The 115,343-nt window shown below is 55.2% G+C and carries 102 protein-coding genes, 1 pseudogene and 1 riboswitch (2 of these 104 cut by a window edge); of the genes and pseudogenes, 47 read left to right on the top strand and 56 right to left on the bottom strand.

Annotation, left to right across the window (positions count from 1 at the left end):
- A protein-coding gene (locus tag WFK59_RS14590; RefSeq protein ID WP_336756131.1) for a BCCT family transporter crosses the window boundary here: on the bottom strand, nt 1–836 show its beginning. 1,156 nt of this gene lie to the left of the window's left edge; the window shows 836 of its 1,992 coding nt (coding positions 1–836); the start codon lies at nt 834–836; its stop codon lies beyond the left edge, outside the window.
- Nucleotides 837–1,189: 353 nt separating this feature from the next.
- Between WFK59_RS14590 and WFK59_RS14585 the strand changes: the two genes are divergently transcribed.
- The 3 genes from WFK59_RS14585 to WFK59_RS14575 all read left to right on the top strand — a co-directional run bounded on the left by WFK59_RS14585 (nt 1,190) and on the right by WFK59_RS14575 (nt 4,571).
- Entirely contained in the window at nt 1,190–1,669 is a 480-nt protein-coding gene (locus tag WFK59_RS14585) for an OsmC family protein (RefSeq protein WP_336756129.1), read from the top strand.
- A 426-nt stretch (nt 1,670–2,095) separates the two neighbouring features.
- Nucleotides 2,096–2,461, top strand: coding sequence for a hypothetical protein (locus tag WFK59_RS14580; RefSeq protein ID WP_336756127.1), 366 nt, complete (start codon nt 2,096–2,098; stop codon nt 2,459–2,461).
- Nucleotides 2,462–2,498: 37 nt separating this feature from the next.
- Nucleotides 2,499–4,571: a pyrroloquinoline quinone-dependent dehydrogenase gene (locus tag WFK59_RS14575; protein ID WP_442956316.1), complete on the top strand. Its 2,073-nt coding sequence runs from the start codon at nt 2,499–2,501 to the stop codon at nt 4,569–4,571.
- A 738-nt stretch (nt 4,572–5,309) separates the two neighbouring features.
- On the opposite strand, the gene WFK59_RS14570 is transcribed toward WFK59_RS14575, so the two are convergent.
- Nucleotides 5,310–6,668, bottom strand: a complete 1,359-nt coding sequence (locus WFK59_RS14570; RefSeq protein WP_336756124.1) for an esterase-like activity of phytase family protein — start codon at nt 6,666–6,668, stop codon at nt 5,310–5,312.
- A 182-nt stretch (nt 6,669–6,850) separates the two neighbouring features.
- Between WFK59_RS14570 and WFK59_RS14565 the strand changes: the two genes are divergently transcribed.
- The 4 genes from WFK59_RS14565 (at nt 6,851) to WFK59_RS14550 (ending at nt 12,002) form a co-directional block, all read left to right on the top strand.
- The gene (locus WFK59_RS14565) at nt 6,851–7,366 is read left to right on the top strand and encodes a GrpB family protein (RefSeq protein WP_336756123.1); all 516 of its coding nucleotides are present in this window, start codon (nt 6,851–6,853) and stop codon (nt 7,364–7,366) included.
- Nucleotides 7,367–7,753: 387 nt separating this feature from the next.
- Nucleotides 7,754–8,719 carry a lysozyme inhibitor LprI family protein gene (locus tag WFK59_RS14560; RefSeq protein WP_233988262.1) on the top strand — a complete coding sequence of 322 codons (966 nt, stop codon included), beginning with the start codon at nt 7,754–7,756 and terminating at the stop codon, nt 8,717–8,719.
- 414 nt (nt 8,720–9,133) lie between these two features.
- A complete protein-coding gene (locus tag WFK59_RS14555) occupies nt 9,134–10,177 on the top strand; it encodes an NAD-dependent epimerase/dehydratase family protein (RefSeq protein ID WP_233988263.1) in 1,044 nt (347 codons plus the stop codon).
- A gap of 1,582 nt (nt 10,178–11,759) precedes the next feature.
- Entirely contained in the window at nt 11,760–12,002 is a 243-nt protein-coding gene (locus tag WFK59_RS14550; RefSeq protein WP_336756121.1) for a hypothetical protein, read from the top strand.
- Nucleotides 12,003–12,345: 343 nt separating this feature from the next.
- Here the strand turns inward: WFK59_RS14550 and WFK59_RS14545 are convergent, their stop codons facing one another.
- Nucleotides 12,346–13,221 (bottom strand): LysR family transcriptional regulator, encoded by an 876-nt coding sequence (locus tag WFK59_RS14545; RefSeq protein WP_336756119.1) that lies wholly within the window; start codon nt 13,219–13,221, stop codon nt 12,346–12,348.
- Nucleotides 13,222–13,352: 131 nt separating this feature from the next.
- Between WFK59_RS14545 and gstA the strand changes: the two genes are divergently transcribed.
- The 3 genes from gstA to map all read left to right on the top strand — a co-directional run bounded on the left by gstA (nt 13,353) and on the right by map (nt 15,170).
- Complete coding sequence (gene gstA, locus WFK59_RS14540; RefSeq protein WP_336756118.1) at nt 13,353–13,955, top strand: glutathione transferase GstA; 603 nt, start codon at nt 13,353–13,355, stop codon at nt 13,953–13,955.
- Nucleotides 13,956–14,142: 187 nt separating this feature from the next.
- On the top strand, nt 14,143–14,388 hold the full coding sequence (locus WFK59_RS14535; RefSeq protein ID WP_233988267.1) for a ParD-like family protein: 246 nt from the start codon (nt 14,143–14,145) through the stop codon (nt 14,386–14,388).
- Nucleotides 14,385–15,170 (top strand): type I methionyl aminopeptidase, encoded by a 786-nt coding sequence (gene map, locus WFK59_RS14530; RefSeq protein ID WP_336756116.1) that lies wholly within the window; start codon nt 14,385–14,387, stop codon nt 15,168–15,170. Before WFK59_RS14535 ends, map begins: the two co-directional genes overlap by 4 nt.
- A gap of 52 nt (nt 15,171–15,222) precedes the next feature.
- Here map and WFK59_RS14525 read toward each other — a convergent pair whose 3' ends face one another.
- Nucleotides 15,223–15,531, bottom strand: a complete 309-nt coding sequence (locus tag WFK59_RS14525; RefSeq protein WP_233988271.1) for a hypothetical protein — start codon at nt 15,529–15,531, stop codon at nt 15,223–15,225.
- A gap of 219 nt (nt 15,532–15,750) precedes the next feature.
- Here WFK59_RS14525 and WFK59_RS14520 point away from each other — a divergent pair, with 219 nt between their 5' ends.
- Both WFK59_RS14520 and WFK59_RS14515 read left to right on the top strand, forming a co-directional pair.
- A complete protein-coding gene (locus WFK59_RS14520; protein ID WP_233988272.1) occupies nt 15,751–15,972 on the top strand; it encodes a hypothetical protein in 222 nt (73 codons plus the stop codon).
- A 191-nt stretch (nt 15,973–16,163) separates the two neighbouring features.
- Nucleotides 16,164–16,874 carry a RipA family octameric membrane protein gene (locus tag WFK59_RS14515; RefSeq protein ID WP_336756114.1) on the top strand — a complete coding sequence of 237 codons (711 nt, stop codon included), beginning with the start codon at nt 16,164–16,166 and terminating at the stop codon, nt 16,872–16,874.
- Nucleotides 16,875–17,167: 293 nt separating this feature from the next.
- On the opposite strand, the gene WFK59_RS14510 is transcribed toward WFK59_RS14515, so the two are convergent.
- Nucleotides 17,168–18,217 (bottom strand): NAD(P)-dependent alcohol dehydrogenase, encoded by a 1,050-nt coding sequence (locus WFK59_RS14510; RefSeq protein ID WP_336756112.1) that lies wholly within the window; start codon nt 18,215–18,217, stop codon nt 17,168–17,170.
- Nucleotides 18,218–18,325: 108 nt separating this feature from the next.
- Between WFK59_RS14510 and WFK59_RS14505 the strand changes: the two genes are divergently transcribed.
- Nucleotides 18,326–18,718: a winged helix-turn-helix transcriptional regulator gene (locus tag WFK59_RS14505; protein WP_336756110.1), complete on the top strand. Its 393-nt coding sequence runs from the start codon at nt 18,326–18,328 to the stop codon at nt 18,716–18,718.
- A 55-nt stretch (nt 18,719–18,773) separates the two neighbouring features.
- Here the strand turns inward: WFK59_RS14505 and WFK59_RS14500 are convergent, their stop codons facing one another.
- A complete protein-coding gene (locus WFK59_RS14500; protein WP_233988783.1) occupies nt 18,774–19,595 on the bottom strand; it encodes a Cof-type HAD-IIB family hydrolase in 822 nt (273 codons plus the stop codon).
- A gap of 255 nt (nt 19,596–19,850) precedes the next feature.
- Here WFK59_RS14500 and WFK59_RS14495 point away from each other — a divergent pair, with 255 nt between their 5' ends.
- A complete protein-coding gene (locus WFK59_RS14495) occupies nt 19,851–21,113 on the top strand; it encodes a DUF1479 domain-containing protein (RefSeq protein WP_233988277.1) in 1,263 nt (420 codons plus the stop codon).
- Between the two features lie 77 nt (nt 21,114–21,190).
- Nucleotides 21,191–21,940: a DeoR family transcriptional regulator gene (locus WFK59_RS14490; RefSeq protein WP_336756108.1), complete on the top strand. Its 750-nt coding sequence runs from the start codon at nt 21,191–21,193 to the stop codon at nt 21,938–21,940.
- Here WFK59_RS14490 and WFK59_RS14485 read toward each other — a convergent pair.
- Nucleotides 21,937–22,956 (bottom strand): LacI family DNA-binding transcriptional regulator, encoded by a 1,020-nt coding sequence (locus tag WFK59_RS14485; protein WP_233988279.1) that lies wholly within the window; start codon nt 22,954–22,956, stop codon nt 21,937–21,939. The two genes, WFK59_RS14490 and WFK59_RS14485, sit on opposite strands and share 4 nt — an antisense overlap.
- Before the next feature lie 255 nt (nt 22,957–23,211).
- On the opposite strand from WFK59_RS14485, the gene ascF reads away from it, so the two are divergent.
- From ascF to WFK59_RS14455, 6 genes are all read left to right on the top strand, one after another.
- The gene (gene ascF, locus WFK59_RS14480; RefSeq protein ID WP_336756105.1) at nt 23,212–24,660 is read left to right on the top strand and encodes a PTS cellobiose/arbutin/salicin transporter subunit IIBC; all 1,449 of its coding nucleotides are present in this window, start codon (nt 23,212–23,214) and stop codon (nt 24,658–24,660) included.
- Between the two features lie 32 nt (nt 24,661–24,692).
- Nucleotides 24,693–26,123 (top strand): 6-phospho-beta-glucosidase, encoded by a 1,431-nt coding sequence (locus WFK59_RS14475; protein ID WP_336756104.1) that lies wholly within the window; start codon nt 24,693–24,695, stop codon nt 26,121–26,123.
- A gap of 106 nt (nt 26,124–26,229) precedes the next feature.
- Nucleotides 26,230–26,332, top strand: a riboswitch (TPP riboswitch).
- A 95-nt stretch (nt 26,333–26,427) separates the two neighbouring features.
- Entirely contained in the window at nt 26,428–27,123 is a 696-nt protein-coding gene (gene tenA / locus WFK59_RS14470; RefSeq protein WP_336756102.1) for a thiaminase II, read from the top strand.
- Nucleotides 27,120–27,866, top strand: a complete 747-nt coding sequence (locus WFK59_RS14465) for an ABC transporter ATP-binding protein (protein WP_336756100.1) — start codon at nt 27,120–27,122, stop codon at nt 27,864–27,866. The genes tenA and WFK59_RS14465 overlap by 4 nt, the downstream gene beginning before the upstream one ends.
- Nucleotides 27,863–28,627 (top strand): ABC transporter permease, encoded by a 765-nt coding sequence (locus tag WFK59_RS14460; protein ID WP_336756099.1) that lies wholly within the window; start codon nt 27,863–27,865, stop codon nt 28,625–28,627. Before WFK59_RS14465 ends, WFK59_RS14460 begins: the two co-directional genes overlap by 4 nt.
- Nucleotides 28,628–28,650: 23 nt before the next feature.
- The gene (locus tag WFK59_RS14455; protein WP_336756098.1) at nt 28,651–29,586 is read left to right on the top strand and encodes an ABC transporter substrate-binding protein; all 936 of its coding nucleotides are present in this window, start codon (nt 28,651–28,653) and stop codon (nt 29,584–29,586) included.
- A gap of 36 nt (nt 29,587–29,622) precedes the next feature.
- Here WFK59_RS14455 and WFK59_RS14450 read toward each other — a convergent pair whose 3' ends face one another.
- Together WFK59_RS14450 and WFK59_RS14445 are read right to left on the bottom strand one after the other, a co-directional pair.
- Nucleotides 29,623–31,395, bottom strand: coding sequence for a sensor domain-containing phosphodiesterase (locus WFK59_RS14450; protein ID WP_233988287.1), 1,773 nt, complete (start codon nt 31,393–31,395; stop codon nt 29,623–29,625).
- Between the two features lie 164 nt (nt 31,396–31,559).
- On the bottom strand, nt 31,560–32,771 hold the full coding sequence (locus WFK59_RS14445; RefSeq protein WP_233988288.1) for an FAD-dependent oxidoreductase: 1,212 nt from the start codon (nt 32,769–32,771) through the stop codon (nt 31,560–31,562).
- 165 nt (nt 32,772–32,936) lie between these two features.
- Here WFK59_RS14445 and WFK59_RS14440 point away from each other — a divergent pair, with 165 nt between their 5' ends.
- Nucleotides 32,937–33,236 carry a YicS family protein gene (locus WFK59_RS14440; RefSeq protein WP_336756097.1) on the top strand — a complete coding sequence of 100 codons (300 nt, stop codon included), beginning with the start codon at nt 32,937–32,939 and terminating at the stop codon, nt 33,234–33,236.
- 105 nt (nt 33,237–33,341) lie between these two features.
- Complete coding sequence (clcA, locus tag WFK59_RS14435; protein ID WP_336756096.1) at nt 33,342–34,742, top strand: H(+)/Cl(-) exchange transporter ClcA; 1,401 nt, start codon at nt 33,342–33,344, stop codon at nt 34,740–34,742.
- Between the two features lie 9 nt (nt 34,743–34,751).
- On the opposite strand, the gene WFK59_RS14430 is transcribed toward clcA, so the two are convergent.
- On the bottom strand, nt 34,752–35,276 hold the full coding sequence (locus WFK59_RS14430; protein WP_262287746.1) for a phenolic acid decarboxylase: 525 nt from the start codon (nt 35,274–35,276) through the stop codon (nt 34,752–34,754).
- A gap of 623 nt (nt 35,277–35,899) precedes the next feature.
- Nucleotides 35,900–36,415 carry an SRPBCC domain-containing protein gene (locus WFK59_RS14425; RefSeq protein ID WP_233988785.1) on the bottom strand — a complete coding sequence of 172 codons (516 nt, stop codon included), beginning with the start codon at nt 36,413–36,415 and terminating at the stop codon, nt 35,900–35,902.
- 170 nt (nt 36,416–36,585) lie between these two features.
- On the opposite strand from WFK59_RS14425, the gene WFK59_RS14420 reads away from it, so the two are divergent.
- Nucleotides 36,586–37,527, top strand: a complete 942-nt coding sequence (locus tag WFK59_RS14420; RefSeq protein WP_336756095.1) for a LysR family transcriptional regulator — start codon at nt 36,586–36,588, stop codon at nt 37,525–37,527.
- 320 nt (nt 37,528–37,847) lie between these two features.
- Here the strand turns inward: WFK59_RS14420 and WFK59_RS14415 are convergent, their stop codons facing one another.
- The gene (locus WFK59_RS14415; protein ID WP_233988292.1) at nt 37,848–38,027 is read right to left on the bottom strand and encodes a general stress protein; all 180 of its coding nucleotides are present in this window, start codon (nt 38,025–38,027) and stop codon (nt 37,848–37,850) included.
- A gap of 1,609 nt (nt 38,028–39,636) precedes the next feature.
- Nucleotides 39,637–40,317 carry a type 1 glutamine amidotransferase domain-containing protein gene (locus WFK59_RS14410; RefSeq protein ID WP_336756094.1) on the bottom strand — a complete coding sequence of 227 codons (681 nt, stop codon included), beginning with the start codon at nt 40,315–40,317 and terminating at the stop codon, nt 39,637–39,639.
- 160 nt (nt 40,318–40,477) lie between these two features.
- Here WFK59_RS14410 and WFK59_RS14405 point away from each other — a divergent pair, with 160 nt between their 5' ends.
- Both WFK59_RS14405 and WFK59_RS14400 read left to right on the top strand, forming a co-directional pair.
- Entirely contained in the window at nt 40,478–41,395 is a 918-nt protein-coding gene (locus WFK59_RS14405) for a LysR substrate-binding domain-containing protein (RefSeq protein ID WP_336756093.1), read from the top strand.
- A 108-nt stretch (nt 41,396–41,503) separates the two neighbouring features.
- Entirely contained in the window at nt 41,504–41,719 is a 216-nt protein-coding gene (locus tag WFK59_RS14400) for a YdgH/BhsA/McbA-like domain containing protein (RefSeq protein WP_031375549.1), read from the top strand.
- A 63-nt stretch (nt 41,720–41,782) separates the two neighbouring features.
- Here the strand turns inward: WFK59_RS14400 and WFK59_RS14395 are convergent, their stop codons facing one another.
- The 6 genes from WFK59_RS14395 to WFK59_RS14370 form a co-directional block, all read right to left on the bottom strand.
- On the bottom strand, nt 41,783–42,985 hold the full coding sequence (locus WFK59_RS14395) for an MFS transporter (protein WP_336756092.1): 1,203 nt from the start codon (nt 42,983–42,985) through the stop codon (nt 41,783–41,785).
- A gap of 183 nt (nt 42,986–43,168) precedes the next feature.
- A complete protein-coding gene (locus WFK59_RS14390; RefSeq protein WP_336756091.1) occupies nt 43,169–43,909 on the bottom strand; it encodes a nitroreductase family protein in 741 nt (246 codons plus the stop codon).
- A gap of 82 nt (nt 43,910–43,991) precedes the next feature.
- Nucleotides 43,992–45,368, bottom strand: a complete 1,377-nt coding sequence (locus tag WFK59_RS14385; protein WP_336756090.1) for a glycoside hydrolase family 10 protein — start codon at nt 45,366–45,368, stop codon at nt 43,992–43,994.
- Between the two features lie 120 nt (nt 45,369–45,488).
- Nucleotides 45,489–47,624 carry a glycoside hydrolase family 3 C-terminal domain-containing protein gene (locus tag WFK59_RS14380; RefSeq protein WP_336756089.1) on the bottom strand — a complete coding sequence of 712 codons (2,136 nt, stop codon included), beginning with the start codon at nt 47,622–47,624 and terminating at the stop codon, nt 45,489–45,491.
- A 65-nt stretch (nt 47,625–47,689) separates the two neighbouring features.
- A complete protein-coding gene (locus WFK59_RS14375) occupies nt 47,690–48,775 on the bottom strand; it encodes an aldo/keto reductase (protein ID WP_233988299.1) in 1,086 nt (361 codons plus the stop codon).
- Nucleotides 48,776–49,565: 790 nt separating this feature from the next.
- Nucleotides 49,566–49,877, bottom strand: coding sequence for a type 1 fimbrial protein (locus tag WFK59_RS14370; protein ID WP_233988300.1), 312 nt, complete (start codon nt 49,875–49,877; stop codon nt 49,566–49,568).
- An 867-nt stretch (nt 49,878–50,744) separates the two neighbouring features.
- Between WFK59_RS14370 and WFK59_RS14365 the strand changes: the two genes are divergently transcribed.
- Nucleotides 50,745–51,023: a hypothetical protein gene (locus tag WFK59_RS14365; protein ID WP_336756088.1), complete on the top strand. Its 279-nt coding sequence runs from the start codon at nt 50,745–50,747 to the stop codon at nt 51,021–51,023.
- A 159-nt stretch (nt 51,024–51,182) separates the two neighbouring features.
- Here the strand turns inward: WFK59_RS14365 and WFK59_RS14360 are convergent, their stop codons facing one another.
- From WFK59_RS14360 to WFK59_RS22135, 3 genes and pseudogenes are all read right to left on the bottom strand, one after another.
- A complete protein-coding gene (locus tag WFK59_RS14360) occupies nt 51,183–51,602 on the bottom strand; it encodes a bleomycin resistance protein (protein WP_336756087.1) in 420 nt (139 codons plus the stop codon).
- A 43-nt stretch (nt 51,603–51,645) separates the two neighbouring features.
- The gene (locus WFK59_RS14355) at nt 51,646–52,254 is read right to left on the bottom strand and encodes a substrate binding domain-containing protein (protein WP_442956315.1); all 609 of its coding nucleotides are present in this window, start codon (nt 52,252–52,254) and stop codon (nt 51,646–51,648) included.
- Between the two features lie 102 nt (nt 52,255–52,356).
- Nucleotides 52,357–52,533, bottom strand: a pseudogene (locus WFK59_RS22135) (helix-turn-helix domain-containing protein); the annotation flags it as partial.
- 198 nt (nt 52,534–52,731) lie between these two features.
- Here WFK59_RS22135 and WFK59_RS14350 point away from each other — a divergent pair.
- A complete protein-coding gene (locus WFK59_RS14350; protein ID WP_336756085.1) occupies nt 52,732–53,589 on the top strand; it encodes a Vmh family MBL fold metallo-hydrolase in 858 nt (285 codons plus the stop codon).
- A gap of 206 nt (nt 53,590–53,795) precedes the next feature.
- Here WFK59_RS14350 and WFK59_RS14345 read toward each other — a convergent pair whose 3' ends face one another.
- Nucleotides 53,796–55,217: an amidase gene (locus tag WFK59_RS14345; protein WP_336756084.1), complete on the bottom strand. Its 1,422-nt coding sequence runs from the start codon at nt 55,215–55,217 to the stop codon at nt 53,796–53,798.
- A 104-nt stretch (nt 55,218–55,321) separates the two neighbouring features.
- Between WFK59_RS14345 and WFK59_RS14340 the strand changes: the two genes are divergently transcribed.
- Nucleotides 55,322–55,885, top strand: a complete 564-nt coding sequence (locus WFK59_RS14340; RefSeq protein WP_233988307.1) for a TetR/AcrR family transcriptional regulator — start codon at nt 55,322–55,324, stop codon at nt 55,883–55,885.
- 76 nt (nt 55,886–55,961) lie between these two features.
- Here WFK59_RS14340 and WFK59_RS14335 read toward each other — a convergent pair whose 3' ends face one another.
- The 6 genes from WFK59_RS14335 to WFK59_RS14310 form a co-directional block, all read right to left on the bottom strand.
- Nucleotides 55,962–57,149 (bottom strand): HlyD family efflux transporter periplasmic adaptor subunit, encoded by a 1,188-nt coding sequence (locus tag WFK59_RS14335; RefSeq protein ID WP_336756083.1) that lies wholly within the window; start codon nt 57,147–57,149, stop codon nt 55,962–55,964.
- Nucleotides 57,149–59,353, bottom strand: a complete 2,205-nt coding sequence (locus WFK59_RS14330; protein ID WP_336756082.1) for a type I secretion system permease/ATPase — start codon at nt 59,351–59,353, stop codon at nt 57,149–57,151. The genes WFK59_RS14335 and WFK59_RS14330 overlap by 1 nt, the downstream gene beginning before the upstream one ends.
- Nucleotides 59,354–59,384: 31 nt before the next feature.
- Nucleotides 59,385–60,866 carry a TolC family outer membrane protein gene (locus WFK59_RS14325; RefSeq protein WP_233988310.1) on the bottom strand — a complete coding sequence of 494 codons (1,482 nt, stop codon included), beginning with the start codon at nt 60,864–60,866 and terminating at the stop codon, nt 59,385–59,387.
- Nucleotides 60,867–60,972: 106 nt separating this feature from the next.
- A complete protein-coding gene (locus tag WFK59_RS14320; protein WP_336756081.1) occupies nt 60,973–73,659 on the bottom strand; it encodes a beta strand repeat-containing protein in 12,687 nt (4,228 codons plus the stop codon).
- Nucleotides 73,660–74,937: 1,278 nt separating this feature from the next.
- Nucleotides 74,938–75,609, bottom strand: coding sequence for a hypothetical protein (locus tag WFK59_RS14315; RefSeq protein ID WP_233988316.1), 672 nt, complete (start codon nt 75,607–75,609; stop codon nt 74,938–74,940).
- Between the two features lie 121 nt (nt 75,610–75,730).
- Nucleotides 75,731–76,660, bottom strand: coding sequence for a LysR family transcriptional regulator (locus tag WFK59_RS14310; RefSeq protein ID WP_336756080.1), 930 nt, complete (start codon nt 76,658–76,660; stop codon nt 75,731–75,733).
- A 97-nt stretch (nt 76,661–76,757) separates the two neighbouring features.
- On the opposite strand from WFK59_RS14310, the gene WFK59_RS14305 reads away from it, so the two are divergent.
- Complete coding sequence (locus WFK59_RS14305; protein WP_336756079.1) at nt 76,758–77,816, top strand: SDR family oxidoreductase; 1,059 nt, start codon at nt 76,758–76,760, stop codon at nt 77,814–77,816.
- A 66-nt stretch (nt 77,817–77,882) separates the two neighbouring features.
- Here WFK59_RS14305 and rluF read toward each other — a convergent pair whose 3' ends face one another.
- The 4 genes from rluF to WFK59_RS14285 form a co-directional block, all read right to left on the bottom strand.
- Nucleotides 77,883–78,755 carry a 23S rRNA pseudouridine(2604) synthase RluF gene (gene rluF / locus WFK59_RS14300; RefSeq protein ID WP_233988318.1) on the bottom strand — a complete coding sequence of 291 codons (873 nt, stop codon included), beginning with the start codon at nt 78,753–78,755 and terminating at the stop codon, nt 77,883–77,885.
- Nucleotides 78,756–78,866: 111 nt separating this feature from the next.
- Nucleotides 78,867–79,352 carry a GNAT family N-acetyltransferase gene (locus tag WFK59_RS14295; RefSeq protein ID WP_336756344.1) on the bottom strand — a complete coding sequence of 162 codons (486 nt, stop codon included), beginning with the start codon at nt 79,350–79,352 and terminating at the stop codon, nt 78,867–78,869.
- Between the two features lie 77 nt (nt 79,353–79,429).
- On the bottom strand, nt 79,430–81,412 hold the full coding sequence (locus WFK59_RS14290) for an autotransporter outer membrane beta-barrel domain-containing protein (protein WP_336756078.1): 1,983 nt from the start codon (nt 81,410–81,412) through the stop codon (nt 79,430–79,432).
- Between the two features lie 205 nt (nt 81,413–81,617).
- Nucleotides 81,618–82,508: a MurR/RpiR family transcriptional regulator gene (locus tag WFK59_RS14285; RefSeq protein WP_233988320.1), complete on the bottom strand. Its 891-nt coding sequence runs from the start codon at nt 82,506–82,508 to the stop codon at nt 81,618–81,620.
- 468 nt (nt 82,509–82,976) lie between these two features.
- Between WFK59_RS14285 and WFK59_RS14280 the strand changes: the two genes are divergently transcribed.
- Nucleotides 82,977–85,106 carry a TonB-dependent siderophore receptor gene (locus WFK59_RS14280; protein ID WP_336756077.1) on the top strand — a complete coding sequence of 710 codons (2,130 nt, stop codon included), beginning with the start codon at nt 82,977–82,979 and terminating at the stop codon, nt 85,104–85,106.
- The gene (locus WFK59_RS14275; protein WP_336756076.1) at nt 85,093–86,298 is read left to right on the top strand and encodes an ABC transporter substrate-binding protein; all 1,206 of its coding nucleotides are present in this window, start codon (nt 85,093–85,095) and stop codon (nt 86,296–86,298) included. Before WFK59_RS14280 ends, WFK59_RS14275 begins: the two co-directional genes overlap by 14 nt.
- Here the strand turns inward: WFK59_RS14275 and WFK59_RS14270 are convergent.
- From WFK59_RS14270 to WFK59_RS14250, 5 genes are all read right to left on the bottom strand, one after another.
- Entirely contained in the window at nt 86,236–87,225 is a 990-nt protein-coding gene (locus WFK59_RS14270) for an XdhC family protein (RefSeq protein WP_336756075.1), read from the bottom strand. The genes WFK59_RS14275 and WFK59_RS14270 overlap by 63 nt on opposite strands.
- Nucleotides 87,222–87,788, bottom strand: a complete 567-nt coding sequence (locus tag WFK59_RS14265) for a nucleotidyltransferase family protein (RefSeq protein ID WP_233988324.1) — start codon at nt 87,786–87,788, stop codon at nt 87,222–87,224. Before WFK59_RS14265 ends, WFK59_RS14270 begins: the two co-directional genes overlap by 4 nt.
- Before the next feature lie 103 nt (nt 87,789–87,891).
- Complete coding sequence (locus WFK59_RS14260) at nt 87,892–90,216, bottom strand: xanthine dehydrogenase family protein molybdopterin-binding subunit (RefSeq protein ID WP_336756074.1); 2,325 nt, start codon at nt 90,214–90,216, stop codon at nt 87,892–87,894.
- Complete coding sequence (locus WFK59_RS14255; protein WP_336756073.1) at nt 90,213–91,205, bottom strand: FAD binding domain-containing protein; 993 nt, start codon at nt 91,203–91,205, stop codon at nt 90,213–90,215. Before WFK59_RS14255 ends, WFK59_RS14260 begins: the two co-directional genes overlap by 4 nt.
- Entirely contained in the window at nt 91,202–91,690 is a 489-nt protein-coding gene (locus WFK59_RS14250) for a (2Fe-2S)-binding protein (RefSeq protein ID WP_233988328.1), read from the bottom strand. Before WFK59_RS14250 ends, WFK59_RS14255 begins: the two co-directional genes overlap by 4 nt.
- Nucleotides 91,691–92,103: 413 nt before the next feature.
- Between WFK59_RS14250 and WFK59_RS14245 the strand changes: the two genes are divergently transcribed.
- Nucleotides 92,104–93,012: a LysR family transcriptional regulator gene (locus WFK59_RS14245; RefSeq protein ID WP_336756072.1), complete on the top strand. Its 909-nt coding sequence runs from the start codon at nt 92,104–92,106 to the stop codon at nt 93,010–93,012.
- 12 nt (nt 93,013–93,024) lie between these two features.
- Here the strand turns inward: WFK59_RS14245 and WFK59_RS14240 are convergent, their stop codons facing one another.
- Genes WFK59_RS14240 through WFK59_RS14225 form a run of 4 tightly spaced genes read right to left on the bottom strand, consistent with a single transcriptional unit; the run spans nt 93,025 to nt 96,453 of the window.
- Nucleotides 93,025–93,864, bottom strand: a complete 840-nt coding sequence (locus WFK59_RS14240; RefSeq protein WP_336756071.1) for a metal ABC transporter permease — start codon at nt 93,862–93,864, stop codon at nt 93,025–93,027.
- Nucleotides 93,864–94,724, bottom strand: a complete 861-nt coding sequence (gene sitC / locus WFK59_RS14235; protein ID WP_336756070.1) for an iron/manganese ABC transporter permease subunit SitC — start codon at nt 94,722–94,724, stop codon at nt 93,864–93,866. Before sitC ends, WFK59_RS14240 begins: the two co-directional genes overlap by 1 nt.
- A gap of 2 nt (nt 94,725–94,726) precedes the next feature.
- Nucleotides 94,727–95,542 carry a manganese/iron ABC transporter ATP-binding protein gene (locus tag WFK59_RS14230; RefSeq protein ID WP_233988332.1) on the bottom strand — a complete coding sequence of 272 codons (816 nt, stop codon included), beginning with the start codon at nt 95,540–95,542 and terminating at the stop codon, nt 94,727–94,729.
- Nucleotides 95,539–96,453, bottom strand: coding sequence for a metal ABC transporter substrate-binding protein (locus WFK59_RS14225; protein WP_409520453.1), 915 nt, complete (start codon nt 96,451–96,453; stop codon nt 95,539–95,541). The genes WFK59_RS14230 and WFK59_RS14225 overlap by 4 nt, the downstream gene beginning before the upstream one ends.
- A 460-nt stretch (nt 96,454–96,913) precedes the next feature.
- On the opposite strand from WFK59_RS14225, the gene WFK59_RS14220 reads away from it, so the two are divergent.
- From WFK59_RS14220 to WFK59_RS14205, 4 genes are all read left to right on the top strand, one after another.
- Nucleotides 96,914–97,210 carry a hypothetical protein gene (locus tag WFK59_RS14220; protein WP_336756069.1) on the top strand — a complete coding sequence of 99 codons (297 nt, stop codon included), beginning with the start codon at nt 96,914–96,916 and terminating at the stop codon, nt 97,208–97,210.
- Nucleotides 97,211–97,460: 250 nt separating this feature from the next.
- A complete protein-coding gene (ycgZ, locus tag WFK59_RS14215) occupies nt 97,461–97,706 on the top strand; it encodes a regulatory protein YcgZ (RefSeq protein WP_233988334.1) in 246 nt (81 codons plus the stop codon).
- 181 nt (nt 97,707–97,887) lie between these two features.
- On the top strand, nt 97,888–98,181 hold the full coding sequence (locus WFK59_RS14210) for a hypothetical protein (protein WP_336756068.1): 294 nt from the start codon (nt 97,888–97,890) through the stop codon (nt 98,179–98,181).
- 164 nt (nt 98,182–98,345) lie between these two features.
- Nucleotides 98,346–98,600: a biofilm/acid-resistance regulator YmgB/AriR gene (locus WFK59_RS14205; protein ID WP_336756067.1), complete on the top strand. Its 255-nt coding sequence runs from the start codon at nt 98,346–98,348 to the stop codon at nt 98,598–98,600.
- A 115-nt stretch (nt 98,601–98,715) separates the two neighbouring features.
- Here WFK59_RS14205 and WFK59_RS14200 read toward each other — a convergent pair whose 3' ends face one another.
- Both WFK59_RS14200 and WFK59_RS14195 read right to left on the bottom strand, forming a co-directional pair.
- Entirely contained in the window at nt 98,716–99,015 is a 300-nt protein-coding gene (locus WFK59_RS14200; RefSeq protein ID WP_233988337.1) for a hypothetical protein, read from the bottom strand.
- 633 nt (nt 99,016–99,648) lie between these two features.
- The gene (locus tag WFK59_RS14195; RefSeq protein WP_233988338.1) at nt 99,649–99,843 is read right to left on the bottom strand and encodes a hypothetical protein; all 195 of its coding nucleotides are present in this window, start codon (nt 99,841–99,843) and stop codon (nt 99,649–99,651) included.
- Between the two features lie 414 nt (nt 99,844–100,257).
- Here WFK59_RS14195 and WFK59_RS14190 point away from each other — a divergent pair, with 414 nt between their 5' ends.
- Nucleotides 100,258–101,274 carry a substrate-binding domain-containing protein gene (locus WFK59_RS14190; RefSeq protein ID WP_233988339.1) on the top strand — a complete coding sequence of 339 codons (1,017 nt, stop codon included), beginning with the start codon at nt 100,258–100,260 and terminating at the stop codon, nt 101,272–101,274.
- 128 nt (nt 101,275–101,402) lie between these two features.
- Nucleotides 101,403–101,798, top strand: a complete 396-nt coding sequence (locus WFK59_RS14185) for a (R)-mandelonitrile lyase (RefSeq protein ID WP_233988341.1) — start codon at nt 101,403–101,405, stop codon at nt 101,796–101,798.
- A 48-nt stretch (nt 101,799–101,846) separates the two neighbouring features.
- Here the strand turns inward: WFK59_RS14185 and WFK59_RS14180 are convergent, their stop codons facing one another.
- Nucleotides 101,847–102,731, bottom strand: a complete 885-nt coding sequence (locus WFK59_RS14180) for a LysR family transcriptional regulator (protein ID WP_233988342.1) — start codon at nt 102,729–102,731, stop codon at nt 101,847–101,849.
- A 99-nt stretch (nt 102,732–102,830) separates the two neighbouring features.
- Between WFK59_RS14180 and WFK59_RS14175 the strand changes: the two genes are divergently transcribed.
- Entirely contained in the window at nt 102,831–103,556 is a 726-nt protein-coding gene (locus WFK59_RS14175) for an SDR family oxidoreductase (RefSeq protein ID WP_336756066.1), read from the top strand.
- 45 nt (nt 103,557–103,601) lie between these two features.
- On the opposite strand, the gene WFK59_RS14170 is transcribed toward WFK59_RS14175, so the two are convergent.
- From WFK59_RS14170 to WFK59_RS14155, 4 genes are all read right to left on the bottom strand, one after another.
- Nucleotides 103,602–104,333: a YoaK family protein gene (locus WFK59_RS14170; protein ID WP_336756065.1), complete on the bottom strand. Its 732-nt coding sequence runs from the start codon at nt 104,331–104,333 to the stop codon at nt 103,602–103,604.
- A 223-nt stretch (nt 104,334–104,556) separates the two neighbouring features.
- A complete protein-coding gene (locus tag WFK59_RS14165) occupies nt 104,557–104,886 on the bottom strand; it encodes a DHCW motif cupin fold protein (protein ID WP_336756064.1) in 330 nt (109 codons plus the stop codon).
- Nucleotides 104,887–104,936: 50 nt separating this feature from the next.
- On the bottom strand, nt 104,937–105,629 hold the full coding sequence (locus WFK59_RS14160) for an aspartate/glutamate racemase family protein (protein WP_336756063.1): 693 nt from the start codon (nt 105,627–105,629) through the stop codon (nt 104,937–104,939).
- 75 nt (nt 105,630–105,704) lie between these two features.
- Entirely contained in the window at nt 105,705–106,856 is a 1,152-nt protein-coding gene (locus WFK59_RS14155) for an MFS transporter (protein ID WP_336756062.1), read from the bottom strand.
- Nucleotides 106,857–106,992: 136 nt separating this feature from the next.
- Between WFK59_RS14155 and WFK59_RS14150 the strand changes: the two genes are divergently transcribed.
- Nucleotides 106,993–107,508, top strand: a complete 516-nt coding sequence (locus tag WFK59_RS14150; RefSeq protein WP_336756061.1) for a MarR family winged helix-turn-helix transcriptional regulator — start codon at nt 106,993–106,995, stop codon at nt 107,506–107,508.
- Here WFK59_RS14150 and WFK59_RS14145 read toward each other — a convergent pair.
- Nucleotides 107,505–108,107: an XRE family transcriptional regulator gene (locus WFK59_RS14145; RefSeq protein WP_336756060.1), complete on the bottom strand. Its 603-nt coding sequence runs from the start codon at nt 108,105–108,107 to the stop codon at nt 107,505–107,507. The two genes, WFK59_RS14150 and WFK59_RS14145, sit on opposite strands and share 4 nt — an antisense overlap.
- A gap of 43 nt (nt 108,108–108,150) precedes the next feature.
- Between WFK59_RS14145 and WFK59_RS14140 the strand changes: the two genes are divergently transcribed.
- The 4 genes from WFK59_RS14140 to WFK59_RS14125 all read left to right on the top strand — a co-directional run bounded on the left by WFK59_RS14140 (nt 108,151) and on the right by WFK59_RS14125 (nt 110,362).
- Nucleotides 108,151–108,846, top strand: a complete 696-nt coding sequence (locus WFK59_RS14140; protein ID WP_336756059.1) for a B3/B4 domain-containing protein — start codon at nt 108,151–108,153, stop codon at nt 108,844–108,846.
- Between the two features lie 131 nt (nt 108,847–108,977).
- Entirely contained in the window at nt 108,978–109,301 is a 324-nt protein-coding gene (locus WFK59_RS14135; RefSeq protein ID WP_233988355.1) for a hypothetical protein, read from the top strand.
- 50 nt (nt 109,302–109,351) lie between these two features.
- Nucleotides 109,352–109,729: a RidA family protein gene (locus tag WFK59_RS14130; protein ID WP_336756058.1), complete on the top strand. Its 378-nt coding sequence runs from the start codon at nt 109,352–109,354 to the stop codon at nt 109,727–109,729.
- 30 nt (nt 109,730–109,759) lie between these two features.
- Nucleotides 109,760–110,362 (top strand): LysE family translocator, encoded by a 603-nt coding sequence (locus WFK59_RS14125; RefSeq protein ID WP_336756057.1) that lies wholly within the window; start codon nt 109,760–109,762, stop codon nt 110,360–110,362.
- Here the strand turns inward: WFK59_RS14125 and WFK59_RS14120 are convergent.
- The 3 genes from WFK59_RS14120 to WFK59_RS14110 are packed head-to-tail and all read right to left on the bottom strand — an operon-like array spanning nt 110,342 to nt 111,569.
- Nucleotides 110,342–110,878, bottom strand: coding sequence for a DUF4865 family protein (locus WFK59_RS14120; RefSeq protein ID WP_336756056.1), 537 nt, complete (start codon nt 110,876–110,878; stop codon nt 110,342–110,344). The two genes, WFK59_RS14125 and WFK59_RS14120, sit on opposite strands and share 21 nt — an antisense overlap.
- Nucleotides 110,875–111,264, bottom strand: a complete 390-nt coding sequence (locus tag WFK59_RS14115; RefSeq protein WP_336756055.1) for a tautomerase family protein — start codon at nt 111,262–111,264, stop codon at nt 110,875–110,877. The genes WFK59_RS14120 and WFK59_RS14115 overlap by 4 nt, the downstream gene beginning before the upstream one ends.
- Entirely contained in the window at nt 111,264–111,569 is a 306-nt protein-coding gene (locus WFK59_RS14110; protein ID WP_233988362.1) for a carboxymuconolactone decarboxylase family protein, read from the bottom strand. The genes WFK59_RS14115 and WFK59_RS14110 overlap by 1 nt, the downstream gene beginning before the upstream one ends.
- Before the next feature lie 97 nt (nt 111,570–111,666).
- On the opposite strand from WFK59_RS14110, the gene WFK59_RS14105 reads away from it, so the two are divergent.
- Nucleotides 111,667–112,548 carry a LysR substrate-binding domain-containing protein gene (locus WFK59_RS14105; RefSeq protein ID WP_336756054.1) on the top strand — a complete coding sequence of 294 codons (882 nt, stop codon included), beginning with the start codon at nt 111,667–111,669 and terminating at the stop codon, nt 112,546–112,548.
- Between the two features lie 9 nt (nt 112,549–112,557).
- Here WFK59_RS14105 and WFK59_RS14100 read toward each other — a convergent pair whose 3' ends face one another.
- Entirely contained in the window at nt 112,558–113,106 is a 549-nt protein-coding gene (locus tag WFK59_RS14100) for a TetR/AcrR family transcriptional regulator (RefSeq protein WP_233988365.1), read from the bottom strand.
- A 100-nt stretch (nt 113,107–113,206) separates the two neighbouring features.
- Nucleotides 113,207–114,325 (bottom strand): serine hydrolase domain-containing protein, encoded by a 1,119-nt coding sequence (locus WFK59_RS14095; protein WP_336756053.1) that lies wholly within the window; start codon nt 114,323–114,325, stop codon nt 113,207–113,209.
- A 430-nt stretch (nt 114,326–114,755) separates the two neighbouring features.
- Here WFK59_RS14095 and WFK59_RS14090 point away from each other — a divergent pair, with 430 nt between their 5' ends.
- A complete protein-coding gene (locus WFK59_RS14090; protein ID WP_336756342.1) occupies nt 114,756–115,130 on the top strand; it encodes a hypothetical protein in 375 nt (124 codons plus the stop codon).
- A 14-nt stretch (nt 115,131–115,144) separates the two neighbouring features.
- On the opposite strand, the gene WFK59_RS14085 is transcribed toward WFK59_RS14090, so the two are convergent.
- Nucleotides 115,145–115,343, bottom strand: partial view of an AraC family transcriptional regulator gene (locus WFK59_RS14085; RefSeq protein WP_336756052.1) — the 3' end only. It continues 728 nt past the right edge of the window; only the last 199 of its 927 coding nucleotides appear in the window; its start codon lies off the right edge, out of view — the gene reads right to left on this strand; its stop codon occupies nt 115,145–115,147.

The raw sequence follows: 115,343 nt of genomic DNA, 5'->3' as shown, positions 1-115,343 counted from the left end.
GCACCCACCAGAACCAGCAACAGCACCGCCAGCGTCAGGTTGATTTCTGAAAGTATGCGGATCCCTTTATCCAGTCCCGACACTACCGACAAGGTGGCGAGGCCGGTAATAACCACAATCAGTATGACCTGGATGGTTTGGTTAACCGGAACCCCGAAGAGGTGGTTGAGCCCGGCATTAACCTGCAAAACACCATAACCCAGCGAGGTTGCTACACCGAGCACGGTACCGATAACGGCAAAAACATCGACGGCATGCCCTATCGGCCCATAAATTTTTTCGCCAATAATCGGATAGAGTGCCGATCGCAGCGTCAGCGGCAGGCCGTGACGATAACTGAAGAAGGCCAGTATCAATGCCACGATGGCATAGATTGACCAGGCATGCAGTCCCCAGTGAAAGAACGTGATGCGGAGTGCCTCCTTGGCGGCCTCAACGCTCTCCGGCGTGCCTGACGGCGGCGCCATGTAATGCATCACCGGCTCGGCTACGCCAAAGAACATCAGTCCTATGCCCATGCCGGCTGAAAACAGCATGGCAAACCACGATAGGTAGCTGAAATCGGGTTCAGAGTGATCGGGACCTAGTTTGATGTCACCAAACCGGGACATGCCCAGATAGGCGACGCTCATGAGTATCAGGGCAACAGTCAGAATGTAAAACCAGCTGGCATTGGCGAAGATGCCGCTTTGCAGCGCGCTGAGCTGCTTGTCGGCTTGTTCAGGGAAAATGGCAGCAAAAGCAACGATGATAAAGATCAATATGGCGGAACTGTAAAACACCGGCGGATTGATTTTACTTCGCTGAGTGTGCTCTGTTATTTTTGATTGAGACATATAACCTCTCTGCTGGTGCATTTCTGAATGTAACAGCCATTATGGCAGAGCATATTAAAATTTCAGGGAAGGATCGGATTTTTATAGTTTTTTTTCCCCATACAGACTATTCCCGACAGGAGGCGTTACCGTCACTGCGGGTCGACGCGCGGGTTAACGGCGGCTGAAAAGACTCACCTTCACGACCGCGGGCAGATGATGACAGAAGTTCCTGCTGACCCTTCACGCAGAGGAATGGCTGCAGCATTCCCCGCCTTGCTTCAGGTATCGTTCATTGCGTATCAACAACAGTGGCCGATGCTTCATAGATTATCAGTCTATATCTTCATCATGCAGAGGAGTTCGGCAAAATAATGGAACACAGTTATAGATCACATATCGCGTGGACAGGTAACAGAGGCACGGGCACGTCAGGCTATCAGTCCTATGCGCGGACATGGGATATCGCCATAACCGGCAAGGAAATCGTTCATTGCTCTAATGACCCATTGCTGGGCGGCGATCCGGGTAAAATGAACCCTGAAGATCTCCTGTTATCCTCGCTTTCAGCCTGCCATATGCTTTGGTATCTGCATCTCGCCTCCGATGCGGGCATCACCGTCGTGGATTATGAAGATTCACCGGTAGCCACAGGTGAAGTTTTAAAAGGGGGAGCAGGCCGCTTTATTTCAGCCATACTCAGGCCAAAAATTACGGTCCTGGCGGGCACAAATATCGATGCGGCAACGGCTATTCACCATGAAATTCATAAAGTCTGTTTTATTGCCAGATCGGTGAATTTTCCTGTTATCTACCAGCCTGAATTTACCATCACTCCTTTGCCCTCTCCTTAATACCGCTCTTTCATTACGTGGATGCCGGCTCTGTAAACCGGCACCCGCCAGCCAGAGATGGCGGCGATGCGTCTGTTATTTGCCGCAAGCGGCATGGCTGATATCCCGACTGGTTAATAACCGCCGTTTGAACTGTGGCTGTGGGTCGCGGCGTTATAATTTGATCAAAAAGGCATCATTAATACGCACAATTAAAATAGCCATGATTGATGCTAAGTCCGGTTTGTCAGCCATCGTGAATGCGATATCCGGTTGAGCCCCCCAATAAGAAACCATCTTCTATACTCTGTTACGTTTAGTTAACTTTGCCGCTGTTCATCGTGCTGCGTTGGTTTTTTTAAGCACCGTTTTGCGCGAAAGCTGCTGCCTGAACCCTTCAATACGCCATATTTACTCTTTGTACATTTCAACGGGGGACGTCCTGATATGTCGCAATCTCAACCCTCACGCCTGGGCAGCTTACTGCTGTTGCTGGCAGCCGTGATCGGCTTCGCGGTGGCTTTATACGCGTGGCTGACACCTCTCACCGGTGTTACCGGGACTATCGGAGCTCTGGGTGTAGCCATTGCCAGCGCCATACTGGCGTTACTGACCTTTCTTTTACGCGGCGCATCCCGCCGCGGCGCGCGCACTACGCTGATTGTTATCGTTTTTCTGATGCTATTCGCGATTGGTTTTGCAGCTGCGCTACTGCATCAGTACATCATTACGGCAGCAATGGTGGTCGGCCTGATTGGTCTGATTACGCTGAGCCGCAATTCCGTTCGTCACAATCATCGCGTCAGAGCCTGAGGAGCTGCCCGTGCATAATGATCTCTACTCTCCATTAATGAAAGTCAGCATCACGGCGCTGGCGCTGCTGTGCATACCGGTGACGCAGGCGCAGAAGCAGGATAACGCTGCTGAAGCCTCTATGGGCACCCAGGAAAAACTTAATGTGGATTCCGCCAATCAACAGGCGCCGGGAACCACTGAAACCACGGAAGAGGCGTCCACCGGCAAGCGTGACGGGCAGAAAGTCGAGTCTGCCAGTTCCGCCGCCAGCTCACTGGTGCCCTCTTCTGCCACCTGGGACAGCTTCCATGGTCAGCTCAACGCACAAAAATATAGTCCGCTGAAACAGATCACTGCGGATAACGTCAGCAAGCTGAAGAAAATCTGGGAATTTCATACCGGAGATGTCTCGGATGGCAAAGGTGACATCCCTGCCACCGTCTGGTCAGCAACGCCCATTTTTGCCAACCAGACGCTCTACATTGGTACTCCGTTTGATCGCCTGATTGCGCTGGACCCCGGTACAGGTAAAGAAAAGTGGCACTATGACACCAAATCCTCGCGCAAAGCTCTGACGCAGCCGGTACTGAAGAACCGCGGCGTCTCCTACTGGCAGGCCAGACAACCGGCTGCCGGACAAGCGTGTCAGAAGATCGTCTATATGGGGACCGTTGATGGCAAGCTCTTTGCGCTGGATGCCGATTCGGGGAAACCATGCAGTAACTTTGCTGACAACGGCGTGCTGGACCTTAATCAATGGAACACGGTTAACGCTAAATACCCGCTATCTGTGCTGCAGCCGCCCACCGTCGTCGGCACCCATCTGCTTGTGGGCTGGGCTGGCAAAGACTGGGCTTATGCTGAAGCGCCTCCGGGCACTGTGTTTTCAATTAATGCGCAGACCGGCGAACGCGAATGGACTTTTGACGCTATTCCGGCCGAAATCCGCAAACGCACCGGTACCGCCAACGTCTGGACACATATGTCTGCCGATGAGGCGCATGGCCTGGTCTATCTGCCGGTCTCATCCCCGTCTCCCAACTACTGGGGCGGTAACCGCGTCGATCCGATTCCGCTCGGCACCTCTACCACCGCGCTGGACATCAACACCGGTAAAGTGGTCTGGTCGCGCCAGTGGGTGCATCACGACGTGTGGGATTACGACATCAACTCGGCACCCACGCTGATGGATATCACCGTCAACGGCAAAAAGATCCCGGCGCTGATCCAGGCGACCAAGCAGGGTTTTCTGTTTGTGGTGAACCGTCTGACGGGTGAGGATGTCTGGCCTATAGAAGAGCGTCCGGTGCCTCAGGGCGATGGTTCGGTGCAGGGCGAAGTGCTTTCTCCAACACAACCATTCCCGACTAAACCTGCGCCACTGCTCGATCAATCGAAAAAGCCAGAGATCTGGAAACTGGCGGATATGGTGGGCGCCGGCCAGTGTTCACGACTGTGGGATAAGCTGACCTATGAGGGAATGTACACGCCACCCACTACCAGGGGCGAAGGGACGCTAACCTATCCGGACAGTGCCGGGGGCGTTCAGTGGGGCGGCGTGGCGTACGATCCACAAAAACAGATTGCTATCGTGAACACCTCTCACATTGTGCAGTATGTGAAGCTCTATAGCCGTGAAGATTACGACAAAGCGAATAATGGTTCCGGCAACGAGAGCGGTTTTGCCCCGCAGGAAGGCGCGCCTTATGGGCTGCGTCTGATGGTGGCGAACAACTGGCTGGGTATGCCGTGCTGGCAGCCACCGTTTGGTGAAATCGTGGCGCTGGATATGCATACGGGTGACGTAAAATGGCGTCGTCCGGTTGGCGCTTCGCAGCAGTATGGCTTCTTTATGCCAGAAAGCTGGGGCTCACCCACCATTGGCGGTCCGGCTGTGACCGCGGGTGGCGTGATCTTTATTGGTGCCTCAATGGATGCCAAAGTTCGCGCTTACTCAGTGGATAATGGTGAAGAGCTGTGGTCCGATCAGGTTGAAGCACCTGCGGTAGCGAATCCATCGGTCTATGAGTATAAAGGCCGTCAGTATGTCGCCTTTGTCGCGGGGGGGAATACTATTCTCAAGGATCAGGTGGGCGATCAGGTGGTGGTTTATGCGCTACCGGAATAGTCGTTTATAAAAATATTAATGGAAACAGAATGGGGCCTCAGCGCCTAATGCCTGTCAGTTAAGGTTAAATGTGCAAAGGCTGTCACGGTCAGACGTGGCAGCTTTTTTGTCTGGGCGAGCGTGCCGGAGTGCGGGCCTGAGCACCTCTGCTGCTGCCGGGCCGTCCTCGCGCCGCTGCGCGGTTCCTTCGGCTTTGACGTCGTGCCGACGAACCGTTCGGGGATCGGCCTTCCCTGGCCGGCCCCGAACTCTCCACGCTTCCCGGCGTGGCGTTCTGGCCCGGCGTCACGCCTCAGCGCTGCGGATAGCCCTTTCAGCAGCAGAGGCGCTCAGGCCTCCACCATCGTGCCCTTTTTAACAGCAGGCACTGAAGCTTCAGAGCAGGCGGGGGCCGATCAGGGGCAGGCAATCCGCAGCGCTGAACAGAATGAGTCTGCCAGGAGAGCCCGCAGGACGCGGGCGAAAGGCGGGGCGGCACAGGATGTGCCATCCCCGACGGTCCGTCAGGCAGACGAATGAAGTGAAGGTACCGCGCAGCGGCGCGAGGACCGCCAGCCCCTGAGCGGTACCAGACTGCGTTATCACCTGTCGCTTAACTGACAGGCATTAGGCCTCAGCGCCCCATTTTTTGTACCACAAAACGGCGGGAATGATCAGTGGATAGTAAAACCGGCTGCATCCGTCTCTTTTACAGGAGGTAATGCTATGAGGGAACGCAGCCTGGATTGAGAAGAGCGCTTATTTCAGCGGGTCCGCCAGTTTTATGATCAATAACTCGCTGTCCGACTCGGGTTTCTTCAGCGGCTTCACACCGATCGTCGTGGCAACCGGCTTATCATCGACTGTAAGCGATCCCTGTTCACTGACCCGATAATCCTTGCGCTTTTTACCTTCAACCGGATTTTGCATTACCGCTTTTACGCCGAAGTCATTGTCATTGGCGACCGCCAGCGTTTGATTGTCGATCAGCGCCAGCCCTTCGGCCTTCTCCTGCTGCCAGCTAAGTTGACGTAAATCGACTACCTGAGTTTTTGCGGCCAGCTTTATGCCGCGCTGTGCCAGGCTTTTCTGGTCGTCAAACTCCGGATACTCGCCAGGCTTATCGAAAGCGGCAAGATCGCTAGCGCCGCTGAGATCCACCTTATAGATAAGGTTGCGCATCGCGTCGTTTTTGTCGCTGCCTTGTTCAATCAGCAGGATATGCTGATTATCGAGCGCCACGATATCACCAATTTTCGCGTCGCTGTTTTTAGCATAAGCCTCGCTGTCGACAGGGTATCCATACATTGCAGTTTTGCCGGTCGCCGGATCGAAGCTGACCAGGCGGGTAAAGCGCGCCTGCTTTTTACTTTTACCGTCGATATCCAGCGTGCTCTGCACCGCGGCGATGATACGTCCATCCGGCATGCGGGTGAGCCCTTCAAAGCCACGATTCGGCTGGCGCCATTTAATAACGTTCGGCAGACCGCCCGCGATCGATTTCTCCCCTTCCGCGGCCTGCGGTCCGTGAATCGCCAGGATCTTGCCGCGCTGATCAACGTTAATCAGAAACGGACCATATTCATCGCAGAGCCAGTATCCGCCCTTCCCGTCCGTGGTAATGCCTTCGGTATCCAGACCACGGTTATCTCTATGCAGCATTTTCAACCTATCGCTTAGCGCGACTTCATTGGTGGAGCCGATGATGCCATCCTGTAGCGGTAATCCGTTAATATTGCCCTTATCGTCATGCAGCGGTCGGGCATCCGTGGCCACCGCTTTGCCGTTCTGCACCCGAATGGTCATCAGCAACGGGGCGAAGTCTGGCGTGACGAAAATTTTCGCCTCCTTTTTACCCACATCAGGCGAGTCAGCATTCGGCCCGCGGTCTGTGACGGTCACGAAGGTGAGCGCATCTCCCTGCTTGCCGGTAAACAGCAAACCGGAGCCGATCCCCACCGGCAAACCATTCGGAAACGCGCTGGCGAATGCGCCGTTGTAGCTTACGTGCGTACCTTCGGGAAAACTGACGATAGCGTGCTGGGTTTGTGGCTGCGCCGCCAGGGTTGGTAAAGAGAGCGCACAACCGATAACCAGAGGAATAATTTTTCTTTTCATATTGTTAGCATCCATAAAGGGAATCCAGCATCGTAAAGATTGAAAATGACAGAAAAATGATATGCCGATTAACAGTGGCAGCTAACAGGTTGATTTAACCTTGTTAAAACGCTGGCTGCTGAGGTGATGAACCTCTATCTGGCTATTATGATGAATATCTACGGGCAAACGAGGAGGTCTCTATGCGATCAGCTACTCTGGTGCCATACGATAAGCAGTGGCCTGTGATGTTTGACGCAGAAAGCTCACGATTAAAGGCATTGTTAGGTAAGTGTGTTAAGCATGTTTATCACATCGGCAGCACCTCCGTGCCTGGCCTGTCAGCAAAGCCCGTTATCGACATACTGCTGGAAGTTTGCGATATCAATGAACTGGATAAATACAACGCTGCAATGCTCTGCGCCGGATACGTTGCGCGCGGTGAGAACGGGATTGCGGGACGTCGCTACTTCACTAAGGGGGGTGATCGGCGTAGTCATCACGTTCATGCCTTTTCAGTCGGAGATATTCAAATATTGAGACATCTTGCCTTCCGTGATTACCTCAGAAAAAACCGAGATATTGCGGCGAATTACGCCGAGATAAAGTGTGTAGCAGCATCAAACTGTAACGATGCTCATCGTTACAGTGCATTCAAAGCAGACTTTATTGAGCATCATCTGCAACTGGCACTCATCGATCTGGAACGAGAAATATAAAGCCCTGTTCCAGCTACCTGCTGCTGTGGCTTTTGAATTGGTTATTTTATGAAAAGCCCTGAAAAGTGTGAGTGCGACTATGAGAAGCCGTCGCCGGACGGTTTTTTCACACCCTTCTGTTTCAGTTCGGCAAGATGGCCATGATTTACAAAAAATTAATCAGTCAGCGTTATGTGCGGTCAGGCCGGTGCTTAATCTGATTCAAATTACTGACCTGCACACTCCATTCCAGAGTGAGGAATCCCTAAAGTTCGCCTAATCAGTGCCGATATGTGCATGTTATTGACCAGTGGTTTTGAATCAGGTTATCGAGAAGAGACAGATGTTGCTTCAAGGATGATCTTCTGGCCGCTATCGATCTCAGACATTTTATCCTAAAGGGAACTCATGAGACTAAAATATGCCGCTCTGTTACTCGCTATAGCGCTATCCGGTTGTGACAACAATAAGGAAGTTATTGGCTGCTCTTCTGAAATGACGCAGTCTGCTTTCGTCGATTTAATCAGGAAAGCCGCTTATGAAGGCCTGTCTCAGCAGGTCGACGAATATCCAGACGTCACCAGCCAGACCAAAAGAAGTGCTCTGGAGAAAATCAAACTGGTGCTTTCTGAAATATCTACCACGTCCAGTGACTCAGGCAGCACAATGAAAACCTGTGAAGCCACGGTATCCATGACACTGCCTGCTGATGAATATTCTCAACTCTCAGAAGCCTATCGTAAGAACTTTAACCGCAATCTGGATAAACAACTGGAAAGTCTTTCGCTTGAAAGCAACGCTAATGCGTTTTACAAGCGCATCAGTTACACAGCTCAGGCGACTGACGATCAAAAAAATGTGTTTGTTAAAGCCTCCACGACAAATCCGGTATCGATGGGAATGGGGCTGATCACGGCATTGTCCATTATCAACCCAATTGTTGAGCAACAGAAAATCCAGCAGGCTAAAGATGTCCAGCAGCGCCTGATTGAGAGCCAGAAGCAGGCGCAACAGCAGGCTCAGTACGAAGCTCAGCAGCAACTCCAGAGACAGGCTCAGCTACAGGCACAAGAGAGATCTGAGCAACAGGCCGATCAGCAATCAATTCAGCAGCCACAGCAGCAGAACGCTGATAGTCTGACCCAGTCACGAATTTTATTCGCGAATGCCGACTCTGATTTGAATACGGCCTGGTCATCGTTAACCCCCGCAATGAAGAAGGAATTATTGCCCTCTCAGCGGCAGTGGATTAAAACCAAAGATGCCATGTGCGGCAAAATATCCATGCAGGGCAATGACGAGGAGCTAAAGAAAATGATCGACTGTCAGGCGCAAATGACGGTGTCGAGAACTGATTTCATTAAAAATCAATAATCCAGCAATAGACTTATTCTTCAGCATTGACGACCTGATGTGGCCAGCCATTTCGCTGGTCACATAAACTGAAGAATCTGAACAAAGGGTGCGCCATAAACCCCAAACCGCCCTACTGATAATGCCGCATTTTACGGTTCGCCAGGGCTTACCATCTCCTTCACTCATGCTTTCCGGAAAAGCCTTCCCCTGTTTTTCCAGGTTCACTATATCCATCCTGTCAGGCGAAAAATCTGGATGTAGCGCCAGCAGATAAAGCGCGTCTGGGGCCGCTTCGCCTGCTCACCGTTGTTTGACTCATGTTGTTATATGGATCACTTTTTAATAACTGCGTTCGGCAACGGCTCTGTTTGCTGTCAGCGCCTCTGTATGTTGCCGCTAAATCTTGTTATAGGAAACCAGACGGAGAACTGTATGAATGATAAGCACGTATTGCTGGTCGGTGCTGGCGGCGTAGTTGGCTTTGCCGCCCATGATTCCTTCCATAAAGCGGGCTGGCAAATCACTACCCTTGGGCGTTCGGCGCATAGCCCTCACCCTTCTCCTCATATCAGCGCTGACCTGACTTCTGCAGAAGATCTTAATCATCACCGGAAAGCGTTTGAAACCGTGACGCACATCTTTTACGCGGCATTGCGGCAGGATCCTAATCCGGGCGTGGAAGCGGATATCAATGCGCTAATGTTTGAAAATCTGATCGGCGCAGTACGATCGTCAGGCAATTCGCTGAAACATCTTCTCTTTATTCAGGGCGGAAAGGTTTACGGTGCCCATCTGGGTGTTTATCGCACTCCGGCCCGGGAAGAGGATAGCCGTCATTTTCCGCCAAACCTCTATTTCCGGCATGAAGACTATGCGAGAAAGATTGGCGATGAAGGTATCGGCTGGACTGCGCTACGTCCGGATATCGTTATCGGTCACTCATTCGGGTCGCCGATGAACCTGGGGAATTTGATCGGCGTCTACGGCACCATTTGCCGCGAAACGGCAACCGCTCTGCATTTTCCCGGCCCGGATGACGCTTATCGCAATACGCTGGTGAACGTCACTGACAGCCGCATTCTGGGTCAAAGCGCTGTCTGGGCTGCCGAAAATGCTAAATTCGGCGCGTTCAATATCACAAATGGTGATGTGTTTCGCTGGTGTCACGTCTGGCCGAAACTGGCTGACTGGTTTGGCGTTCCGGTCGGCGAGGCGCAGCCTGTCTCGCTTAGCGAACGTCTCAGCGCGTTAAAGCCTCTCTGGTCATCCATCGCCGATAAGGCGCAACTGCAAGAGCACGATATCGATAAGCTGGCGTTGGGTGGTTTTGGTGACTTTATCTTTCATGTTGAGAAAGATGCCATATTTGACGTCACCAAAGCGCGCCAGGAAGGGTTTGACGCCATGACCAGGCGCTCGGATGAGGTGTTGATTGAACATCTGGAAGCGATGCGAAGCAGCAAACTTATTCCCTGAGAGCTCAGGCAGCCTGTCGTCTGGCAGGCTGCCGATTGAACCTGCTGAAACGGCGGAATAGTACAAGCGAGGCGCGCGGGATGTGGTCTTAAGCGCTGGTCTGCCAGATCCTTAGGCGTTATGCCAGTCATGCCATTCGGCACCCGATGGAATAAGAAGAGCGAGTCTCCGCCAAGATTGTGCTATATCCGCCGCTGTGTAGTGGCATAGTGAATTTGGCCACCTACATCTGCGGCGCCAGTAGCAAGAACAGGCAGAATCATTGCAGGACCGTAGCTTCCCGTCAGCAGAAGCAGGTTTCGAGAAGCACGGTTCATACTCTGTGACTGTTAGTCAACTTCTCGGATTGCATTAGCAAACGCATGGGTTCGGCGCAGTACACGCCAGAAATCTGATTGTTCAGCGCCGTAGTGCGGATGTAGCCTATCTGTCGGTGCTCATGTATTACTTTGATGTTCATTATAATTCTGACGAACTTCTTATTGTGTTCGATTACATCACGGCTCAACTGCAGCATGTCCGGTCCTGTGGCGTCATGCAACTCTGTGAAGTTGATAGGCACATTGGGTAATTGCCTCATCTGAAGTTAGTGGTGCTTCTTTAGAAATTTGCATCTAAATATCTACATGGTTTACTAAAAAAGCGCTTAGATTTTGTGAGGCTATCTCTAATTCTGCCTGTGCTTAATAATACGACCACAAACCAAAAATTAAAAATTTCATATAATTACCATGAGACGGAACCTTCATACCTTATAACGATGATACTGTCACAAGGAGGTTTCAGAATGCGAAAACCTGACGAATCATTTCATATTAGCCTTCCAGGGTGGGATCGCGTTGTAAGAACCAAAAGCTGAAAAATATTGCTGCTGTGCCAGCACAAACATGAAGGAGCATATACAGCCAGTACACGTCTAACCTATCACTTCGGTGAACATATTCCCGACGTGGTGTGCCTTTGAATCTTAACGTGTAAACCCCTCTGAGATAGAAAACTACAGCTTCCCATACAAAAACTATGCCGCAGACAAGTATGGTGACCGCTATTGTCCAAACTTTGATGCACATGGATTTCCTGTCCTTCGAATCTCTACTTTATGCTACAGAATAAATGAGGTAAAATCATAAACATTGATGAGTGCAGCGAAATGATCCTTACTAGCTGCCGATACTGAATAATAAATCACGCATGGAATATTTCAAATGGAACAGCCTAATCCCCTCGCAGCACTGTCGTTAATCATCTGGTTTTTGATGTTTATCCCTTGCTTCCGAATGGCCCAGAAAGCAGGATTCGGCTGGAAGATGGCGTTACTGCTTTCATGCCCGGGCATCCATTTCATCATGCTCTATGTCTTCGCATACAAAAAGTGGCCTAACACGCCATATAGATAAGTACTGAGCATCTATCAGGATATGCAATCGGTATGTATGAGCTCTTCTATGGTCCGCCAATGATGATCGCGAATGACTTACTTTTTATTGCTTCTCCACCCTGAGCGGTCGAAATATACCTTATTAGCATTAGTTATAAGAAACGTTCTTCAGCAAGTAAGACCTCGCCACCTGGTAGCATCATTGTGAAAGCCAGGGATGCTATTTGTAAGCCAAGTGATGTTGTTGTCAAACCCATTTTTTCAAACCATTCTCGTATAATGGCCTGCTCAAAAAATTTATTTTTTTCAAGCGCGTCATCCGGAGTTGCTCATTATTTTTGCCTGGTTATGACGCTTGATGTTGAGGTGATCAACGAATATTGGGTGGAAAGGTTATTCCGGCTTATCGCCAGGGCATTTCAGGAAAAAGCCGCCCAGATGAAGTGAACCCCATTTGTTGGACACTTTATTACGTGGTTTGCCTGCGTCCGAGCGCTTCTCCCGCACTCTTCCGTCATTATTGCGATCCCGTGGCTGCGTGCCACCGCCGGGTTTAGGAACAACTACACCTGGATTAAGTGGTCTTCTATCCGCCATAACTCCATTTCCTAACAAAATGGCAAAAGCGCCATCTTTTTTGATACGCCTAGTACCGTGATCTTTCAATCCTTATCAAAAGATATATGCGCGGCATCAATTTTCCCCGCTTTTTAATCATCGCAAATCTGACGTTCACGTCAGGCTGCTATTCCTGGCGCGCATATTTAACCAGCAAATGAAGTCATTCATCTCATCGTCCTTTTCGTAATCCTGTAAGCAGGGCCTGGGTCGCGCCAGACGCCTTTCCGGAAGCTGAACAAACCAGCCCGAATTCACGGTGTATAGAAGGTGTCACGGGTACCACGCGCAGATTGCGTAATTCTTCAGGCAGGGCTGATTCAGGTACAAGGGCGACACCCATGCCTTCAGCGACCAGCTTACAGGCGCTGATCCAGTCCCGTACGGTCACGCGGATGTCAGTAAGGTGCAAACCCGCCTTTTCCATCAGGCTTTTTCCATTCACCGCACATCCGCCTGTCGCCAGAATAAAGGGCTGGCCCGCCAGCTCCTCAAGCGTTATGCCATCAGCCCTGAGATGCCGTGCCTGCAGGTTACTGGCCTGCATGACCGCTACCCATGCATCCTGCCCTAAAACCACTTCTGCTCGCCCCGGCACCGGGTTCATTATCACCCCCAGTTCAACCAGGTCTGCTGTAAGCCACTCCTCAACCTCCTCATCTGAGCCTTCCAGAATGACCACTTCAATGCCGGGATGCTGGCGCTTAAAGTCGCGCAGCAAACCGGGCAACCATGTCGACGTCACTGATGGAAAACTGGCCAGGCGAATGCGCCCGCTGGTCAATCCCCGGCTCTTATCAGCCAGCTCGCGGATGGCATTCAGCCCCGACAGCATATTTCTCGCCTGTTCAATAACCTGCTCACCCAGCGCGGTAACACTGATGTATCGGCGCTCACGCGTAAAAATCGGAAAACCAAGTGAAGCCTCCAGTTGAGCAATAGCCTGGCTGGCACCAGACTGCGTCATTCCTATCTCCTCTGCAGCGCGTGAGATGTTGCGAGCATCCGCCACGGCTATCAGTAAGCGCCAGTGCAAAAGATTCATCATGGTTATCAGTAGCTCAGCTAATAGTTGATTGCTTAATCATTAATTTTACAGCGGAAACGGCGTCAAATACAGTGAACAGAGGATCGCGCAGCAGACCGCGCGGCGGCTATGCACTTTACAGGAAGACAACAATGAAACTTTATTACGCCCCTGGCACCTGTTCGTTATCGCCCCACATCGTGCTGCGCGAACTGGAGCTGGAGTTTGAACTGGTCAAAGTAGACAACAAAAGCAAGCTCACCGCTGACGGACGTGACTTCCTGCGCATCAACCCAAAAGGTTATGTCGCTGCACTTGAACTGGATGATGGGCAGATACTCACTGAAGGTCCGGCTATTGTGCAGTATCTCGCTGATCTAAAGCCGGAAAAGGATCTGGCTCCGCGAGCGGACAGTTGGGCCCGGGTGCGCCTGCAGGAATGGCTTAACTTTATTACCAGTGAGATACACGCTGGCTCGGCCCCCCTGTTCAACCCTGCGTTGCCCGAAGACGTCAAAGCAATTTTTCGTGAGAAGTTATTCCGGCAGTTCGATTACCTGCAGGTGACGCTCAGTGAAAAAAGTTATCTGACCGGGGCGTGCTTCAGCGTGGCGGATGCCTACCTTTTCACTGTGCTGGGCTGGTGTCAGTTTTTCGCCATCGAACTGAATCGCTGGCCTGCGTTGTCGGCATATATGGCAATGATCAGTGCCCGTCCCGCTGTGCAGGCTGCATTAATGGCTGAAGCATCTTAATACTGAGCAAGTTTTCGCTTAGCGATTGCATGGACAAAAGAACGGGTCAATGATCAGCCCGCGAGGAGATCGAGCCAGACAACTATCTCTGGACCGGGCAAGTTTCGGAACAGCAATTTTCCCCTTGCATACCACGCCCCTGTCAGTATCTAATATACGAAACATATACGATTCATATAAGGCTGATATGGGCATCGTAAAAATTTCCGATCTGATGCATGAGAATCTGCGGATCGCCAGCCAGGCGATGAGTCGATCGATCAATGCACAGGCAGAGCACTGGCTAAAGCTGGGGATGCTGGCTGAGTTCTATCCGCAACTGACCCAGCATCAACTGGCGCAGATGCTGGTTCGACTGGAACTGGAAGGCAGTGCAGATATCCGACATTTATTTCATCAAGAAAGGCTCACTTCACAAGGAGATGTGTCATGAACAGCGTTAAAATTCATACAGCGGCTGAAATTGAGAAGGCGCGAGCGGCCGGCCATGCCGCAGCCCAGGTGCTGGCAATGATTACCCCGCACGTACGGCCCGGGATCACCACTGAAGAGCTTGATGATATCTGCCACGACTATATTGTGAATGAGCTGAAAGTGGTTCCGGCTAACATCGGTTACCACGGTTATACCCGCACCACCTGTACCTCGGTGAACCATGTGGTTTGTCACGGTATTCCTGCCAGCAAGAGGCTGAAGGATGGCGATATTGTGAATATCGATGTGGCGATCATCAAAGACGGCTGGTACGGCGATACCAGCCGGATGTATTTCGTCGGTACGCCGTCAGTACGCGCTAAGCGCCTGGTCGATATCACCTATCAGTCGATGGTGGCCGGCATTAAAACGGTCCGTCCTGGCGCGACGCTGGGCGACATTGGTGCAGCCATTCAGCGTGTGGCTGAATCGGCAGGTTTTTCGGTGGTGCGCGAATATTGTGGTCACGGTGTGGGCGAAATCTACCATACCGATCCGCAGGTGCTGCATTACGGTACGCCAGGTGAAGGTATGCCGCTTAAAGCCGGTATGATATTCACCATCGAGCCGATGATTAATGCCGGCAAAGCGGGCACCAGCGTACTGTCTGATGGTTGGACGGTGGTGACGAAAGATCGATCTCTTTCAGCGCAATGGGAACATACCGTGGCGGTTACTGAAGAGGGATTTGATTTGTTAACGCCGTGGCCGGAAGGCACCGGCGAATATGCGCCCATCTGAGCCTGAAGCCTGAGGATGACCTCAGGCTTACCCTTTTTACGCGCAAAGAGGATTATCTGCGCCCTTTTACCACTGATGCTGCCCAGTTGAAATCACTCACTTCACTGGCCGCCAGGGATGACGGTTTCTTTCTGCGCACGGGCTTTTTCTTATCCTTCTCTGCCTGCGCTTTCTCTTTTTCCAGCTTGCTCGACATAATCAGCTGTCGGGCTTCCGTATTGAATTCTTTCTCTTTTTTGCTATCCGGCTCTTTACCGGTCCGTTGGCGATATTTCTGCACCAGCCCATTGAACGTTTCCTCTACAGCCAGTCGTTCATCAGCGTTGAACTGATCAATCGAGATCATCTTTTTGTCGTTCATAGCATCGTGTCCAGTGGTGAATTCACCGGCCAAGTGTACCGCATCTGAAGTGGGTACAGGTGGCTGAATCGCATTTATCCGTTAACACGCGCCTTCAGCAGCAGTCAGGTGCAAAAATGCGGACTTTGTCCCTGTTGAAATTAAGGATATCTCTTAATATAAAACTCATCTTTATCAGGTTTAATAGCAGTGACCACGTATTGCCGGGGAGCTGAAGCTATGGCAAAAGAGAACGATCGACTGTCGCAGGCGCTGTTGCGACGACATGGCATTGGCGTCAAACAGAAGCGCATTCATTTTCGCGGCAAAGATTTGCTGTTTCAGCTGCACAACGCCCATTACGAGGTGTTCAACGGCAGCCAGTGCATCGCAACACTTGATACTAACAACATCAATGATGCGATTAAGCAGTTCAAATTACGTAGTTCGCAGGCGGAGTAGCGGCCAGCGGGTGATTTACAGGGGCGATCTGCCGCCTGCGACCGGGTTCACGTCAGCGTTCTACACCACGTAAATCCCCCTATCGCTATGCGGCCGATGGGATGTCGCAGAATGCGCGGTTTAAGAAGTTTCTGTTCTTTCAGTCGAGGCTGATTAGAATAACCGGACATCCTTTCAGACACAGGTATCCGATGAAAATCACTATTCACAAAGAAGATGAGCAGTTCATGAGCAACTTCTTTGCTGCGCCCTGCCACGCTGTAGAAACAGACTCGCCGCAGGCTGCGCAAATTCAACAGTCGCTGCAACTGGCCGTTCAACAAAAAAACATCGAAGCCGAGGGTGACTGGAAGCGTACGCTGACTTTTCTGTTGCTGTTTATTTTTCTTTATGCGGCGCTGGGTGCCTCGTTAACGCTGGATCTCAGCAGCAGCACCGGCAGTCATAAAAGCATTACCTATGCGCTGGAAGCGATTCCGGTGCTGATCGCCTTTTCCGGCTTCTTCATTTCGATTCTGTTTGTATTTCTGACCCGCGCCAGCGCGCGCAAACAACGTAACTGGGAAAATACCATACGGGTGCTGGAGAAATATTCCATCGGCAACCTGTTTAAGGTGACCCATATTCAGGGCGCCGGCACCAGCAACTACTCGGTCGCTAACCTGACAATCTCCCTGGCGCTGTTTATTTGTCTGACCTGGCTGGTGATTTATAACTATCTCACCTTTACCACCAGTGGCGTGTTTGGCAGTGTGATCTCATTATTTATCAGCACTATGGTCTATGTGATTCTGGATATTCAGCTGCTCAAACCGTTCAGTCATGTCGCAGAACATGATGAAGCTGATAACGAGGATGCGGAGAAGAATCAGGCGATAAAAGAGCATAAATCCGACGAGTAACTCTCCCTGATGCAGCCTCACTAAAGGCTATCCGGCACCTTAGTCGGGTAGCTTTTTTTTGCCTGGCGGCGGGTGATTAGATCACAAGGGTTATATCGGTTTCTGTCAGAAAGAAGTTTGCACTCAAGTCAGATGAGTTGTTATCCAATCGGGTAAAAAGTATGTTGTAACTATATTAGCTGTGCACTCATCACCTCTAACCTTCTTTCTTTTCGCGAGTCTCACCTGTGATCAACTGCGCGAGCCCGATATCCGATTGTTCACGGCCTGCCCTACCTCAGGCCGTGAAACCTTTACCAGCCGGTTTTCTGCATATCAATCACAAAGCGGTATTTCACATCGCTGGTCAGCATCCGCGCGAAAGCTGTTTCAATCTCTTCGCCCGTGATCATTTCAACATCGGCTGTAATGTTGTGCTGACCGCAGAAATCGAGCATCTGCTGCGTCTCTTTTATACTGCCGATTGAGGTGCCGCTGATGCTGAGACGGCGAAACACCATTGGCGTTACGTTCGGTGATGGATGCGGTTGATCGGGAATACCGACCAGTACCAGCTGGCCGTTGGTCTTTAACGTCGCAAGGTAAGGATCAAGGTCATGAGGTGCTGCCACGCAATCCAGAATGATATCGAGTGAAGTCTGACACGCCGCCATTTGTCCGGCATCGCGTGAAACCACTACCCGATGCGCACCGAGCCGCCGCGCATCGGCGCCTTTTTCTGGCGATGTGGTAAACAGCGTGACTTCGGCACCCAGCGCACTGGCCAGCTTAACCGCCATGTGCCCCAACCCACCCAGACCGACTACGCCAACTTTGTGGCCGGCTTTAACATTGAAATGGTGCAGCGGAGACCAGACGGTCACGCCCGCGCAGAGTAACGGCGCTACGGCATTCAGTGGCAGGTTATCCGGGATCGAGACCACAAAATTCTGGTCAGCAATCACCTGATCCGCATAGCCGCCATAGGTGTTGCCACCGGTATATTTATCAGTGCCGTTATAGGTCGGCGTGAAGCCGGTTTCGCAATATTGCTCTTCCTGCTGATGACAAAAATGACACTCACCGCAGGCGTCCACCATGACCCCGACACCGACAGTCTGACCCACTGCATAACGTGTGACGTTGTCACCTACTGCCGCCACCCGGCCAACTATTTCATGACCCGGAACTAAAGGATAACGGCTGACGCCCCATTCATTACGCGCCATGTGCAGGTCTGAGTGACAGACGCCACAGTAAAGCACATTAATTCTGACGTCATCCGGCTGCAGATCGCGTAGCTCAACCTCCCCCGTGTGTAATGGTTGAGTTGCCTGTGATGCAACCAGCGCATGAATTTTCATCTGTCGCCTCTTTGTAATGGTTGGGGAACGAAAGCGGCACACTATAGACATCCGGTATCCATTTTGGTAGTAGTTACCATTTGGTTACCATCAAAGGAACAACGTTTTATGCCGGTATGGGTTGAAGGAAAGCTCTGCTTCTATGCAGACTCACCGCCGCGGCGGCTGCTGGAATTGTTTGCCGTCAAATGGAGCACCATGGTGCTCCATGCGCTGTATCACTGGCCGGATAACCGCGCGCGTACCGGTGAGCTGGAGCGGAGTTTGCAGGGCATTTCAAAGAAGATGCTGATTCAGACGCTACGGGAACTGGAGCAGCGCGGGCTGGTTGCGCGTGAAGTGCATCAGGTGGTGCCACCCAAAGTGGAATACAGCCTGACCGCACTGGGCCAGCGCTTTGCCGAACCGATTGAACAGATGTATCAGTGGGGTCTGGAGAATCAGGCGGCGCTGGATGAGATGGAACGCCATGCGCATAATAAGCAGGATGTTACGGGGTGACGATCGCTTCGTCACCCGTGGCGATAATGTCGCTTTTCAGCAATGCCGGCGAAACTCAGTCGAACGGAAATTCGCGAGCCAGCAGCCGGGAGATGACATTCAGCGCGCCTTCATCATTGTTGCTCTGCGTCTGGTAACGCGCTACGGCTGCCACAGCGTCAACCGCATTAGCCATTGAAAAACTGAAGCAGGCCTGTCGCAGCATCTCTATATCATTGGCGCTGTCGCCAATCGCCAGCACTTCACAGTCGCTGATGCCCCATTTTTCCTGCAGCAGTGCGATGCCATGCGCCTTGTGGCAACCAGGAATGATCAGGTCGATGAAGCCAAAGCCACTCGAGACCGGATGCATGATGTTCTCCAGCTCGCCCAGCTTGTCGTGCAGCCGTTGCAGTAAGGCGTCCACGCCTTCATGCGCCAGGTTAAGCGAAAATTTGAAAATGGTGTCATCGATATCATACAAATCGTCACGCTTTTCCAGCCGGTGGTAATGATTCGCCAGCATCGCCAGCACCTCATCAGACGCGGAGGAGTGCACATAAGCGCCGTTACGTCCGCACACCACCACCGCGATATCGGGTTCATGCGCCAGAATATCGAGGATCTGATGGACTTTCTCTTTGGCTAACTCGCCGCAAAAAATTTCTTCATTGCAGTCCGAAACCCACGCACCGTTTTCCGCTACAAAGGCAATCTCATCTTTTATGTCAGGGAAATAGCGCTGTAGCTGATAATACTGATTTCCACTCGCGACCACGAAACGGATGCCCTTCTGCTTCAGCAGCGCATACTGACGTGCGAACCGCTGGACGTTGTACTGTTTGTTGTCATCCAGAAAGGTGCCATCCATATCCACCGCAATCATCTTAACCGCCATCTCGCCTGCCCCTTTACCTGCGCCGTCATTTCCTTTCGGCTGATTGATTTGATTCATAAAGCTTACTCGCTGTGTGGATTATTGAGAATGCTAATAGTGAGTTTGTTAACGGCTTTCAGAGCGTTCCGGTAGGGAACTTGTGTTACAGCGCACGTTTTTTATGGTTACAACGATGTTAATCTCAGCCGTAATTTACGAATGAAGGTTAATCATTTTTCATCCGTAACTCAACCCTGACACGTTAAGGAGCATGAGATGACAACGAATTTCCGGGCTACGCCGCTTCCTGCCGACGTTAAAGCGGCTATCCGACAGATGAAACAGCAGTTACGCAGCCAGATTGGTGATGTCGAGGCGTTGTTCCGCCAGGTGTGCGAAAGAATCGAAGCGGCCATTGGCGAGGCAAAAGCGGAGGAACAGCGAACAGGTAGCGCCTGGCCCGTTGTACCGATGCAGGCCATCGCCGAAGGACGGGTTTCAGATGAAACCCGGGCGCTGATAAAACGCCGCGGCTGCGTAGTCATCAAACAACATTTTTCCCGCGATCAGGCACTGGCGTGGGATAAGTCGATGCTCGACTACCTGGAACTGAATCACTTTGATCAGCAGTATCGTGGTCCCGGCGATAACTTCTTTGGCAGTCTTGAGGCGTCACGGCCGGAAATTTATCCGATTTACTGGTCACAGGCGCAGATGCAGGCGCGTCAAAGTGATGCCATGACGCAGGCACAATCCTTTCTTAATCGCCTGTGGACCTTCGACTCACAGGGAAAACAGTGGTTCGATCCCGATGTCAGCGTGATCTATCCCGATCGAATCCGTCGTCGACTGCCAGGTACCACCTCGAAAGGATTAGGTGCGCATACCGACTCCGGCGCGCTTGAACGCTGGCTGCTGCCCGCTTATCAGCAGGTGTTTGGCAAACTTTTTAGCGGTGATTTCGACGCCTACGATCCGTGGGATGCCGCGCATCGCACCGAAGTGGATGAATATGATGTGCCCGACACCACCAAATGCTCGGTATTCCGCACCTTTCAGGGCTGGACCGCCCTGTCAGATATGATTCCAGGCCAGGGCTTGTTGCATGTGGTGCCGGTACCGGAAGCGATGGCCTATGTTCTGCTGCGTCCACTGTTAGCCGATGTGCCGGACGACGAGCTGTGCGGCGTAGAACCGGGTCGGGTATTACCGATTAATGAGAAATGGCATCCTCATCTGATTGCCGGACTCAGTTCCATCCCGGCTTTAGAAGCGGGCGATTCCGTCTGGTGGCATTGCGATGTGATTCATGCGGTGGCACCGGTAGAGAATCAGCAGGGCTGGGGCAACGTGATGTACATTCCGGCCGCGCCGATGTGCGATAAGAATCGCGCTTATGCCCGCCGGGTAGCCCAGGCGCTGGAACAGGGTCGTTCGCCCGCTGATTTCCCGCCTGAAGATTATGAAACAAACTGGCAGCAGCGTTTTACGCTGGCCGATCTGAATCAGAATGGTCGCCGGGCGCTGGATTTAGCCTGATTTATCACCGCGCCGGGGTCCGGCGCGGTCTTTTCCCTGTTAAACTGCAGCAACTGTTTTTTCTGCGAAACTGGCTTATGAATCCGCGACATCATCAGATTATTCAACTGGTTAATACCCGGGGTACCATTGCGGTCAGCGAGCTGGCACAGCTGACGGGTGTCTCTGAAGTAACGGTGCGTCAGGATCTTACTCTGCTGGAGCGCGATCGCTTACTGCGACGGGTCCATGGCTCAGCACTGGCGCTCGACAGTGACAATGTGGGCACCCGCATGAATACCCGTTATCCGGTCAAACAGGCGCTGGCTAATCATGCCGCCAGCCTGGTGGCAGCCGGTGAGTCGGTGTTTATCGAAGGCGGCAGCACCAATGCCTTACTGGCGCGCGCGCTGGCGGATCGCAGCGACATTACGCTGATTACCGTCAGTCATTACATCGCCCAGTTACTGCGTGAGGCCGCCTGTGAGGTGATTGTGCTGGGAGGCCTGCTGCAAAAAAGCAGTGAATCGATGGTCGGCCCGCTGACCCGTTACTGCATTCAGCAGATCCACTTTCATAAAGCGTTTGTCGGAATTGATGGCTGGCATCCGGAGAGCGGCTTCACCGGTCGCAATATGCTGCGCTGCGATGTGGTGGATGCGGTGCTGGCGAAGGGCATCGATAGCTATGCGCTGACTGACAGCTCGAAGTTTGGGCAGATTCAACCCTATCCGCTGTCGCCAGGCTATCAGGTCCGGCATCTGATCACTGATGATCAACTCGATGCCCTGACCCTGCAACAACTGAAGGAACGTGACATTGATGTGATTCAGGTCATTGCCGACTAAGCACGGCGACCGGGCCCGTCCGAGAGTGAATCACGCAGTATCAGGCTGCCGCTGAACGGAGGCCTGGGCCGCCATTCCCCGCCATCCAGCATGTTCACCAGCCGGCCAATGGTTTCGTTAATCATTTCGGTGACCGGCAGTTTTACGCTCGACAGCGAGGGTGTGATATAGGGTGCCAGCGGAATATCGTCAAAGCCCATGACTGAGACCTGTTGCGGTACCGCAATGCCGCATTCAGTCAGCCGCTTGATAGCCCCAATCGCCATCTCATCGTTGCTGGCGACTATCGCGCTGAACGCCACGCCGCGCGCCAGCAGGTGATCCACCGCAACCATGCCGCTCTGTGCGGTCCATTTCCCTGTCACAATCCGCTGCGGCTCAGCCGGAATATCTGCCGCCTTCAGCGCAGCCTGATAACCGGACAGCCGTTCCATGCCGGTCGGAGAATCCAGCGAACCGGTAATAAACGCAATATCCCGATGACCGTGAGTGACCAGATGCGTCACCGCGCTGGCGCTGGTCGCGTGCTGATCGACATAAATGCAGTAGCTGTCATTGACGCGCAGGCGGCGATTGATCACCAAAATCGGCTGGCGGTGCTGGGAAATTATGGCATCCAGCGCATCGATAGAGAGAAAACGCGGATAAATAATAATGCCGTCACAGCGCAGATCGAGCAGGAACTGGATCGCTTCCCGCTCCTGCTCAGCGGTATGTTTACCATCGGCAAGAATAAGCTGACGGCCCTGCTGTTCCATCATCCGCGCCGAATGCGCCATCAGTTCAGCAAAGTAACTGCCGCTATACAGCGTATTAGTGATCACCAGCCCAATGGTCTGGCTGGACTGGGTCGCCAGATTACGCGCCAGCAGATTAGGCCGGTAGTCGGTTTCAGCAATCGCCTGTAGCACCCGTTCGCGCTTCTCCTGACCGACATAGCCATTACCGGACAGTACCCGTGACACGGTGGCTTTCGACACGCCCGCCCGAGCTGCTACATCCTGAATCGTTGCCATTTAACCTGCTCCTTCACTGCGCATGATTGCAGTCTACCTAAGCCTCTCATTGTTGGAAATATTTTCGCTGGCGTAACCGCGCCCGACTCACGATTTCGTGGTGAGCTACATCACAAAATTTAAAAGTGGTGATTTTTAGCGCTTGTCGCCGTCAGTAAAGATCTTCATGATTTTGTGAAACCGGTTTCCTATTCGCCGCTGACACAGGGCAAAAAAACATAACACTGACCGATTACCCTACAGAGAAGATCCCCCATGCCCAGAAACTATGACGAGGTTTCACGCGCGATTGTCGACGCGTTAGGTGGCCTCACCAATATCGAAGCGCTTACGCATTGCATGACCCGCCTGCGCTTTGTGGTCAAAGATCAGACCCAGGTCGATTTCGTCCGGCTGAAGGCCATCGATGGCGTAATGGGCGTGGTACATAACGACACCCAATGCCAGGTGATCATTGGCAATAATGTTTCGCAGGCGTATCAGGCGGTGATGCAGCTCGGCTCGCCCTCCGCGTCCTCATCGGCGCCGGTAAAGCGTAAGCTGACGTTGAAAGGGATCGGTGCCGGCATTCTGGATGCGCTGGTCGGCACCATGTCACCGCTGATTCCCGCCATTATTGGTGGGTCGATGGTTAAGCTGCTGGCGATGATCCTCGATATGGCGGGCGTGTTTGAAAAAGGCTCATCAACGCTGGTGATACTGAACGTCATTGGCGATGGCGCGTTCTTCTTCCTGCCGGTGATGGTAGCGGCCTCGGCCGCGCTGAAATTTAAAACCAACATGTCGCTGGCGATAGCCATTGCCGGCGTGCTGGTGCATCCCAACTTCATTGACCTGATGGCGAAAGCGGCTCAGGGCCAGCCGGTGGAGTTTGCCTTTATCCCGGTGACCGCCGTTAAATATACCTATACGGTGATCCCGGCACTGGTGATGACCTGGATTCTGTCGCACATCGAGCGCGGCGTGGATCGCATTACCCCAGCCGTGACCAAAAACTTCCTCAAGCCAATGCTGATTGTGCTGATTGCCGCCCCAATCGCGATTGTGCTGATTGGGCCGATTGGCATCTGGATCGGTAGCGGCATCTCAGCGCTGGTCTATACCGTTCACGGTTATCTCGGCTGGCTGTCGGTCGCCATCATGGGTGCTATCTGGCCGTTGCTGGTGATGACCGGGATGCACCGGGTTTTTACCCCAACCATCATTCAGACCATTGCAGAAACCGGTAAAGAGGGCATGGTGATGCCGTCAGAAATTGGTGCCAATCTTTCGCTGGGCGGTTCGTCGCTGGCGGTGGCATTCCGGACTAAAAATCGCGAACTGCGCCAGACCGCGCTGGCCGCAGCGGCATCAGCGATCATTGCCGGCATTTCGGAACCGGCACTGTATGGCGTAGCGGTGCGGCTAAAACGTCCGCTGATCGCCTGCTTAATCAGCGGCTTTATCTGTGGTGCGGTGGCCGGGATTGGCGGACTGGCCAGTCATTCAATGGCCTCGCCTGGCCTGTTTACCAGCGTACAATTTTTCGATCCCGCCAACCCTATGTCTATGGTCTGGGTTGCCGCCGTGATGGTGCTGTCGGTGGTACTGTCCTTTGTGCTGACGCTGATTTTAGGTTTCGAGGACATCCCTGAAACCGAACCGTCGCCCGCGCCAGCAGCAACGCCTGCATCCGAGCGCACCAACGCGATTAACGCTAACTAATGGGCCATGCTGACCCGAAACCAGAGGATGTCATGTCTGAATCAAGATTCCCGCAAGGATTTTTATGGGGCGGTGCGTTAGCCGCCAACCAGGCTGAGGGTGGCTATCGTGAAGGCGGAAAGGGCTTAACCACCGTTGATATGATCCCCCACGGCCCGCATCGGATGCCGGTGAAACTCGGGCTGGAGCGGCGTTTCACCCTGCGCGAGGATGAGTTTTACCCCAGCCATGACGCCATTGATTTCTATCATCGCTATGCGGAAGACATCGCGCTGATGGCGGAAATGGGATTCAGCGTATTTCGCACCTCCATCGCCTGGAGCCGGCTCTATCCGAATGGTGATGAACTGACGCCGAATCCGGAGGGGATTGCCTTCTACCGCGCGGTGTTTGAAGAGTGCCGGAAATACAATATCGAACCGCTGGTCACCCTGTGCCACTTTGACGTACCGATGCATCTGGTGACCGAATATGGCTCGTGGCGGAATCGCAAAATGATCGACTTTTTTGCCCGCTATGCCCGCAGCTGTTTCGAGGCCTTTGACGGTCTGGTGAAATACTGGCTGACCTTTAATGAGATCAATATTTTGCTGCACAGCCCGTTCTCCGGGGCCGGACTGGTATTTGAGGCGGATGAAAATCACGACCAGGTGAAGTACCAGGCCGCCCATCATGAACTGGTGGCCAGCGCGCTGGTGACCCGAATCGCCCATGAGATTAACCCGGCGAATCAGGTGGGCTGTATGCTGGCGGGCGGCAATTTCTATCCCTGGTCAAGCAAACCGGAAGATGTCTGGGCGGCACTGGAGAAAGATCGCGAAAACCTGTTCTTCATTGATGTGCAGGCGCGCGGATACTATCCCGCCTATGCGGCGCGGCTATTCCGTGAAAAAGGAGTCAGTCTGGAGATAGCCGACGGCGATGCGGAAATCCTGAAAAACAGCGTCGATTTTGTCTCGTTCAGTTACTACGCCTCGCGTTGCGCGTCGGCGGAGATGAACGAGCTTAACAGCAGCGCCGCCAACGTAGTGAAGTCCCTGACTAATCCCCATCTGACGCGCAGCGAATGGGGCTGGGGCATCGATCCGCTTGGGTTACGCATCACCATGAATATGATGTATGACCGCTACCAGAAGCCGCTGTTCCTGGTGGAAAATGGCCTTGGCGCACGGGATACGATTAACGCTCAGGGTGAGATTGAAGATGATTACCGCATCAGCTATCTGCGTGAGCATATCCGGGCGATGGGCGACGCCATCGCCGATGGCGTGCCGGTGCTCGGCTATACCAGCTGGGGCTGCATCGATCTGGTGGCCGCATCAACCGGCGAAATGAGTAAACGCTACGGGTTTGTCTATGTGGATCGGGACGACCTTGGCCGGGGAACGCTGGCCCGCAGTCGGAAAAAATCGTTCTGGTGGTATAAAAAAGTGATCGCCAGTAACGGTGAAGATCTTGAGTGACAACGTCACTGCCTTAGCCCGCTAAACCGCAGCGGTTTAGCGGGGCCATCGGCTATTGCAGGCCGGCGGCGTGCCGTTGTATTCCGCTGACAATTATCGTATAACAAACGTCTCCGAGGGGTGTCCTGTTATGGGCTGAGATGGTGCAAACCGAACCCTTTGAACCTGATCTGGGTCATGCCAGCGAAGGGACGGGTCGGCAGAGTCTTCTGCAACATCTCCTGCATCATTGCCTGTTCTTCACCGTATGCCCGGATCTCCCTGAGTTAACACTTTTCGTTAACCAATAGTCACTGGAGATCCCATGTCACTTTCACTTTTTGAAACCGGCTTTTATGGCCGCCTGCGACAACAGGCTGGCGATCACTGGCACGCCTATGTCTCTCACGATTTTGTACAGCAGCTCGCTCAGGGCACGCTGCCAGCGGCCGCCTTTCGGCATTATCTCACCCAGGATTATCTGTTCCTGCTGCATTTTGCCCGCGCCTATGGGCTGCTGGTCAGCAAACTGCACGATCCGGTCGCGCTGCGAACCGCAACGGCCTCTCTCAATGCCATCGTCAATGAACTGCCGCTGCATCGGGCTTACTGCCAGCAATGGGGGATCAGCGAAGCCGCGCTGCTCAGTCAGACCGAAGCGGTTGAAACATTCAACTACACCCGCTACGTGCTGGATGTCGGCCACAGTGGAGATGCGCTGGAGCTGCTGACCGTGCTGATGCCGTGCGTTGCAGGCTATGCCGAAATCGGCCTGAGGCTGTTACAGGCTCCCGCCACGCTGTCCGACGGTAATCCTTATGCCGCCTGGATAGAGAATTATGGCGATGCCGATTATCTGGCGGGCGTCAGAGCCTCACTGGCACTGTTCGAAACGCTGGCCCGGCAGCGCGCCGGCGCAGCGCGTTTTGAACGGCTGGCAACCCTCTTCACCACCGCCACCCAACTGGAATCCGCCTTCTGGCAGATGGGGCTCAATCATCAATCCCCTTTGTCACCATGAGCGACTCAGGAGCATTACTGCCGCCCGGCATCTCAATCCGTGACCTTTGCGTCGATTTTGCCGCGCATCGGCTGTTTGACCGGCTCAGTCTGGAGATTCTCCCGGCAAGTTTCACTGCCCTGCTCGGTGCCAGCGGTATCGGAAAGAGTACCTTAATGCGCGTCATCGCTGGCCTGACGCCGCCGACATCCGGAGTGATTAGCGGCAGTGATGGCCTGCCGCTGGCTGGCCGGATCGCCTGGATGGGCCAGCAAGATTTGCTCTATCCGTGGCTGAGCGTTGAGCAAAATGTCTGCCTTGCCAGCCGTCTGAAGGGTGAAAAACCGGACCGCCTCTGGGCGCAACATCTGCTGAAGCGGGTGGGTCTGCATCGTCACGCAACGGCGCGGCCCGCGACGCTCTCCGGCGGGATGCGGCAACGGGCTGCGCTGGCCCGCACGCTGTATGCGCGCAAACCGATCGTCCTGATGGATGAGCCTTTTTCCGCACTTGATGCCCTGACCCGCCATCAGATTCAGACACTGGCGGCGGAGGTGCTGGCACATCATACCGTTTTGCTGATCACCCATGATGCGGCGGAAGCCTGTCGGCTGAGCCATCAGATGCTGATACTCAGCGCCTCCGGTCTGGAATCCTGTCAGCCGTTGCCGGGCCAGCCGCCGCGCGCGCCGAACGATATCGGCGTCATAGAGAGTCAGGCAGCCCTACTGCAAAAACTGTCACTGTCAGAGGTGGCCGGATGAAACAGCTTAACGGTTTAGCCAGAATGTGGCGCGGCATCACCCTGTTTAGTGGACTGATTGCGCTGTGGTGGCTGATCACCCTGACGTCGATTCCGGCGTTTCTGCTGCCTTCGCCCGTTGCGGTGGCACAGGCGTTATGGGCGAACAAAGCCTGGCTCGGCTATCACAGCCTGATTACCCTCACCGAGATCCTCTGCGGGATGATCACCGGCGTCGCGCTCGGCGCTCTGCTGGCGCTGGGCATGACGTTTTCGCCGCGTCTGCAACGCTGGATGATGCCGCTGGTCCTCACCAGCCAGGCGATTCCGGTGTTTGCGCTGGCTCCGCTGCTGGTGCTGTGGTTTGGCTTTGGCATGAGCGCCAAAGTGGCAATGGCGGTGCTGGTGATTTTCTTTCCGGTAACTTCGGCCTTTTATGATGGTCTGCGGCGCGTGCCAACCGGCTATCTGGATCTGGCGCAGACGCTGGGCGCATCACGCGCATCGCAACTGCGTCACGTCCGGCTGTTAGCTGCGTTGCCTGCCTTAGCCACCGGATTACGAATGGCGGCGGCGGTGGCGCCGATTGGCGCGATCATTGGCGAATGGGTGGGTTCGGCAGAAGGTCTGGGCTATGTGATGCTGAACGCCAATGCCCGGATGCAGAGCGATATCTGTTTTGCTGCGCTGTTTATTCTGGTGCTGATGACGCTGGCGCTATGGCTGGCCGTCGATGCCCTGCTTCACCGCCTGATCGACTGGGCTCCTGAGAGTGCCTCATGACCTCTAATCTGCGAGATAAACCAATGCTAAAACCTGTTCTGTCAGCGCTGATGATCAGCGCCGCCCTCTCCAGCCCGCTGCATGCAGCGGAAAAACTGACCCTGATGCTCGACTGGTATATCAATCCGGACCATGCGCCGATTATGGTGGCGCAGCAAACCGGCGCGTTTAAAGCGGAAGGACTGGAGGTAACGATCGTGCCGCCCTCCGATCCGTCACTGCCGCCGCGACTGGTGGCGGCGAAGCAGGCGGACCTGGCCATAACCTATCAGCCGCAGCTGCACTTTTTTGCCGATCAGGGTTTGCCGCTGATGCGGGTCGGCACGCTAATCAATACCCCGCTGAATACCCTGATTACTCTGGATAAGACCGTGAAAAAACCGTCTGATTTGAAGGGAAAGCGGATTGGCTATTCGGTTAGTGGCATTGAACAGGCGACGCTCGATACCATGCTGCAGCACGACGGCGTGAAGTCCAGCGAGGTACAGCTGATCAACGTTAACTTCCAGCTGACCAGCGCGCTGCTGACCGGCAAAGTCGACGCGGTTATTGGCGGCTATCGCAATATCGAAGCGCTTGAAATCAGGCTACAGGGTAAACAGCCGGTGGTGTTTAACGTTGAGGATTATGGCGTTCCCGCCTATGACGAGCTGATTATTGTCGCTAACCGCGACGACGCGCATTCGGAGAAAATTAAGAAGTTTATGCGGGCGCTAAAACGGGGTGTGGCAGAATTAAAAGCGCATCCGGAAGCCAGCTGGCAGGCGTTTGCTGGCGCGCATCCTGAACTGAATACGCCGTTAAATCATCAGGCGTGGCGGGCCTCACTGCCGCTGTTTGCAGACGACCCGGTTAAGCTGGACCGCGCCCGTTATCAGGCCTATGAGCAATTTTTATATGATAACCATCTGATCAAGCAAATCACCCCGGTTGAGCACTACGCCATCGGCGGTGACTGACCGATGAAGCCCGCAGCGGTGGCTGCGGGCTTCACATCAGAGCGGTTTCTGATACAGCCAGTGCTCAATATCACTGGCGGGCAGCGGTTTAGAGAAGAAGTAGCCCTGGATTTGATCGCATCCGTACTCCTTCAGTAACCCCAGCGTTGCCTCAGTCTCAACCCCTTCAGCCAGCACGGTATAGTTCAGCTCTTTCAGCATCTGAATAATCCGTTTGACGATGATTTTTGACGAGTCATCTTCCGCCATCCGGGAAATCAGCGACATGTCGATTTTGATCACGTCCAGCGGAATATCCTGCAGGTAGCTGATGTTACTGTAGCCGGTACCAAAGTCATCCAGCGAGATGACAAAGCCGTGCGATTTCAGCGCTTCCAGGCCATGAATAGCGATGTTATTCCCGGTGATCAGCTCATTTTCCAGACACTCAATGCCAATAACCGAGGCGGGCAGTTGCGCTGCCTGCAGTTTCGCCACCAGCGAATCGGCAAACTCTTTTTTCGAGAAATCCCGCTCGCTGACGTTAATCGACACCGGAATCAGGGTGTATTCACGGTTCCAGCGCGCCAGCTGATCGATAACATGGTCGATGACCCAGTTAGTCAGATCGGAAATCAGGTTGGTTTTGCCGGCTAAGGGGACGAACTCCGACGGGAACAGTTCGCCACGTTCTGCATGATGCCAGCGAATCAGGGCTTCCAGCCCCACCGTCTTGCCACTTTTCAGGCAGACTTTGGGCTGATAAGCCAGGTAGAGACCTTCATCTTTTTTCAGCGCCAGCGCCAGATCGTTCATGATCATGAAATCTTCAGTCCGGCGGGTATCGTAGCTCTCATCAAAAGACATTGTGCTGATACCTTCATCAATCGCTTCATGCAGCGCACTGACCGCCTGACGGACCATCTCATTGGCACTGACCTGACCGGGTACAAAATCAGTTTCGCCGGTAAAAATATCCAGATCGAGGGTGATATTTTCTGCCAGATCCGCCTTCATCCCCTGCAGCACCTCAATCATGCTGTGTGCGGTATAGCGACCTGACCAGGGCTGGATCACCGCAAAACGGCCGGGCGCGAATGAGTAAAGCGTTTCGCCCGCAGGCAAATCAAGCCGCGCAGTGACCTGCTCCGCCATCTGTCGCAGCAGTTTTTCCATCGGCGCGATGCCCACGGTGCGCGACAATTCATAGGCGCGTGGGATATCAATGCAGTCGATCAGGATTAGACGAAAGCGACTGTGGGGTGCGGTGACCGACAGTTGCTGAATATCGCGGATCAGCCTTGGCCGGTTAGGCAGATGGGTGATGACATCGGCGAAACCGGCATTGTTCCAGGCATCGAGAAACGAGGTCACCAGTCTGGCCAGCAGCTTCAGCGTGTCGAGCTTCTCTGCGCAGAACGAATGCGGCTGAGTGTCAGTGACGCACAACGTACCCAGCACCGCACCGTCGAGGTTCTCAAGCGAAACCCCGGCGTAGAAACGGATATGCGGCTCACCTTCCACAAACGGGTGCACAGCAAAGCGTGAATCCAGCAGAGTGTCGAACACCACCAGATGCCCTTCGCCATCAATAACGTGGCGGCACAGGGACTCATCGCGGGTCGACTGTTTTAGGTCGAAATTGCGCGAGGCCTTAATATATTGATTATGGTCGTCAATAATAGAAATAAAACTGCCGGAGATCCCTAATACCTGGCTGGCCAGATGAACAAATTTCTCCAGCACCTGATCGCGGGTTTCATCAGGTGACAAGAGTGCTTTGACCGCCTTGAGACGTTTTTCGTCACTGCCATTTTGATCGTTATGCACTGAAATATCCCCTATACAGGCGCAAAACCGAAAATAATCTCGCTTAATAAGACTTAATTAGCGCCCAAATTTCAGACAGGTAGCGATGCAGGCTGACATTAATTTCAGCGTGAAACAGTGTCGCATGATATCTGATCGCTGTCGAAACCATTTACTTCTTTCCTTTACTTGTGCAACAGCGGCGTTTCAGTACGGAAACCCAGCCCAATCAGTCGGCCAAAGACAAAACGCAGAAACGGCAGGCGGCGGATTATCGCCGGGATTTTACTGCCCTGGGTCGATTTGCGTCTGGCCTTATTACGGCTCATTTTAATTTGCAGGAATTGCGTCGCCACCGTGGGAAATTGCCGACGCTGCTGGACCTTTTCCAGATCGCGCAGCGTCAGTTCACCGGCCAGCAGCGGCCCGGTAAGCAGATTAGCCGTCGCCACCGCGTCCTGAATCGCCAGATTGACGCCAACGCCACCAATCGGTGACATCGCATGAGCGGCATCACCAATGCATAACACGCCAGGCCTGGCCCACTTATCCAGCCGGTCAATGCGAATCGACAGCAGCTTAAACTGATCCCAGTGAGTGATTTCGTTGATGCGTCCGGCGCCAAACGGCGAAATCGCCGCAACCTCAGCAAGAAAAGTCTCAAGGCCGGCGGCTTTTTTCGTCTCAAATTCGCCTTTCGGAATCGTCAGGCCGCACTGCCAGTAGTCACCGCGATCGATCACAATAAAGTTTTGCCGCGGACCTTTGTGTCCCATGCCAGACACAGGATCGTCTGGCTGTTTGCTCAGCCGGAACCAGATAACATCACGCGCAACGCCGAATGTCTGGCTGGTGAGTGCGGCTCGCGCTCTGACCTGTGAGTGACGACCATCGGCGCCGATCACCACTTTGCAGCGGATATGCAGTTGCTGGTCGCCGCGGCTGGCGATCACGCCGCTGACGCTGTCATGATCGTAGAGAAAATCTTCAAACGCCGTTGATTGCAGCAGCGTAAAACCGGGGTAGCGGGCGCTTTCTGCCGCAAGGAAATTCAGGAAATCCCACTGCGGCATAAAGGCGATAAAACGGCACTGCACCGGCAGTCGCGAGAAATCCGCCATGGTGATGTTCTGGCCCGCGATCTCCGCCTCCAGTTTTTCCGCGCGCTGATGCGGCAGCTTCAGTAAACCTTCTAATAAACCGAGCGCAGCCATGATCTCCAGCGTCGAGGGATGAATGGTGTCGCCGCGAAAATCGTGCAGGAAATCGGCGTGCTTTTCGATGACGACGACCCTAAGACCCGCACGGGCAAACAGATAGCCCAGCATTAATCCGGCCGGGCCGCCGCCGACGATACAACAATCTGCGGCGAGAATTTCAGTGGAATGTGGCTGCATCTCTGCTCCCTGTAGCGCCAGTATTGCTATGATTAGTGAGTCAATTGCGGCTCGTTGACTGCAATCCGTTAACGATATTGCTTTCAGGCTAATCACTCATCGCAATGAGTGCTAACTGAAAACGGCTGAAGACCTGCTCAGATCTGCAATCCTCCGGAGATCATCATGATTAAAGTGGTACGCACCGCCCTGATTATTTCACTGCTGTTTAGCCCGCTGGCGATGGCTAAATCGGCTTATGAAACGCTGAAGTTTGCCCTTCAGGAACAGCAGATTACCGATGATTTGCGTCAGAAATGCCAGTTGCCACCCAACCTTTCAGATGACGCCCTGCGCCAGACCTTCCTGAATGACCCGCAGGATAAAACGCCGTTAATTGCGGCAGCGCAGGCGCTTAAAAATAACGATAACTCAGCCTACCGCGAACGGATGGCCCAGGTGGTATGTCCACCGCAGGCGGGATAACCGCCAGCGCTTCAGATCGGCAAGGCATTCGCATGATGTTTTGTATTCCCGGCGTCACTCAGTACACTGTGAGGCCTGGTCTGATACAAACAAGAACCTTTCCGCATGAATGAAGAATCACCGCAGTCGGTGTATGTTCCCCGCACGCTGGCTGCGCGCAGCCGGATGTTTCGTGCTTTGCTCTATCGCGATAAAACCCCACTGGCGGTGCTGTTCTGTGCCGCGCTGGTTGGTACGCTGGTCGGTCTGGCTGGCGTGGCGTTTGCCAGCGCAGTTCAGGCGATACAGCAGTGGCGAGCTGATAACATCTCTCCGGCGCTGCTGCAGGGCGCGTCGCTCTATGCAGTCGCGTTTGCAGTCTCAGCCGTTCTGGCGATGGTCGGCTATTTTCTGGTGAAGCGTTTTGCCCCTGAAGCGGGCGGCTCAGGCATCCCTGAAATTGAAGGGGCGCTGGAGGAGTTGCGACCGGTGCGCTGGTGGCGAGTCATTCCGGTGAAGTTTTTTGGCGGTCTGGGCACGCTGGGCGCCGGAATGGTACTGGGCCGGGAAGGCCCTACCGTTCAGCTGGGCGGCAATATTGGCCGGATGGTGATTGATATCATTGGGCTGCGCAGCAACGAGACGCGTCATACGCTGCTGGCGACCGGGGCGGCGGCGGGTCTGGCAGCCGCCTTTAACGCGCCGCTGGCCGGTATCCTGTTTATTATCGAAGAGATGCGCCCTCAGTTTCGCTATAACCTGATCTCGATAAAAGCGGTGTTCACCGGGGTGATCATGGCGAGCATCGTTTATCGCTGCTTTAACGGTGAGCAGGCGGTGATCTCGGTGGGCAAACTGGCAGATGCGCCGGTACAGACGCTGTGGCTCTATCTGGTGCTGGGGATGGTGATTGGCCTGGTCGGTGTCGCATTCAATCGTCTGATATTTCTGACACAGGATCTGTTTGCCCGCCTGTATGCCGGTAAAACGGCTCGCGTCCTGCTGGCTGGCGCGCTGCTCGGTGGCGGCTGCGGTGTGATGTCACTGCTGTTTGCGCCGGGCGCGGGCGGCGGTTCAGAACTGATTCCTCAGGCGGTACATGGAAACTTTCCTCTCGCCCTGTTGCTGCTGATTTTTATCGTCCGGCTGATCACCACGCTGCTTTGCTTTGGCTCCGGTGCGCCGGGCGGCATCTTTGCGCCGATGCTGGCGCTTGGCACGCTGCTGGGTACTGCGTTTGGGGTGGTGATGACCGGGCTCTTCCCGCTCTACCAGCTCGATCCTGGTACCTTCGCTATCGCCGGCATGGGTGCGCTGTTTGCCGCATCAGTGCGTGCGCCGCTGACCGGCATTGTACTGGTGCTGGAGATGACCGATAACTACCAGCTGATTTTGCCGATGATTATTACCTGCCTGGGCGCCACGCTGCTGGCACAGTTTCTTGGCGGCAAACCTCTTTACTCCTCAATACTGGCCCGGACGCTGGCACGGCAGTCGCCGGTTACCCGCCCGCAGCAGGACGGGTAACCTTATCGCTTACTTACCGTCAAAAAAGTCGCTGGGCAACTGGCCCGGCGCTTTATTGATCACCTCATCGTTGTCTGCGCCCTCATTTTTCATATAAGTGACCTCAGCAAACTCAGGAATTATGACGTAGGGATAAGCGGGACCTTCATCGCGGAAGCGATGCATGTCTTCTATAAAATCGTTCTGATAACAAATCGTCTTCTCCGGATGCTGACCTTCGCCAGCAATCCACTGCGGGAAAAAGATGGTGCCGTGAACGATCTTACGTGACAGATCAAACAGCAGGCTGACGCAGGTTCCGGTAGGTTCATGCCAGTCAACCTTATAAATGCCTGGCGCAAACTGCACCGCATTCATTTTCTGATTAGTCACCCAGCGACCGCCCACCAGCCCCTGATGAATGCGGTAATCGCAGGTGGTTTCATTACGTGCATACCATTCATATTTCCAGCCGTTGTCGTAGGTGTAGACAAAGTGCGTGCCGACAAACTGAGACAAATCAGTGGAAAGCGTGTTAATGGAATCAGAGCTCATATTAGTCCCTTACATCATCAGATATTTTTAAAATAACGGGAAAGTAACAGGCATTATTCATCAGCCAGGTGATTTACCCTGGATTAATTAATATGGCTCAGGAAATTATTTTTACCATGTGAAACTGTAAAAAATGGCAAGATGCGGCTGGATGAAAGTTTCTTTTTAAAAAAACCTCAGGAACAGGACGTACTTAACACGATGATATAGATACAGTTTATATTACATATTCCAGCAGGATTTATTTACACTTCACCACAACTAATATCGTCGCTTTCATAGCACTCCTCTCCGGAAATTAACAGCCTGAAAACGATTTAATTTCAGATTACAGAGTGAGACCTGCCAACCGTTATTCCTTCAGGAATATTTTGAAGCAGGCGTCATCGTCACGCATCAGCAAAAATATTCTGACGCGACTGCGATGAGCCTTTGTCATGCTCCTGATTTTCCGTAAGTGCCGGGAGACGGATAGCCGCAGCGCAAGGCCTCTCTCCGGCAACCGATCAATCGCAACGGACGTCGATAACATGGCGGGCGCACTGTGCGGTGCGCGAACCTGCCGCTGGCTAAAGGGATGGCAGGTTTGGGTCTGAGCATGAAGGCGGATCAGCTCGTCCGGCTCAGGCTTTAGCCGATGTTGCCGCAGCCACCAGCCCATCCAGCCACTCCTGATGTCCATTGATCATCGGATTTGGTTTGGTGACGGCTAACTCGCGGGCCGGTTGTCCGTTTTGCGTCTCCTGAGTCAGAATCCGCACCCGGTTACCCGGCAGAGCTTCAATCAGCCAGGCATGCAGCACATCAAGGCGATCGGCGGCACCGGGTTCACCGGCCCAGCCATGCCAGGCCAGACGTGCGGCCTCACCTTCAGCTGGCGCCACACATTCAGTGACCTGCGCTTCTACCGGAAAGCCAAAGGTCTCGAAATAGAAGCGCACGCCCTGCTCCAGCACCGGGCCTTTATGGTCATAGAAACGAGCATTGGCTGAATTGGCATAATAATCAGACCAGCGCACCGGTTCACTCAGTAAGTGCCAGATATCTTCGACGGTCAGATCCTTCACGATCACTTCATTCGAGCAAAAGTTATCGGTGTAACCCGGGACAAAACCTTCTGGCCATACAATTGCGTTCATTTTCATTTTTTCGACCCTCAATTAGTTTGGAAGCTGCATCGCCGGGCGTTGCAGCGGACAGGCTTAGTGTCGGGCGAGCCCTGAAATAACGCCAATCGCAATAAATTATCCGTGATATTATTTTAACTAATATCATAATGCCAATGCTGGCTGGCCGGTTGTGAGGAAAAATGGGCACCACACTTCAGAACGTGGATTTGAATCTGTTGAAAGCGCTGGATGCATTACTGGATGAGCGCAGCGTGACCCGTGCCGCTGAACGCCTGTCGCTGACCCAACCAGCGGTAAGCGGCATGCTTACCCGGTTGCGTGAGAGCTTTAATGATCCGCTGTTCACCCGTGCGCAGCGCGGTATTGTGCCGACGTTGCGGGCGCTGGAACTGGCTGGTCCGGTTAAAGCGATTCTGGCGGAAGTGGATGAGCTGCTCCAGCCGCAACAGTTTGATCCGTTAACCGCTGAAATGACGATGCACATCGCAGCGACAGATTATGCGCTGCGTGCAGTCGTTGTCCCGTTCATGGCTCAGCTGCGGCGCGAAGCGCCCGGAATCCGGGTTGCTGTGGTGCCGGTCAATAATGCGACATTGCAGGAGCAGTTTGAGCGCGGTGAGGTGGATATGGCCTTGCTGACGCCGGATACGACGCCACAGGAGTTGCATAGCCGGCGACTGTTCGACGAAGAATATGTGTGTCTGCTGCGCGACGATCACCCACTGGCAGCAGACGGACCGCTCACCCTGGATGCCTTCTGTGCGTATGATCATGCGCTGGTTTCTTATCCCGGCGGGAGTTTCTCTGGCGTCACCGATGAGGCGCTGGCAGCGCTTGGCCGCCGCCGCCGGGTCACGCTCTCTGTCTGCAGCTTTCTGGTATTACCCGACATTCTGCGGCTGACCGACTTAATCAGTGTGGTGCCGCGTCGCCTTGCGCATAACGGAGCCGATCTGATCATCCTGCCTCCTCCTCTGCCTGTTGCTGGCTTTACCAAAACCCTGGCCTGGCATGAACGCACCCATCGCCATAAAGGCCATCAGTGGCTACGGCAGTTGTTGATCTCGACGGCCAGCGAGGCGACAGATTTGGTTACATCCACGACTCATTCAGTAACATAAGCGCAACGGAACAGGATTTTTCTGCTCTGGCGGGCGTTAAAAGTGATGACAGAGAAATAATGATATCGAAGGGTTTAGCGCTATGCTATTAAACCAGAGGGATTTATTGATTACAGAAGAATGAAAAACTCAGAAAATAACGAAACGGCGAATCTGATAACATTAAACAGAGAGTAATCAGGTTTAACTAACCGGAAAATAAGATGACGCTGCAGGTGACGGAATAATAACGAAGCGTTTTTTTTATATCGAAACGGTAAAACGACAGGCCCCGGCAGAGCGCCGGGGCTGATGGTTAAAAAGACCGTATAGTCGGCTTTTTATTCGGACTTACGTCCACCACCATGGCTGTTTTGGCCACCTTTTTTACCGGCTTCTGAAGCCTTTTCACGGTCATTAGCGAAGTTACCGCCGCTGTTATGTCCGCCTTTTTTACCTGCTTCAGATGCTTTCTCACGGTCCTCTGCGAAGTTACCTGAACCACCACGATGTTCGGCCATAATTTCCTCCTGAACATATTGTCATTTGATTAATGGCAACCAGCATAATTCTATTACGCCAGCCGTTTTCGTGTTGCAGTGATAAGTCTAGCCAGGCCTCTGCGACCTGCAAGGCCATTACAAACAGCGGGGACGGATTTCTATTTAGGCGAAGCGATAGCGATATATCCGTAAGCAAAACGGGAAGCGGTTAAAAGTATATTGATGATAATAAGTTACTCGTCATCGATATAAGTTTTTCCTCTGATAGCAGGTTAACATTTTTTTACTTTTGATTAAAAAATTAAACGCGATGTAAAACGTAGCGGCTTACGACTGGCGGAACTGAACAGCAAAAAGCGGGCCTGAAAAAGCGCTCCCTGGGTCATCGAAACGTTGATCAGCTCCTCCACAGTCCGGTTATGACTGGCCACACCCGCTGACGTGAGCGCTATTGTGAAAATGAACGCATCTGTCTCAGGTCGATCAGCCAGCAAGACGCATTCTGGTATCCGGTTTCGCCCGACTGGAAGTGCTGATGCTGCACGTAGAGGAAGTAATAAAGAGATTCAACAGGAAGAGGATTACCAGCAACGACAGTAACGACGAGCCGATACCCGTCTATGCACGAGCAGGAGATGAAAAGGATCACTGTTGCTGAAAGGGGAGTTAGCGTGCAGTCCGCAGTGTGACCGATACTTTTACCCATAGCACTACCCATAACACCATGCTTTATCGTCAGCGGCTCCAATGATAAAAGCCCTGACTGAGATAGCCAGGGCTTTTAAGGTACTGCCAATTTAACATTTACCATTAACGAACTTAATTGAGACTTACTGCTTAGGTACTGCTATTTATGAACAGGTCCTGCGGATAATAACGAATACGAAATGTCACTCATTATCATTAGCGGTTTTCACCACCTGATAGTCTTTTATGAGACAAAGACAGGTCAGGCCCGGATAAACCTGCACACCCCCATCGCGATATATACTCTTTGATGCGTTGCCTTACTTTCATTACGACGTTTAAACCGCAATCGTATCCTGTCGTAACGTAAACGTTCAGAACTACGAGGCCTTACATCATCGCGACTACTTCTTACTTCAACTTCAAGCACTTACAACAAACTTACTACAACACAACATACTGCTACAGAATCTAACGGTAACGCGATACAAAAGTGCTATTAATAAATGACTCGATATAACAGGAGTGGTGACTAATTTAACTCAACCTTCAACTTACTATTTCTCTATCAGAGACGGCTTGTTTGCCTCTGATGTGTCTTACTTTACGTTTTTAAATTTCAAAGTCAACACTGTTTTTAAAGACATGTTTATATCGTCAGTAGCGCCAGCGGGTCAGGAATAACTCTTGGGAGCCAGGCATAATAAGTCGCAGATTTTAACAATGCGGCTAAATATAGATCTCTAACCTATCAACCATTAATAATTAGCTGGGTGATTATATCATTTTGTGATGCCTGTTTACTTCAGCGCTGAGCAGAGCACGGAGATGACAGCAGAATGGCCTCACCAGAACACGCTGGCTACTGATATCGCAGGCAAAATAAAGGCACCTTGACGGTGCCTGACAGGATTGATGCTGCGTACTACACGCCGTGACGTTAGTCAGCCAGATTTTTCAGCAGCAGCTGTGCGGTTTCAACCGAAGAACCTGGGTTCTGACCGGTGATCAGCAATCCATCCTGTACCGTATAAGATGACCAGTCATCTCCGCGGGAGTAGATACCGCCATGCTGTTTCAGCACGTCTTCTACCAGGAATGGCACCACATTGGTCAGACCGACACCCTCTTCTTCAGAGTTTGTAAAGCCGGTCACTTTTTTTCCTTTCACCAGCGGTTCGCCATCAGCCGTTTTGACATCACGCAGTACGCCAGGCGCATGACAGACCAGCGCAACCGGTTTACCCGCCTGCAGCGTCTGCTCAATCAAAGCGATAGAGTTTTTGTCATTGGCCAGATCCCACAGCGGACCGTGACCACCCGGATAGAAGACGGCGTCAAACGCGTCCTGAGAAACAGAGTCCAGACGGACAGTAGAGGCCAGTACCGCCTGAGTCTCTTTATCACCATGAAAACGACGAGTCTCTTCGGTCTGGAAATCCGGCTCATCACTTTTAGGATCGAGTGGCGGCTGACCGCCTTTGGGTGAGGCCAGCGTGACATCCACGCCTGCATCGGTAAAGGCATAATATGGGGCAGCGAACTCTTCCAGCCAGAAACCGGTTTTCTTGCCGGTGTTGCCGAGTTCATCATGTGAGGTCAGTACCATTAAAATTTTCATATTTGCTCCGTCTATGTGCATCGGGTCAGGCTAAGGTTAGGGTTCGGAACCGGCGACAAAACCACCGTGTTCTCTGTTGACCGGACCATCATCACCTGGCTGAACATATTTCTGAAATTTATTTCTTCAATTTCAGCTATTCACGTAGCATTATAGCTCAATGAAATACGATCTGAATTTACTGCCTGTCCTGCTGGTGATGATGGAAGAGCGCAACGTCACCCGCGCTGCGGAGCGGCTCGGTATTACCCAGCCGGCGCTCTCCAATGCGCTAAACCGCCTGCGGGAAACGATTAACGATCCGCTGTTCATTCGCGAGCGCTACGGTATGCGCCCCACCCCCAAGGCTGAGCAGCTGGCACAGGTGGTTGCAGCTTCGCTGGGCGCTATCGATCAGGTTATCCTCGATCAGCAGGATTTTGATCCGCACTCTGCGACCCGGCTTTTTACCCTGGCTCCGAATAGCTACGTTGAATTTGTCATGATGCCAACCATCGTATCGCGGCTGCGGACTATCGCGCCGGGTATTCGCCTGCGGCTGACGCCGTTTGGCAACGACGTGACGGAAACCGGCGTGATATCAGGTAACACCGATATGGTGCTGGGACGCATCATTGATCCGCCTGATAATCTGGTGGTGCAGCACCTGATGAGTGAGGGACTGGCGTGCGTAGTGCGTGCCGATCATCCCGACGTCACTGACCGGCTGACTGCGGAACAGTATGAAGAGCTCAGGCACGTTAACGTGCTGCCACCTGGCCGGATGCGGGCCGGCTTATACCAGGCGCTTGAACAGCGCGGTCTGCGCCGTCAGGTTGCCGTTTCAGTCACCCATTTTCTGGCGGTGCCGGAAATGATTGCGGTAACTGATTATTGTGCAACGCTGCCGCGCCTTATCTGCCAGCATCTGGCAAAAGATCCGCGGCTTAAAGTTCTGCCTGCGCCGGTCGATCTCGGCACATTTCCGGTCGAGATGGGCTGGCACGCGCGCTACCGCGACGATCCGGCGCACCGCTGGCTGCGTCATTTAATGACGGAAGTCGCGCAGAGCCTGGCCGAAGGTTCTGCAATTAGTTAGTGCGATCATCATTACCGCATTAATTGTCACTATTGATATGGTAACCTGGGTTATTATTATTCCCATCGGAGGCCAACAACCTCCTCACTAACCCAAAGGAAGATGACCATGAAAACCATTAAAGCTACTTCGATTGCCGCCCTTGCCGCTCTTTCACTGATCTCCTTCGGCAGCTTCGCTCAGAGCGTGTCTGTCACCTCATCAACCCTGGATGGCGCGGAAGCTAAAATCGCTGCCCAGGCTCAGGAACAGGGCGCGCAGTATAAAATTACGGAAGCGAACACCAACAACCGTGTTCACATGACCGCAGAACTGTATAAATAACGGATGGTCGCAAACGGATTTGCCAGAAACGGCTGCCCAATGGGCAGCCTTTTTTGTTTCTGCTCAGGCGAGACGGATGGCGCGTGCAGGCCCGCTGCGCCACCACAGGACAACCGCAGCGAGTGCAATGGCACCCAGTACGTAGAAAGCGGTGCTGTAAGAATAACGTGCGGCAATGACACCGGTCATCGCCGGACTGAGTGCAGCGCCCGCGCCCTGCATCAGCATAATCACGCTCTGACCGGCATTCACATGGCCGGTACCGCGCAATAACGAAACGATATAACCGGGCACCGCTACTCCCAGTATGCCGGCCGCCATGCCGTCCAGCATCTGCACCGGAATCACAAATATCGGTTCGGCAAAGCCGGCGGCTATCAGTGCCCGCAACGGTAAAATCAACAGCGCCACCATAATCAGCCGGCGATAGCCCTGCTGACCAATCCGTTTTGACACCCAAAGCGCCACCGGTATCATCACCGCTTGTGATATCACCACCGTTGCTGCCGCGTACAGGCCAGGGCTGACCGCCGATTGCGCGCCCGCTGCAGCCACACGCATACTCAGCATCGGCAGTAATGCGGCATTGGCAAGATGAAACAGCAGCAGCGTAATGCCGGCTATCAATAGCGCTGGCTGGCGCATCAGCGTTGTTATTCCCGTGGTCGGGTCAGACTGTTGATCCTTTTCATATCCCCGCGCTACCTGATGATCAATTTCATCGCCGCGAATGGCCAGCGTCGCTACCGCAGCAAAAATCGCCATCAGCGTCATCAGAATAAATACCGCACCCATTCCCCAGTACCAGGCGGAGAAACCTGCCAGCAGTGCAGCGACGGTATTGCCGCCATGGTTGAAAGCTTCATTGCGGCCCATCTGCTGATTAAATCCCTGCTGACCGGTTAATCCGAGTGTGATACCCGAGACCGTCGGGCCGATAAAAGCCGCTGCAACGCCCGCCACAACCTGCGACACCATGGCGGTCCAGCTCTGATTGCTGTACCACAGCAGCAGTGTCGCAATGGTAATCACCAGGCAACCCAGCAGAACGATCAGCTTCTTCTGCCGGGTGGCGTCCGCTGCGATCCCGGCAGGCAAGGTGGCAAGCAGCCCGGCGATACCGCCACAGGTCATCACAAGGCCGATTTCGTCGGCCCGCCAGTGCCGTTCGGTCAGAAAAATGCCTAAAAACGGGCCCAGACCATCCCGGACATCGGCCAGAAAAAAACTCATCAGGCAAAGTGCTGAGAGAGAACGCTGTGACATTGGATTTCCCTGCAGAGCGCGGCGCAAAGCCTTAGCGCTTCGGTTAAAAGGGAAATTATGGGTGACACCGCGTAAAGTCACGGAGCGTTATAGTAACAAAATGAAAAAAGGCCATCCGTAATCGCTGTTACGGATGGCCCTGAGTGCGGCAGATATCAGACTGTCAGCGTTATAGCCCGGCCATTACTTATCGTTGCCAAAACCCTGTTTAAGCAATGCAGGCAACACGTTCGGGAAATAGATGCTTTTATAGTAACCGCTGACGCTTTCGCTCCAGCTTTCACCGTCACTGCGACCGATGTTTTTCCAGTGCTGCACCATTTCGTCGTTATAGGCGGCAATGTGCTGCGACATGTGCTCCGTGCGATAGGTCTCTTCATGGCGGAAAGTCGCCATAGGAAGACGCGGTTTCTGATGCGCAGGCTGATCAACGTGACCGATGACCACACCGGCAATCGGGAAGGTCAGAGGTGGCAGTTCCAGCAGCGAAATCATCGCCAGTGGATCGCGACGGATACCGCCAATCGGGACAATCCCCAGACCTTCCGCTCGCGCGGCGGCCATCACCGAGCCGAGCGCAATGCCGATATCAGTCGATCCGGAAACGATGCTTTCAATGCTCTGATGAGCAATCTGCTGCTGATCGATGGCCGATATCGCCAGATCCGATTTATGCATATCGAGCACAAAGGTAATGAACACCGGTGCTTTAGCAATCCACGGCTGACCGCCGGCTATTTCGGCGATCTGCGCGCGCCGGCTGGCGTCACGGGTGACCACCACGGAGACCTGCTGCGAGTTAACCGATGTCGGTGCGCGATACGCGGTACTGATAATACGATCCAGTACGGCATCATCGACAGGTTGTTCTGTAAAACTGCGTTCACTTTTGTGGCTGGTAAAAATATCGATCAAGTCGCTCATAGTTCCCCCATATAAAACATGAGAATAGCAGTATTCACAGCGAGAAAACTTAACCGCACTGGTCATCCGGTTGCGTCCGATGTTAGCGACCCCAGCGGCTTCTGAGATATCCGACCGCCTGCTGGGTTTGCGGCTGGTTGAGATAATTTTCCCGGAACAAAATGGTGCCATCGATATTCGGGTTGGATTCATTCAGATCAAGCTGCTTTTTCAGCTCAGGCACGCCGCCCTGCCGCGTCCAGTCAGGCTCAATTTTCGACGGCTCGCCCACTTTATATAGCGCCAGACCAATATAGAGTCGGGTTTTAGTCGGCTTCACCACCTCAGCCCACCAGTTAGCTAATACGTCGTAACGGGCCGCCTGGCGTGAAAACGGCCAGTAGAGCTGGGGAGCAATGTAATCCAGCAGCCCCTGCTGAACCCAGCGACGGGTATCCGCATAGGCTTCGTCGTACGCCGCCGCCCCGCGCGTATCCGAACCGGCAGGATCGTGGGACAGGTTGCGCCAGACGCCAGCCGGGCTGACGCCAAATTCGACATCCGGCTTCAGTTGCTTAATGGTGCGGGAAACCTGCTCGATCAGCTGCTGCGTATTGTGGCGGCGCCAGTCGGCTTTAGAGGCAAAACCCTGGCCCCAGCTGCGGAATGTCTGGCTGTCATTGAGCATCGAACCGGGCGATTCGGCATAAAAGTAATCATCAAACTGCACGCCATCTACCGGATAATGAGCGACTACTTCCGCCACAATGCTGGTGATCCAGTCACGTACAGCCGGAATGCCGGGATCAAGCACGTAACGATCCCCGGCGGTGCGAATCCAGTCAGGATGCAGCACGAATACGCTGGCCGGATGCAGCGACAGAGTACGATTCAGCGCGCTGACGGTTGAAGGTTTGGTATTCACTGACACGCGGTAGGGATTGAACCAGGCGTGTACCTTAATGCCGCGTTTATGCGCCTCATCCAGCATAAACTGCAGCGGATCGTAGCCGGGATCTTCACCGATTTTGCCGGTCAGCAAATCTGACCACGGCAGAATTTTTGATGGCCAGAGCGCGGTTGCATCGGGTTTTACCTGAAAGAACACCGTATTGATGCCGAGACTTTTCAGGTTATCCAGCTTAGCGATCAGCGCCCGCTGCTGCTGACTGATGCGCTGGGCGGCCGGAATGCCGTTGACCGATTCCACCGGCGGCCAGTCGAGACGCGAAACGGTGGCTAACCAGACGCCGCGCACCGGTTGTTTTATCTGCGGCTGAGGGGGCTGAGGCGTGACTGGCTGCGGTGACTTTGTCACTGGCGGAAAAGGCGTAACCAGCGAACGTGGTGGTTGAGAGGCGCAGCTGACCAGCAGCAGTGCAGCAGCCAGCGCTGCGCCTCGCCTGATCAAGGTCCCGGTCAGGCCGGGACGGGAATAAACGGCAATGATGAACTCCAGTAAAATCTGGTCAGGTCGCAAAAGGGACATTCTCGGCGAGCGGGATTAAAAGTCAATGCGTTAGCACAAAACCACCGGTGAAACAGCCACTGCCACCGTCCCGCTCTGCCTTTCAGCGCCCTGCCGCCTCACTTGGCGCTGTCACGCCGTCACCGTCAGGCTGAGGCTGATGCCTTCATCAAGCGCATTGTCAGCCAGCCTGAACTGATAGTCACCTGTCATCTGCTGCCAGTCCCGGCTGCTGACGTCGAACGCGGCGAGACAACGGGGTTCAATTCCAATCGGTATCGTCCGCTCTTCGCCCGCTTCAAGCATCACTTTCTGAAAGCCTGCCAGTCGCCACGTCTGGCTGGGATCACTGATGCGTCGGCCGTAGAGCTGTGCCACCGTTGCGCCAGCCCGATCGCCCCTGTTTTTGATCACGACGCTGGCGTGCAGTCGCGCATCCTGCTGGGTGATCTGCAGGCTGTGGGCGGTAAAGTGGGTATAGGAAAGACCATAACCAAAGGGAAACAGCGGATTCAGTTTCTCCCGTTCAAACCAGCGGTAGCCCACATCTGCGCCTTCAATGTTGTAATCGACATGAAACACGCCACCGCGCAGCGGCTCGCCGGGATTGGAGGTGGTGGTAGTCGGATCGGTCATCGCCGGGCGCGGCAGTTGATTTTCATCTTGCGGGAAGGTTACCGGCAGCCGTCCGGATGGATTCACCCGCCCAGACAGCACGCCGGCAATCGCCTCGCCGCCACCGGAACCGGGATAAAACGCCGCCAGCACCGCGCCGACTTCATCCAGCCACGGCATTTTAACCGGGCCACCCGACTCTGCCACCACAATGGTGCGGGGATTAGCCCGTGCCGCGGCATAGATCAGTTGATCCTGTTGGTCTGGCAGCGTCAGATCGGCCAGATCCTGCCCTTCAGTATTCCACGACTCAACAAACACTATCACTGCATCAGCGGCGGCGGCCTGGCTGGCAACGGCGTCGTGATCGTGGCCTTCCAGATATTCCACCTGTGCGGCACCCAATTCACAGCGGATGGCGTGTAGCGGAGATGAGGGATGATAAACTTTTGGCACCGCCACGCCCATGATAGCGGCCCCTTGTTCGGCATAATGTCCAACCGGCGTAACCGAAGAGGAACCACCGCCGGATAACACCCCTTTGTCCGCATGGCCGCCCACCACCAGCAGACGCGGCAGATTCAGCGCCAGCGGCAGGCAGCGATCTCTGTTTTTCAGCAGTACGATGCCGTTTTCCGCCGACCGCTGGGCGATCAGCCGATGGGCACTGTAATCAATCGGCACGCCCGGCGTGGCGGGAAAGTCTATCGCCCCGACAGCAAACAGGCTTCTTAACTGCCGTCTGACCATCTCATCCAGTCGCTCAGCCGGAATCCGTCCCTGTTCCACCGCCTGCCTGAGTGGATCGCCAAAGAAGGGCTCCGGGTCCATGTTGCTGCCGGACTGTACATCCAGCCCGGCCAGCGCGGCCTTGTCGGTAGAATGGGTTGCGCCCCAGTCCGACATCACCCAGCCTTTAAAGCCCCACTCCGTTTTCAATACCTGCTGCAACAGGTGACGGTTTTCACTGGCCCATTCGCCATTGACCAGGTTATAACCCGGCATCACGGCACCCGGCTCGCCCAGTTCAATGGCGATCCGGAACGCCAGCAGATCCGACTGTTGCATCGCCTGTTCATCAATATCGGAACTGGCCAGCACGCGCCCGGTTTCCTGCGCATTCAGCGCAAAATGTTTCACGGTGGAAACTACGTGCTGTGACTGAATGCCTTTCACCGAATGGCCAGCTATGATCCCGGTCAGCAGCGGATCTTCTGAGATATATTCAAAGTTACGGCCACCTCGCGGTTCGCGGATCAGATTGGCACCGCCTGCCAGCTGCACATTAAAACCTTTGGCATGGGCTTCTCGCCCCAGCATGTTGCCGGTGGTTTCGGCCATCGCCGGGTCAAACCCCGCCCCCAGCAGTAGCGATGAGGGCAGCGCCGTGGCATTGTCACCAGGCCGCACGTTCGCCAGGTTCCCGACGCCCAGGCTGGCGTCCGATTGTTGCATTGCCGGAATACCCAGCCGCTCAATCGCCGGATAGCAGGCCGCTGACCCTAAAGCTCCCGGAACCGGGGCTTCACCCGGTGCCGGGATCGCCATCGGTCCGCTGAGCCAGCGCATTTTTTCGTCGAGGGTCATCTGTTCCAGAACGCTTTCGGCGCGTTCATCTGCGCTCAGCGACCGGTCCTGCCAGCGGAATGTCATGGTTTTGCTCCCTGAAGTGGGTGGTGAACAGTAAAAAGGCCACCTGACGAGGTGGCCTGTGGACATTATTTGCGGGCCTGATCCTGACGTTCATCCAGCGTCTGGCGGTACTCATCCAGGAAAACCTGCTCCGCGGGATCAAGACGATCCATACCGCTGGTAAACCGATGCCAGTAAGGATACTGCGGTGCCGGGCGCGTCACCTTTTCAATGCGCTGCCGCTGCGCCTCGCTGAGCTGAAGGTCAAAAGCGGCCAGGTTCTCGCGCAGGTGCGCTTCTGTCCGGTTACCGACAATCAGCGAAGTAATCGCCGGTCGGGTCGCCAGCCACGCGAGGCAAACCTGCGATATCGAAGCGTTAAGTTCTGCGCCCACCCCGGCGAGCACGTCGATAATGTCATATGCCCGATCCATGTCATGCACATAGGGCTCAGGCCAGCCGCTTCCCTGCCGCGTTGTTGCAGGTGCTTTGCTGTGGCGGTTCACGGCACCGGTTAACAGTCCTTCTCCCAGCGGTCCCCACACCAGCGTGCCAATATCCTGATCCAGCGCCATCGGCAGCAGTTCGTACTCCGCTTCGCGCGACTCCGGCGTGTAGTAAATTTGCTGGCTGATGGGCTTCATCAGCTGGTTAACTTCGGCGCTGCCCAGCGTTTTCATCATCTGCCATGCCGTGTAGTTCGAAGTGCCGAAGTAACGAATCTTGCCGCTTTTCACCAAATCTTCCAGTGCGCGTAACGTCTCTTCAACCGGCGTAATGCCATCCCAGTTGTGAATCTGGTAGAGATCGATGTGATCGGTTCTCAGACGTCGCAGGCTGGCTTCGCAGGCTCTGATCAGATGATAGCGGCTGGCACCGCTCTGGTTCGGCCCGTCGCCCAGCGGGCTGCGAGCTTTGCTGGCGATAATCAGCCGATCGCGCTTGTCGCCCAGCGCTTCACCGACCACTTCTTCGGCCCCACCCATCGAATAGAGATCGGCGGTATCAATCATATTGACGCCGTGATCCAGGGCGATATCGATGAAGCGTCGTGCTTCAGCGGCATTCACATTGCCGGTTTTTTCAAAGCCCGCTTTTCCGCCGAAAGGCACCGTACCCAGTACAAAGCGCGAAACCTGTAATCCGGAATGACCCAGTTTTCTATAGTGCATTTACCTTCCTCCTTTACCGCTTACAAAGGCGAACGTATTCGCAATATTGAGCTTCTGCCCGCACTGGCGCAGGCAGAATTTATTCTGCTGTCAGCGCGATCGAACCGTGTCTGACCGTTTTCGCTCTGCCACACAGAATAGCACTTTTGAAATCTATTAATTTAATCAATGGTTTAAAGGAATTGTTCCTGACGTGGCCTGCTGCCAGCCCGCGCTTCCGTCAGCAACAGGAGGCGGCAGTTTTTCAGAAGGCGCAGTGCAGCGAATTGAATACCATCCCGGCGGCGGCCAGACAGGCCTTCAGCGGACCGAACGCGTCCTGACACTGCCGCAGGCATAGTCGGGCAGCCGTCCGCGTTCCTGCTGTGGATGCATATCATATTGCGATAAGGGCCGGAGTTTGACGCCCCGCGCCAGCGAACCATTCAGCCAATCCGTAATACCGGATAAAGCGTTGTGTTAAAGGTGCCCTGGGGTTGAGGGATAACAGACTGCCTTCTTCCTGCAACGGCCGGTTAGTCGGGCAGGTCAACGCAGCGTGAGCCAGTTATTAATCCTGGATTTGAAATCCATTCGATATTAACCCTGACTTCAGCATGGCTTTATTGGATGCGGTGGTAAAAAGCAGAATGGCGGCGGTAATCTCCTCGCGATAAATTAATTAGCAGGCAATCAATCACGCTTCTTATTTCTTAATTCATTCTATCTGGCTTGCGTCTATCAGCGGCAAATAAGCCGCTGATATCGTTGCCGGGCCGCATTTTACTCTTTCAGGAGGAAATAAAGGGGATCAGAGGTAGGTAACTGTAACCATGCCCTGCCGTTTAGCGGCATCAAGCCATTTCGTTTCGACTGTGAATGGCAATTGACCCATCTTTTGCGATTTCGTCATATCCAGGGTGCTGACTACCATTTTACCGGTCATCGGATCGGTACACTGAAGCGCCGCCGGATTCTGCATCACATTCATATCACAGGAGCCATTAACAATCGCTCCGCTGAAGCTAATAGTGCCGGAGGAAGACAAACTTTCTGCGCTGGCACTCTGTCCAAACAATGTAAAAAGCAGTGTGGCTAAGCAGGCGTTTAACGATAATTTCATTGCGCATTCTCCTGAGTGTGTCAGACCGTTATCGGCATTCACCGCGGTATATTGAGGCCAGCGATAAGAAAAAGAGGTAAGGAAACCCTCAGCGTGATGACTACCCTGCTGAATGCGTCATTACAGGGCGTTAAATAGCCGAATGTGACTTGACTGAATAAATTAAGACGTAGATGAGTATAGCTCAACCGCTGGGCTTTGAGATTTTTCTTAGCATTTTTATTTAGCGTCTCTGCTGGTCGTGATCAACGTTCAAAACTCAGGCTGGTGATTATCATTAAAGCGCTAACCATTTTTTTTCTTCAGCCTCATCATTTCGCTGCTGGACATCAAATGAATATATCGCGGTGCAACGCCGTTCCCTTTCAGCCAGGCACAGACCGGGTTACCAACGGCTGTGCTGAGCCTGCCGCACAGCGGCAGGTTTGCTGGTTATGTTGTTGACGGACGAAACGGGTTGAGTCGCGGCCAGAATCTGCCGTTTACACTTTTTTAGAGCGAGCCGATTGAGGATCGTGCGTAACGCACTTTACATTTAAAAAAACATTGCGTAACGCCGCACTTCTGCTCATTGCTCCATGCCCTACGTTTTATTTTTTAATGGTTAATTTTTTAGCGCTGTAAATTAACAACATATTTTCAAAGATCTATTTTCCGAAACAGATTCAGCACTGAATAATTGTGCTTCCATAGAGCCCCTATCGAGTCAATCGAATAAAATCCATACTTCAAATGCCGGCCTGAATTTTAAATTAGCTTATGACAATACTCGCCTTCGATTGATGACTCGCTGGCCTCAATAGTTTGCTGCTAGAATTAGCACGCTGTTAATTTTAGCCGCACAACCTAAGTAATAAGGACGTTAAAATGCGTAGGTTAAATGTTGCAGAGATGAATGCCGTCAGCGGTGCAGATATTGGCTATGCCAGCCTGATGGGCATGTGGAATGATGCTGGCCTGAACTCAGGCATTTTTAATTACAATCGCGCCGCCAAAAGCATTAATGAAATTGGCCTGGCCAGCGCGACAGAGAATAAAAGCTGGGAAAACTCCGCCATCGGAGAAGCTGGCTGGACCCTCAACGGTTATGGTGAGAAAGTAACCTGGTTTAACAACGGTATGTTTATGGCCTTTCAAATCGGATAATATCATTCCGGGCAGAGAGTAAACCGACCTGCATTAAAGTAAAGGCCTCAGGCAATGCTTAATAACGAGGCCTTTAACCAGAAATATTATTCCGTCACAATATTCACCACCTGACCAGATCAGTAACCCGCTACGATTGTTTCTCAGTCACTCTTTGGATCACGAGATAAATTTACTGAAACGCAGTAGATAACCATCCGGGTCCTGCACCAGACACTCTCGCTGACACGCCGTTGTCTCGCCGATAACATAATAATTATCCTGCAACGGCCGGAATAGCGGAATGCCATTCAGTTTCAGGCTCGATACTATCGGTTTAATATCATCAACCTCGATCTGAAAGTTAACGCCACGTCCAAACGGTCTTTCCAGTGCCCCCGTTTTCCAGCCCTCTGCGTGATATTGCTCAATCATTAACTGTGCGTCGCCGATGCTGAGATAAGCGAAGGGGGGATCTTTGCGCTGGTTCATCAGTTCAAAGCCGAGTATCTCGATATAGAAATGTAATGAAGCCGCGAAATCAGACACGGTCAGCTCAGGCACCATAGGGTTCCAGTAGGTCGGTTGTTCATGACTCATTTTCAGCACCTTTTATGCTGTCAGTTAAGATCAGCGATGGGTCTTATCCGCTTACCTGAGCGATGGTTTTCTTCAGTTCATCCAGAAACAGCCGCAGTGCGGCGGACTGATGTTCGCGCGACAGATAGAGCCCCCAGATGCCGAACGTCTGCGGCTGATAATCCGGCAAGATCTGAACCAGCTTGCCGCTCTCCAGGCTGCTGCGCGCTTCCTGCTCCGGTACCATCGCCACGCCACAATCGGCGATAGCAGCGTCACACAGCAGCGATGAAATACCGGCACTGAAATTCCCACGCACGGCAACGGCGATCTTTTCACCCTGCGGTGCGGTAAAATGCCAGCTTTGGCCGGCAAAACGACTGTAATAGAGACAATTGTGAACCGCTAGCTCTTCAGGCGTCTGCGGCGTTCCCTGTTTTGCAAGATAGGCCGGTGAAGCACACAGCACCGAACGGCACTCACCCAGACGGCGTGCGATGGCACCCTTCTCCGGCGCATCGGTGATGCGGATGGCCAGATCGATCCGTTCACCAATCAGGCTGACCGGCTGATTGTTAATTTCCAGTTCAATACGCAGCGCCGGATAACGGGCCAGAAAGTCAGGAATAGCCGGGCCGACAAGATGCGTCGCGGTAAAATGCGCACAGGCAATGCGCAATGTACCGGCAGGTGAAGCCTGCGTCGTCTCCTGCTCTATCTCTTCCGAAAGTCGCGCCAGTTGACGGGTTCTCAGCAGGATAGCTTCGCCAGCCGGAGTCAGGGTTAAACGACGCGAAGAGCGGTGCAGCAGACGGGTACCGGCCCACTTTTCCATCTCCTCCAGATAGCGGCTGACCATTGGTCGTGAGATCCCCAGCGCCCGTGACGCCGCACTTAAACTGCCCAGCTCACATATCCGGTTAAACACTGCCGCTGCAGTCACGCGATCCATCTCATCACCTGTACGATTTATGAAACTCAGCATCTCTGATTGCGGGAATTCTACCAGATAACAAAACCGGTAAAATAGCGCGCTCTCTCCCGCAGATAAAAAACACCAGTGGCTGAGCCATCAGCGACGCCTGCGGACTCTCCCGGCGCGGCGCTGAAATTTGTCAGGCAAGCACGCCCGCAACACGAAGGATAAATAATGAAAAAGACGCTGTTACCGTTCACCCTGATTCTGACCGCGACCGCGACCGCGGCCACTGCGGCCCCGCTCCATTTCGACACCTATAACCCGCAGCACAAAGGGGTTTTTGCCGTCTCCTCCACGTTGGTCAGCGGCCCGAAAGAAGCCATTCTGTTCGATGCGCAGTTCAGCACTCTCGACGGTGAAAAATTGGTTGAGATGATTAAACGTAGCGGGAAAACGCTGAAGGAGATTGTGATCACCTCTGGCGATCCTGATTTCTATTTTGGTCTGGAACCGATCGTGAAGGCCTATCCTGACGTGAAGGTGGTTGCGACGCCCGGCGTGGTAAAGCACATTCAGCAGACACATCAGGCCAAGCTGGCCTGGTGGGGACCTCAGATGAAACAAGGAGCGCCGGATAAGCTGACGCTGCCTGTCGTCACCCATCAGACCCGTTTCAGCATCGATGGTGAAGTACTGGAGCTACGTCATCCTGATGAATATGCCGCTTACGTCTGGGTTCCGTCTGAAAAGACCATCCTGGGTGGGACGGCGATTTCATCCGGCATTCATGTCTGGACCGCCGATACGCAATCGGTGCAAAGCCGCACCGCCTGGCGCAACGTGCTGACTGAAATGCAGGGACTGCAGGCGAAAAACGTCATTCCTGGCCACTACCTCGGCGAACGTCCTGCCGGTAGTCAGGCTGTCGATTTTACGCTGAAGTATCTTCAGAGTTTTGACGCGACGCTGGCGCAATATAAAACCTCACCGCAGGTTATTCACGCGCTGAAAGCCGCCTGGCCGCAACTGGCCGAAGAAGGTTCACTGGCGCTGAGTGCCAAAGTGAATACCGGCGAAATGACCTGGTAAACTGAAACGGTTTTTTACTGTCGGCTCTTTTCGGAAACGACGGATCATCAGCGCCACAGGCAAACCGATCAACATCTGAACCCAGCCCGGCAACACAACGCGGATACACAGGCTGAGAGGAAATCTGACCGGGTGCGCAGGCGGTAAATAATCAGGAAGAGCCAGCTAGCCACACTTCCGCTCGCTGGCTTGATTAAGATTTAACTTTATCCCGGCAGTCCGGGATGCAGTCCCTTAACCGGACTTAGCATTTCCAGCCGGGTAGCAACATCAAAAATCGTCGCTTCATCATGCCACCTGCCGGTAATCTGAATGTTGATCGGCAGACCCTCACGACTTCGGCCAAAAGGCAATGCGATGCCGGGTAAGCCGGTGACGTTGAGCGGGACGGTTGCGCCTTGCAGCCAGGTTGCGTCGACGGTCTGACCCTCTATCACCAGTTGCCCGATATCATGTTTGTGGGCCGGAATCGGTAATACCTGGGTAATCAGCGCATCGTAGCGCGAGAAGTAATCTGCATAACCATCACGAATCCGCTCTGCGGCCTGTTCCGCTTCGATGTAGTCATGCAGCGGCGTATCAGGCAGTGACAGCATAGTTCTGGCCATTTTATAGATTTCACTCTGATCCCGACCCGCAACCGCGGCGGCAAAAGCGGGCTTCATCTCCATCACATGCAGGCGATTGAATACCTCCAGCGCAAAATCCCGTTCCAGTGCCGGAATACTCACCGGCTCAACCTGAACGCCGGTCTGCTCAAGGGCGCTGGCAGCAGCTTTTACCACCGCGGCCACGTCGGCATCAACCGGTCCAAAGCCTGGCCCGGTCATCCAGCCAATGCGCAGTGGACGATCGTTCTGCCCCGTCCTGCCTGGCCCTTTTTGTCCGGCAAGGCTGGAAAAGGCATCCTGCCCATCCGGACCCGTCAGCAAGGAGAATGCGAGCGCAATATCACGAACTGAACGGGCCATCGGTCCGACATGCCAGAAACGGCGCGGAGCCCGTGGCCAGATGCCGGTCATCGGTATGCTGCCGTGAGTTGCTTTGATCGAGGTGATACCGGTTTGTGACGCCGGACCCCGGACGGAAATGGCCAGATCGGTACCCAGTCCGAGCGGAGACATGCCGGCAGCAATGGCAGCCGATTCACCGCCGCTTGAGCCACCGGGTGTGCGGCTCAGGTCCCAGGGATTATTGGTGCGGCCGCTGAGTAAATTGTCACTCTCAATCCAGTAGGAAAATTCGGGTAAGTTGGTTTTCGCCAGCAGAATAGCACCGGCCTGTTTCAGCCGCGCCACGCTGGTAGCATCCTGGGCCGGCAGACGATGTTTAAAAATTGGTGAACCACGCTGGGTCATCACGCCAGCCGTATCGATCGAGTCTTTCACGGTAAAGGGCACACCGTGAAGCGGGCCCAGCGGCTGGCCTGCGCGAACCGCCTGCTCAGCCAGTTTTGCCGCTTTCAGCGCATCCCCTGCCAGCGTTACGATCGCGTTTATCTGCGGATTCGTTTGTTCGATTCGATCAAGGTGAGCGTTAACCACCTCAACCGGTGAGACGTCACCGTTGCGAATCAGTTCAGCCAGCGCGGTGGCATCGTTAAAGAAGAGTTCGTTTTGCATTTTCATTTACCTACCTGTCAGTTGGTAGGGAAACAATAGACCGGCTATTTTCTGCTGTCAACAACTACCTGCCAGATGGTAGGATGAGATTATTGTCGCAGGAGGAACCGATGAGTAAGAATGCAAAAGAAGCGATTTTGTCTGCCGCACGCAAAAGTGCGCAGGCGCACGGCTATGTGGGCCTCAATTTTCGCGAACTGGCGAGTGAAGTGGGAATCAAAGCAGCCAGCATCTATCACCATTTTCCTGGCAAAGCGGAATTAGGGGCTGCCGTTGCCAGACGCTACTGGGAAGACACCGCCGCCGATCTTGAGGCGCTTCGTGAATCGAACCCGGATGCGCTGGCCTGTCTGCGGCACTATCCGCATATTTTCCGTCGTTCCCTGGAAAGCGAAAATCGCCTCTGCATGGGCAGTTTTATGTCAGCCGAATATGACGATCTCCCGGAGGCGGTGAAAACCGAAGTGCAGCATTTTGCGGATATCAATGTGGCGTGGCTCGCCTCGCGATTGCAGGAAGCGGGCGCGACCCCGGCGGAACAGAGCCTGCCGCGGGCGCGGGCCATCTTCGCCGCGGTGGCCGGAGCCCAGCTGATGGCCCGCAGCCGTTCCGACATTGCGCTGTTTGATCAGCTGATCGCGGATTATCAGGCTGCCGGCCTGTTACCCGCTTAAATCACGGCGCCGCGAACTGCCTTCGCGCGCTTTCCCGGCCAAAAAAAACCACCTCCGGGGAGGTGGTTCGGGGCGATTATCGTTCGCGCAATGCTTCCCTGGCGCGATTAAGCGGTTTGAGCAGATATTCCATGATCGTTTTGCTGCCGGTATGGATTTCACCCATCGCGATCATCCCTGGATAAACCGGAAACTTTTTACCTTTTTTGTTCACCAGATAATCTTTATCGGTGCGGATATAGACACGGTAAAAATATTGATCGCGATGAACCTCATCCTGAATGGTGTCAGGCGATATCGAGGCGACTTTGCCTTCCAGCCCGCCGTAGATGTTGAAGTCATAGGCAGTCAGCTTAACCACAGCGCGCTGTCCGGGCGTGATAAAGGCGACATCGCGGGGCGCAATCTGCGCCTCAATGATCAATTGCTCATCCAGCGGTACGATCTCCATCAGGTTACCGCGTTGCGGAATAACGCCACCCACGGTTGTCACTTCGATATCTTTAACAATGCCTCTTACCGGTGCGACCACCACGGTGCGTTTCAGTGAGTCGGCGCGGCCGATGATAATGGAACGCTGCGAGGCGGCTTCAGCATTCGCTTTTGCCAGTTCTTCACGCGCCCGGACGATATACTGATTCTCGGCATCGCTGAGTTTGTTATTCAGCTCATTCGCCTGCCTTTTCAGCCGCAGCACCTCCACGTTACTGGCGGCCCCTCTCGAAACCAGGGAAGAGGTCAGCTGCAGTTCACGATTCACCAGACTTAACGCTTCGCGAAGCCCGCTTACCGTCTTTTCCAGGTTTTCACGGCGCGATTGATACAGTGCCGTTTCTGCCGCCACCAGCGCCGGATCTTCCAGCACCTCTGGCGGAAATATCAGCGCGGTGCCTGCCGTTTCAGCCTGTAATCGCGCAGAAGTTGCCAGCGCTGCCCGCAGCCGCCCGGTACTCTCCTGCAAACCGGAATCGATCTGGGTCGGGTCCAGCAGCGCCAGCACCTGACCCGCTTCCACCACATCCCCTTCGTGCACCTTGAGTTCTTTCAGTATTCCGCCTTCCAGCGACTGAATAATCTGCTCATGCGAACTGGGGATCACTTTACCCACGCCCACCGTCACTTCATCCAGCTCAAAATTTGATGCCCAGAAGAAGAACAGCAGCAGCATCACCATCACGGACATCACGATCAATCCGCCAGATGAGAAACCCCGCCGTGCAGACTGACGCTTCTTTTTCTTAATAACAGTGTGTAGAGAGTTCATTATTTTGCGGCTCCCTGAGTGCTAAGGTTGACTCTGCCCTGATGTGGCGCAGCCGTCGGTGAACGGGATACCAGCATCTCTTCTTTGGTGCCATCCCGGACGATTTTGCCGCTGTCGATCAGCAGAATACGATCGACCAGTTGCAGCGCAGCCGGGCGATGGGTGGCAATGATCAGCGTGCGATTACCCATCCAGGCTTTGAGTTTTTCAATCAGGTGCTTCTCTACCCCGTCATCCAGCCAGGCTGTCGGCTCATCCAGCAGCAGCACGCTGGGCTGACGCAGAATGGCGCGCGCCAGTAAAAGCTGCTGCCGCTGCCCGCCCGATAACCCTTTTCCTCCCTCCTGTAACGGATAATCCATGCCTTCCGGCAGCTGACGAATAAACTCAATGGCTCCGCTGATCTCCAGCGCCTGTAACATCTCCTCTTCCGTCGCCAGAGGCATCCCTAAACGAAGATTCTCGCGAATCGTGCCGAAGAACAGGGAGGATGTCTGGCTGACCAGCCCCACATCGCGACGCACATCCAGCGGATCAATCGAAGAGAGACGCACGCCGTCGAGCAACAGTGCACCTTCACCAGGCCGCAACAGACCCGCCATCATTTGCAACAGGGTGGATTTACCGGAGCCGTTGCGCCCCAGCAGCGCCACTTTTTCGCCCGCCGAAATCAGCAGCTTATCCACGGTGATCACCGCATTGGGTGATTGGGGATCGTAGCGATAACTGATGTCCGAGAAGCTGAACTCGCCGTAAATACGTGGCCGATGGATCTGAATGCTGCGTTCAGGCTGATCAACTTCGCTTTTCAGCAGGTTTTCAAGCCCCTCGCGGGCGACTTTAGCTTGCTGCCAGCGACTGAAAATCATCGTCAGTTGCCCCAGCGGCGCCATCATGCGTGACGCCAGCATCGAGCAGCCAATCAGCACACCGGTGGAAAGGTCACCGTTCATGGCAAAGAAAGCCCCCACCAGTACCACGCCGATATAGGCTACCGTCTGGACTTCACTGGTCCAGCTCATCAGCAGGCTACTAATAAAGCGCTGTTTTTTAGACGATTTACTGATCGCCTCATTCAGATGATTCCACTGATTCTGAAAATAGGGCTCAGCGCGTAGCAGTTTGATGTCATCCATGCCCTGGACCGCTTCGACCAGCATGGCATTGCGAACCGCGGACTCACGCATCGTGGCTTTTGAAAGTTTCGCCAGCGAAGACTGCGCCAGCAGACCAGGGATAATAATCAACGGCAGCGCCGCCAGCGGCACCAGCACCAGCCATCCGCCCAGCAGCCAGAGAATAAACAGAAAGATGATCAGAAAAGGCAGATCTGCGATAGCGGAAATCGTGGTTGAGGTAATCAGTTCACGGATCTGCTCCAGCTCGCGGATTTGCGCAATAAAAGAGCCGGTCGATTTAGGTCGCAGGTCATTACGGATACGTAACGCATGGCCAAAGACCCGATCGGATATCCGCAAATCGGCGCTTTTCCCTGCCATGTCCGAAATATGGGTCCGGACAATTCGCATGATAAAGACAAAGGTCAGGGCGATCATCACGCCACCGAACAGCACCCACAGTGAAGGGATCGACTGCGACGGAATCACCCTGTCGTAGACCTGCATGGTAAATAACATCGCCGAGAGGCCGAGCACGTTAGAGATCAACGAGGCAAACATGACGTTAACGTAAGCCGGCCACTCTTTCAGAATGGTTTGCCACAGCCAGTCAGCACGGTGCGGTTTGATATAGTCATCAACACGCGCATCCGGCACCGAGGTTTCCGGCTTGGCCAGCAGCACCCGCTGCGCATGCTCCGCCAGTTCCTCTACGCTGAGCACCGTCTGAAGCTGGTTTTCACCACTCAGCATCAGGCTGACTTTGCCCTCTTCGCCGAGCGTGGTGATCACGCCGACGCCGCGCGGACCAAAATCCACGATTAACGGCAGCCGCCACGGATCGAGCAGGTCAGGATGAAAATCATCAAAAATGACTAACAGACCGAGCTGACGGGCCATATTTTCGATCAGTTGTTCCTGAGTGACCTGGTGCAACTGCCATTCAGCTTCGCCTTTAACCCGCTCCGGGGAACCGTCCAGACGATAATGTTTTGCCACCAGCAACAGTGCTTCAAGCCAGGGCGTAAAGGATTTCTTAGTTTCCCCGGCGGAGGAAACATCATCCTTGCGATCGGTATTTACCATAATAGTCTTCTCTTATTCTTAATAAGGCGTATTACGAGGTGATACGCAAACCCTGGACAAGCTGGTCATTAAAATTAAATGCCTCACGGGCCATTCCTGCCAGCACAACATAATTCACTGACGAAGCCCATAAATCGCAGCGCGCATTAATCAAATCCTGTTCGGCGCGGCTGATTTCCTGCTCGGCATTGAGTAAGTCGAGTACATTACGCGTACCCAGCGATAAATATTGCTCACGATACAACGAGCGCGTTTCCATAATGGTTTTCATTCTGCGCGTCAGCAGTGAAATATTGCGCTGCAAACCACTTACGCTCTGAAAATAATTACGCTGCTGATCGGTAATTTCGAGTTTTTTACTGGCAATCGCCGATCTTGCTGCCTCCAGCGCCCGGGCGCTGGCACTCTCCTGTGCCACTAATGCACCGCCCTGATAGAGCGTACTGTTTACAGAGATATAGACGTTCTGATACTGGCTATGACGCTGACTGTTCGCAATATCGCCCATATATTTATTGGTATTCGCTTCCAGCGACACCGTTGGATAACGCTGCGCTTTATAGTTACGTAATTCAGCCTGCGCGACCGCCGCATCCGCCTGGGCAATAAGAATTGCTGGATTGCGATTCAGATCGATATGGTTACGCTGGCGTTCAATTAACGGTAACAGCGACATCGGAGCAGAGATGCGGGTTGAGCCAACCGGCTGACCCAGCAACGACTGCAGATGATACTTCTGCTGTTGCAGTTTAATTTCGATATCCTGCTGCTGCGCCAGGGCGGCTTCAACACGCGCCTGGGCCTGCACCGGATCAACCCGCGTGCTGGCACCCGCTTCGGCCCGCATCTGCGTCAGGGCCAGAATATCCCGCAGCGCTTTCACTTCTTTTTTAGCGTTATCAAGCAGCTGAGAGTATCGATACACTTCATTCAGTGCCAGTGCGGTCTGCTGAATGATGGTGTCAACCTGTGCCAGTACGGTCGCCTGCTGGCGCAGATACTTCGCGCTTGCCTGGTCAACCGCACTGCCTGTTTTACCGAAGTCGTACAGCATCTGAGAGAGACCAACGGTTGCTATCTGCCCGTTGCCTTCGTCATCCTGACGACCCGAGGTGATTCCCGCTTTTATTGCCGGAAGATAACCGGCACTGGCAGCGTTAATCGAAAATCCGGCAGATTCCAGCGTCGCGATGCTGCTGCCAATTGAGGGATGATAATTTACCGCAAGGTGGATAGCCTGCTGCCAGTCAGCCGGTAATGATTTATTCCCGCTGCTCTGCACATTTTCACCCGGCTCCATTTCGACCTTAACGGGTTTAATTTGTAATTTGTCAGCCAGTGCGGTACTGCCCGCTGGCGTTTTTGTGGCTTCAGGCGTATCAGAAAAAGCGCCCCAAAAACCTGCCGGTGCTTCCTTTATTTCAGACTGAGCAAAAGGATTGGCATTCTTTTCGGCGGCAAATACCGAAGGCAGCGTTATTACACAGCAAAGGGTAATAAGTAATTTTTTCATGATGTTCTGAAGCTCTCTGGTGTGAATGAATCAAACGTTACTTAAAAAATTGATAAATAGCAGGCTGAAATATATTCAGCCTGCTATGACTATCATTTACTTTTTATTAACCAATATTTACATCATCTTCAACATAGAGTTGCACGACAGAACCATCGACGGTGGCACTGGTATACTGGTGATAATTCACACCATTAACCAATATATCGCCTGCCTGTTCCCAACTCCCATTCAGCGTGACGGTATCACCGTCAGCCCCTCTGACATAAAGCGTATTATTGTCATCGGTGACTTTCAGTAAACTTTCCGCACTGATTACGAGTTTGTCGTTTTCACTATCTTTCAGCAGATCGATGGTTTCAATATTATCGACTTTCGAAGAAATATCGCTGAGGTTCAACGGTGCGCTGCCATGCCAGGCCAGCGTATCGTTACCTTCCGCACCATTAATTGAGGTGAAGCTGGTATCGTAAACCTCAAATATGTCTCCGCCTTTGGTGCCGGTGAAGAGGATCTCTCCGCCTGCACTGCCATCAACATCAATGCCCAGATTAAAACTCAGGGAAGCACTGGTGCCATCTGACAGGCTGTAGGTAAAGGTATCAGTGACACCACTTTGCGCATGATCTGCATCCGCAACATAGTTGTAATGTCCTTCACCGTCGATAACCAAAGTGCCGTAGGCGCCTTTGAAACTCACCGCGTCGTCAGCAATGGTCATCACTTCACCATTCTGGCTGACCGACACTACCGAAGGATCCGCCGCATCATCAGAAACCGATCCGGTGATACCGTCAGCGACTTCGTTAAAGGTCAGCCCCTGCTGCACATAGAGCTTGATTGGCGTGCCATCAAGCGCCGTGCTGGTGTAAAGGGTGTAGGCGATGTTATTGAGCGTTTCAACGCCATTAACCTGCCAGACCCCCTGCAGTGAGAGTGAGTCTTCACTGCCGCCACGCACATACAGCACATTGTTGGCGTCGGTGATCTCTTTGATATCATCTGCATTCAGCAGCAGTACCGTGGCTACCGCGTTGCTCTGCAAATCAAGGATTTCGATGTTGCTTACCTTGTCTGCAATCTCGCTTAACTGCAGCTCACCTGAACCGCTCCAGACCAGCGTATCCTGACCCGATTTACCATCCACCGAGGTGAAGTGGGTATCGTGAATCGTGAAGCTGTCATTGCCTACTGTGCCGGCAAAAATCAGCGCTCCGCCTTCAGAACCGTCCACCGATACGCCCAGCGTCATCACCAGGTTTTTAACCGTCCCGTCAGCCAGCACATAGGTAAATGTGTCTTCACTGCCGGAGAGTTTAATCACCGAGTCACTGTTCAGCTGATAGGTGTAACTGCCGTCAGTGTGAATCGTCAGCGTACCGTATGCCCCGGCGATAGTGGTGCCCGCCGCTGCGATCAACGTGTAGCTGGCCGCGCCGGAGACGATACCGGCAGCGATCGATTTCACCAGAACCGAGCTATCACTGGCGCTGTCACTGGTAAAGACAGATCCCGTTACGCTTGAGTTGGTGGCCACTTTGTAATCGGTGGTGCTGACGATATTCGCCGCCACCCGCACGGTCAGTACATCGTAGTTGGTTGACCATAACAGTCCTGAATAACCGGACTGTGTGCTGTCCACCACCAGACGGTAAGTGCCCGCCGGCTGCCCTTCCAGCGAAACGTCGAGCGCATTGCTGGCCGTTATCGCCTGGGTACCGGTGGTCACATCGTCCCAGCGTAAGGTCTGGCTGTTGTAGACCTGCAGTGACCAGTTCACCGACACGCTGTTACCGGCATGAATCGCCGATCCAGCTACGCTGATGCTGATATCCTGAAGGTCACTGATGCTGTTGACCGTAAAGCTCTCACTGGTAAAGCTGCTGGTGGCGGTATTCATCGTCGTGGTCTGATCGATGCTATCGCTCAGCAGAGAAACCTCACCGGTTACGTCAGCCGCATTATGTTCAGCCGGCAGAACAGTGCTGCTCTGCTTGATATCACTATCCACATAGAGATTAACGGTCTGGCCGTCATCCGTGGTACTGACGTAGTGAACATAATCGATGTTATTAAAGACTTCGTGACCGGCCAGCGTCCAGCTGCCTGACAGGGTCAGGTTGTCGGTGGTAAAGCCCTTAACAAACAGCGTGTTATTAACATCGGTGATATCCGCCACGTTCTGCGCAGTTACCACCAGATTGTTCACACTGCTGTCATTAACAAAGTCAATCTCTTCGATATTGCTGATCTTACTGGCCATATCACTCAGCGTGATGGTGCCTCTGCCGCTCCAGACCAGCGTATCCAGACCTTCACCGCCATCAATGCTGTCAAAGCCCGTGGTGTTGAGATTGAAAGTGTCATCGCTGTCGGTACCGGCCACCTCTGCCGACGCAACCACGTCATACTCGGTGCCGTTCTCGCTGTTCTGATAAACCGTTGAGGAAAGGGTCAGCCCTTTCTGCACGTATATATCAACCGCCGAACCGTCTGTCGCGGTGCTGGTGTAGTGGGTATAGTAAACACTGTCCACCACCACAGTCCCGCTGTTCACCCAGGTGCCTTCCAGCGTGACGTGATCACCGGCAACCCCTTTGATGTACAACGCGTTGGCATCGTTAGTCACGTCTGCGACGCTTTGCGCATCCACCACCAGATTGTCGCTTCCGGTTACGGAGGTCAGCTTGATGGATTCGATATCATTGACCTTACTGGCGATGCTGCTCAGTACCAGTTGGCCATTACCGCTCCATGCCAGCGTATCGCTGCCTTCGCCGCCGTCCACAGAGGCGAAATCGGTATCGAAGATAGCGAAAACATCATCCGCTTCAGTGCCGTGGAACACCAGCGCACCGCCGTTGCTGCCATCCACTTCCACACCCAGATGGATGGTAACCGTTGCAGTGACGACTTCACCGTTAGCGCCTTTGAGGGCATAGGTAAAGACATCTTCAGAACCGGCTGGCAACGTCGTGGTACCCGGCGTATAGGTGTAAGCGCCGTTGTTGTAAACCACCAGGGTGCCGTACTGACCGGTAATGGTGACGCCGCTCTCAGTCACGTAGGTATAGCTGTCATCAATCGCCTGATCGCTGCTGCTATCACCGGCTTTTGCATAGATTCGGGTGTAAATAGAGCTCAGTTTATCTGCGCTGCCATCCGTACCTTCATCCGTAAGAATGTTGCCTGTCGCGACATCCTTGGTGGTGATCACATACTCGGTCGTGCTGACTGTCTGAACAGCCATGTTGAGTTTCAACACGTTATCTGCACCGGTGGTACTGATTGCCACACGGTACGTGCCTTCGCCTAATCCACTGAGCAGATCGGACATCGCCACATTCTGAATAACTTCTTCATTATGTTCACCGGCAGCGACTACCGCATTCTGGGTCTTGACCGTGATCCAGCTACCATCTTCGTTCTGCATCTGAACGTCGTAAGTGATGTTCAGATCGGTTGAGAAGCGGTTGCCCAGTAATCCCCATTCGGTAGTCAGCGTCAGCGATCCGGTTACCAGATCGTCAGCGCCGGTTTTGGTGAACGTAGAAGTATAATTCTCCGCCCCGCCTGCGGTCAGTTTAACGTCGGTGTTGCTGGCGCTGGAGGTTTCATACGTCACCGTGACGCTGGCATTCGCTTCGTTATTCGAGGCGATATCCGTTACCGCATTGGCGTCCGGATTGGTGGCATCCCAGCTGAGCTTCAGCGCATCGTTGGTGGTACCAATCTGCACATGCAACTCTGCTGACGAGGTTTTACCGGTTGCCGAATCGGTCAGGGTATAGGTAAAGGAGTCTACTTTACCGATGCTGTCCATCGACGAGGCTGGCGTGTATTCATAGCTACCATCCGCGTTGATCACCAGCGTACCGTACTGGCCCGTCAGGGTAGTCTTAGGCGAAGCCTCGCTCAGGTCAGCAGTGGATACTGATCCATCACTGTTGGTGACGCTCACCGACGTGACTGAGGTATAGGCGCTGTGCGGAATACCATCAGAACCATAGGCGCTGTCGACGTCAGTCATGACGTTACCAATTGCCGTGGTGTAGTCGGTTGGCGTGCCCTGATCGGCCAGGGTGTAAACCGTCTTCGCCGCTGAAAGATCAATGCCAACACCAAGATTGATCCCCGCCGTGGAGTAAACCAGCTGATAGGTACCCGCGGTGAGTCCGGTCAGGCTAATCGTCGACGTCGTCGCGCCCAGACCAAACATACCGAACAGGTTACTGCTGTCATCCTCGGATACCGTATACCACTCGCCAGTAGAAGAATCGTACTTCTGCAGCAATAACGTCGCGTTGCTCGCTACGTTCAGGAATGCCGATGAAGTCGCGGTAACATCAAGGGTAATGATGGTACCGTCGGCGACAACAATAGGATCGCTCGTGATGGTATTTCCAAACGAAATCAATCCACCATCGCTCAGTACGGTTCCCAGATCCTGGGTGACATCGACCGGATAATCGAAGCCTACCGCAGCCCCTGAACTGATGTTATCTGATGCCGTCAGTTCAATAGCCTGAACCTCAAGAGCCAGTGTTGCCGACGGTTCACTGCTGTTGCCAGCCGCATCGGTGACAACAAAAGTCAGTTCATGGCTTCCGTCATACAGTCCCTCTTCCGCGGTGAACTGCCAGCTTCCGTCATCTGCAACGGTGGTTTCACCCACAACCTGCCCTTTGTCGTAGATCGTGACGGTGGCACCGGCTTCGAGATCGCTGCCGCTGAAGGTCAGCTGATTATCGCTCTGCGTGTTCGCCGGGCTGACAACATCACCTGCTTCATCGGTGATCACCAGCGCGCTGACGTTGACACCTTCAGGCGCAACCGAGTCGACGATATAGTCCACCGGAGCAGATTCACCGCTGCTGTTGCCTGCGTCATCAACCGTCTCAAAGGTAAAGCTGTGCTCGCCGTCACTCAGCGCCGCTTCCGGCGTGAAGGACCAGTTTCCACTTTCATCAACCACGGCTTCGCCCAGCACGGTGCCATTATCGCGAACGATAACGGTTGATCCCGCTTCAAGACCTGCGGCGCTGAAGGTTGGTGTGGTATCCGCAATCTCGCTGCCTTCGACCAGTACGTTACCTGCATCGTCGGTCAGGGTGATCGTTGCGGGATCAACCAGATCCGGAGCGACGGTGTCAATGACCACGTTTATGGTATCGCTGCCTGAATTACCCTGATGATCTTCAATGGTCACAGTCAGCGCATGATCGCCTTCGCTCAATGCTGCTTCTGGGGTGTAGCTCCAGCTACCATCTTCGCCCACTTCGACGGTTGCCAGCACGGTCTCTCCGTCGGCGATCGTTACGGTAGAGCCCGGTAACTGATCTTTGCCGCTAAAGGTTGGCGTGCTGTCGTTGATGATTTCGCCATCGGTGATGATATTGCCTTCATCATTGCTCACCACCACGCCGGTGTTGATGCCCTTATTCACCGAAATCGCCAGATCCAGCGCATCGGAAATTCCGCTGCTGTTGCCTGCCTGATCCGTGACTTCAAAGGTGAAGCTGTGGTCGCCATCCTCAAGAGTTTCTGACGGTGTAAAGCTCCAGCTTCCGTCTTCACTTACGGTGGTTTCACCCAATACCGTGTCACCATCGCGAACAATGACGGTTGCCCCGGCTTCAAGGCCTTCGCCGCTGAAGGTTGGCGTATTATCCGCGGTAGCACCGGTCGGGATTACGGCTTCGCCATTATCATCGACAAGGTTGATGCCTGCGATATCAACGCCTTCTGGCGGTGTGGTATCGACAACAACGTTAAAGCTACCCTGATTGGTCACGCCCTGCGGATCGGTCACAGTCACGTTAATCGTGTGTTCACCTTCGCTCAGCGGTGACTCTGGGGTATAGCTCCAGCTGCCATCTGCACCAACGTCTACGGTTGTCAGTTCGGTCTCGCCATCAGCGATCACAATCGTTGATCCCGGCTCAAAGCCTTTGCCGCTGATTGTCGGATCGTTGTCATTGACCGTATCGCCGTTCTGGATAACGTCACCGTTATCATCAGTGATCTCAACAACCGGTACGTCAGGCGTATCAACAATGACACTCACTTCGTCGCTGACCGCGTTGCCGTCTGCGTCAGTGCCGTCAACCACGATAGCGTGCTCGCCGTCTGCCAGCGGCGCGTCCGGCGTGAAGGTCCACTTACCGTCGTCGTCTGCGGTCACTTCGCCGATCACCGTTCCACCGTCGGTGATGGTCACGGTTGAGCCCGGCTGCATGCCGTCACCGCCGATTGTCGGGGTGCTGTCGTTAGTGGTGCTGCCGTCCGCGATCGGGTTGCCCGCATCGTCGGTCATCACCGGTGTGGTGGTGCCTTCGTCTGCGCCGGTATCGGAACCTGCATCACCTTCTGCATCAACAATAATGCTGACTTCGTCGCTGACCGCGTTGCCGTCTGCGTCGGTACCGTCAACCACGATGGCGTGCTCGCCGTCCGCCAGAGGTGCGTCCGGCGTGAAGCTCCACTTGCCGTCGTCGTCCGCCGTCACTTCACCGATTACCGTTTCACCGTCGGTGATGGTCACGGTTGAGCCAGGCTGCATGCCTTCGCCACCGAAGGTCGGGGTGCTGTCATTTGTGGTGGTGCCGTCGGCGATCGGGTTGCCCGCGTCGTCGGTGATCACCGGTGTGGTGGTGCCTTCGTCTGCGCCGGTGTCGGAACCTGCGTCACCTTCAGAACCGGTATCTGATCCTGCGCCGCCTTCTGCATCAACAATAATGCTGACTTCGTCGCTGACCGCGTTGCCGTCTGCGCCGGTGCCGTCAACCACAATGGCGTGCTCGCCGTCTGCCAGCGCTTCGTCCGGCGTGAAGCTCCACTTGCCGTCGTCGTCCGCCGTCACTTCACCGATTACCGTTTCACCGTCGGTGATGGTCACGGTTGAGCCAGGCTGCATACCTTCGCCACCGAAGGTCGGGGTGCTGTCGTTAGTGGTGGTGCCGTCGGCGATCGGGTTGCCCGCGTCGTCGGTCATCACCGGTGCGGTGGTGCCTTCGTCTGCGCCGGTGTCGGAACCGGTGTCTGAACCTGCGCCGCCTTCAGAACCGGTATCGGAACCGTCCGCATCAACGATGATGCTGACGTCGCCGCTGACCGCGTTGCCGTCTGCGTCAGTGCCGTCAACCACAATGGCGTGCTCGCCGTCTGCCAGCGCTTCGTCCGGCGTGAAGGTCCACTTGCCGTCGTCGTCTGCGGTCACTTCACCGATCACCGTTTCACCGTCGGTGATGGTCACGGTTGAGCCAGGCTGCATGCCGTCGCCGCCGATAGTCGGGGTGCTGTCGTTAGTGGTGCTGCCGTCCGCGATCGGGTTGCCCGCGTCGTCGGTCATTACCGGTGCGGTGGTGCCTTCGTCTGCGCCGGTGTCGGAACCTGCGTCACCTTCAGAACCGGTATCTGATCCTGCGCCGCCTTCTGCATCAACAATAATGCTGACTTCGTCGCTGACCGCGTTGCCGTCTGCGTCAGTGCCGTCAACAACAATGGCGTGCTCGCCGTCTGCCAGCGCTTCGTCCGGCGTGAAGGTCCACTTGCCGTCGTCGTCCGCCGTCACTTCACCGATTACCGTTTCACCGTCGGTGATGGTCACGGTTGAGCCAGGCTGCATGCCTTCGCCACCGAAGGTCGGCGTGCTGTCGTTAGTGGTGGTGCCGTCCGCGATCGGATTGCCCGCGTCATCGGTCATCACCGGTGCGGTGGTGCCTTCGTCTGCGCCGGTGTCGGAACCTGCGCCGCCTTCTGAGCCGGTATCGGAGCCGTCCGCATCAACGATGATGCTCACGTCGCCGCTGACCGCATTGCCGTCTGCGCCGGTGCCGTCAACCACGATGGCGTGCTCGCCGTCCGCCAGAGGCTCGTCCGGCGTGAAGGTCCACTTGCCGTCGTCGTCCGCCGTCACTTCACCGATTACCGTTTCACCGTCGGTGATGGTCACGGTTGAGCCCGGCTGCATGCCTTCGCCACCGAAGGTCGGCGTGCTGTCGTTTGTGGTGCTGCCGTCGGCGATCGGGTTGCCCGCGTCGTCGGTCATCACCGGTGTGGTGGTGCCTTCGTCTGCGCCGGTGTCGGAACCTGCGTCACCTTCAGAACCGGTATCGGAGCCGTCATCTGATCCTGCGCCGCCTTCTGAGCCGGTATCGGAGCCGTCCGCATCAACGATGATGCTGACTTCATCGCTGACCGCGTTGCCGTCTGCGCCGGTGCCGTCAACCACGATAGCGTGCTCGCCGTCTGCCAGAGGTGCGTCCGGCGTGAAGATCCACTTGCCGTCGTCGTCTGCGGTCACTTCGCCGATCACCGTTTCACCGTCGGTGATGGTCACGGTTGAGCCCGGCTGCATGCCGTCACCGCCGATTGTCGGGGTGCTGTCGTTAGTGGTGCTGCCGTCGGCGATCGGGTTGCCCGCGTCGTCGGTCATTACCGGTGCGGTGATGCCTTCGTCTGCGCCGGTATCTGAACCGTCGTCGGAACCTGCGTCACCTTCAGAACCGGTATCGGAACCGTCATCTGATCCTGCGCCGCCTTCAGAACCGGTGTCGGAACCTGCGCCGTCTTCAGAGCCGGTATCTGAACCGTCGTCTGAACCTGCGCCGCCTTCAGAACCGGTGTCGGAACCGTCATCTGATCCTGCGCCGCCTTCTGAGCCGGTATCAGATCCGTCCGCATCAACGATAATGCTGACGTCGCCGCTGACCGCGTTGCCGTCTGCGTCAGTGCCGTCAACCACGATAGCGTGCTCGCCGTCTGCCAGCGGCGCGTCCGGCGTGAAGCTCCACTTGCCGTCGTCGTCTGCCGTCACTTCACCGATTACCGTGTCGCCATCAGTGATGACCACGGTTGAGCCCGGCTGCATGCCGTCACCGCCGATAGTCGGGGTGCTGTCGTTAGTGGTGCTGCCGTTCGCGATCGGATTGCCCGCGTCGTCGGTCATCACCGGTGCGGTGGTGCCTTCGTCTGCGCCGGTGTCGGAACCTGCGTCACCTTCAGAACCGGTGTCAGAACCGTCGTCTGAACCAGTGCCGCCTTCTGAACCGGTATCGGAACCGTCATCCGATCCTGCGCCACCTTCTGAGCCGGTGTCGGAACCATCGTCTGAACCTGTGCCGCCTTCTGAGCCGGTATCAGATCCGTCCGCATCAACGATAATGCTGACGTCGCCGCTGACCGCGTTGCCGTCTGCGTCAGTGCCGTCAACCACGATAGCGTGCTCGCCGTCTGCCAGAGGCGCGTCCGGCGTGAAGCTCCACTTGCCGTCGTCGTCTGCCGTCACTTCACCGATTACCGTGTCGCCATCAGTGATGACCACGGTTGAGCCCGGCTGCATGCCGTCACCGCCGATAGTCGGGGTGCTGTCGTTAGTGGTGCTGCCGTTCGCGATCGGATTGCCCGCGTCGTCGGTCATCACCGGTGCGGTGGTGCCTTCGTCTGCGCCGGTGTCGGAACCGGTGTCGGAACCGTCGTCTGAACCTGTGCCGCCTTCAGAACCGGTGTCGGAACCATCGTCTGAACCTGCGCCGCCTTCTGAGCCGGTGTCGGAACCGTCATCTGATCCTGTGCCACCTTCTGAACCGGTATCTGAGCCGTCGTCTGAACCTGTGCCGCCTTCTGAGCCGGTATCGGAACCGTCGTCTGAACCTGTGCCGCCTTCAGAGCCGGTGTCGGAACCGTCCGCATCAACGATGATGCTGACGTCGCCGCTGACCGCGTTGCCGTCTGCGCCGGTGCCGTCAACCACGATGGCGTGCTCGCCGTCCGCCAGCGGCGCGTCAGGCGTGAAGGTCCACTTGCCGTCGTCGTCTGCGGTCACTTCGCCGATCACCGTGTCGCCATCTGTGATGACCACGGTTGAGCCCGGCTGCATGCCGTCACCGCCGATTGTCGGGGTGCTGTCGTTAGTGGTGCTGCCGTCGGCGATCGGGTTGCCCGCGTCGTCGGTCATTACCGGTGCGGTGGTGCCTTCGTCTGCGCCGGTGTCGGAACCGTCATCTGAACCTGCGCCGCCTTCTGAGCCGGTGTCGGAACCGTCATCTGATCCTGTGCCGCCTTCAGAGCCGGTGTCGGAACCGTCATCTGATCCTGCGCCACCTTCTGAACCGGTGTCGGAACCGTCATCTGAGCCTGCGCCGCCTTCTGAGCCGGTGTCGGAACCGTCATCTGAACCTGCGCCACCTTCAGAGCCGGTGTCGGAACCGTCCGCATCAACGATGATGCTGACGTCGCCGCTGACCGCGTTGCCGTCTGCGCCGGTACCGTCAACCACGATGGCGTGCTCGCCGTCCGCCAGCGGCTCGTCCGGCGTAAAGCTCCACTTGCCGTCGTCGTCTGCGGTCACTTCGCCGATCACCGTGTCGCCATCAGTGATGACCACGGTTGAGCCCGGCTGCATGCCGTCGCCGCCGATAGTCGGGGTGCTGTCGTTAGTGGTGCTGCCGTCGGCGATCGGATTGCCCGCGTCGTCGGTCATCACCGGTGCGGTGGTGCCTTCGTCTGCGCCGGTATCGGAACCTGCGTCACCTTCAGAACCGGTGTCGGAACCTGCGCCACCTTCTGAGCCGGTATCGGAACCGTCGTCTGAACCTGTGCCGCCTTCTGAGCCGGTGTCGGAACTGTCATCTGAACCTGTGCCGCCTTCTGAGCCGGTGTCTGATCCGTCATCTGATCCTGTGCCGCCTTCTGAGCCGGTGTCGGAACCGTCGTCTGAACCTGCGCCGCCTTCTGAGCCGGTGTCTGATCCGTCCGCATCAACGATGATGCTGACGTCGCCGCTGACCGCGTTGCCGTCTGCGCCGGTGCCGTCAACCACGATGGCGTGCTCGCCGTCCGCCAGAGGCGCGTCCGGCGTGAAGCTCCACTTGCCGTCGTCGTCTGCGGTCACTTCACCGATTACCGTGTCGCCATCAGTGATGACCACAGTTGAACCCGGCTGCATGCCGTCGCCGCCGATAGTCGGGGTGCTGTCGTTAGTGGTGCCGCCGTCCACGATCGGATTGCCCGCGTCGTCGGTCATTACCGGTGCGGTGGTGCCTTCGTCTGCGCCGGTGTCGGAACCGGTGTCACCTTCAGAACCGGTGTCGGAACCGTCATCTGAACCTGCGCCACCTTCAGAGCCGGTATCGGAATTGTCGTCTGATCCTGTGCCGCCTTCAGAACCGGTGTCGGAACCATCGTCTGAACCTGTGCCGCCTTCAGAACCGGTGTCGGAACCGTCATCTGATCCTGCGCCGCCTTCTGAGCCGGTGTCTGAACCGTCATCTGATCCTGCACCACCTTCTGAACCGGTGTCGGAACCGTCATCTGATCCTGCACCACCTTCAGAGCCGGTGTCGGAACCGTCATCTGATCCTGCGCCGCCTTCAGACCCGGTATCAGATCCATCCGCATCAACGATGATGCTGACGTCGCCGCTGACCGCGTTGCCGTCTGCGCCGGTGCCGTCAACCACGATGGCGTGCTCGCCGTCTGCCAGCGGCGCGTCCGGCGTGAAGCTCCATTTGCCGTCGTCATCTGCGGTCACTTCGCCGATCACCGTGTCGCCATCAGTGATGACCACGGTTGAGCCCGGCTGCATGCCGTCACCGCCGATAGTCGGGGTGCTGTCATTAGTGGTGCTGCCGTCGGCGATCGGATTGCCCGCGTCGTCGGTCATCACCGGTGCGGTGGTGCCTTCGTCTGCGCCGGTGTCGGAACCGTTGTCTGAACCTGCGCCACCTTCTGAGCCGGTGTCGGAACCGTCGTCTGAACCTGCGCCGCCTGCAGAACCGGTGTCGGAACCGTTGTCAGAACCTGCGCTACCTTCAGAACCGGTCTCTGAACCGTTGTCTGAACCTGCGCCGCCTTCAGAACCGGTGTCGGAACCATTGTCAGAACCTGCGCTACCTTCAGAACCGGTATCTGAACCGTTGTCTGATCCGGCACCGCCTTCTGAGCCAGCCTCTGTTGCGTCTGCGTCAATAATAATGCTGACGCCGTCGCTGACCGCATTGCCGTCTGCGTCGGTACCGTCAACCACGATGGCGTGCTCGCCATCGGCCAGCGCTTCGCCTGGCGTAAAGGTCCACTTACCGTTCTCATCCGCCGTCACTTCACCGATCACTTTTTCGCCATCGCTGATGCTCACGGTAGAGCCAGGCGCCATGCCTTCACCGCCGATAGTTGGCGTGTTGTCAGTGGTAGGCGTGCCGTTGCTGATTGGGTTACCCGCGCTGTCAGTCACCACGGGTAAAGAGGCAACCGGATTGCTGGTTTGATTGTCATCGGTCACAACCCCGGTTTCGGCACCGGTGCTGTTATCGGGATTGGCCGCTGATTGTGAGGAAGAAGAACGGTGATGCGAACTGCCTGAGCCAGAGGAAAAGGCAATACCGGCTATCGCAGCAGCACCCGCGAGCGCGCCGCCAGCGATCAGCCAGTTATCAACAACCGGGGTTTCGACGGTATTGGCAGTCAGCGTAAACATCCCGCCCGCTACGTCATATTCATAGGCATAAACGACGCCGTCCGGACCTGAAGCAAACATGACCGGCGGTTCTGTCTGGCTCACGTTCTCGACAATAATGTCGTAATGTTCGCCTGTGACGTCGTCCTGAAGTTCAAAATGAAGTTCATCATTGACCTTAGTGGCCTTGATCTTCTTTGGTGGCTTTCCGTCACTGCTGTGAACTTCATAGGACGCAGCCTGCTGAGGCACGTTAAGTACAAGGGGATGATGAGAATTTAAGGCATTTTTCGTGATGACATCGCCTTTGATGTCTTTGATTATTAATTGTAAGCTCATTGTTCACCAATTAAATTTGTTAGGTTCCGGCTAATAGGCGGAACAAGCTGTGTTACACCTTAAAAAAGATATTAAAAAGTTTAATTAACCCTCAAGCATATAGCGCCACCTGAACTCAGGCTTATGCATACTACTTACCAGATTTATCGGAGCCAGCAATTCAGCTCGCGCCTTCCAAATAAAGCCAAAAGAAGAATTGAAGTCATACAGTTTATTGACACTGAACCCTTCCGATAAGCCGGGAAATTCAGTTGAAGCATGGGTTATCGGAAGTTATTGAGAACTTTATTACAAACCCCGCTTAAAGGGAAGGTTAATAGCCGTGTCAGCAAAGCCGCCGTGGCTTTACAAAAAACTAAGAAAAACAACACACGAAAAGATAAAAAAAACTCACCATACGAAAGCCACACGTTAAGACAAAACCAATGAAAACAGACGCATAATAAAACATCCATATGTGAAAACGATCTGAAATCTGGTTATCAAATTCAACATAATCCGGAACTGGTTAACTATAAAAAGCCGAAGGGTTAGCGTTATTAAAACATGTATAGTCATATGACAACAATTAAATGACCACTTAGTCTCGCAGTTCACACCTTAATTTCAGGCATGACAAAAATGCCTCAAAGCCCGATACCTTCATCCAAAAACAACCCGGAAAAGATAATTCCAGAATGAATATGCATGTTATTTAAAATGAGCTGCTCTTATTTTATTCCAGATCTCAGTTAGAGATGGTTATATATCCTCAAAAATGCCATTGCCAAATGACAACAATTTTAATTAGCTAAACGTTGACTTTATTGATCCCTCATATGTTTCTTTGTTATCTAACACGCCTTCATTTTTTTCAAAACGGCTTTACCAATCAGTAACGCGATATTATTAACCACTCCCAGCGTGCTCCCGGATGGATGTTAACTGCTTCAGGCAGTTAAGAGTGTCTGATGCCAAAAGGACACTCGATTGCCATCCTGACAGGCTATCTGCATAACCCTGAACGCTCTGCATAAAGCGTTGTTCGTCAACAGGTAAACCATAAGGCCAGCGTGCAACTCTGCGCCGGCAACCAGCAAGCCCCAGGAATGGCGCAGCGGATAGCGTTTATCCGTGAAGGCTTAGTTCCATCACGCTAAACGCCTGAGGAGGTCAGGACCAGATGTGAGGCTGTGAGACTGTGAGACTGTGAGACTGTGAGGCTGTGAGGCTGCGAGAAAGCGAGAAAGCGAGAAAGCGAGAAAATAAGGCTGCGAGAAAACGACAACGCGATAAAGGTCAGTTTTTACTCAGATAGCGCCGGTCATCTCGCGCCTGGAGCCGCGCGGCGGCCGGTGTCGGAAAGATATAGCTGAAGAGATCGCGATAAAAGTTCAGATGCTTTACCAGTCCGTCGTGAATGGTTTTGCTGATATCTTTGGTCAGGAAGTCGTGAGTGGTCGCGAAGCTGGCGGGGGTGAAAAAGGTTTTATCAAAGACGTTAACCATGCCTTCCCACTTCATCACTCGCTCTTCCTGCGAGGCGTCGCCAGAAGCAACGAAAATCGCCTTGTGCGATTTTACCCCGTGATTACTGACATAGGTTACTGATGAATCGTAGCCGCGCTTACTGCGCCAGCGGCAAAATTCGTAGGGCACATCATAACGCGGCAGAACGAAGTCCGGGCAGCGGAAGTGGTCATCACAGACTAAGCCCTCCAGCGTAACCTCAACATGGAGAAAATCCTGCATAAAGTCGAACTGTCGGGTTTTGCTGCAGCTGACGTTGATGTTGAAATGACCAGACTGCACATACCAGTAGTTGGTAAATCCGGTCACCAGAATACAAAATACCTGCCAGTCACTGAGTCTGCGATCGCCCGCCAGGCCTCTGAAGCGGCTGATCATCATCCGCGATTTCGGATGCTGATACGCTTTCAGTAGCGGATCGTTCATACCTTTCAGTAACATCAGGCCTACTCCTTAATATTTTGCGTTTATCCTGCCACGCCGCCCTGACCCTGAAAAGCGCACTTCTTCTGATTGTGCAGTGCTTAACAAAGATGGACGAGCGGCTGGCACCTCACCGCCCTCAGGCTGGCTCACCGGCGCCGTTCGCCGGCGGTGTGGCTTTGGACAGGGAAACCAGCATCTGCTCAAACAGCGTCACCAGTTGCCGTACCTTGTCAGGAATGAAGCGAGCATCGGGAAAAATCGCGTAGAGATAACGATCCGGCAACCGGTAATCCGGCAAAATTCTGACCAGCCGACCGGCTGCCAGCGCATCAGCGCCCATAAGCGTCTGTATCGCGCCAATCCCCAGGCCTGCTTCAATCGCCGCTGTCAGCGAGTGACTATTATTGGAACGAAACACCGACTCCACCGCGAGCGACACCGCTTCCTCTGCTGATACCAGCCGTAACGGCGCATCGGGCTGAAGGCCGCTGAAGCGGATATGCGGATACCGCTGTAAATCAGTGGGCGTTCGTGGCTCGCCGTGACGGGCGATCCAGTCAGCCGAAGCCACCAGCACCGTTTCGACGGTGGTCAGCGTGCGAGCGGCCAGGCTGGCAGGCGGCGCTTCGCTGAGACGAATAGCAACATCAACTCCTTCTGCCACCACATCGGCCAGGCGATCGTCCAGCGCCACCTCCAGCCGCAGAGCCGGATGCTGCTGCTGGAACCGTAACAGATGCGGCATAAAGTGCTGGCCCAGACCGCTCGGCAACTGGATGTGCAGTTTTCCCTGTAGCGACGGCGATTCAGGCCTTATTTGCTGCTCCAGCTCTTCCATTGCGTACAACAGTTGTCTGACCTGACTCAGGTAACGCTGGCCCGCTTCAGTCAGCGCCATCGCGCGCGTGGTTCGGTGCAATAGCACCACGCCCAGTTCCGCTTCCAGCGCGGCGACTTGCTGACTCATCGCCGACTGCTTCATCCCGTGCTGACGTGCAGCGGCTGAAAACGATCCCGCCTCGGCGACACGGATGAAAGTCTGCATCGCATTCAGTTTGTTTTGCATTTATTGATTTTCTTAATAGGTGTCATCGGATTAAGGGGGATTTATTCAGAAAGAATAGCAGGTGACACTGCGATCTCATTCAGTGAGGAGCGTAACGATGAATAACAGGCAGAAAAAAAGGGTTGCACTGGTGGCGGGCGCCACCGGCATTGTCGGTCAGCAACTTATTCGGGCGCTAATGGCGCAGCACTGGCAGGTCACAGGACTGACTCGCCAGCCACGTCCAGATAACCATTCAGGCAATCTGTTATCGGTCGATCTTCTCGATCGCTCACAGAGTCAGCAGGTACTCTCATCACTGACTGAGGTCACACACATTTTCTACAGCGCATGGCTCGATGCGCCCGACTGGGCCGCGATGGTGAAACCTAACGTAACGATGCTGCAAAACCTGGTGAGTGGCGTGGAGCAGGTTGCCCCACTGCAGCACGTCAGTCTGATGCAGGGTTACAAAGTTTACGGCGCCCATCTTGGCCCGTTTAAGACGCCCGCCCGGGAGAGTGATGCCGGTGTTCCGGGCGCCGAATTTAATGCCAGCCAGCAGCGCTGGCTAAGCGCACAACAGCAGGGTAAAGCCTGGCACTGGAGCGCACTGCGTCCCGGCGTAGTGGGAAGCGACAGGCCAGGCAACAGCATGAACCTGGCACTCAGCCTGGCAATCTATGCGTCGATTTGCCATGCCGAAGCGTTGCCGCTGCGTTTTCCTGGCTCGCTGGAAACCTGGCACAGCCTGGTGGATTTTACGGATGCGGAATTACTGGCCGATGCGACGCTCTGGGCGGCAGAGGCCGCTGAGGCGCATAATCAGGCGTTTAATATTAACAACGGCGATCTGTGGCGCTGGAGCGAGCTGTGGCCGGTGATCGCGGACTGGTTCGGGCTCGACATTGCGCCGCCGGTTTCATTATCCCTGCAGCAGCTGTTTCACGATTACCGGCAAACCTGGCGTGAACTCGCCGCCGCCAGGGCGCTGGTGCAGCCCGATATTCTGGCGCTCAGTGACGGCCGCTTTGCTGATTTCGTCTTCGGCTGGCGTTACGATATGTTTGGCGACGGCAGTAAGATCCGTCAGGCGGGATTTCATCATTTCCGGGCAACCGACACGATGCTTTGCGATCTGTTTGCCCGTTTTCGCGCCGCCCGAATCATTCCCTGAGCAGCCCGGCCAGCACTCTGTAGAGAGAGCGATGCCAGCCAGCCGCACTCTCCGATCATCACGGCGTTAGCGCCCTTTTTTCTTCCGTCCCGGCTGTACAAAGCGCTTGCGTGAGGCGCTATCAGGCTCCGCTTTCCCGGCCGGTCTGGCGGGACTTTTCTGCGGTTTCTTAGCCGCAGCGGATTTTGCTGGCGCTTTCTTCGCGGGCTTATCTTCTGAAGAGGAGTTCTCCAGCAGTTTAAACAGTTCGATCAGTTCATCATCCGTCAGATCGCGCCACTCGCCCAGCGGCAGGCCTTTCAGATTGACGTTCATGATGCGGGTGCGCTCCAGCTTCGTGACTTCAAAGCCAAAGTGCTTACACATCCGGCGAATCTGGCGATTCAGCCCCTGCACCAGCGTGATGCGAAACACGAAAGGCGCTTCTTTTTTGACTTTGCACTTTTTGGTCACGGTGCCCAGCATCGGCACGCCCGCACTCATTCCGGCAATGAACTCGTCGGTAATCGGCTTATCGACGGTGACGACATACTCTTTTTCGTGATTATTGCCGGCACGCAGAATTTTATTGACCAGATCACCGTGGTTAGTCAGGAAAATCAGCCCCTGCGAATCTTTATCCAGACGGCCAATCGGGAATACCCGCTTACTGTGGTTGACGAAATCGCTGATGTTATCGCGTTCACCCTCTTCCATGGTGGTGATAATGCCAACCGGCTTGTTCAGGGCAATCAGCACCAGATCGTCTTCGTCACGCGGTTCGATAAGCTGACCATTTACTTTCACCACATCGCCTGCAAATACCTGTGCGCCGACAGCGGCGCGCTTGCCGTTGATGAAAACGTTGCCCTGCTCGATGTAACGATCGGCGTCGCGACGAGAACAGATTCCGCTCTCACTGATGTATTTATTGAGACGAGTCGATGAATGAGTCAGCATGGTTCCTCCAAAAAACGCGGACTATACCTTACCGGCGTGGGCTTGCGAAGTGTTTGCGCATGAAACTTTGCGGCGGGTAAAGCGGCGCTGTCGAAAGCGCCATCCGGCTAATCAGTCAGAGGACGGCAACAGCTCGATTGCCATCTCCATACAGCGTAATCCGCCACCGGCCAGCTTCGAAGGGTAAAGGCTTTCACCCAGCAACGTGAAGCCATGCTGCTGATAAAAGCTGGCGGCATTAGGCGTAGACAAAAGCGTCAGACGCCGGTAGCCACGGCGCAGCGCGTCCGCTTTGATGGTAGCAATGATCTCGCCAGCCAGCCCCTTGCCGGTATAGCCGGGCAGCGTGAATATCGCCTCAACGCTGCCGGCAGCCAGGTCGAGCGAACCGGTTGCTATCGGTCGTCCGTCAGGACCATCGATGACGAAAAAGGGATTCTCGCGGATCATCGCCGGGAAACTGGCAGGCATTCGGTCCGGTGTCCAGGCTGCAATCACCTCGGGCGTATAGGCTGTCTGACAGCCATGGCGGATCGCCTGATTGCGGATAGTCCACAATAGCGTCGCCTCTTCAGGTAATGCCCGTCTGACATTCATCATCCCCTCCTGCCTGAACTTTTCGGATCGTACCGCTACGTTATCACACCGCTTCCCTGCCGTGCGATTAACGCCGATCAGAAGCGGGCATTGAGCCCGATGTTCCAGGTCACCTGATGATATTGACTGTTGCCCGCCACCGCAGAAACGCCCGCAAACGCATTCACTGCGCTACCCAGCGGTACGCTGGCACCGACCGCCATATCCAGCCAGTTGTCATCGCCTGAGTCGCTGGTGCGGGTAAACGCCGTGCGGGTTGATTTCAGCCCGGCGGTTACCGCTGAATCACTGTCGCCAAACTGATGGTTGTAGCTGACCTGCGCCCACGGATTTATCAACAGCTGCCTGCTGTCGATGCGCCAGCCTACAGAACCCACCTGCGAATGCAGCGTCTGATCGCCAAAGCGCATGGCGCTACTGCGGTTACCCTGCTCCCGATAGCCGTCTACCTGACTGTAATCCAGCGCGTAGCTGGCAACCGGACCGGTGGACACATACTGCCCCAGCGGCAGATCCCAGCCGGTTTCAATCCGCATTCCCAGCAGTTTCCCTTCGGTGCTGCCCTGCTCGGTACGGGTGGCCGGTCCCAGTCTGACCTGACGTTCAATATCGTCGAAATCGAGATCGGCATAGTGCAGATCGGCATTAATCCAGCCCTGATCAAACAGCCGCAACTGACTCCACAGCGCCACCAGATTGCCGCGTAGACGGTAATCGAAACGTGATGACGGGTCCTGACGCTGGGTGGTCGCCGAAAACATCGCCCCGGCCTGCCAGCTGTCGGTCAGCTGATAACCGATACCGATCGCGCCATTGGCACTGGTGGCATCACCCTCTGCATCACTGTCGCCGCGAAAATCTCGTGACTGACCCGCATAGCCGCCGAACACCGTGAACTGTCCGGCGTCAGCAGGCTGCTGCCGTTGCTGCTGTAAATGCCCATCCAGCGTATTTCTCGCGTCCCGCACCAGCATCAGGGGGGACTGATTCAGCGCCGCGACCTGCAACGGGGCATCCAGGATCGACTCGATATAGTCAGCGATCAGCGCATGTACCGCCGGGCTGGGATGCAGACGATCCGCGAACAGATACTGTTGCGCCTGCGAGAAGCCTGGCGTTGACGAGGTGCAATCCATCGCCGAGACGCCCGGCGGACAGGCCATGCCGGCGCTGTTGCTGATGCCGTACAGGCCCGGATTATCGATCACCTCGCTGAACAGTCCGTTAATATCGACCCGCGCGATATTGCCGCCGCTGGCCACCAGCCCCTGCTCCTCCAGCTGGTTATAGCGGTCGGTCAGCGTCGCCGCGGTGTCGCTCAACAACTGCCAGGCGGCAAACAGCTGCTGTGCGATCGCTTCACGCACCAGCGGAATGGCTGGGATCTGATCGGCCGCCGCTTGCAGCGCCGTTTCGATAGCCTGCTCGCGCGCTGCCCGGTCAGGCGTGGTAACAGTGCTCAGCGACTGAAACAGCGCCGCCATCGCCGGTTCTGCGACCGGGCCCAGCGGTTGCAGAATCGCCTGTAACAGCGCCGGGGTCGCCCCGACGTCAGGCACCGTCGGGACAATCACCGTACCGGCCCCGGCCGCCAGCAACCGACTGACCTGGTCGGACGCCGCACGGGCACTGTTATCAATCAACTGCACCGCATTCAGCGGATTTGCCGCGGCGGCGGCCAGGTCGTTGCCGCCGATCCAGTGAATATAGAGGCCATTGCCATCGGCACGGCCGCCATTAGCGGTGAGGTAGCGATCGACCTGATCCTGCGTGTTGAACTGCGGATTCAGCAGCGGCACGGCCACCGCACCGCCAGCGGCATAGTTGCTGCCGCCCTGGGATGAGGGCTGCAGGGTCTCATTCAGATGTTGCGCTACTCTCTCGTCATACAAAGGATGGGAAGCCGCATCGTAGGTGAAGCGGCCGACGTTACCGCCGTCGCTCAGGCTATCGCCAAAAACGGTGAGCTGGCTCCAGGCCGCTACCGGCAACGGAGAGAGCATACCGAGACTGGTCATTGCCGCACCGGCGAGCAGGTGTCGCGCGTGAAAGGATTTCATCGTCAGCTCCGCACAAGGTCACAAGGATTAAAGAAAGGAAAAACAGGGCTCAACACCCCGAAGCAAAGTAAGCGTAGTCGGCAGCGGAGAAGGGTTGCAGAAAAGGCGCGATCGGGATCTCAAAGCGGGAAAATTTGATTTAAGTATCGTCGGTGACCGGCAAAAACCGTGCTTGCCGGTGCTGTAGTAAACCTGAAGGCTGGCGCTACTTTTTACCGGCCGGTTTCAGGCCGCGATAGAGATCCTGTAACCGCTTCATGGTTTTGACGGTGCGCTGCGGTAGCGTAGAGGCCACCGACAGGATCAGCATCTCCAGACAGACCATAATGGTGCCATGTAGCGGAATGCGGCCCTTTTCACCGCCGCGTGGCACGTCGATCACCACCTCCGCCTCGCGGGCAAAAAATGAGTCGGTCGCATGGGTCAGCAGAATAATCGGGATGCCGAGCCGTTTCGCCTCGCGGACCACCGTCGTCCCTTCCCGGTGGGCTGATTGCTGCGCCATCATCACCAGCACATCACCGCGCTGCAGCGCCAGCATCTGCTCCGCCAGCGCAATGCCGGCACGATTGAGGGAAAATGCCGGAAGTCCGATACGATTCAACAGGCGAACGCTGTAATCCGCCAGAATGCCGGAGGCGTTGATACCAAAAATCGCCACCTGACGCGCTTCACTCAGCAGCGCTACCGCATCGGCAACCGCGACACGGTTTTGCGGTTGTGACATGACCTCACAGGCGCGCCGGTGTCCCTCCAGCACAAAATCGATCGCGCTGTTTACATCGCTGGTCACTTCACTGACGGTGGTGATCATCTTATCTTCGGAGGTCAGCGACGGCCCAAACCCTGCCTGCAGCGTCTGCTTCAGATCGCGCAGCCCACTGAAGCCCAGCGCCTGAACCGCGCGGATCACCGTTGCATCGGAGGTCTGATTAGCCAGCGCAATCTCCATCGCGGTACTCTCCAGCACCGTTTCCCGCTGTTGGTCGATATAGCGAGCCACCGCCAGCAAGCGAGGCGACAGCTGTTTTTCCCGCGAGCGCAGACGTTCGCCGAAGACATCTACCCGATTTTTACCTGTTCTGACCTGTTTCATTAAGGGACCTGCGCTGGCTATGACGTGCCTGTCGCAACCGACGGCACGGAAAGTGCGCTGATTCTAACCTCAGGCCTGTAGTGAGCAAAAATAATTAACGCTGATTCACCTGTTTATTCTGGGGGATTAATCGTTAAACAGACCAGCACTTTTATTTTTAACGCTTATTATTCAATGATTAAATTTGATCGCAGCGCTCTGATAACCTGAAAAATCACGCCGCAAACAATGTAGTGAATATTTATTTAATTATGTTTACTACTACAATCACCAATGGTTGAATGATTCTCAATTACAGATGAGAAGAATTGTCGTCAACGTGGTCTGTTGCCCTTCTGAGCCGCATCGCTGCGGCAGTCTGCTCACTGTTTACTCTCTGCACTTTGCAGAATACCGCCAGGACGGTCGGCGATAGCTGCGGCTGCGTTGAACCTTAAGCCTCTCTCGCTTCAGACACGAAAAGTAGAAATGAATAACCGTTCAGATAAAAGTAAAAATCCGACACGCCTGTCGGCGCTGACGATGGCCACGTGTAGCGCGCTGTTAATGATGCAGGCACAGGCAGCCAGCGATGCAGACTCGCCGGATATCACCGTGACCGGCGACGGCAACCCGGAAACGGGTTACAGCCATAACCAGAGCAGCATTGGCAGCAAAATGCCTACTGCGCGCCTGGACGAAGCGCAATCGATCAGCACCGTCACTCAGCAGCAGCTGGAGGATTATCAGGTCAGTTCGCTGTCGGAGGCGATGCGCTTTGTCAGTGGCGTGTCTGAAGCCAACACGCTGGCCGGCACCGAAGATGGTTTTGTCCGGCGCGGGTTCGGTAGCAACGGGGATGGTTCGATCTATCGTGATGGCATCCGCAGCAGTCAGGGGCTGAATGTTGACGCCACCACCGAGCGGGTTGAGGTGCTGAAAGGCTCAGCCTCGCTGCTGTACGGCATTCAGAATCCGGGTGGCGTGATTAACGTGGTCAGTAAGAAACCGCAGTATCAGTGGCATAGCAAAATCAGTGGCCGTTACGCCAGCGAAGGCGGCGGCGCGGGGACGCTGGATGTGACCGGCCCGTTGGGAAACGGCTTCGCCTTTCGACTGATCGCTGAAAAACAGCACCAGGATTACTGGCGCAATTTTGGCAGCGAGCAACATACTCTGCTGGCCCCGTCTTTGCAGTGGTATGGCGAACAGGCGAGTTTTCTGATCGGTTATGCTGATTACCGCTATGACATCCCTTACGATCGCGGCACCGCGTTTATCAACAACAAGCCGATCGCCATTGGCTACAAGGATCGGCTTGACGACACCGCTAACCACGCCTGGGGCCACAACAAAACCCTGAACGCCAACTACGAATGGCAGTTCAACGAGGCGTGGCGCACCCGCTTTACGCTGGGCTGGAACCAGCGTCGCTATGACAATAACGAAGTGCGGGTGACGGCGGTTAATACCACCACCGGCGCGGTGACCCGTCGCGCTGATGCCAATCGTGGCTTCAACCATAAGACTCACTACCTGAGCTGGGATCTGCTGGGAAACCCGGAGATCGCCGGGATGTCGCACGCGCTGGTGCTGGGTACCGATTATGAGATGAACCAGACTTATCGCGCTCATCAGTATCAGGGTAAGGCGACCAGTCGTTTTAACTTCTTCCAGCCCGAATATAATCAGCTGTCACCGCTGACCGACAGCAGCACCGAAAACAGCGCTAACGCCAACAACCTGAACCGCATTCATAGTCGTTCGATCTACGCGAAAGATAGCGTGACGTTGTCACCTGACTGGATTGTGGTGGTCGGCGGCCGCTACCAGCATTATGAGCAGCGCGCCTCAAAAGGCTTCGATCCGCAGGTTGAAACGCTCAACGACGAGGGCAATAAGTTTCTGCCGCAGGCCGGGATCATCTACAAACTCACGCCCGCTTTATCGTTTTATACCAGCGTTAGTCAATCCTTTACCCCGTCGACTAACGTGGAGGACGATGGCAGCGTTGGCAAACCTGAGCAGGGAACCAGTTGGGAGATTGGCAGCAAATGGCAGCTCACCCCCAATCTGTTTGCCTCGCTCGCCCTCTATCGTATCGATGAAAAATCGATGTCGCTCAGCATTAACGGCACGACGCGCGCGATTGATAAAGCACGCTCCAGCGGGGCTGAATTTGAACTGAATGGCGAAATTGCGCCAGGCTGGGATCTGAGTGCTAATTACAGCTACGACCAGGCGGAAATCGTTGAGGATCGGGTGAATCCGGATAACAACGGTAACCGGCTGCAAAATGCGCCGCGTCATGCTGGTGCGCTCTATCTGAGCCATGAACTGCAACTCAGCGGCCTGCCCGGCAGTGTCCGGCTCGGCGGCGGCGCGCGCTATGTTGGCAGCCGTGCCGGCGATCCGGAGAACAGTTTTACCCTGCCGGATTATGTCGTAGCCGATAGCTTTATCGCCTGGAATCATCGACTGTTCGGTGAGAAAACGCAGTTGCGGCTTAATCTCAACAACCTGTTCGATAAACACTATTACAGCTCAAGCGGCGGCAACCTGCGCGTCCGCGAAGGCGAAACCCGTAACCTGATGGTACAAGCCAGTGTTGAATTTTAAGCCATTTCGCGGTCTGCTGCGCCAGAGCCTGCTGCTGCTGAGCCTGCTCTGCGTCACGCTGCCTGCCGGCGCGCGTACCCTGATCGATATCACCGGGCAGCGCATCAGCGTGCCGGATCGTCCTCAGCGGATTGTGCTGGGTGAGAGCCGGATGCTGTATAGCATTGCGCTGCTGTCGTCCGGTAATCCGCTGCAGCATATTGTCGGCTGGCCGCAGGATCTGAAGAAATACGATCCGCAGACCTGGCAGATTTTTGCCCGCCGGTTTCCGCAGATGCTGGAGATTCCGGCGCTCGGCCTGGATGGCGTCAATGACATCAATCCCGAGCAGGTTATCGCGCTGAAGCCCGATCTGGTGATCTTGCCGCAGCTGGCACGCAACAGTGATAGCGGCCTGCAACTGGAAGCGATGCTCAACGCGGCGCATATTCCGGTACTCAGGGTTGATCTGCGGGTTAACCTGCTGAAAAACAGTGAGCGCAGCATGACGCTACTCGGCGAGGTATTCAGCCAGCCGCAGCGGGCGGCCGATTTTAATCGCTTTTACCGTTTCCACATGCAGCGCATTGCCAGCCGGCTGGCCAGCTATCATGGCCCGAGGCCCTCCGTACTGCTGCAGCTGCATCTGGGACGACGCAGTGAATGTTGCGTCACCTCAGTCAATGGCAGTCTCGGTGAGTTGCTGAGCTTTGCTGGCGGCGACAACATTGCCCGCCAGCAGGTTAAAGGGGTATTCGGACGATTAAGTGAAGAGCAGGTGATCGCTGCCCAGCCAGACTATTACTTCGCCACCGGCACGGCTGGGCCGGATGAGGTGACTGCGCTGAAGCTGGGGCCGGCCGTCTCCGCAGCGCAGACCCGCGACAGCCTGCTCACCCTGACCCAACAGCAAAACGGGCTGAAACAGCTGCGGGCGCTGCGTAACGGCCACAGCGGCGCGCTGTGGCACAACTTCTACCTCAGCCCGTGGCATGTGGTGGCCACCGAATTTTTTGCGACCACGCTCTATCCTGAGCTGTTCCACGATGTCGATCCGCAGCAGACGCTGAGGCAACTGTTCCATGACTTTTTGCCGATTCCACTGTCGGGCAGCTACCTCTACCGGCTCTCTCCGGCCGGGCCTGCACCTTCAGGCAGCGGGTCGCGACCGCCCGAGGTTCTTCACCCGGACAATGTCGGCCATCACCGATAGCGCAATCTCCGCCGGGGTTTTACTGCCAATCGGCAGGCCAATCGGGGCATGGATGCGGTCCAGTTCGCCGCGATCCATGCCGGCGATCTGCTGGAGCCGCGCCCGCCGCTTCTCGCTGTTTTTCACCGATCCCATAATGCCGATATAGAAAGCTGGCGTGGCGATCGCTTCCATCATCGTCAGGTCGTCAATACGCGGATCGTGGGTCAGCGCCACAATCGCCACGGCCGCGTGCGCCCCGTTCAGTTCCAGCCAGCGCGCCGGATGCTGCCGCACCAGCGTAACGTTATCCGCTGCGCCGTAGTGGCTCTCCAGTTCGGCAAGCATCTCGGGACGATGTTCACACACCCGCACATGAAACCCCAGCATCTGCCCCAGCCGGATGCATTCAAACGCCACGCTGGAGTAACCCGCCACCAGCAACTCCGGGATCGCGCCGACCGGCAGCACCAGTTGCTGTTCACTGACGCTCAGCGCCGGCAAACTCCGATCCGCCGCCACCTTTTCCCAGTGCGCACGTTCACCGGGGCGGATCAGCTTCACCATCGGCTGCTGACCGCTGAGCGCCCGCTGCATCGCGGTTAACAGCGCCAGGCTGGCCGCATCGGGCGGCAGAAACTCAATCACAATCTCCAGACTGCCGCCGCACGGCAGGCTGACCGTCGGGCGCATACCGCCTTCCCCATATCGCACCTGCTGGCTGCTGGCCCGATAGGCACCGCTGGCCAGCTGGGCTAAAAAATCTTCTTCTATACAACCGCCTGACAGCGAACCGCAGTAAGCGCCCGCTTCGTTCACCGTCATCAGCGTGCCCGGCGCGCGCGGCGACGAGCCGTAAGTACGCAGCACGGTACAGAGCCAGACAGCCTGCCCCGCCTGGCTGCTACTTAACGCCGCATTAATCACGCGTTGGTCCAGCGTAATCATGAAAATTCCTTTATCCGCTGCAAATCGCCCGGCAGATCAATGTCATAAAGACAGCCGCGATCGCTGAGAGGCAGGCGAATCGCATCACGCTTTACGATGGCCTGCGCACCCGTATCACCCTGTAAAGCGGTTAATGACCGGTAATAGTGACGCCGAAAACCGACCGGATGGCCCGGCGTACCGTTGATCCAGGGTCTGACCACCGGCGCATCGGCCAGCGCGGCAGCAACCGCCCGATAGCTCCCGGCAGAGATAAACGGCATATCTCCCAGCGCAATCAGCCAGCCGTCATAATCCCGGCTGGCCTCAACGCCAGCGGCGATAGATTCGCCCAGCCCGTTGCTGTCGCAAAGTACGCGGGAAGCGGGCGGGATCAGCGCCTGGATAGCCGTCTGGTCCGGACGGGTTACCACGAACAGATCCAGGCCACTGGCGGCCGCCTGTTGTAGCTGGTGCTGCAACACCGGTTTGCCATTGATTAAAGCCAGCAATTTATGTTCGCCGGTCTGCTGACGGAAACGGCGGCTGAAGCCCGCCGCCATCACCACAAGCGCTATCTTCAAAGCATCCTCTCCTGCTGGTCGCGAAAACGGGCGCAGGATAGATTCTGCGCCCGACGCCTGTTGCCTGCCCGGTTCATCGCAGCAGGTAAGCTGTTCGCCCCGATCAGATGATTTTATCGAGGGTGATCGGCAGGTCGCGTACCCGCTTGCCGGTGGCATGGAACACCGCATTACTGATCGCCGCTGCCACGCCAACGATGCCCAGCTCACCCACCGCTTTACCGCCCATGGTAGTCGCCTCAAAATCCGGCTCACCGACGTTGATGGTAGTAATGCTGGGGATGTCACCGTTAACCGGCACCAGGTAATCGGCCAGATTATTATTAATCACCCGACCGTTACGCGGATCGATAATTCCCTCTTCCATCAGCGCCTGACCGACCCCCATGATCATTCCGCCGATCCACTGGCTGCGCGCCAGTTTTGGGTTGTAGAGCCGACCGCTGTCGAGCGCCGCCACCATCCGTTTCACCCGAATGGTGCCGAAATCTTCATCGACCCGCACTTCAACAAACTGCGCGCTCCAGCTGTGGGCGGAATAAGCCTCCGGCCGGCTCATATCATTCAGATTACGCACGATTTTATCGCGTTCGCTTTGCGGCATGTCGTCAGGGAAAGTCCCACCTTTTACCATCAGGTTCTCGGCAGAGACCAGCGTCGCCAGCTCGGCGAAAGAGAGAGCGGAACCGCCGTGCTGCTGAATGGCGGCATCCTTCAGGCTCAGCTGCGAAACCGGTACGCCGTTAAGTGGCGACGCGGGCAGCTCGCTGGCCAGCGCCAGCAGACGTTCACGCATTTTCTTCGCGGTATCGTTTACCGCCGCCGTCAGGTTACCCGCCAGCTGTGATCCCCCGGCAACGCCTGCGCGCGGCAGCGTGGTGTCGCCAAGCTGAACGTCGATCGTTTCCGATGAGACGCCAAGATGATCTGCCGCCGTTTGCGCCAGGATAGTGTATGTACCGGTGCCGATATCTGCGCCAGCACACTGCACCACGAAGTGGCCCTGTGGCGTCAGCATAATTTTCGCCTCCGCCGGCAGACGATTGACCGGATAGGTGCCGGACGCCATGCCCCAGCCAATCAGCTCGCGCCCTTCGCGCATGGAGCGCGGCGTCATGATGCGTTTATCCCAGCCGAACGCTTCTGCTCCCTTCTGATACGCCTCTTTCAGACGGCGCGAACTCCACGGCAGGTCGAGCTGGTAATCCTTATCCGCCCAGTTACGCAGGCGCAGCTCCAATGGATCGATACCCAGTTCATAGGCCATCTCATCCATCGCCACTTCAAGGCCAAATGCGCTGGGATTCTCGCCCGGCGCGCGCATCCAGCCCGGCGTAACGGTGTTAATCGGTCTGACCTGATGCCGGGCCGAGACGTTGCTGACCGCGTACATTCTGGCGGTCACTTTGCTGCAGTTCTCAGCAAAGACATCAATCAGAGAGGTTTCGCTGAAGCTGCGCTGGATAATCGCTTCGATTTTGCCGTCACGCGATGCCCCCAGCTCCAGCTGCTGTGAGGTTGCCGGACGGCCACCCAGACCGGTAAAAGTCTGCGGCCGGGTCAGTGAAACTTTCACCGGACGATTCAGGGCGCGCGACGCCACGCTGGCTAACGCGACGTGGGTATAAGGCACCGGCTTGGAACCGAAACCGCCGCCGACATAAGGCGAGATAATCCGGACGTGTTCGGGCTCAATACCCAGCCATTCAGCGATCTCCACCTGCGCGCCCGTTACCCACTGGCTCGGCTCCCAGACCGTGATCTGACCGTCGTGCCAGTGCGCGATGCAGGCGTGTGGCTCCATCGGCATGTTGTATTCCCGCGGCGTGGTATAGCGCTGATTAATGCGCACCGCCGCGCTGTGCATCGCGGTCTGCGCGTCGCCTAAATCGATATCCTGGGCCGACATCGGTTTTGGCTCGACGCCGTCATCGGTGGCGAAAACCCGCGCTGGCGTGGTCTCGTATTCAATCTCAACCAGCGAGGCAGCATAAGTGGCCTGCTCGAAGGTCTCAGCAACCACCAGTCCGATGTTCTGGCCGTTATGAATAATCACATCGTCCTGAATCGGGGTGTAGGTAGACTGCGCCGCGCCGCCATCCGCAATCGCGGTCGGTTTGTTGATCTTTAACGGATTGAGATGGGTATAGACCGCCAGCACGCCTTCGGCCTGCTGCGCTTTGTCGGCGGAAAGACGGGAAATACGGCCGCTGGCCACAGTAGACTGCAGCACCACGCCATACAGCGGATTCTCCGGCTGATGTTCGATGGCATAACGCGCTTCACCCGTCACCTTAACCCGGCCGTCACCCCGCGTTCGCGCCGCGCCCAGCCCGCTGATTGGGTTGCTGGCGGGATGTTCTGCGGTCGCCGGGTCGCTGGTGGCACTGAGTAAATCCCGGCGCGCTTTGTCATTTACCTCGCTCATGCGATCTCTCCTGCTGCCATCAGCGCGCGCGCAATCACGCGCGGCGCCAGTTTCACTTTGTATTGGTTATGGGCCAGCGCCTGCGTTTCCTGATTAATCAGTTCCGCGGCCTGAAAGACGGTTTCTTCGTTGAAGGGCTGTCCTTCCAGGGCCTGCTCAACCCGCGTCGCTCGCCAGGGTTTGGTGGCTACGCCGCCCAGCGCGATATGGACCTGACGCATCACCCCATTTTCCAGCGTGAATCCGGCGGCCGCGCTGGCGGCAGCGAACTCATAGGAACTGCGATCGCGAACCTTGAGATAGTGAGAGCGTTTCAGGGAAGCGGTTTGTGGCACTTCGATCGCAACGATGATCTCGTCATCACCCAGGTCATGTTCCCGATCCGGCGTGTCGCCCGGCAGCAGGAAGAAATCATCAATCGCCACACGGCGACTCTCGCCCTGCTGATTCAGCAGCACCACCACCGCATCAAACGCCACCAGCGCGACCGCCAGATCGCCCGGATAGACGGCGATACAGCTCTCGCTGGCTCCCAGAATCGCATGGTTACTGTTAACGCCATCACGTGCGGCACAGCCAGAACCTGGATTGCGTTTGTTACAGGCGGAAAACGTGGCCGGATCGCGGTAGTAGGCGCAGCGGGTACGCTGACGTAAATTCCCGCCCAGCGTCGCCATATTGCGGATTTGAGGCGAAGCTGCCTGCCATAAGCTGCCATAGATGGCGGGCGCATTTTGCTGGCAGGCAGGATGATCGGCCAGCTGGCTCATGGTGGTGAGCGCCCCGGCGCTGATTTTGTCTTCGTCAAAACGCAGGCTGCGAAGTTCGTTTAATCCGTTAATGCCAATCAGCTGCGGCGGATTAAATACGCCACACTTCATCAGATCGAGTTGGGTGGTGCCGCCCGCCAGTAGCTGACTACCGGACTGCTGCTTCAACCCTGCCGCTTCGGTAGCCGAATGGGCAACTTTCCAGCTGAACTCATTCATGCGGACTCCTTCGCCATCTCAGCAGCGGCCTGTTTGATCGCGTCGACGATGTGGGGATAAGCGCCGCAGCGACAGAGGTTGCCGCTCATATATTCACGAATTTCGTCGTCCGATCCGGCGTGACCCTCTTTGATACAGGCCACGGCGGACATGATCTGGCCCGGCGTGCAGTAACCACACTGGAACGCATCGTTTTCGACAAAGCAGCGCTGCACCGGATGCAGTTCACCGCTGGCCGATTCCAGCCCTTCGATACTGGTCACCTCGGCACCGTCAGCCTGAACCGCCAGCGTCAGACAACTCAGGACCCGCTGACCGTTAATCAGTACCGTACAGGCACCGCACTGTCCCTGATCGCAGCCCTTTTTGGTGCCGGTGAGATTCAAATGCTCACGTAACGCATCCAGTAACGTTACGCGGGGATCGATCTGCATCGTCTGTGGCTGCCCATTGACCTGCAGTGTTAGCGATATTTTTTCTGACATTGTCTGCTTCCCATTGTTGGGGGCTAAAAAGTGGTTTTTTTATTAGTCTGTTTCGGACGGGATATAAATCGGGGAGAATCCTGATAACCCTAATCTTTGCACGCGTATGCACGTCTTTAGGTTTAGCAGCTTTTTAGCGGTCCGGCGGTGGAGCCGGTGAAAAGGCGTATCAGGCCGGGCCAGTCAAATCGCGACTTTTGTCTGATATCTGAACGAAAATAAACGTAATCTATTGAATTACTTCAGCTAATCTTAAATGACACTTATTAATCATTTTCACAAACTTAATGCGCAGATTTCATCAATCATCCACTTCCAAGTGAAATATTCTGTTGCGGGCTCAACGAGGTCGGACACCTCTCAGGAGATCGACCGCCAGACGCTGCGGCGACAGGTTAACGGGACAGAAAAGTATGCTTAGAGAGAATTTTAACGATTTGATGTATCTGGTGGTGGTGGCGGAAGAGCGCAGCTTTACCCGCGCGGCAGCCAAACTCGGCGTGTCGCAGTCAGCGCTCAGCCACGCCATTCGTGGACTGGAGGAGCGTCTCAGCACCCGGTTACTGACCCGAACCACCCGCAGCGTGGCCCCGACAGAGGCCGGTGAGCGGCTGATTGACACTATCGCGCCCCTGTTCAGCGAGATTGAATCTGAGCTGGTCAGCATCACTGACACCCAGGGAAAAACCGCTGGCAATATTCGCATTACGGCGGGCGAACATGCGCTGACCTCAACGCTGTGGCCGCTGGTGAAGCCCTTTCTGCAGCGTTATCCCGAGGTCAACATCGAATTTTCGGTGGATAACTCCCTGACCGATATTGTCAGCGGCCGCTTTGATGCGGGCGTGCGGCTGGGTGAACAGGTTGAAAAAGATATGGTGGCGGTGCGCATCGGCCCGGACTGGAATATGTGCGTGGTGGCCTCGCCCGATTATTTTGAGCAGCACGGCGTACCGGCAACCCCTTACGATTTGCAAAACCATAATTGCATTAATCTGCGCTTACCAACGCTGGGTGGACTCTATCACTGGGAGTTTATGCGCGATAACAAGGAGGTCAGAGTCAGGGTGGAAGGTCAGCTGATTTTTAATCATCTCGCTTCACGCATCGAGGCGGCGCTCAGCGGCATGGGCATCTGCTACGTGCCGCAGGACAGTGTGGCTGCGCATATTGCGTCCGGCCGACTGGTGCAGGTGCTGGCCGACTGGTGCGACCCTTTTCCTGGCTACTACCTCTACTATCCCAGCCGTAAACAGCATACCCGCGCGTTCGCCCGTCTGATTGAGGCGGTACGCTATAGCGGCGCGTCAACGCCGCTATAGCCGCGCGGTGGCTCACGAGGCCGCAATCCGCTGGCGTTCCAGCCGCCGGGCTTTCTGCCCGGAGACGATCATCGCGACAGTAAACACCAGCGCGAACAGCACCACGATGGTCGGCGCCGGTGCGCTGTCGATAAAGAAAGAGAGATAAACGCCACTCAGCGACACCAGCACGGAAACCGCCACCGCCACCAGCAACGCATGGGAAAAACGTTGGGTCAGCAACAGCGCAATGGCACCCGGCGCGATCAGTAACGAGATCGACAGGATAATGCCCACCGCTTTCAGCGTCGCGACAATGGTCAGCGAGACCATGCAGAGCAGACCATAATGCATCAGCCGCGCGGGCAAACCACACACCTGCGCCTGTTGCGGATCGAAGCTGAACAGCATCAGATCGCGCCACTTCACCGCAATGACCGCGACAATCAGTGCCGCGATCAGCAGCGTCTGGATCAGATCGGCACCGGTGATGCCCAGCATGTCGCCAAACAGAATATGGTCGAGATGGACTTCAGGCTTCACGGCGATATAGAGAATCAGCCCGACCGCAAACATGCCGGAGAAGACGATGCCCAGCACCGTGTCCTGCTTGATGCGGCTGTTATCCTGTAAAAACCCACTGGCAACTGCACAAAACAGCCCGGCGGCAAAGGCCCCAATCGCCAGCGGAATGCCCAGCATCCACGCCAGCACTATGCCGGGAAAGACCGCGTGGCTCATCGCATCACCCATCAGCGCCCAGCCTTTCAGTACCAGAAATACCGACAACAAGGCGCAGGGGATCGCCACCACCAGCGCAATCAATAGCGCATTCTGCATAAACGCGAACTGGAAAGGTTCAAAAATCCACATTAACCTGGCTCCTTCTCAGCATCACAGCGGGCACGACGACGGTTCGCCAGCAGGCCATGTTTTGGCGCGAAGACAAACGCCAGCAGGAATAACAGCGTCTGCGCTACGACGATAATGCCGCCGGTCGCGCCATCGAGATAGTAACTCGCCCAGGCACCGAGGAAGCTGGTGACGCTGCCTATGGTTACCGCAATCATCAGCAGGCGCGGAAAGCGATCGGTGAGCAACCAGGCTGTCGCGCCTGGCGTCACCACCAGACAGATCACCAGAAAGGCCCCTACCGTTTGTAACGCCGCCACGGTTGACACCGCCAGCAGCGTAAAAAACAGAATCTTTAACCGTTCAGGTCGCAGACCGATGGCCCGCGCGTGATTCTCGTCGAAAAAGGTCACCATCAGGTCTTTCCACTTAAACAGCAGAATGATGATCGAAACTCCGCCAATCAGCGCCAGTTGCAGAATATCGGCAGGGGCAATCGCCAGGATGTTGCCGAGCACAATCGTCTGGATGTTCACCGCGGTCGGATTGAGCGACACCATAAACAGCCCGAGGCCAAAAAAAGAGGAGAAGATCAGACCGATGATCGCATCTTCTTTTAACCGGGTCCGCTGATTGAGCAACAGCATACTGCCCGCCGCCAGCCCGCCCGACAGAAAAGCGCCCAGCGCAAACGGCAGGCCCAGCATGTAAGCGCCCGCAACGCCGGGCACAATGGAGTGCGACAGCGCATCTCCCATCAGCGACCAGCCCTTGAGCATCAGGTAGCAGGAGAGAAACGCGCACAGTCCGCCGACCATGGCAGAAACCCACATCGCGTTGAGCATGTAATGGTATCCGAACGGCTCCAGCAGCAGATTCATGGTCAGTCTCCGTCGTGAAGTGCGCTGCGCGGTGCAATAAACGGACGTTCATCATCGGTGATGATGTGATCGTCCAGTCCGCTGACGGCGACATGACGCAGCACACCGCTGAACGCCCGCTCAAGATTGGCGGCGGTAAAGGTAGTGCGGGTAGGACCGCTGGCGAGAATGGTGCCCTTAACCATCACGGTGTAGTCACAAAATTCGGTCACCGATCCCAGATTGTGCGTTGAGACCAGCATGGTTTTCCCTTCATCACGCAGCTCGCCCAGCAGGCTGATGATTTTCGCCTCGGTCTGAACGTCGACACCGGTAAACGGCTCATCAAGCAGGATGACGCTGCCCTGCTGCGCAATGGCGCGGGCCAGAAATACCCGTTTCTTCTGGCCGCCGGAGAGTTCACCGATCTGCCGATGGCGATAAGCCAGCATATCGACCCGTGCCAGCGCATCATTCACCCTGTCGTGATCCTGCGGTTTTGGCCGCCGTAACAGCCCCATATGGCCATAGCGGCCCATCATCACCACATCCTCGACCAGCACCGGAAATGACCAGTCAACCTCTTCCGACTGCGGCACATAAGCCACCAGACTCTGGCGCAGCGCCTGACGGGTTGGCATGCCCAGCACCGAAATCGTGCCACCGGAGAGCCGGACAAACCCCATCAGAGCCTTAAATAACGTTGATTTACCAGAACCGTTTACCCCCACCAGCGCGGCGATGGAACCGCCAGGAATGCTGAAGCTGGCATCGCGCAGCGCCGTGTGACCGTTACGATAGGTGACACTGACATTGGAAACCACAATGGTGTCGGTCATGGCGCTTTCCTCCCGGCGTTAATGCCGTTGACCAGCGTCTGCGTGGTGACACGGAGCAGATCAAGATAGGTCGGTACCGGCCCCTGAGCCTGGCTTAGCGAGTCAACGTATAAGACGCCGCCGTAGTGGGCGCCGGTTTCACGCGCCACCTGACGGGCAGGCTTGTCAGAGACGGTGCTTTCGCTGAACACAGCCGGAATCGCCTCCTTTCTGACCTGATCGATTACTTTTCTCACCTGCTGCGGCGTGCCTTGCTGGTCAGCATTGATCGGCCAGAGGTAAAGCTCTTTCATCCCGAGGTCACGAGCCAGATAGGAGAACGCACCTTCACTGGTCACCATCCAGCGCTGGTTTTCAGGGATGGCGGCGATTTGCTGGCGCAACGGCTCAAGCGCAGCGTTGATTTTCTGCTTATAGCTGGCGGCATTCTGACGATAGGTTTCAGCGTTGGCCGGGTCATACTTCACCAGAGCATCACGGATATTATCCACATAAATCAGCGCATTATCCGGCGACATCCAGGCATGTGGATTGGGCTTGCCGTTATAGGGCCCTTCGCCAATGCCGATCGGTTTCACCCCCTGCGACACCACCACTTCCGGCACGCCTTCCAGATGCTGATAAAAGCGCTGGAACCAGCGTTCAAGATTCAGCCCGTTGGCCATGATCAGCTGTGCGCCCTGGGCGCGTTTAATGTCGCCGGGCGTCGGCTGATACTCATGGATTTCTGCACCCGGTTTGGTGATTGAAGTGACCTCAGCGGCATCACCCGCGACGTTCTTTGCCATATCGGCAATCACCGTAAAGGTGGTGACGACCTTAAATTTTTCTGCAGCATAGCTGCTGGTTGTCATTATCGCCGTCAGCAGCAGGCTGCCCAGCAGCGTTGCGGTTTTCTTTGTCGGGACCATCGCAGGATCTCCAGAGGTGATTAAAAATAACACTAAATTAGCCAGTGCTATTTTTTATAGCACAGGCTATACCTTTGCGACAGCCCGCTTTTGTGAAGTTTCTTCAGCAGCAGCGCCGTTATGACAAGTTGTGTAAGTATTTTTATTTAGTGATTGATTCATAATGCGTTATAAAAAGTCAGGGTTCTTCGATAATCTCTTTCGCGCAGAGGCTGATACTAAAACTTCTGCTCGTCGCCCGATTTGACAGCGCGGTTGAAGGCTGATGTCTGGTGTGAAATCGGGGTAAGGCGCGGTGGAACCCATTGGCCGGCGATCGACCGTCAGACAGGATTTTCCGTCATGGTCGTTAAACTGCTCCAATCAATAAATGATTATTGATAGGCATGTTTTATTAAATTTAGTGAATTTTTTTGCTACAGTGAATGTTACTTACCGTAATAAAACCAGGGAGGATAATTTGTATTTTTCAAACGACGAAAAAGCGAATGTCATCATTGGCGAAGCAGCAATGAACCTGATCGATGCAGGTCAGGAAGTGAATGTCGAGATGCTGATGGGTGAGTTGCAGGCTATGTCTGCCTCAGAAGTGGATGAGAAACGTCTGGACCAGTTGCATCAGGTACGACAGTGGTTGATGGGTTTTAAAACCATCGGCGCTCGCAACAATAAACAGGCCGGATGGTTATCGAAACCGGTTAGCGCAGACAAAACTAGCACCACCGAATCCGCTGATGATATATTCTTTAAACGCTGACCGATTGGTTCTGCCTGACTGTCGGCCTGTGCAGCAGTTGTACAGGCCGGAAGGGCAAATCGCTTAATCCGCCATCACTCAGCCGTTTTTACCCCGCATTAAACACTTCGTAACATACTGATTATCTTTAAATAGCATTTTTTGCACAAAAAAATCTTCTCAGGAAATTCAAAATTCTGTACAAGTTTTTGAAAGATGTATAACTTGCGCATCCAGAGCGCGATACATTTAACCATCTGAGGACACTACTATGCGTCAGAACGGACATGCACCGGAAGCCATCAGCGACATTGCCCGTTACTTCAATCAAGCCAGTCAGCCTTCACAGCAGGAAACGCTGGGGGAGATTGTGGTTGAAATTCTGCGCGCAGGTCAAAATTTGAGTCGTAAAGCGATTTGCAGCAAATTGTTGCGTCGACTGGAACTTGCCTCTACGCCAGAGGATGAAAGTCATCTGCATGAACTGATCGGGCTCCTTTTCCGTCGGGAAGAGTAATACGGATCCCCGGCGTTATGGAGATGCAGTACGTCTCAGCTCACAGCAATTCTGATCGGACTATTTTTCGCATTAACGAAGCCCAGTGTTGCTGTCCCGTTTCAGGCGCCCCGTCACCGGCGCCTGTTTCTACATCAGGAGCCGCAACGTGGCCATTAATTCGTAAATCAGAGAAGCCAGTATGTACAGAAGTGATGATGAGAAACTGACAGATGTCATGATCGGCGAAGCCGTACTGACACTACTCAAGTCAGACAAACCGGTGTCGAGTCATGCCCTGATCAATCAGCTGGAGCTTATGGTCGCAGAGACGGACGAAGACGCGAAGGTGATGACGATCCGCAAAGCGATTACCGAAGTGCGCAATGGCATGGTGGCCGCCCGTAAGCGGGCTGGCAGTGCGCTTCCCGATCGTGAAAATGTGTCACACCGTCTGAATAACGATGGCCCACCTGAAGGTTCGAAAAAACACTAATCGACCCGTTTTTTGCGTGACTTCTGACAATAATTAAAGCATCTCCCGAGGTGAACGCGGCACTGAAAATGTCCCTTCACACCGGGCAAAACGTCGCAACGAGGAGACTCGTTTCTGACCTTAGTCGATGCACCTAACGAATTTTCTGCAGAGAAAGAAAAATCATGCAACGCTCTTCTTCAGATCCAACCATCATTGAGTTTTTTCGCAGTGCCGGCGATCAGCTTGCTTCAGAAACCGAACTGCTGGGCGGCATCATCCGGAACATCGTCGCCGATGAGGGACGCGTAACCAATAAAGCCATCATTCTTTATCTGATTGCGGAACTGGAGACGACCTCAGACGTGGTCAGACTGGATGTGTTACGCAAAACGCTGGAGATCGTAGTGGGCCGGACGCCGGACGACGCCGGTATCTGATCCCCACGCCTGCGCGCTCAACGGCGCGCAGGAAGCCCTCTTGTGGAATAGTTTTTTGCCCCGGCCTTACTCCGCTTGCTTTCAATTCCTGCCTCAACGGATGCGCCTGACGAGATTAATCCAGTGAATCCCGATGCTGCTGACACTTCACCAGCACATGACCACTGAAGGTGGTGGGCATACGGTTTCTGACAACCGACGCCGAACCGATATTATTTTCCAGATTGAAATCATCGCGGGTGATGATCAACGTCGTTACTTCAGAGAAATAGTCACGCTGCGTATTGTTGTGATGTTTATTATCAATCACTTTTACCACGTAGGTATCATCATCGGTCTTGATAATGTCATATCTGACCAGCCGACTATCCTGATTGCTGCTGATGTAGTGCGTTTCAACATCCGAGAAGATCATGTTTTTATCCTTAATGGCGCTGGCCCCGATTCATCACCCCGGCGCGGGTTAACCGGCAACAGCGGAAATGCAGCCTGTTCTGGTTCCGTGCTGTTTCTGGTCCGCGTCTTTCTGGCCTGCTTCAGGGCCTGTCAGGATGGTTTACCCCTGCGAAGGATCTTTATAGCGCGTTGCGGACGGCATTGAAACATTTTCACCGCTGCAGCCCGCTTTTGTCGCTGTTTCCGCCGGCCCGCACCTCAAAGCCCCGACCACCGCACTGACGATGTTAACGCAACCGCTCCGTTACGGGTGATGACGAATACGCATGGCTCCACCTGAACAACAGAGCCAGCTGGCGTGAAATAGATTTCAGGTCACAGACGCCTTATCCGAACAGATACTGTTCAATAACAGCAGGCTTATCCGAAACGGATAAAGACGCGGCAGTTTTAGGATGACGATTCCTGTCGGGATATTAACTCTGCTGGCGGCAAGAGGTCATACCCTCGCTCATCCCGCCACAATAATCAGACTCCCCTGCTTAATCAGAGTGCAAAAAAATCAGGGGGAAAATATCCATTATGTCTGACAGGATTAATTAAGGGGAACCGATTTCAATGATGCTGACGTTTATTCGCAACGCCATCACTCTTAGTGCATCTTGCGGGTAAAAAAGCCGATCGCTTCATGGCACAGCGCTTTCAATCGGTTATCTCGCGTCTCTTCACTCAGGCGAAACAGCGCATTGGTAATATCATGAAAATGCACAGGCTGCCCGTTCTTAATCAGATCGCTAACTATTGCGCCAACCAGCGCACGAATATCTTTTTCTTCGTCGTACTTCACACGACCTCCAGACGGTGTATGCATATACAGTTTAGCATCGTTGGAAGTCAAAAAACAAAAGGGCCGCGTTCAGGAAAATATAAGCGAAGCGGCAGAAAAGGTTATTATTCGAACAGACTCAGAATAATATCTGGCACTATTTCGTCAGCGGGGCTACGCGAAAGATATAACCGCCAGATAACACGGGGTAACTGCGGTAATATATTTATCCCGACCTGAAACCTCGGCTTAATGCTATTCATATTATGATACAGATCCGCTGATCTGGCGGTGTGAAACGTTCATCCGGTTTAACTTAACAGGGCCACTTTTCTCCGACGGCGATATCGTTGAAACCGGACGGCTAAATCAGGCAAGGTTTAGCACCCGCAGTGTGATAAAACGAGTGATAACCCCTCGCCTTCAGAGTGACGCATGGCTAAATTCACCTTAAAACAGATAGCCGCTCAGTCCGGTCTGAGCCTGGCAACCATTGATCGGGCGCTGCATCAGCGCGGCAGGGTGCATCCGCAAACGCAGCATCGCATTCAGCAGGCGATAGCCGACCTGGAATTACTACAGAAAACGGCGCGGGCAAAAGGCAGAACGCTGTGGTTTGATGTGATTATGCATACACCCGATCGCTTTCGTGAGCTGGTGCGTGAAGCATTCAGCAGTCAGATTGCCAGCTTTACCCGGTTTAAACTGCAGCTGCGATTTCACTTCAGCGAGAACTTAACCGCAGAGCAGGTCAATGCGCTTCTGAACAAAAATGCGCTCCACAGCCACGGGATTATTCTCAAAGCGGCCCACTCGGCACTGCTGAATCCGACCATCGATACCCTGCTGAAACAACGTGTGCCGGTGGTGACGGTGATGAGCGATCTGCCGGGCAGTGCGCGCCTGCGCTATATCGGCATGGATAATTACGACGCCGGAAAGGTTGCCGCGTTTTTAATGTCAAAATGGCTGCGGTCTGAGCAATCCCACATTGTGGCGATCACCGGCAGCAGAGACTTTATCGGGGAGCAGGAGCGAATTGAGGGTTTCGAACGCGCCATTCAGCAGTTTGCGCCGCAGCATCGGGTCAGCGTGGTGGCGGGTGGTTATGGCATCGATCCGTTGATGTACCAGTCACTTAAACATTTTCTGCAGGCGCACCCGGACACGGACGCGGTCTACACGGTCGGCGGCGGTAATCCGGGTATCTTACGGGCTTTTGACGAGCTTAACCGGCCGGTTAACGCCTTTATCGGGCACGATCTTGATCGGGAAAACCGCGCGCTGCTGCAGGCGGGTAAAATTGATGCGCTGATCGAACATAATTTACAGCTTGATGCACAGCACGCCTTCAGAACGCTGCTGGAATTTCACGGTTTTCTGCCTGCCTCCGCACCCGCTGCGCCCTATTCAAAAATCAATATTATTACCCGCTATAACATGACGACCTGAGGCTGACAGCCGTAATGCGCCTGATGATTAATGAATACTGCTCATAAACGCTTGCGGGTTATGCTGGCTAATCAGCAGGCGTCCGGGTTGCTAAACTTCGGGACATCACATGATGAGTGGAGAACAAAATGAAGATTATCGCTAACGGCTCCCTGCCTTCACGCCAGGGCCCTGCTGACTATTTCACCGGCACGGTGCGGATTGACGCCCCATTCCAGGCAGACGCACCGGCACGAGTCGGTGGCGCAACCGTCACGTTTGAACCAGGTGCGCGCACTGTCTGGCATACCCATCCGCTGGGCCAGACCCTGATTATCACCCAGGGTCAGGGCTGGATTCAGTGTGAGGGCGAAGCGATTCGGGTCATGAATACCGGCGACATCGTCTGGATACCGGAGAATGTGAAGCACTGGCACGGCGCAACCCCGGACAACGCCATGACCCATATTGCCATCGCGGAATCCGTTAACGGCAGCCCGGTGGACTGGCTAGAACCGGTCACTGACCAGCAGTATCAAAAATAAGCCCATCACGTCCGTTACGGCGGGCGTGATGCTCTTCTTGCCACGCTGTCACAACTTTACGTGATCGATCAGCGCGCGTAGCTTGGGTGCCAGATTCTTCCGGCTGGGGAAGTAGAGGTAAAAACCGGCAAACGCGGGCAACCAGTCATCCAGCAGCGTCACCAGCTCCCCGCGCGCAATATAAGGCTGAAACGTCTCTTCCATACCGAAACTGATGCCGCCGCCGGCACAGGCGGTGCGGATCATCACCCCCATATCGTTGGTGGTCAGCTGCGGATTAACCGCCACTTCAAATTCACGCCCCTGCTCAGCAAATTCCCAGCGATAAGGCGACAGGCCCGGCCCTTTCCGCCAGCCAATACAGCAATGCTGGATCAGTTCATGCGGATGCTGCGGCGTGCCCTGGCGGGCCAGGTAAGCAGGTGATGCCACCGCCACCTGGCGCTGAGCGCGGGATACCGGTACCGCAATCATATCCTGCGCGATCACCTCACCCAGCCGGACACCCGCGTCGTAGCCCTGTTCGACAATATCAAACTCCTCATCCGTGACGGTGATATCCAGCTCAATCTGCGGATAAGCGCGGATAAAGCTCGCCAGCAGTTCACCACTCAGCATTCGCTCAGCAATGGATGAGATCGCCAGCCGTAACTGTCCACGCGGAACGGCGGCCAGTTCAGCGATATCGGTGACGGCGCGGTTCAGTTGATTGATCGCCGGTGCCACCTCGTTATAGAGCCGTTGCCCCGCTTCGGTGAGCTGAACGCTGCGGGTCGTCCGCTGCATCAGCGTCAGGTTCAGCCGGTCTTCCAGCCGCCGTAGCGTCTGGCTGATAGCCGGACGGGTAACACCCAGTTGCTCAGCCGCCAGACGAAAATTACGCGTCTGCGCCACAATGACAAACACTTCCAGCGCATTTTTATCGGTCATCATTGGTTAGTTGTAGTTACCAGTTCATGAAGCAGCAGGTGGATTATCTTTATAGCCTAACCGTCGTAGCATCTCCAGCTACACCACAACAGGAGAAACAATATGACGAAGAAAGTGATTTTAATTACCGGTGCATCAAGCGGCATTGGTGCGGGTATCGCCCGTGAACTGGCGAAAACCGGGGCGACACTGCTGCTGGGTGCCCGACGCGAAGAGCGGCTTCACGCGCTGGCTGACGCGTTGCGATTCGACGGGGCTGAAGTGGTGGTTAAAGCGCTGGATGTGACGCAGCGTGAGCAGGTGGATCAGTTTGTTGAGTTCGCTCTGGAACAGTGGGGTCGGGTCGATGTGATGATCAACAACGCGGGCATTATGCCGCTGTCACCGATGGCTTCGTTGCGGGTAGAGGAGTGGGATCGGATGATTGATGTCAACATCAGAGGCGTGCTGTATGGCATTGCCGCTGTGCTGCCGCCGATGCTGGCCCGCCACTCCGGACACATCATCAACATCGCCTCAATTGGGGCGCTGGCGGTTTCACCGACTGCGGCGGTTTATTGTGCCACTAAGTATGCGGTGCGGGCGATATCCGACGGGTTACGTCAGGAGAACAGCCAGCTTCGCGTGACCTGTGTGCATCCGGGCGTGGTTGAAAGTGAACTGGCTGACACCATCACTGACCCGACCGCCGCGCAGGCAATGGCCGACTATCGGGCGATAGCCCTGCAACCCGAGGCGATTGGGCGCGCGGTACGTTATGCCATTGAGCAGCCGGATGAGGTAGACGTGAATGAAATCGTGGTGCGGCCGACCCGCACGGTGCAGTGATCGCTGGCCCGATGCCGGCTGGCATCGGGCCGCTGTGGCGGTAGATCAGTAAAAGCTCCTGCGGGACCGCTGAACGGTAATGGCGATAGCGCCCAGCGCCACCACCATCAGGAATAGCCCCAATCCGATCATCGCGTTAAAACCGTAGCTTTTGAACAGCAGCAGACCGGCAATACAGCCAATAAGAAACGAAAACACCGTGGTCAGATGGGTATGCAGCACCTTCTGGAAAAAACGCCGTTCGCCACTTTCGTCATGCGACACATGCGAGGAGAGCCACGACCCAAGCGCAATACCGGCATCGGTTAATGTGCCGGTGATATGCGTCGATCGGACACGACCATTTGAGAGCTGGGTCGAAGTGGCATTATGAATCCCCATCAGGAAGCCCAGCAAAACCAGCACTTCACCGTTGAAGCGTGGCGTAAAAAACATCGTCTCAAAGATAGAGGCTGCGGTCAGCGCGACCCCTTCGGCCAGAATGATCAGACAAAAAATAGTGCGCAGCTTATGCTTCTGGCCGACGATGACCGCCAGGCGGGCAACGGTACAACCCATCACAAAGGCGGTGATCAGCGCCAGTAAAAACAGCAGCGTATGCAGATCGCTGGTGGTGACTTCAGTAGATATCTGCGAAGTGTTACCGGTCATGTGCGACGGGAAAAACCCGAAGGCACCCAGCGCCATCGCGTTAAGGATGCCAGCGGTGGTGGCGAGTACCAGCGCCAGCAGGCGATCTTCGGTATGCGATCTTACTTTCTTCTTTTTTATCAGCACAGGTTTCCCCACATCAGGTTAAGGCAGAACGGTGTTTACCGTCTCAAGCATACAGCCTGATGAGAAATAATCCTGTCAGAAGCAGATTACTCCGATGAATTAAGCTATTAATTTTGCTGATTTTTATAAAGCTGCTTCAGTTTACTTTTATAAGTGTCAACAACGTTATTATTCACCATGACAAAGGGAGGTTTAGCGCCACCCTTTATCAGACCGCCGCCCGTTAATCGACAATAAACAACCGCGCGCCCACCGGCGTCGAAGAGCGATGCGGTTCGGCATCATCTGCCACCTGATAACTGACGCCCGGCGTCAGCACAAAGCGACGACCGTCGGCCAGTTCGGTATGCAGCTCGCCAGTGAGACACAGCAGAATGTGACCTTTGATACACCAGTGATCGGCGAGATATCCCGGTGAGTAATCCACGATCCTGACGCGAATAGCATTAAACTGCGCGGTGCGCCAGATCGCCTGGCCCTGTTCACCGGGATGAACGGTTTCATCAATCAAATCCCAATGGGTGAGTCCAAACGGCAAATTTTCAATTTTCATGGGTGCTCCGGGCAAAAGGGCAGTGAGCCTGCCGCAGTAAAGAGAAACCGCTATTTCAGCGCCTGGATGACCGCTTCTTCGGCGTGAATCAGGGTGGTATCAAATAACGGGACGCTGGCATCACTCTCATCCACCAGCAGGGTGATTTCAGTGCAACCCAGAATAATCGCCTGTGCGCCCTCCTCCACCAGCCGCTGCATAATCTGCTGAAAGCGATGGCGGGAAGCCGGATTGATAGTGCCGAGGCAGAGTTCCTGGTAGATCACCTGATGGACAAAAGCGCGGTCCTCCTCATCCGGAATGATCACCTCCAGATCACATTGCGCTTCCAGCCGCCCGCGATAAAACGCCTGTTCCATGGTGAACCGGGTCGCCAGCAAGCCTACCTTGCTGAAACCGGCCTGCCGGATACGCTGCCCGGTCGCATCCGCGATGTGTAACAGCGGCAGGGAGGTGGCCGCACTGATTTGCGCGGCCACTTTGTGCATGGTGTTGGTACAGAGCACGATAAATTCTGCCCCGGCACACTCCAGACTGCGTGCCGCCGCGGCCAGTCGTTCACCCGCCTGCTGCCATTCCCCGGCCGCCTGAAGTTGTTCAATCGGTTCAAAATCGACGCTGTACAGCACCAGCTGCGCCGAATGCAACCCGCCCAGCCGCTGTTTAACCTGCTGATTAATGATGCGATAGTAGAGCGCGGTTGACTCCCACGACATACCGCCTAACAGACCGATGACTTTCATTGCCGCTCCTGATTAATTGCCTGCTTTCCAGCATGCCAGACGGCAATCATTTTGTCGGCATCTGCTGCAGGCCCTTCAGCCCGACAGCGGTCGGAACCGCCAGGCGATCACCATCAGCACCACTACCCCGACGCTCATGATCAGCCAGGCACCGGTCAGTGATGCGCCGCTGTCACGTACCCAGCCCGCCACCAGCGGCATCACGGCGGCAATCAGATAGCCGCCGCCCTGCACCCGTGATAACAGCACGCCCGCTTCTCTGGCATTTCGGGCATGATCCAGCGTGACGATCAGCGACAGCGGAAACAGCGCACCGATGCCGCTGCCGAGTAGCAGCGTCGACAGCACCGGCATCGCGCCAGGCGTCACAATCAGACTGAGCAGGCCAGCCAGCAACAGGGCCAGCACCAGCAGCAGTAACCAGCGACGCTCGGGAAAACGGTGCTGAACCGCCGAGATCACCAGACCGGCCACCACTTCCGTCAGCGTCAGCCCGGCGAGCAGAAAGCCGCTGTTGCGGGCGCTCCAGCCCGCCTGGATATAAAATGGCGGCAGCCATGCCAGCACCAGCGTGTAAGCCCCGGTCCCGATACCAAAGAACAGCAACAGTAAACAGGTTCGCGCCGTGGGCAGCGCAACCGTAGCGGGTGCCGGATGGTTAACCGGCCCGCGTGGATTCACTGACAACCAGAGAAGTAAGGTAAAGATCGACAGCCCACCGGCAATCGCCAGCGCTGCGCGTAAACCGAGCAGCGAAAACAGCGGCTCAGCGCTGGCCGCCATCAATGCCGCACCAGCCATAATACCGGTGCTGAACAGCGCCATCAGCGTGGGTGCCGCACCAGTGTAACGCTGGCGGATCAGTGCCGGCATCAGCGCCTGGATCACGCCAATTCCGGCCCCGCCAGCCAGGGCGGTGAGGATCAGCTGCGGTGGCGAAAGTGCATAACCGCGCCAGAGCGCGGCCAGCGCCAGGCAGAGCAGTCCTGCCGCAATCCCCGGTACGGTCCCGATCCGCGCCAGCAGCCAGGGTCCCGCCAGGGCTGCGAGGCCCATCATCGCCACCGGCAGGGTGGTCAGCAGGCTGAACGCCGTCGCCGACAGACCCGCCTGCTGTTGCAACGCCGGAAACAGTGGGCCGATAATCGCCAGCATCGGGCGCAGATTCAGCCCGACAACAAAGACGATCAGTGCGAATATAGCGGGAAACAACAGGGTGTTCTTCATAGCCGGCTCCGTGCAGAGGATAGACGCTGACAGCAGCAGGCTGTCACTATTTATCTTAACGTTAAGATAAAACGGGTCCGGCAGTAAGGGGCTGAGCACAACCTGACAACATAACCACACAGTAAGCAGGTGAATCATGCAGGACCATATCGATTTTGTCGTCAGCCAGTGGGACGTCGCGATGCCAGAGCTGGATGCCTCATCGATGCGCATCATGGGCCGAATGCTGCGCCTGATGAAACATCTGGCAAAAGCCCGCAGTCAGGCGCTGGAGCCTTTCGATTTCCATGACGGTGAGTTTGATGTGCTGGCGACACTGCGCCGGGCCGGCACGCCGTACTGCCTGTCACCCACCCAGCTTTATACCTCGCTGCTGGTGACCTCCGGTGCCATGACCCATCGCCTGAAACGGCTGGAACAGCGCGGTTTGATTGCGCGGGTTGCGTCACCCGACGACAAGCGCAGTACGTTGGTGGGGCTGACGCCGCAGGGTCAGCGCTGTATTGAGCAGGCGCTGGCGGTGCATACGGCGACTCAGAATGCGGTGCTGGCTCCGCTGACGGCGGCAGAACGCGCGGCCCTGGAAGGAATGCTGAAAACTCTGCTGCTGGCATTTCCCGGTGAAACGCTGGCCGCCACGGAAAATGATTAACGCTGCAGTTCGGCGACCGTCATGGTGAACACCACCGGATGTTGATCGGCGCTGGCGTAGGCGTGTGGCATATCGGTACGCGCCACCGCTGCGCAACCTGGCTGAACAACTAACGTCTGGTCGCCGACGGTTAACGCCAGCGTACCTTCTTCAACATGCAGCAGTTCCAGCGTCCCGGCGGAATGTCCCGCCGAGCTAAACCTTTCACCGGCAAACATCTGCCAGCGCCACAGTTCAATCATGTCAGGACCGCGGGTGCCAGCCAGCAGTTGCGCACTCCCGCCCTGCTCGCCGCGCCACAAGGTGGGCATTGCACTTTTATCAATCAGCCAGGCGGCAGGCGCATGCGTGACATTGACGATATCTGCCACCGAGACGCCGAGCGCAGCGGCAATCCGGCACAAAATCGCAATGCTGGGATTGGCTTCGCCTTTCTCGATCTCCACCAGCATCCCTTTACTGACGCCCGCCCGGCGGGATAATTCATCCAGCGAGAGTTTCTGGCTTTTACGCCAGCTTTTGATGCTGTCCGAGACAGCCTGATTGACGCTGGCTACGTCAGCACCCGCATCGGTCGATATATTGACTTTTTTGGTCATCGGTCATTACTATGAAATAAATTAGTCACTGAGAGATTATCCAATGTTATCTGTTGATCCGTCAATCGACCCGGCCGTATTTGCGCTGGCACCCGGCTTTCGCGCCATGAGTATTGTGGTGGAAGCCGCGCCAGTCACCCATCCTGAGATTGCGCAACAGGCGCTGCAAAAGGCGTGCCGCCAGGTGCTGGAACAGGATGTTGAATGGGCTGACGCCCATCTCGCGGCCTGGGCGACGGTATTCAAAGCCTTTGGTGCCAAAGCGAAACGGACACCCTGCTCGGCAGACGCGCTGCGCAAGCGGGTCCTGCGGGATGGCGGGATGCCAGCGATCGATCCGGTTGTCGATCTCTATAATGCCATCAGCATTCAGTACGCGCTGCCGGTCGGCGGGGAAAATATTGCCGCCTACGTTGGTGCGCCGCGCCTGGCGATCGCGGATGGCAGCGAGTCGTTTGATACGGTTAAAGAGGGCGAAGTGGTCTTTGAATCGCCGGAGCCAGGCGAAGTGATCTGGCGCGACGGTCAGGGCGTCACCTGCCGTCGCTGGAACTGGCGTCAGGGCGTCAGAACCCGGCTGGATGCGCAGGCGCGTCAGATGTGGTTTATCCTTGAAAGCCTGCCGGAAATGCCGCTGACCGCGCTGCAACAGGCCAGTGATGATCTGGTTTCCGGCCTGCAACAGATGATGCCAGATGCGCAGATCAGCGCCAGGCTGATTGACGCAACGACCGCATAACCCAGCGCTAAACCGCTGCTCAACGCCAGGAAAACGAGGTTAACGACGCGCCGGAACTATGGCAGGATACGCGCCCTCTGTCCGGTGTAGATCTGACAGACCTCTTTGGCCGATAACAGGTGGCGGTGTTGATGAAAGCGAAACTTAAATGGATGATTCCTCTGCTGGCGGTGCTGGCACTGGCGGGCTGGTGGCTGATGCCACACTTCAGCAGCGAAGATAAAGCCTATTACGTTGCGGTGTTCTGCGGCATCGATCATCATGATCAGCAGCAGTTTATTCCACAGATGCAGCAGATCGTTGAGGGCAGTAACTCTGACTATGCGCTGCAGAAGATAACATTTAAACCGGCGCTGGCCCGTCAGGTGATTCACGACTGGCAACAGCTATCACCGGATGCGCAACGGCAGGCGGCCGCTGATCACCTCATCTGTCAGCAGCGGCTGACCCACTAAAGCGGACGGGCGGTGCCTGCCTGCACTGACTCAGGCCTGAAGGAGAGATCATGCCGCAACCTGAACGTAAAAATTATCCGCAACTCGGCGAGGTGAAAGCGCCTTATGTCCATGCGGTGAAACATGGCGATACGCTGTACGTTTCCGGCCTCACCGCCTTTGGGACGCCGGCTCAGCACAGCGGCATAGCGCAGCAGGCGGAAGCGATCTTTTCCCAACTGGAGCTGATCGCCGCGGCTGAGCAGACGTCGCTGGCTTCACTGATTAAGGTGACCATTTTCATCACCGCATTCAGCGACATTGAGGCATTACGCGAAGTCCTGTTCCGCTACTATGGCGCTCATCTGCCTGCCAGTTCGCTGGTGCAGGTCAGTGGTCTTTTCTCGGCTGATTTACGGATTGAGATTGAGGCGGTTCTCGCGCTGTGACCCTCTCATCCTGGAGAGCAACCTGTTCCGATGCAGATCGATTATAGCGGTTTCATTGTTGCCATCTTACCGATAGCGCTGTCACCGGGAGCCAGTTTTACGCTTGCCATTAACAGTGCGCTGGCCGAAGGCTGGCGCGGCGTCGCGACGATTATTCTGGGTACCGCACTGGGGATCTATTGCCACGCCCTGCTGGTTGGATTAGGCGTTTCGTCAATGCTGATGGCTTTACCCTCTCTGTTTCATATTCTGCAGATTGCCGGCACACTTTATCTGCTGTGGCTGGGCAGCCAGTTAATCATCAGCGGAGTGCGGGCCCGCCATCAGGCTGACAGCCCCGACCCGCAGCCGGTTACGCTTTCTCAGGCTTTACTGGCGAACCTGCTCAACCCTAAAGCCATTCTGCTCTACCTGACCGTAGTATCGCGCTTCACCAGCCAGACCGGCAATGTACGCGATTTTATGCTGCTGGCCTCGGTGCATATTGTGATCATGGCGGGGTGGCTCAGCGGTGCCAGCCAGCTGTTGATGACCTCAACCCGCGCCATCAGCACCTTTACCCTGCGTAGATATATCAATACCCTGGGCGGAATCGTGCTGCTGGCTATCGCCCTATCCGGTCTGATCCCCTGACGCCGCCGTACCGCGTGCCAGATAACCGATACGATAAACGTCCTGTTCACCGGCCGGACGCCCGGCTGACGCCGTGACGGTCACTCCCTGCCAGCGGCTCACATCCCAGGCGCAAAAGCCGGTTTCACTCGCCAGATCGGCCAGGCAACTGTGCGGGGCGATCGGCCAGCGGCGCAGGGCGATAAAGCGCGCCTGGTCAAGATTGTCCGGCATCCCATCCGCATTCAGCGCCAGCCAGCTTTCTATCACCGGCCAGCCAAAGTCATCCACCAGGCGCTGAAATCCCGCGCTTTGCAGGAAACGCTGCATGGCTGACGCATCCTGCCAGAAATAGAGCGGCGCATAACGATTTTCTGCCACCGCCAGTTCCTCATCATCCCGCCGGGCATAGAGAAAAGCCTTGGCGATCAGACCCGGAAACCCGTTCAGCCTCGCGCCGTTCAGCCGGATACGCTGCTCAATCGTCGTCATCGGGTAATCTGCCGGCAGCGTAAAGCGGTAATGCATCACGATCATGACGTCACCTCCGCTAACATTCTGCCGCCGCTGAAGCTCCAGTCTTCACTACTGTTGAACTGGATGATGACCATCACGTCATCGGGATCGACTCCCAGCGTGGCCTGCAATGCGGCGCAAAGCTGCTGATAAAAGCGCTGCTTCTGCTGTCGGGTGCGTGGACGACCAGCGGTAATCCGAAACAGCATGAAGGCTTCGCTGCGCCCTTTGCTCAGGTAGTGACGATCAAAAATTCGCTGGTGGGCCGGCAGCACCTCAAACAACTGAAAACAGTCGTCAACCGGCACCGCAAATTCCGCCACCAGCGTCTGATGCAGCAGCGCGGAGATCTGCTGTAAGCTGGCCTCACTGTAAGCCTGGCCGAGGGTGATACGGGTTAAGGGCATCAGTTGTTCTCCTCAAGGTAGCTCAACGCCGTCACCGCCGCGGGCCAGCCAGCGTAAAACGCCAGATGGGTAAAGCCTTCGATCAGCTCCTCCTGCGTCAGCCCATTTTTTCGCGCGAAATCAATATGCCAGGGCAACTGCGCGACCCGGCCCAGCGCGGTTAGCGTCGCCAGCGTCAGCAGGCTGCGTTCCCGTGCGGAGAGCACGCCGCGCTGCCAGATATCATCAAACAGCACCTGCTGCGTCAGTTCAGCCAGTTTCGGGGCCCGACGGGCCAGCGTTTCGCGATCCAGAATCTCTTTCATTTTTTCTCTCCAGTGCAGATGGACAGAGTGTCGCGCAGCGCTATAATCCTGAAAATCAAATTAATCAGCATCAACCATCCACTTATACAGGATGATTATGAACCGGGTTCCTGAGTCACTGGATATGGACGCGCTGCGTAGCTTTGTTACCGGCATTGAAGCGGGTAGCTTTGCCCTGGCAGCCCGGCATTTATGCCGTTCAACCTCAGCGGTCAGTGCGCAGCTCAAAAAGCTGGAGCAGCAATGCGGTACTGCACTGGTCAGGAAGCAAGGTCGGCACCTGCAACTCACCGATAGCGGTGAGCTGCTGATGAGTTACGCCAAACGTCTGCTGACGCTGAACGATGAGACGTTGCGCGCAGTCAGAGGTGACGGGCTGAAGGGTGAAATCCGTATCGGGATGCAGGAAGATTTTGGTGAGTCATTGATGCCTGAGGTACTGGGCGCGTTTAGTCGTCAGCATCCCGGCGTCACCATTACCGCGCAGGTTGACAGAAACCAGAGGCTGCTCAGCGCAATGGCCTGTCATCAACTTGATATGGCGCTGGTGTGGCAGGCCGCGCCGCACGCCAATAGCAGGCTGATCGGTGACTGTCCGCTAGCCTGGATACATCATGCTGATTTTGATCTGGCCGCGCTGTTACACCGCGGCGATCCGCTGCCGCTGGTCGCCTTTGATGCGCCCTGCCTGATGCGGTCGCGCGCCACCGCGTCGCTGGATGCTGCGGGAATACCCTGGCGTGTTGTCTTTACCAGTCACAGCCTGAGCGGCATCTGGGCAGCGCTGCAGGCTGGACTGGGCATCACGCTGCGCACCCGTGCCGGAATGCCGGAGACGCTGGTGACAGCATCACGTCATCTGCCAGCTGCCGGAGAGGTCGGCATTGCGCTGATCACCCCGGACGATACAGATGACCCGGCGCACGCCTTGCTGCAACAGTTGATCATTGAGGCCGCCTCTCCTTTTACCCAGAGATAAGCGGCCGGGTCAGGCAAACAGCCGCTGGATCAGTGACTGACAGTAGGCGGCGGTGATCTCCCGATCGTTAAACAGGATGTGATACATCACCGGTGCCACCACGCCATCAATCACCTGCGCGACGTCAAAGCCCGGCTCACCGCGCGCCAGCGCCCGGCTGTTCAGCGTCTCAAGATGCTGCACGGTATAGCCACAGCATTTCTGGCTGGCGTCGTCGCTGTAGCTGCCGATCACGTCGGCCAGCATCTGACGCCCTACTTTCGATGACATCTCCTCGACATACTGCAGTATGAAAGCCGTCAAATCGCTGACCATCTCACCGGTATCTTCCGGTTCAGCAATCGGCCGCATCCGGTCAACCGCAACGTCTGCCAGTAGCTGCGACAGGTCACCCCAGCGGCGATAAATTGTAGAAGGGGTAACCCCAGCCTGCTCAGCAATCATCGGCACGGTGATCACCGCGCGATCGGTGGTTTTAAGTAGCTGATTGACCGTTTTATGGACTTCAGCCTGGATTCGGGCGCTGCGGCCCCCCTGACGGATCATCTCCTTTGCCATCGGCTCCTCCTGGGATCGGATAGATTAATGCAAATATATTGCATTAACTGGTTGCCGGCAGTTTACCTTATCAGGCTACGGCTGTGCAGCAGGCAGCGGCTTAGCGGCCTGAAATGGCATGCGCCAGCTTCACAACGTCAGAATCTCTGAATAACCGGCTGGCGCAGTGAGCGTCTGCACCGGCGTGCATGGAACCCACATTCGTCACTATCGCCACCGCACAATCGGTTTGCTCAAACCACCAGGCGCAGGCGCTGTAGCCCAGCACATTGCCACCGTGACCGATAGCGGGCCCGTAAGCGGAGTCGGTTCTGAACAGGCTTAATCCCATCTGCGCTTCACCGGCGGCGCGCCAGCGTTGCATGTCGCGCTGACTTTGCCGATTGAGTAACGCGCCATTTTTCAGCGCCAGGATAAACGCCATCAACTCCCCGGCAGTAGAGACTATCCCGCCGGCTGCCCATTCAACCGAGAGACTGGCTGAAGAAACGTTGAGGATAGCGTTGTGCTCTGGTTGAAAACTCGCGGCGATGCCGGCATTGCGGATGAAATCTGCGTTGCATCGGTGGTAGCGCGCGGCCACCTTCTGCGGTTGAGTGGGCGAAAAGCCGTCGAGCCGGGTTGCATTAAGCGCCAGCGGCCGGAAGATCCGCTGATCCAGTTCATCCTGCAACCTGTGGCCGGTCACGCGTTCGATCAACATCCCCAGCAGGGTGAAATGGCTGTTTGAGTAATGAAAGTTTTCATCGGGCAGAAATAACGGCGGCTGGTCGCGAATATAGTCCAGTGACGCCTCAGGCTGCCAGAAGCGGTTCGCAATGAGATGCTTACCACGCGCAGCCTGAATCCACGCGGGCTGATCTTCCCAGCTCGCTATTCCGGCATAATGCGACAACAGTTGTCTGATCGTCGCGGCCTTTGCATTGGCGATACCCGACAGCGACGTCTCTTCCAGCCAGTCAGAAAGTCGATCGTCGAGCTGAATCTGTCGCTGTTCGGTGAGCTGAAGGATGATCACCGCAATAAACACTTTGGTAATGCTGCCAATGCCAAAGGCGGTATCGGGTGAATTTTCTACCCGGTTTCTGATGTCTGCATAGCCTGCGGCGTATTGCCAGATCAGGCGGTCTCCTTTTCCTATGGCGATTGAGATCGCCGGGAACGCCTCACGGGTCAGGTCGTCGAGTAAACGGCTGAGTTGATCGGTAAATGCTGTCATCGCTACGCCTTTTAATTTATTGAACAGATCTTCACAGAGCCGGTCTGGCGGCTTACAGGCAAACTGCCTTTCTGCGCGCGGCGCGCCACAGCAAACCAGCCGCTGTAAAGCGAGATCTTTTCCCGCCCGGACAATGCCCTCCGGTTTGACCCCGATCAGGTCACGACGCCCTCTTCAGGGGTAAATTCCGCGCGATTGTCCCGGATTAGCCCGGCGGAGAGGTGACCCGATTTCCTCTGCCGCTCAGGCTTCCGGAAACCACCGTTCGGTGCTTATGCTTTTCGCCCGGCGCGCTGATCGCCACTATGATTAACAGCGTGAGCGGTAAACAGACTCTTTTCAGCTGGCCAGACGGGCCATACTTCAAGGAAAACCCATGCGTATCAACGATTCTGCTCCTTCCACTGCGCGTTTTCGACTGCTGGCGTGGATGATGGTGATCAGCGCGCTGACCTGTAGCGTAACGCCTGCTCACGCCATCAGCCGCGCTTATCGCGCTCAGCTGGAGCGTAGCGGATGTACCCAGATGAGCGACGCCGCCGGTACCTGCGACATCAGAAAAACCAAAGCGCAGAATCAGGCAAACAGCGTCAATGCCCCTGCCTCCCGCCTGAAGATAGAGCAGCTGATCGGCAAATCGATTGATGTCGCTTCCGGTCAGCTGATTGCTGACGGCTGGAAAGCGAATGGAGGACGCTGGTATCACGATAATCGTGTTCTGACGCTGACCGTCGCCGATAACCTTATCACCGCGGTATCCCTGAAGAATGTCGGTCACGCCTCACTCACCCTGAGCAAAGAGTAAAGCAGAGAAGCGGATTACCCTGCCTGCACCCGATGGCTGGCGATATCCCGTCTGGGCGGATTGCCAAACAAGCGACTGTATTCGCGACTGAACTGAGAAGGACTCTCATAGCCGACGCGAAATGCAGCGCTGGCGACATCCAGATACTCATTTAACATCAGTCGCCTGGCTTCATTTAAGCGAAGCCATTTCTGATATTGCAGCGGGCTCATG

Origin of the sequence: Pantoea sp. USHLN298, from assembly GCF_037149395.1 — a bacterium.
GTDB classification, from domain to species: domain Bacteria; phylum Pseudomonadota; class Gammaproteobacteria; order Enterobacterales; family Enterobacteriaceae; genus Pantoea; species Pantoea astica.
The sequence above is the reverse complement of the archived record's forward strand: the minus strand, read 5'-3'. Positions and strand labels throughout refer to the sequence as shown.

Coding starts and splice junctions, on each gene's coding strand:
- rluF (WP_233988318.1), bottom strand. CDS start 78,755: ATGCTGACTCATTCATCGACTCGTCTCAATAAATACATCAGTGAGAGC.
- WFK59_RS14370 (WP_233988300.1), bottom strand. CDS start 49,877: ATGAAATTATCGTTAAACGCCTGCTTAGCCACACTGCTTTTTACATTG.
- WFK59_RS14270 (WP_336756075.1), bottom strand. CDS start 87,225: ATGATTACGCTGGACCAACGCGTGATTAATGCGGCGTTAAGTAGCAGC.
- WFK59_RS14455 (WP_336756098.1), top strand. CDS start 28,651: ATGCTAAAACCTGTTCTGTCAGCGCTGATGATCAGCGCCGCCCTCTCC.
- WFK59_RS14145 (WP_336756060.1), bottom strand. CDS start 108,107: ATGACCAAAAAAGTCAATATATCGACCGATGCGGGTGCTGACGTAGCC.
- WFK59_RS14225 (WP_409520453.1), bottom strand. CDS start 96,453: ATGGTCCCGACAAAGAAAACCGCAACGCTGCTGGGCAGCCTGCTGCTG.
- WFK59_RS14405 (WP_336756093.1), top strand. CDS start 40,478: ATGAAATACGATCTGAATTTACTGCCTGTCCTGCTGGTGATGATGGAA.
- WFK59_RS14340 (WP_233988307.1), top strand. CDS start 55,322: ATGAGTAAGAATGCAAAAGAAGCGATTTTGTCTGCCGCACGCAAAAGT.
- WFK59_RS14565 (WP_336756123.1), top strand. CDS start 6,851: ATGCGATCAGCTACTCTGGTGCCATACGATAAGCAGTGGCCTGTGATG.
- WFK59_RS14095 (WP_336756053.1), bottom strand. CDS start 114,325: ATGACAGCATTTACCGATCAACTCAGCCGTTTACTCGACGACCTGACC.
- WFK59_RS14120 (WP_336756056.1), bottom strand. CDS start 110,878: ATGATCGTGATGCATTACCGCTTTACGCTGCCGGCAGATTACCCGATG.
- WFK59_RS14490 (WP_336756108.1), top strand. CDS start 21,191: ATGAATCCGCGACATCATCAGATTATTCAACTGGTTAATACCCGGGGT.
- WFK59_RS14315 (WP_233988316.1), bottom strand. CDS start 75,609: ATGTTACTGAAAGGTATGAACGATCCGCTACTGAAAGCGTATCAGCAT.
- WFK59_RS14390 (WP_336756091.1), bottom strand. CDS start 43,909: ATGAGCGACTTGATCGATATTTTTACCAGCCACAAAAGTGAACGCAGT.
- WFK59_RS14255 (WP_336756073.1), bottom strand. CDS start 91,205: ATGAATGAGTTCAGCTGGAAAGTTGCCCATTCGGCTACCGAAGCGGCA.
- map (WP_336756116.1), top strand. CDS start 14,385: ATGAACAGCGTTAAAATTCATACAGCGGCTGAAATTGAGAAGGCGCGA.
- WFK59_RS14345 (WP_336756084.1), bottom strand. CDS start 55,217: ATGAAAATGCAAAACGAACTCTTCTTTAACGATGCCACCGCGCTGGCT.
- tenA (WP_336756102.1), top strand. CDS start 26,428: ATGTCACTTTCACTTTTTGAAACCGGCTTTTATGGCCGCCTGCGACAA.
- WFK59_RS14245 (WP_336756072.1), top strand. CDS start 92,104: ATGCTTAGAGAGAATTTTAACGATTTGATGTATCTGGTGGTGGTGGCG.
- WFK59_RS14130 (WP_336756058.1), top strand. CDS start 109,352: ATGCCGCAACCTGAACGTAAAAATTATCCGCAACTCGGCGAGGTGAAA.
- WFK59_RS14465 (WP_336756100.1), top strand. CDS start 27,120: ATGAGCGACTCAGGAGCATTACTGCCGCCCGGCATCTCAATCCGTGAC.
- WFK59_RS14230 (WP_233988332.1), bottom strand. CDS start 95,542: ATGACCGACACCATTGTGGTTTCCAATGTCAGTGTCACCTATCGTAAC.
- WFK59_RS14310 (WP_336756080.1), bottom strand. CDS start 76,660: ATGCAAAACAAACTGAATGCGATGCAGACTTTCATCCGTGTCGCCGAG.
- WFK59_RS14250 (WP_233988328.1), bottom strand. CDS start 91,690: ATGTCAGAAAAAATATCGCTAACACTGCAGGTCAATGGGCAGCCACAG.
- WFK59_RS14330 (WP_336756082.1), bottom strand. CDS start 59,353: ATGGTAAATACCGATCGCAAGGATGATGTTTCCTCCGCCGGGGAAACT.
- clcA (WP_336756096.1), top strand. CDS start 33,342: ATGAATGAAGAATCACCGCAGTCGGTGTATGTTCCCCGCACGCTGGCT.
- WFK59_RS14105 (WP_336756054.1), top strand. CDS start 111,667: ATGAACCGGGTTCCTGAGTCACTGGATATGGACGCGCTGCGTAGCTTT.
- gstA (WP_336756118.1), top strand. CDS start 13,353: ATGAAACTTTATTACGCCCCTGGCACCTGTTCGTTATCGCCCCACATC.
- WFK59_RS14090 (WP_336756342.1), top strand. CDS start 114,756: ATGATGGTGATCAGCGCGCTGACCTGTAGCGTAACGCCTGCTCACGCC.
- WFK59_RS14210 (WP_336756068.1), top strand. CDS start 97,888: ATGTACAGAAGTGATGATGAGAAACTGACAGATGTCATGATCGGCGAA.
- WFK59_RS14420 (WP_336756095.1), top strand. CDS start 36,586: ATGGGCACCACACTTCAGAACGTGGATTTGAATCTGTTGAAAGCGCTG.
- WFK59_RS14260 (WP_336756074.1), bottom strand. CDS start 90,216: ATGAGCGAGGTAAATGACAAAGCGCGCCGGGATTTACTCAGTGCCACC.
- WFK59_RS14360 (WP_336756087.1), bottom strand. CDS start 51,602: ATGAGTCATGAACAACCGACCTACTGGAACCCTATGGTGCCTGAGCTG.
- WFK59_RS14580 (WP_336756127.1), top strand. CDS start 2,096: ATGTCGCAATCTCAACCCTCACGCCTGGGCAGCTTACTGCTGTTGCTG.
- WFK59_RS14510 (WP_336756112.1), bottom strand. CDS start 18,217: ATGAAAATTCATGCGCTGGTTGCATCACAGGCAACTCAACCATTACAC.
- WFK59_RS14440 (WP_336756097.1), top strand. CDS start 32,937: ATGATTAAAGTGGTACGCACCGCCCTGATTATTTCACTGCTGTTTAGC.
- WFK59_RS14290 (WP_336756078.1), bottom strand. CDS start 81,412: ATGAAATCCTTTCACGCGCGACACCTGCTCGCCGGTGCGGCAATGACC.
- WFK59_RS14575 (WP_442956316.1), top strand. CDS start 2,499: ATGAAAGTCAGCATCACGGCGCTGGCGCTGCTGTGCATACCGGTGACG.
- WFK59_RS14185 (WP_233988341.1), top strand. CDS start 101,403: ATGAAGATTATCGCTAACGGCTCCCTGCCTTCACGCCAGGGCCCTGCT.
- ascF (WP_336756105.1), top strand. CDS start 23,212: ATGCCCAGAAACTATGACGAGGTTTCACGCGCGATTGTCGACGCGTTA.
- WFK59_RS14475 (WP_336756104.1), top strand. CDS start 24,693: ATGTCTGAATCAAGATTCCCGCAAGGATTTTTATGGGGCGGTGCGTTA.
- WFK59_RS14280 (WP_336756077.1), top strand. CDS start 82,977: ATGAATAACCGTTCAGATAAAAGTAAAAATCCGACACGCCTGTCGGCG.
- WFK59_RS14135 (WP_233988355.1), top strand. CDS start 108,978: ATGAAAGCGAAACTTAAATGGATGATTCCTCTGCTGGCGGTGCTGGCA.
- WFK59_RS14425 (WP_233988785.1), bottom strand. CDS start 36,415: ATGAACGCAATTGTATGGCCAGAAGGTTTTGTCCCGGGTTACACCGAT.
- WFK59_RS14395 (WP_336756092.1), bottom strand. CDS start 42,985: ATGTCACAGCGTTCTCTCTCAGCACTTTGCCTGATGAGTTTTTTTCTG.
- WFK59_RS14350 (WP_336756085.1), top strand. CDS start 52,732: ATGAAAAAGACGCTGTTACCGTTCACCCTGATTCTGACCGCGACCGCG.
- WFK59_RS14460 (WP_336756099.1), top strand. CDS start 27,863: ATGAAACAGCTTAACGGTTTAGCCAGAATGTGGCGCGGCATCACCCTG.
- WFK59_RS14140 (WP_336756059.1), top strand. CDS start 108,151: ATGTTATCTGTTGATCCGTCAATCGACCCGGCCGTATTTGCGCTGGCA.
- WFK59_RS14505 (WP_336756110.1), top strand. CDS start 18,326: ATGCCGGTATGGGTTGAAGGAAAGCTCTGCTTCTATGCAGACTCACCG.
- sitC (WP_336756070.1), bottom strand. CDS start 94,724: ATGAATCTGCTGCTGGAGCCGTTCGGATACCATTACATGCTCAACGCG.
- WFK59_RS14520 (WP_233988272.1), top strand. CDS start 15,751: ATGGCAAAAGAGAACGATCGACTGTCGCAGGCGCTGTTGCGACGACAT.
- WFK59_RS14445 (WP_233988288.1), bottom strand. CDS start 32,771: ATGCAGCCACATTCCACTGAAATTCTCGCCGCAGATTGTTGTATCGTC.
- WFK59_RS14335 (WP_336756083.1), bottom strand. CDS start 57,149: ATGAACTCTCTACACACTGTTATTAAGAAAAAGAAGCGTCAGTCTGCA.
- WFK59_RS14400 (WP_031375549.1), top strand. CDS start 41,504: ATGAAAACCATTAAAGCTACTTCGATTGCCGCCCTTGCCGCTCTTTCA.
- WFK59_RS14180 (WP_233988342.1), bottom strand. CDS start 102,731: ATGATGACCGATAAAAATGCGCTGGAAGTGTTTGTCATTGTGGCGCAG.
- WFK59_RS14190 (WP_233988339.1), top strand. CDS start 100,258: ATGGCTAAATTCACCTTAAAACAGATAGCCGCTCAGTCCGGTCTGAGC.
- WFK59_RS14240 (WP_336756071.1), bottom strand. CDS start 93,864: ATGTGGATTTTTGAACCTTTCCAGTTCGCGTTTATGCAGAATGCGCTA.
- WFK59_RS14415 (WP_233988292.1), bottom strand. CDS start 38,027: ATGGCCGAACATCGTGGTGGTTCAGGTAACTTCGCAGAGGACCGTGAG.
- WFK59_RS14560 (WP_233988262.1), top strand. CDS start 7,754: ATGAGACTAAAATATGCCGCTCTGTTACTCGCTATAGCGCTATCCGGT.
- WFK59_RS14570 (WP_336756124.1), bottom strand. CDS start 6,668: ATGAAAAGAAAAATTATTCCTCTGGTTATCGGTTGTGCGCTCTCTTTA.
- WFK59_RS14555 (WP_233988263.1), top strand. CDS start 9,134: ATGAATGATAAGCACGTATTGCTGGTCGGTGCTGGCGGCGTAGTTGGC.
- WFK59_RS14320 (WP_336756081.1), bottom strand. CDS start 73,659: ATGAGCTTACAATTAATAATCAAAGACATCAAAGGCGATGTCATCACG.
- ycgZ (WP_233988334.1), top strand. CDS start 97,461: ATGCGTCAGAACGGACATGCACCGGAAGCCATCAGCGACATTGCCCGT.
- WFK59_RS14325 (WP_233988310.1), bottom strand. CDS start 60,866: ATGAAAAAATTACTTATTACCCTTTGCTGTGTAATAACGCTGCCTTCG.
- WFK59_RS14535 (WP_233988267.1), top strand. CDS start 14,143: ATGGGCATCGTAAAAATTTCCGATCTGATGCATGAGAATCTGCGGATC.
- WFK59_RS14485 (WP_233988279.1), bottom strand. CDS start 22,956: ATGGCAACGATTCAGGATGTAGCAGCTCGGGCGGGCGTGTCGAAAGCC.
- WFK59_RS14375 (WP_233988299.1), bottom strand. CDS start 48,775: ATGCACTATAGAAAACTGGGTCATTCCGGATTACAGGTTTCGCGCTTT.
- WFK59_RS14515 (WP_336756114.1), top strand. CDS start 16,164: ATGAAAATCACTATTCACAAAGAAGATGAGCAGTTCATGAGCAACTTC.
- WFK59_RS14495 (WP_233988277.1), top strand. CDS start 19,851: ATGACAACGAATTTCCGGGCTACGCCGCTTCCTGCCGACGTTAAAGCG.
- WFK59_RS14545 (WP_336756119.1), bottom strand. CDS start 13,221: ATGATGAATCTTTTGCACTGGCGCTTACTGATAGCCGTGGCGGATGCT.
- WFK59_RS14150 (WP_336756061.1), top strand. CDS start 106,993: ATGCAGGACCATATCGATTTTGTCGTCAGCCAGTGGGACGTCGCGATG.
- WFK59_RS14115 (WP_336756055.1), bottom strand. CDS start 111,264: ATGCCCTTAACCCGTATCACCCTCGGCCAGGCTTACAGTGAGGCCAGC.
- WFK59_RS14155 (WP_336756062.1), bottom strand. CDS start 106,856: ATGAAGAACACCCTGTTGTTTCCCGCTATATTCGCACTGATCGTCTTT.
- WFK59_RS14295 (WP_336756344.1), bottom strand. CDS start 79,352: ATGAATGTCAGACGGGCATTACCTGAAGAGGCGACGCTATTGTGGACT.
- WFK59_RS14160 (WP_336756063.1), bottom strand. CDS start 105,629: ATGAAAGTCATCGGTCTGTTAGGCGGTATGTCGTGGGAGTCAACCGCG.
- WFK59_RS14500 (WP_233988783.1), bottom strand. CDS start 19,595: ATGGCGGTTAAGATGATTGCGGTGGATATGGATGGCACCTTTCTGGAT.
- WFK59_RS14410 (WP_336756094.1), bottom strand. CDS start 40,317: ATGAAAATTTTAATGGTACTGACCTCACATGATGAACTCGGCAACACC.
- WFK59_RS14125 (WP_336756057.1), top strand. CDS start 109,760: ATGCAGATCGATTATAGCGGTTTCATTGTTGCCATCTTACCGATAGCG.
- WFK59_RS14305 (WP_336756079.1), top strand. CDS start 76,758: ATGAATAACAGGCAGAAAAAAAGGGTTGCACTGGTGGCGGGCGCCACC.
- WFK59_RS14165 (WP_336756064.1), bottom strand. CDS start 104,886: ATGAAAATTGAAAATTTGCCGTTTGGACTCACCCATTGGGATTTGATT.
- WFK59_RS14365 (WP_336756088.1), top strand. CDS start 50,745: ATGCGTAGGTTAAATGTTGCAGAGATGAATGCCGTCAGCGGTGCAGAT.
- WFK59_RS14380 (WP_336756089.1), bottom strand. CDS start 47,624: ATGACATTCCGCTGGCAGGACCGGTCGCTGAGCGCAGATGAACGCGCC.
- WFK59_RS14110 (WP_233988362.1), bottom strand. CDS start 111,569: ATGAAAGAGATTCTGGATCGCGAAACGCTGGCCCGTCGGGCCCCGAAA.
- WFK59_RS14525 (WP_233988271.1), bottom strand. CDS start 15,531: ATGAACGACAAAAAGATGATCTCGATTGATCAGTTCAACGCTGATGAA.
- WFK59_RS14285 (WP_233988320.1), bottom strand. CDS start 82,508: ATGAAACAGGTCAGAACAGGTAAAAATCGGGTAGATGTCTTCGGCGAA.
- WFK59_RS14200 (WP_233988337.1), bottom strand. CDS start 99,015: ATGATCTTCTCGGATGTTGAAACGCACTACATCAGCAGCAATCAGGAT.
- WFK59_RS14585 (WP_336756129.1), top strand. CDS start 1,190: ATGGAACACAGTTATAGATCACATATCGCGTGGACAGGTAACAGAGGC.
- WFK59_RS14100 (WP_233988365.1), bottom strand. CDS start 113,106: ATGGCAAAGGAGATGATCCGTCAGGGGGGCCGCAGCGCCCGAATCCAG.
- WFK59_RS14175 (WP_336756066.1), top strand. CDS start 102,831: ATGACGAAGAAAGTGATTTTAATTACCGGTGCATCAAGCGGCATTGGT.
- WFK59_RS14205 (WP_336756067.1), top strand. CDS start 98,346: ATGCAACGCTCTTCTTCAGATCCAACCATCATTGAGTTTTTTCGCAGT.
- WFK59_RS14430 (WP_262287746.1), bottom strand. CDS start 35,276: ATGAGCTCTGATTCCATTAACACGCTTTCCACTGATTTGTCTCAGTTT.